The organism is Aeromonas sp. SE22 (genome assembly GCF_038739755.1).
In the GTDB taxonomy this organism is placed as follows: domain Bacteria; phylum Pseudomonadota; class Gammaproteobacteria; order Enterobacterales; family Aeromonadaceae; genus Aeromonas; species Aeromonas jandaei.
In genome coordinates this window covers 287,667-403,009 of sequence record NZ_JBCGFD010000003.1, presented here as the reverse complement: position 1 = coordinate 403,009, position 115,343 = coordinate 287,667, and the positions used below count along the sequence as shown (strand labels likewise).

Genomic DNA, 115,343 nt, shown 5'->3' with positions numbered 1-115,343 from the left:
CCGCCCAGCACAATCAGGTCGGCAATGCTGACCGGCTTGCTCAGGGTGGCCTGCAGGGCGATCAGGGCGTTGAGCACCTTCTCGAGGCGAGCCGGTTCGTTGCCTTCCCACTCTTTCATCGGCGCGAGGCGAATGCGGGCACCGTTGGCACCGCCACGATAATCGGAGCCGCGGAAGGTGCGGGCGCTGTCCCACGCGGTAGCGATCAAATCGGCTGGCGCCACGCCGCAGGTCAGCAGCTTGGCCTTGAGCTCGCTCACTTCCTTGTCGGAGAGCTGGTAATCCACCGCCGGAACCGGATCCTGCCATACCATGACTTCGCCTGGCACTTCCGGCCCCAGATAGCGGCTGCGCGGCCCCATGTCGCGGTGGGTCAGCTTGAACCAGGCGCGGGCAAAGGCGTCGGAGAAGAGCGCTTGATCCGCGGCAAAGCGCTCGGAGATCTCCCGATAGACGGGGTCAAAACGCAGCGCCATGTCCGCATCGGTCATGATGGGATTGCAGCGGATGGAGGGGTCTTCCACGTCCACCGGGCGATCTTCCTCCTTGATGGCGACGGGCTCCCACTGCCAGGCACCGGCCGGGCTCTTCTTGAGCCACCAGTCGTGGCCCAGCAGCATCTTGAAGTAGCCGTTGTCCCAGCGGGTCGGGTTGCTGGTCCAGGCCCCTTCAAGGCCGCTGGTCACCGTATCGCGGCCGATACCGCGGCTCTCGTGGTTGATCCAGCCCAGTCCCTGCTCGTGCACATCGGCCCCTTCCGGGGCTGGCCCCAGTTTGGCTGCGCTACCGTTGCCGTGAGCCTTGCCGACGGTGTGACCACCGGCGGTCAGGGCGACGGTCTCTTCGTCATTCATCCCCATGCGGGCAAAGGTGACGCGCATGTCGTGGGCGGTTTTCAGGGGATCCGGGTTGCCATCCACCCCTTCCGGGTTGACGTAAATCAGCCCCATCATCACCGCCGCCAGCGGGTTCTCCAGATCCCGTTCGCCACTGTAACGGCTCCCTTCACTGCCGCTCGGTGCCAGCCACTCCTTCTCGGAACCCCAATAGACATCTTTTTCCGGATGCCAGATGTCCTCGCGGCCACCGGCAAAGCCGAAGGTCTTGAGCCCCATGGATTCATAGGCGACGTTGCCCGCCAGGATCATCAGGTCAGCCCAGGAGATCTTGTTGCCGTACTTCTGTTTGATCGGCCACAGCAGACGGCGGGCCTTGTCGAGGTTGCCGTTGTCTGGCCAGCTGTTGAGGGGGGCGAAGCGCTGGTTGCCGGTGTTGGCACCGCCGCGGCCGTCGGTAGCGCGATAGCTGCCGGCGGAGTGCCAGGCCATGCGGATCATCAGGCCGCCGTAGTGGCCCCAGTCGGCCGGCCACCAGGGCTGGCTGTCGGTCATCAGGGCATGCAGATCGGCCTTGAGGGCATCGTAATCGAGGCTGTTGAAGGCGTCGGCATAATCGAAAGTCTCATCCATCGGATTGGTCTTGCGGTCATGCTGATGCAGGATATCGAGGTTGAGGGCATTGGGCCACCAGACTTGATGCTCCTGGCTGGCAGAGGTATTGGCACCGTGGGCAAAGGGGCACTGACCGGCCCCGCTAGCGTGTTTGTCCATCTTCAGATCCTCATTGTGGTCATAATGACGGCGAAACCCTTCGCTTCGCAGTTGAGACTAGCCTACCCCCCACCACCCACTTAAAAAACCGAATAAAAAAGTTCAATTCAATCTGGTTTTACGATTGAACTATCTCGTCACCGGGTAACAAACAGAACAATGCAGGCGCGGGCAGAGTAGTAGCGTCATAGATCACACAAGCTTGTTGAACCCACTGTTAACATGTGGCCATTACACACCAGCCGACAGCGTTGAAATGGACTTCACACCTGTGAGGCGTCCCGTACCTCATGAGGTGGCCATGCTCAGCAGAGTGGTCCGAAATGCCAATAGATCATCACGCGGCAAGCTGAAGAGCGGTAAACAGCGAAAACAACAAGGGCGGCCAATTGGCCGCCCTTGTTGTGTTTCTTAGCGAATGGTCGCCATCTGCCGCACGCAGCGCTGCTCCCTGTCATCCACCCGCTTGGCAAACCAGGCGGTGGTGAGGTTGCGGGTGATCTTGGGGCTTTTCAGCTGAATGCCCGGCAGGATGGCGCGGGGCAACCGCTTGCCCGCTTTCTGGTCTGCCAGCGTGAACACGCGATGATAGAGGTCGCTCTGGCCAAATTCGGCAGTATCGCCGAGTTTGAGGCTCTGATGGATCGCCTGCTGACTCATGTTGATCCGGCTGGCGATGGTATAGACCGCGAGTTCCGTCTTGCCCGGCAGGTCGGAGTCATAGCGGATCAGATCGCCATCCAAAGCCAACGTGGTACCGCTCAAACGGCTGACAGCGGCCTGAAAGGCGGCGTTGCGACTGGCATACCAGCCGGCGTTGAAGTCGGCGAAACGGTAGAGGGTATCGGGATACTCCGCTTCATAGCCGAAGATATGTTTGGTACCAAACCAGATACCACCGCGACGGGTAAAGACTTCGTGGCGGATGGACTCCTTGACCGGATAGGGATAACCACGGGTATTGGCCTCGGCAAAGGCGATGCTCACCTGCATCGGGCCGCCGGTATGGACCGGGTTCATGTTGCCAAACAGGGTCTTGCCCATCGGCAGCATGCTGATCATGTCCTCGAAAATTTCGCTCATCTCCCGCTCGGTGCGAAGCGCATCGATGCGCTCGGCATAGCTCTTGCCGGTCGGCGAGTTGATGGAGAGCGCGGCCCGCACCATAAACTCGGGGATCAGCAGCTTGGCCGCCCGCGAGTTGATCTCCTTCCAGGCGATCTTGCCAAGGCCCGGCACCACGGGGTCGGCCTGATAGGTCGCCTCCTGCTCCGCTACCGCCAGCACCGTACAGACGTTGTGATCGTTGACTGTCACCCCCTGGGTAGTGAGCGCCGTCACCACATCGTTGGCCCACCCCTGCTTGTCGACCACATGGCGGGGCAAAAACCTCACGATGCGGCTCTTCATATCCGCCGGCTTGCGCGGCTGCATGGCTGGCGGGGTCGCCTTTTTGGCGGGCACTGTCGCGCCAGTTGTGTCGCCAGGCGCCGGGACAGAAGCGGGATCGCTGGCACAACCGGCCAGCAGCAAGGGGAGCAGCAGCGCCAGCGTACGCATGGCGGGGGAAACAGAAAAGAGAGAGAGCGTCATCGGATATCCGGTACTGAGGCTGGAGGCAAACCCGCCCGGCGGCGGGCGCACACATGATGGCTCATTGTAGAGAATTGATCCACAAGGCTAAAGTCCCATCGCCTCCCCCCTCTCCCTGACCAGACAGGGGTTGCCGCAACAGGAGCGCCCCCATATATGACCCGATAACAGGTATGACCCGATAACAGGTATGGGCTTTTATCGAGAGTTGTTTACATTTAGAATGCCGCCGCCAGGATGCTCACGGTATGGACCCTATGGATACGCTCGCCCATCTCTTTGCTTACGTGCAGCAGTGGCTGCTCACTCCGATCTGGCACTGCCTGACCGGACTGTTTGACTTCAACGGGCGGCTTGGACTCCCCTTTCTGCTGATATCCGGTCTCATTGCCTACCTCCTCTACCGTATGCGCCGGCGCCAGCAAGGCCCCGCAGCGGGCAGTTTCGCCCGGTTTCTCGGTGGCCGTGCTATCTGGCTGCATCCCTCAGCCCTGCTCGATTATCAGTATTATCTGGTGCGCGCCCTGCTCCATGTGGCCCTGATCGTGCCGATCCTGACTCTGCTCAACCCCTGGCTTTTTCAGGCAACGGATATTACCTCCGCGCTCACCCGTCTGTGGGGTGAGCGCCCCTGTCTGGCCGAGGCGAGCTGGCTGATGATGCTTTATGGTCTCGGGGTATTTCTGGTCAGCGATTTCGTCCACTACTGGCTGCACCGTCTCTTTCACAGCCGCTGGCTGTGGGAGTTTCACAAGGTGCACCACAGTGCCACCGTGCTGGTGCCACCGACTGCCAGCCGCATTCATCTGGTGGAAAAGCTCTCAGAAATCCTGCTCAAGGGGAGCGCGCTCGCCCTCTACTCCGGTGCTTTCTACTGGCTGTGCGGCGGCTCCGTGCGCCCCTATACCCTGTTTGGGGTGGGCTATCTGGTGCTGATCTTCAACTCGCTGGCCGCCAATTTGCGCCATAGCCATATCTGGCTGTCGTTTGGCCCGCGGCTGGAGCATATCTTCAACAGCCCGGCCCAGCACCAGATCCACCACAGCCGGGATCCCCGCCACTTCAACCACAACTTCGGTATCAACCTGTCACTGTGGGACTGGTGGTTCGGCACTCTTTACGTCACCAGCCACCAGCCAGAGCCCCTCACCTTCGGGGTCGGCCCGAAAGACAATGTGCGCTACAGCCGCCTGGGCGCGCTGATCCTGCGCCCCTTTCTGGTCACGGCCCGCAAGCTGTGGCATGCCCTGCCCCGTCCTCGCAGCCGTAAGCCGCAGCCTGATTTACGGTAGTTACGCTCTTCGCCCGATAAGTCCGCGCTTCGCAGCACCCAACCCGTCGTTATAAAAAAGCCCCCGCCATTGCTGGCGGGGGCTTGTCACATAGGCGATGCGAGTGTGGCTCGCTCGCAGAGTGTTAGCGGTTGTTCACCCGCTCGTGCAACTCCTGCACCGAGTTGACGCTGGCAGTGGCATCCACGCTGATGGCCATGCAGGTCGCGAATGCCTCGTTCATGGTGGTGGTATACGCCACCTTGTTCTGCAGGGCGGCGCGGCGCAGCTGCTTGGAGTCCTCGATGGCCACCCGCCCTTCGGCGGTGTTGACGATGTAGGTGTACTCGCCATTCTTGATGCGGTCGAGAATGTGCGGGCGACCTTCGTGCACCTTGTTGACCAGACGCGGGTTGATGCTCGCCTCGCCCAGCGCGACAGCAGTGCCGTGGGTGGCGTCGAGCTCGTAACCCAGCTCCAGCAGCTTGGCGGCCAAATCGACCACCTGTGCCTTGTCGCTGTGACGAACAGACAGCAGGGCACGACCCTCTTTCGGTACGGCGTGGTTGGCACCCAGCTGCGCCTTGGCATAGGCCTCGGCAAAGCTGCTGCCCACCCCCATTACCTCACCGGTGGAGCGCATCTCCGGCCCCAGCAGCGGGTCAACCCCCGGGAACTTGGCGAACGGCAGCACCACCTCTTTCACCGAGTAGTAGGGCGGGATGATCTCTTTGGTAAAGCCCTGCTCTTTCAGGCTCTGACCGGCCATCACGCGGGCGGCAATCTTGGCCAGAGGCGCACCGGTCGCCTTGGAGACGAACGGCACGGTACGGGCGGCACGCGGGTTCACCTCGATGAGGTAGATGTCATTGCCCTTGACCGCGAACTGTACGTTCATCAGGCCGATAACGCCGAGCTCCAGCGCCAGCTTGCGCACCTGCTCGCGGATCTCGTCCTGAATCTTTTTGGACAGGGTGTAGGGCGGCAGGGAGCAACCGGAGTCACCGGAGTGAATACCGGCCTGCTCGATGTGCTCCATGATGCCGCCGATGACCACATCGGTGCCGTCGCAGATGGCATCCACGTCCAGCTCGGTCGCATCGTCCAGGAAGCGATCCAGCAGTACCGGCGATTCGTTGGAGACGCTCACCGCCTCGGCGAAGTAGCGACGCAGGTCGGTCTCGTCGTAGACGATCTCCATGGCGCGGCCACCCAGCACGTAGGAGGGGCGAACCACCAGCGGGTAGGTGATGCGCTCGGCCACCACGACCGCCTGCTCCAGCGCGGTGACGGTGCCGTTTTCCGGCTGCTTGAGACCGAGGCGCTCGACGGCAGACTGGAAGCGCTCGCGGTCTTCGGCGCGGTCGATGGCATCCGGGCTGGTACCGATAATCGGCACGCCGTTGGCTTCCAGTGCGCGGGCCAGTTTCAGCGGGGTCTGGCCACCGTACTGGACAATCACGCCCTTGGGTTTCTCGATGCGCACGATTTCCAGCACATCTTCCAGGGTCACCGGCTCGAAGTAGAGGCGATCCGAGGTGTCGTAATCGGTGGAGACGGTCTCCGGGTTGCAGTTGACCATGATGGTCTCGTAACCGTCTTCGCGCAGGGCCAGCGCCGCGTGTACACAGCAGTAGTCAAACTCGATGCCCTGACCGATACGGTTCGGGCCGCCACCGATGACCATGATCTTGTCGCGGTCGGTGGGGTTGGCCTCGCACTCCTCGTCATAGCTGGAGTACATGTAGGCGGTGTTGGTGGCAAACTCGGCGGCGCAGGTATCGACCCGCTTGTAGACCGGGAAGATGTTGTGGCGGGCACGCAGCTTGCGCACTTCCCCTTCGGCCACACCGAGGATCTTGGCCAGACGGGCATCGGCAAAACCCTTGCGCTTGAGGGCGCGCAGGAAGTCGGCATCGAGACCCGCCATGCCGCGCTCTTTCACCTCTTCTTCCAGCTTCACCAGCTCTTCAATCTGCACCAGGAACCAGGGGTCAATCTTGGTCAGCTTGAAGATGCCGTCCATGGAGAGGCCTGCGCGGAAGGCGTCGGCGATGTAGAAGATACGCTCGGCACCGGCATCCTGCAGCTCGTGACGGATGCGGGTCAGGGAGTCCGGGGCGTTCAGATCCACCATGGGGTCGAAGCCCGCCTTGCCGGTCTCGAGACCGCGCAGAGCCTTGTGCAGGGACTCCTGGAAGTTGCGGCCGATGGCCATCACTTCACCAACCGACTTCATCTGGGTCGTCAGACGGTCGTTGGCACCGGCGAACTTCTCGAAGTTGAAGCGTGGCACCTTGGTCACCACGTAGTCGATGGCCGGCTCGAAGGAGGCCGGAGTACGACCGCCGGTGATGTCGTTCATCAGCTCGTCCAGGGTGTAACCGATGGCGAGCTTGGCGGCAATTTTGGCGATGGGGAAACCGGTCGCCTTGGAGGCCAGCGCGGAGGAGCGCGACACCCGCGGGTTCATCTCGATGATGACCATGCGGCCATCTTTCGGGTTGATACCGAACTGGACGTTGGAGCCGCCGGTCTCGACGCCGATCTCGCGCAGCACCGCCATGGAGGCGTTGCGCATCAGCTGGTACTCCTTGTCGGTCAGCGTCTGGGCTGGCGCGACCGTGATGGAATCACCGGTGTGGATACCCATGGGGTCGAAGTTTTCGATGGCGCAGACGATGATGCAGTTGTCGTTGCGATCCCGCACCACCTCCATCTCGTACTCTTTCCAGCCAATCAGCGACTCGTCGATGAGCAGCTCTTTGGTCGGAGAGAGATCCAGACCGCGCTCGCAGATCTCGACGAACTCTTCGGTGTTGTAGGCGATGCCGCCGCCGGAGCCGCCCATGGTGAAGGAGGGGCGGATGATGCAGGGGAAGCCGACCATCTGCTGCACGCCCCACGCCTCTTCCATGTTGTGGGCGATGCCGGCACGCGGGCACTCGAGGCCAATGCTGCGCATTGCCTTGTCAAAGCGGGAGCGGTCTTCAGCCTTGTCGATGGCATCAGCGGTGGCACCGATCATCTCGACACCGAACTCGGCCAGCACGCCATGCTTCTCCAGCGCCAGTGCGCAGTTGAGCGCAGTCTGGCCGCCCATGGTGGGCAGGATGGCGTCCGGGCGCTCTTTCTTGATGATTTCGCGTACCACTTCCCAGGTGATGGGCTCGATGTAGGTGGCGTCCGCCATCTCCGGGTCGGTCATGATGGTGGCCGGGTTGGAGTTGACCAGAATGACGCGGTAACCCTCCTCGCGCAGGGCTTTGCACGCCTGGGCGCCGGAGTAGTCAAATTCGCAGGCCTGGCCGATGACGATGGGGCCGGCGCCGAGGATCAGGATGCTCTGAAGGTCGTTACGTTTTGGCATGAAACTCTTTCCTCTATTCCTTAGGCGCGATACTGCTTAATCAATTCAATAAAGTGGTCAAAGAGACCGGCACAATCGTGCGGGCCCGGGCTCGCCTCGGGGTGACCCTGGAAGCTGAAGGCCGGACGGTCGGTGCGATGGATGCCTTGCAGCGACCCGTCGAACAGTGAAACGTGGGTGGCGCGCAGGCAATCCGGCAGGCTGTTCTCATCTACCGCAAAACCGTGGTTCTGGGCGGTGATCATCACTGTGTTGTCATCGAGGCTCTTGACCGGGTGGTTGGCACCGTGGTGGCCAAACTTCATCTTGACGGTCTTGGCGCCGGAGGCCAGACCCAGCAGCTGGTGGCCCAGACAGATACCGAACACCGGCGTGTTGGTATTAAGGAAGGTCTTGATGGCTTCGATGGCGTAGTCGCACGGCTCGGGGTCGCCGGGGCCGTTGGAGAGGAAGATGCCATCCGGATTCAGCGCCAGTACCTCGGCAGCCGGAGTCTTGGCCGGCACTACGGTCAGGCGGCAGCCACGGTCAACCAGCATCCGCAGGATGTTGCGCTTGACGCCGAAGTCGTAGGCCACCACGTGGTATTTAAGCTGGTCGGCAGCCGGGGTGACGTGCCCCTTGCCAAGCTGCCAGCTGCCTTCGGTCCAGTTGTACGCCTCACCAACCGTCACCTCTTTGGCCAGATCCATCCCCTTCAGACCGGGGAAGGCGCGGGCCTGTTCGAGGGCATAGGCCTCATCAACCTGTTTGCCGGCCAGAATGCAGCCAGCCTGGGCGCCTTTCTCGCGCAGGATGCGGGTCAGTTTGCGGGTGTCGATGTCGGCGATGCCAACGATGTTGTGAGACTTGAGGTATTCGGAGAGGGATTGCTGATTGCGGAAATTGGAGGCAAGTATCGGAAGGTCCCGGATGATCAATCCCTGAGCATGGATTTGACTGGACTCTTCATCTTCGCTGTTGGTGCCGGTGTTGCCTATATGGGGGTAAGTGAGGGTGACTATCTGACGGGAATAAGAGGGATCGGTGAGGATTTCCTGATAGCCCGTCATCGACGTATTGAAAACCACTTCACCAACGGAACATCCCTCGGCGCCTATCGACACGCCTTTGAATACAGTTCCATCTTCCAGCACTAGCAATGCAGTGTGATTCAAGACAACCTCCAGTTATTTAGCTTTAAATTCAGCAATTTACCTGGGTGTTGCGGGCTCGGTTCCGGCCATGGACAGGACTCGAACCCGGCAGATTTCTGGCAAATTGGGCGCATTCTACTTAAAAAAAGTGGCATTTCAACGTCTTTTCTCAGACGGAATGCATCTAAATTCAATAAAAAAGCAACATTACCCATTATCTATGCACTCAATTGCTTTTCAAGCCCCTGCAGCAAAAGAAAATTTGAAACCAGACCAAAAACCCTCACAAACCACGACAAAACAGACGAGACTGAATTTTAATCCCTTTAAAAACAAAGAACTAAAAACACCACAAGAACAACCAAAGTGCAAATTTGTGCCTTTTGCGTGTAGTTTTGTTGACACAAAAAACAGCAAACGTTTTTCTGTGTTTGAATTTTTAGTCTATTTGAAGTGATGTGAAAAAATGGCTGCGGACGCCGTAAACGCATCAAAGATTGTTACCTTGTGATGACATTTCAAGGCAACAAAAGGAGTGGGAAAAATGAAATGACTATTTTTGCCTGACTGAATCAAAAGAAGCATGCTAACCAGCATTTATGTAACTTTTTGCTCAGCAAACAGCAAAAACCCCGGCAAGCCGGGGTTTGGTCAGACAGGATAATCAGACAGAAGAAAGCGGAAGAATCACTTCAGATTGAGCACATCCTGCATATCATAAAGACCGGCGCCCTGCTGGCGCAGCCACTTGCCGGCGCGCACTGCACCGTTGGCAAAGGTAAGGCGGCTGGAGGCCTTGTGGCTGATCTCCACCCGCTCGCCGATGTCAGCAAACATGACGGTGTGCTCACCCACCAGATCGCCGGCGCGGATGGTGGCAAAGCCGATAGTATTGCGGTCCCTCTCGCCGGTGATCCCCTCGCGGCCATAGACGGCGCACTCTTTCAGATCCCGGCCCAGCGTCTTGGCAACCACCTCGCCCATGGAGAGGGCGGTACCGGACGGCGCATCCACCTTGTGGCGATGGTGGCCTTCGATGATCTCGATGTCGGTATAGTCACCCATCACCTTGGCGGCCTGCTCCAGCAGTTTGAACACCAGATTGACCCCGACCGAGTAGTTGGAGGCGAACACGATACCGATCTGCTTGCCTGCCTCTTTAAGGGCTGCCTTACCTGCCTCGTCAAAGCCGGTGGTACCAATCACCATCTGCTTGTTGTGGGCCTGCGCAAAGGCCAGATTGGCCAGGGTCACCTCGGGACGGGTGAAGTCGATGATAAGGTCGAACTGGTCACGCACCTTGTCGAGGCTGTCGCTAATCGCCACACCCAGATGACCCAGCCCGTTGAGATCGCCCGCATCCAGACCGATCACCGCCGACCCCGGCCGCTCCAGCGCAGCGCCAACCACCACCCCTTCGGTGTTGGTGACCGCCTCCAGCAGCACCTTGCCCATACGACCATTACAGCCCATCACGGCCACACGGATCGGATTGTCCATCTCCACCCTCTCATCTCTTTTAATTATGGAAAGAGACCGTTTTACCAGCCTGCGTCTGCTTTGAAAAGCCCGCCGTGCGCCAGCAGACCACTCCGACAAATAGACAGACTTTTCTTTTAAATCCGAATATTTAACGGATTTAATCAGAACAGCCAAATCGACTGACAAAAAACCTTATCCATCTGGACGTCTATCTTGACCGGGCGGGGTTGACTCACTACTGTGGGCCCCCCGATGCGGCAGGATGCCCGCGCTGTTTTCCCCCTATCCCGATCCGATAAAGGCACAAAGCAGTTCACGACAGGAGGTCATTGTTCAATTTCAGAGGAACACATGATCCAGACCCAACCCAGTGCCAGGGCCTTGCTGCCGCTACTGGTCTTTCTCGCACTCTTTATCGGTACCGGTACCTGGCTGACCCTGCAAGGGGTCGAGTTCGCCTTCTATCAACTGCCCGCCCCTGTTGCCGCCCTGCCAGCCGTGATGCTGGCGCTGCTGCTTGGCAAAGAGGGCTTCAACAGCAATCTGGAGACCTTCTTCAAAGGGGTCGGCCATAGCAACATCATGGCGATGTGCCTCATCTATCTGCTGGCGGGCGCCTTTGCCAGCGTGGCCAAGGCCACTGGCGGCGTTGACGCCACCGTGGCGCTCGGTCTGTCGCTTATCCCCGGCTGGGCCCTGCTGCCCGGGCTGTTCCTCATCTCCGCCTTTATTGCCACTGCCATGGGTACCTCCATGGGCACCATAGGTGCCGTGGCGCCGGTGGCCCTCGGCGTGGCGCAGGCTGCCGGTATCGATCCTGTGCTGATGGCAGGCACCATCCTCTCCGGCGCCATGTTTGGCGACAACCTCTCCATCATCTCCGACACCACCATCGCGGCCACCCGCAGTCAGGGATGCGAGATGAAGGACAAGTTCCGCGAGAACTTCAAGATTGCCGCCCCTGCCGCCATTGCGGTGATCCTGCTCTATCTGGCGCTCGGCTCCGTCGGCGCGGCGCCCGCCAAGGCCGGGGCAGTTGACCTGCTCAAGGTGATGCCCTACCTGCTGATCCTCGGTCTGGCGCTCTCTGGCATGAACGTGTTCGTGGTGCTGGGGATCGGCATTGTCGCCGCTGGCGCCGTCGGCATGATCAATGGCTACGCCATCGGCCAGTTCAGCAAGGATATCTATCAGGGCTTTACCGGCATGCAGGAGATCTTCCTGCTCTCCATGCTCATCGGCGGCCTCGGCGCCCTGATGGAGCGTCAGGGTGGACTGGCCTGGATCAGCGATCGCATCGGCGCCCTGATTGCCCGCTTTACCCGCAGCCACCATGGCGAGCAGAACGAGAAAGCGGCCGAGCTCGGCATCGCCGGGGTGGTGAGCCTCACCAACCTCTGCACCGCCAACAATACCGTCGCCATTGTCGTTGCGAGCAAGGTCGCCCGCGATCTGGCCGAGCATCACGGCGTCACCCCGCGCCGCGCCGCCTCCATGCTGGATATCTTCTCCTGCGTGATCCAGGGTCTCATCCCCTGGGGGGCTCAGGCGCTGCTGCTGGGCTCCATCTTCGCCCTGTCGCCGCTGGCGGTAGTGAGCATGAGCTTCTACCCGATGGCGCTGGCACTGGCCGCGCTGGTCGCCGTCTTTGTCAAACACCAGATGCGCCAGCGTTAATCCTGCGGGTACCGGCCCTCGCCGGTACCCGCTTTTCACCCCGTCCCCACGAGAGAATATGTTAAGGTAAGGGCCATGTACGCCCTGCCGTCCATTGCAGTCAGCCCGGAGGTTCCCCATGCAAGAGTCCCAGCCCGAACGTCAATCTCTTCGCCAACTGGTACGTCAACGCAGAAAGAGCCTTAGCCCGCTCGAACAGCAACAGGCAGCCCAACAGCTGCTGGCCCAGTTCAAACAGCACCCCGAGATCCTCGCCGCCAAGCGCATTGCCCTCTATCTGGCCAATGACGGGGAGATCAATCCCCTGCCCGCCATCCACTGGCTGTGGGCCCAGCAGAAAGAGGTCTATCTGCCGGTGCTCCACCCCTTTACCCCCGGTCACCTGCTCTTCTTGCGCTACACCGCCACCAGTCCCATGGTGCGTAATCGCTATGGCATCGAAGAGCCCGAGCTGGATATGCAGCAGGTGGTGCCCCACAGCACGCTCGATCTCATCTGCACCCCGCTGGTCGCTTTCGATGGCGATGGCAATCGCCTCGGTATGGGGGGCGGCTACTACGATCGCACCCTCGCCATCTGGCATGAGCACAGGATGGGCCCCAAGCCGTTGGGGATTGCCCACGACTGTCAACAGGTGGATGCGGTACCGCAGGAAGTGTGGGATGTGCCGCTGCCGCAGATCATCACCCCGAGCCGTTGCTGGCGCTTTGAATAAGCGGTTGCAGGCCACCAACTGGGGGGCTGACTCCCCTTCTGTGCGCGCAAACGCAGAATAAACAGGCAAACGATTTACTTCCTTCTCCTTTTTGCCCCGGAACGTGAGCAACATGGTCGCGACGGGCGATGGGGTTGGATATAATGCGCCCGCTTTTTTCTTAAGGAACGATCATGACTCAAGATGAAATGAAGAAGGCGGCCGGTTGGGCTGCGCTCAAGTATGTGGTTCCCGGCACCATCGTCGGGGTGGGCACCGGCTCTACCGTCAACCACTTTATCGACGCGCTGGCGACCATGAAGGACGAGATCAAGGGAGCGGTATCCAGCTCCGTGGCCTCTACCGAACGCCTCAAGGGCTTCGGCATCACCGTGTATGATCTCAACGAGATCGACGCCCTCTCCGTCTACGTGGATGGCGCCGACGAGATCAACGGCACCCGCGACATGATCAAGGGCGGCGGCGCAGCCCTGACCCGCGAGAAGATTGTCGCCGCCGTGGCCGACAAGTTCATCTGCATCATCGACAACACCAAAACCGTCGACGTGCTGGGCAAGTTCCCGCTGCCGGTCGAAGTGATCCCCATGGCCCGCGAATACGTGGCCCGCGAGATCAAGAAGCTGGGCGGCAATCCGGTGTGGCGTGAAGGTGTGGTCACCGACAACGGCAACCACATCCTGGATGTGAAGGATATGGCCATTACCGACGCCAAAGGGCTGGAAGTGCAGCTCAACGCCATCGTTGGCGTGGTCACCAACGGCCTGTTCGCCCACCGCGGCGCAGACGTGGTGGTGATCGGCACCCCGGAAGGCGTGGTTATCCAGTAATCCCCCTGTGGATGCAAGACGGCGCCTCATGGCGCCGTTTTTATTTATTCCTCAACAAGTTGCAAAGCCCTGTTTACAACAATCGTTGATAACTTCAAAGAATTTGACTTTCGTCACAAATATTCCCTCTCCCAAACGTTTTTGCTACTTTACGGTTTTCTTCGCACACCAAATCTGCACTTACGTTTGCACATACAGAGGGATCGTCATGACCGCCAAGTTTTCATTGGACAAGGATAAAATCAAGGTACTGCTGCTGGAGGGGGTTCACCCCAACACCGTAGAGACCTTTCGTGCCGCAGGTTACACCAGTGTGGAGTATCTCAAGACCTCGCTCTCCGAAGAGGAGCTGATCGAGCAGATCCGTGACGTGCATTTCATCGGGCTGCGCTCGCGCACCCAGATCACCGAGAAGGTGCTCGACGCCGCCAGCAAGCTGGTTGCCATCGGCTGCTTCTGTATCGGTACCAACCAGGTCGAGCTGGAAGCAGCCCAGATCCGCGGCATTCCGGTTTTCAACGCCCCCTTCTCCAACACCCGCTCGGTCGCCGAGCTGGTTCTGGGCGAGATCCTGCTGCTGCTGCGCGGCATCCCCGAGAAGAACGCCAAGTGCCATCGCGGGGTGTGGGAAAAGCTGGCCAACCGCTCGGTGGAAGCGCGCGGCAAGAAGCTCGGCATCATCGGCTACGGCCATATCGGCACCCAGCTTGGCATCATCGCTGAGAGCATCGGCATGAAGGTCTACTACTACGACATCGAGAACAAGCTCTCGCTGGGCAACGCCATTCAGGTGCCGAGCATGGTCGAGCTGCTCAATATGTCTGACGTCATCAGCCTGCACGTGCCGGAAACCGCCTCCACCAAGAACATGATCGGTGCCGAGCAGCTGCGGATGATGAAACCGGGCGCCATCTTCATCAACGCCGCCCGCGGTACCGTGGTGGATATCGACGCGCTGGCTGACGTCATCAAGAGCGGCCATATTGCCGGCGCCGCCATCGACGTCTTCCCGGTCGAGCCCAAGTCCAATGACGAGGAATTCCAAAGCCCGCTGCGTGGCCTGGAGAACGTCATCCTGACCCCGCACATCGGTGGCACCACCCATGAGGCGCAGGAGAACATCGGGCTGGAAGTGGCCAACAAGCTGGTCAAATACTCCGACAACGGCTCCACCCTCTCTGCCGTCAACTTCCCGGAAGTGTCGCTGCCGGGCCACAAGGGATCCAGCCGCCTGCTGCACATTCACCGCAACCAGCCGGGCGTGATGAACCAGATCAACCAGATCTTCGCCGAAGAGGGGATCAACATCGCCGGTCAATACCTGCAGACCAGCAGCCATATCGGCTACGTGGTGATCGACGTGGAGACCGAGCACAGCGAGAAGGCGCTCGCCAAGCTCAAGGAGATCAACGGCACTATCCGTGCCCGGATCCTCCACTGATAGACCCTTATCTGCGCAGAAAAAGCCCGTCGTGATGACGGGCTTTTTTATGATCCGATGCTCAACGCACGTCCGAGCCGTTGCTCCTTTCCCCCTTTTCCCCTCGCGGGAGAAGGGGGCAAGATAGGTGCTCTACCACAATCCCAACAGATTGCGCCCAACCAGCGCCCCCCACACCAGCGCATTGAGGGCCAGCGCGATAAAGACGGCGGCAGAGCCCAAATCCTTGGCGCGGCCGGAGAGCTCGTGATGCTCGGGGCCGATGCGATCGACCACCGCCTCGACGGCGGAGTTGAGCACCTCGACGATCACCACCAGCCAGCTGATGATGATAAGCAGCAGGATCTGGTTGAGGGAGTCGCCAATCCAGAACGCCAGCGGCATCAACAGCAGGATCAGCATCAGCTCCTGCCGAAACGCCGCCTCGTTGATCCAGGCTGACCTGAGTCCTTTCATGCTGTAACCGGCTGCATTGATGATGCGGGTGACCCCGGTTGCCCCTGGCTTTGCCACGCTATCTACCTCATTTGGAATCGATTTTGGCTTCACATCCTATCAGAGCCCCCCAAGGTTTCAATCGGTGGACTTTTGCTTTATTTTATCCCTTTGCATTTTCGCCCCCTGCGGCTGACACCACCCACTCGAGACTTGAGTTGTATGTCCATTCACACAGATGAATTGCGCACCCGTCGCCTGGAGTCACTGATCACTCCGAGCGAGCTTGCCCACGCGTTTCCGATCACCGACACCGTTGCCCAGAATCTGCTGGATGCCCGTCGCGAAGTGGAGGCCATTCTGGCCGGAGAAGATCAGCGCCTGCTGGTCATTGTCGGCCCCTGCTCCATCCACGATCCTGCGGCCGCCCGCGAATATGCCCAGCGCCTCAACGCCCTGCGCGAGCAGTATAAAGAGAGCCTCTGCATCGTGATGCGTACCTATTTCGAGAAGCCGCGCACCATCGTCGGCTGGAAAGGGCTCATCAACGATCCGCGCCTCGATGGCAGCTTCGATGTCAACGAAGGGCTGAAACTGGCACGCAAGCTGCTGGTCGATATCAATGAGCTCGGCATGCCCACCGCCACCGAGTTCCTCGACATGGTGACCGGCCAGTACATTGCCGACCTCATCACCTGGGGCGCCATCGGCGCGCGTACCACCGAATCCCAGGTACACCGCGAGATGGCCTCCGCCCTCTCCTGCCCGGTCGGCTTCAAAAACGGCACCGACGGCAACACCCGCATCGCCATCGATGCGGTACGCGCCGCCCGCCACAGCCACATCTTTTACTCCCCGGACAAGGACGGCAAGATGACCATCTACCGCACCGCCGGCAACCCCTTTGGTCATGTGATCCTGCGTGGCGGCCACCGCCCCAACTACGACACCGCTAGCATCGACGAAGCGTGCGAAGCGCTGGCCGATGTGGGCCTGCCGGAGCGGCTGGTAGTCGATTTCAGCCACGGCAACAGCATGAAGGATCACCGTCGCCAGCTGCTGGTGGCGCAAGACATCTGCGATCAGCTGCGCCGCGGCCGCACCGGCATCGCCGGTATCATGGCCGAGAGCTTCCTGGTGGAAGGGCGGCAGGATGTGGAGAACGGCTGCGCGGCCACCTTTGGCCAGAGCATCACCGATGCCTGCCTGTCATGGAACGACACCGAAACCCTGCTGACCATGCTGGCCGAGGCAGCGCAGGTTCGGTTGAACAAAGCAAAACTGCGGTAACAGCTGCGGTATCACGCTTTGGCCAAAGCATCACCGATGCCTGTCTATCTTGCATGGAACGACACCGAAACCCTGCTGACCATGCTGGCAGAAGCCGCGCAGGTACGTCTGAGCAAGCTGGCGCGCTAACCCGCGTTACCCGAGATACACAAAGGGCCGGATATCAGTGATATCCGGCCCTTCTTTTTTGCCTTGCCACCCTTATCCGTTCGCGCAATCCCACTCGTCAGATCGGGCAACCCGCTCACAGGGGCCGCCCCCCCTGCAAAAGGCCGACTCACTGCCAACACGATGGGTATAAATTTAATTTATGGATTTTCCCTACATGACCAAACTTTTACTTATACAGAGCGATTGACCACGCAGGTTGCTCCCGATTGGTCGCTGCGACCCGGTAGAGAGCAACCTCCGATCAAGGGGATAAATTAGCAACCGGCACAAGGTGGGAAATCGTGAAGCAGAGTGACCATGAAACAGGGGTGGTAATACGGCAAACAGAGAGTTCAAGAGGCCCCCTTTTCGGCGCCTCCGTCACTCACAGCGTCGGCATAAACCAGACCCGCCCCGCCGCTTCAATACGGTCGGTGCGGATCTGGAATACCTGCTCCAGCAGCGCCTCATCCACCAGCTCGACGCCCCCCTCGCGCACCACGGTGCCCTGTTGCAGACAGAGAATGCGGTCGGCCCAGTCGATGGCCAGATTGATATCGTGGATGGCGAGTACCACCAGCAACCCCTGCCCGGCCAGGGTTTTCAGCAGCCGCAGTAGCGCCAGCTGATGATGCAGGTCGAGCCCTGCCAGCGGCTCGTCCAGCAGCAGCACCTTGCCTGCCGGATTGAGGCTCGGCCACACCTGCAACAGAGTGCGAGCAATCAGCACCCGCTGCTGCTCGCCTCCCGACAACCGGCTGAAATCCCGTGCCAGCAAGCCATCCAGCTCCAGCGCCTGACACAAGGCGGTGATCGCCTCGTTCTGCCTGCTGGCCGAAGTGGTCTCGGCCAGCCCCAGACTCAGCACCTGAAACACCGGAATATGAAACAGCTGCGGCTGGCGCTGGGGCAACATGGCGCGCCGCTGCGCCAGCTCCGGCCAGCTCAGATCCGCGACCGGCTCGCCGCCGATCTGCACACTCCCGCCAGCCGGCAATATGCCGGCAAGAGCGCCAAGCAGGGTCGATTTGCCGCTGCCATTGGGACCGAGCAACGCCACCAGCTGGCCGCCCTGCCAGACGATGTCGAGGGGGGCGAGCCGGTTGGCGACGGTGAGCCCCTGCGCAGCCAGCAGGGGAAGGCTTGGCCGCAGAGCATCACGAGGTGGCATGGGCATCTTGTCTCAGCAACAGGTAGATAAAGAGCGGCGCGCCGACTGAGGCGGTGATGACGCCGATAGGCAGCTCGCCGGCATTCAAGGCGGAACGGGCCACCAGATCGGCGGCCAGCAGCAGGGCCCCGCCGCCGAGCGCCGAGGCGGGCAGCAGGAAGAGCTGATCACTGCCGCCGCAGAGCCGCAGCAGATGGGGCACCACCAGCCCGACAAAACCGATGACGCCGCACAGGGATACCGCCAGTCCGGTGAGCAGGCAGACCGCCAGCACCAGCCGCACCCGCATCCTGTCCACATCCAGCCCCATCAGGCGGGCCTGGGTCTCCCCCAGCAGCAACTGTTGCAGCACCTTGCCCTGGCGGCAGAGCCAGAGCAGGGTGAGCGGCAACAGCAGCCACCACCAGCCAAGCTGCTGGCTGCCATAGGAGAGGCTGCCCATCATCCAGAACATGAACTCGCGCAGCGAGCTGTCGTCGGCAAAATAGAGCAGCCAGGTCATGGCGGCATTGGTGAGAATACCGATCGCCACGCCAAACAGCAGCAACCGCGCATGGCCGAGCCGGGCGCGCCGCGCCAGCCGAAGGAGCAGCATGGTCACCAGCAGGGCGCCACCAAAGGCCGCCAGCGACAGCCCCCAGCCGGGCAGATAGACGCCGAGCGCCTTGGCCACCGCCATCGCCACCATGGCGGCCAGCCCAGCTCCGCTCGAGACGCCAAGCAGACCGGGTTCGGCCACCGGGTTGTGCAGCATCACCTGCAGCACGGCGCCACCACAGGCCAACGCCGCCCCTGCCAGCAAGGCCAGCAGGGCGCGCGGCAGACGCAGCTCCAGCAAAATGCGCTGCTCAAGCTCCCCCAGCGGCTGCCAGGGCAGCAGCACAAATTCACCCCAGGCAAGGGAGAAGAGAAAAAGCAGCAGGGTCAGCAGCAAGAGGCCAAGCAGCCAGCGCCGCTGCCAGCGCTGCTGACGTGCAACAAGTGAGAGATACAAGCAGGTTCCCCACAACGAAAGAGGGTTTCTCCCCCGGCTGGCCACTCTGGCCGCGGAGGAGAATCGAGAGGGGGAATAATAACAGCGCCGTGCTACCCGAGGTCAAGGCTGATAGGGTCTGGCGATTTGCTGGATCTCGCCATTTACCACCAGCGTTTGCAGCGCCTGCGCCAGCGGCAACTTGAGATCCTGATAGGGCGAGCGTTTGCTCATCCCCAGATACAGGGTGATGGGACGGGCTGGCCGGTAAGTGGCTTTGGCCAGGGCAAGGGCCGGTTCGCGGCTCAGGGCGTAATCGACCTGACAGTCGGTGCCAATCATCAGCGGCAGGTGGCCGCGCTGCACCATCCGCAGCAGCTGATCTTCGGTAGCGACCCCGTGCTTGTCGAGCCGGATGTCGCTGTCGAACGGTTCAAAGTAGGCGGAGTTGAGCACGAATCCCACCTTGACGCCCAGCAGGTGACTGTATTGATCGAGCCGGGCCACCTGCTCGCGCTTGCCATAGAAGGCGGGCCAGCACTGGTAGTAGGCCGGTTGCAGGTAATCGATAAATTGTGCCCGCTCCGGGGTATGGGCCAGCCCAATCATCAGATCGACCTGTCCGGTCTGCATCTGCTTGAGCGCCCGCCCCCAGGGCACCCGTTTCACCTGCAGCCGGATGCCGCTCTCCTGCTCCAGCCGGTGCAGGATCTCGATATCGATCCCCTGCAGCTGACCATCTGGCTGCAAAATGCGAAAGGGGGGCCAGACATCGGTCGCGACCGTCAGCGTCGGCATCGCATTAACCCACCCCGCGGCAAACAACAGTAACAGCACAATCCTGTATAACTTGCCCATTCCGCACCAACCTCGCACGGCTCATCCTGATTGCTTAAAAATACCCTGCCCCACCGCGTATGAAAACTATCGGTTCAGGGATAAAATGCGCCGAATTTGCGAGGAGAACCCAATGAACCCGATTTTCACCAGTATCGGTCTGCTGCTGTGCAGCAACGTCTTCATGACCTTCGCCTGGTACGCCCACCTCAAGAGCATGAATCACAAACCCTGGATCATCGCCGCCCTGGTGAGCTGGGGCATCGCCCTGTTCGAATACCTGCTGCAGGTGCCCGCCAACCGCATCGGCCATACCGTGCTCTCCGTGGGACAGCTCAAGATCCTGCAGGAGGTGATCACCCTCACCGTGTTCGTCCCCTTCTCCATCTTCTATCTGAAAGAAGATCTGAAATGGGACTACCTGTGGGCCGGGCTCTGTATTCTGGGCGCCGTCTTTTTTGTCTTCCGCGAGAAACTGACCGGCGCCTGAGGCTGTACACTCAAGGACATTCGAAGTAATGGCATCTGCTTGATAGACGAGGCAAAACCATGGAATTGCGAGACATGTTACAGACCCTGGCCAAACAGGATGGCTCCGACCTCTATCTGTCGACCGGCGCGCCTCCCTGCGCCAAATTCAACGGGGTACTGCGCCCCCTGAATGAGACGCCGCTCAACCCGGGCGATGTGGCGGCCATTGCCGAGGCCATCATGGACAAGGAGCAGAAGGAGCAGTTCGAGCGGGAGCTGGAGATGAACCTCGCCATCTCGCTGCCGCAGATCGGCCGTTTCCGGATCAACATCTTCAAGCAGCGCAACGAAGTGTCACTGGTAGCGCGCAACATCAAGACCGAGATCCCCCGCTTCGAAGATCTGAAACTGCCCCCCGTGCTGCTCGACACCATCATGGAGAAGCGCGGACTGGTGCTATTCGTTGGCGGTACCGGCTCGGGTAAATCGACCTCGCTGGCGGCGCTTATCGACCATCGCAACCGCAACAGCGGCGGCCACATCATCACCATCGAAGATCCGGTGGAGTTCGTTCATCGCCACCGCAAGAGCATCATCAATCAGCGGGAAGTGGGGGTGGATACCCGCAGCTTCCACGCCGCGCTGAAAAACACCCTGCGTCAGGCACCCGACGTCATCCTCATCGGGGAAATTCGCGACCGCGAGACCATGGAGCATGCGCTGGCCTTCTCCGAAACCGGCCACCTCGCCATCTCCACACTGCACGCCAACAACGCCAACCAGGCGCTGGACCGCATCATCAACTTCTTCCCGGAAGAGCGCCGCCCCCAGCTGCTCAACGACCTTGGCAACAACCTCAAGGCGTTTGTCTCCCAGCGGCTGGTGAAGACCACCGATGGCGGGCGCCGGGCCGCAGTGGAGATCATGCTGGGCACCCACACCATCCGCGACATGATCAAGCGCGGCGAGTTTGGCGGCCTCAAGGAGGTGATGGAGAAATCCAAGGCCCTCGGCATGGTCACCTTCGACAGCGCCCTGTTCGATCTGGTGGTGGAGGGAGTGATCTATGAGGAGGAGGCGGTGAAGAACGCCGACTCGGCCAACAACCTGCGCCTCAAGATCAAGCTATGGAAGGAGAAGGGCCAGATCGCCAGCAGCAGCGATGCCACCGGCTGGAGTCTGGAGCCGACCAAGGACGAGAAAGGCGACCATTTCTAACCCCGTTTATCTGCCGGCAACGCTTCCGCTGCGCCGGCAATCCCTCCCCGATCTACTCACCGCCTTAACACCAGCGCCGCACCTGCTGGCAATAGCGAGCATACTCTTCGCCGAACCGGGCACTGAGCAGCCGCTCCTCCGGCATGATCTGGAAACGGGTCAACCAGAGCGCCAGCAGTGCCGGCCCAGCCCAGACCCAGACGCCCCCGAGATAGCAGCCCCAGGCGGCCAGCCAGCAGAATAGCCCCAGATACATGGGGTTGCGGCTGATGCGATAGACGCCACCGGTAACCAGATGACGGGTTTCATGCGGCCGGGTGGGACTGACGGTGGTCTTATGATGCCTGAAGCGAAACAGGGCGCCAAAGCCCATGATGGCCCCCACTACAAACAGGAGGGCGATGAAGCCCCACATCCCCATGCCGGGGTGTGTCTCTCCCCTGACCCACCACATGGCGGCGGCACAACAGACAAACACCAGTGGCGGTGGCAGGCGCAACTCCAGATTGACCATTTTTTTCCCCTGAAAAGTGTCGGAACAACCATGCCTGCGGTAGACTCAATCGCTTGTCCAAGTCTGCCGAGAGTGACAAAGATCATAATAATAACAACAAGTTGACGTTGAGCTACAGCCAATGTGACCAACTCGACCCACACTATCCTCACGCGAACAACAAAAAGGAACCACCATGCACAAGAAAACACTGCTGGCCACCCTGATCCTCGGCCTGCTGGCCGGGCAAGCGGTTGCAGCCCCCTACCTGCCGCTGGCCAGCGATCACCGCAACGGCGAAGTCCAGACCGCCAGCAATGCCTGGCTGGAAGTCGATCTCGGCGCCTTCGAGCACAATATCCAGACCCTCAAGGATCGTCTCGGTGACAAGGGGCCGAAGATCTGCGCCATCATGAAGGCGGATGCTTACGGCCACGGTATCGATCTGCTGGTTCCCTCGGTGGTGAAAGCGGGTATCCCCTGCATCGGCATCGCCAGCAATGAAGAAGCTCGTGTCGCCCGCGAGAAGGGCTTCACCGGTCGTCTGATGCGGGTACGTGCTGCCACCCCGGATGAAGTGGAGCAGGCCCTGCCCTACAAGATGGAGGAGCTCATCGGCAGTCTGGTGAGTGCCCAGGGCATCGCCGATATTGCCCAGCGCCACCACACCACCATTCCGGTGCATATCGCCCTCAACTCCGCCGGCATGAGCCGCAACGGCATCGATCTGCGGCTGGCCGACTCCAAGCAGGATGCGCTGGCCATGCTCAAGCTCAAGGGGATCACCCCGGTCGGCATCATGACCCACTTCCCGGTGGAGGAGAAAGAGGACGTCAAGATGGGGCTGGCCCAGTTCAAACTGGACTCCCAGTGGCTGCTGGAAGCGGGCAAGCTGGATCGCAGCAAGATCACTATCCACGCCGCCAACTCCTTCGCAACACTTGAAGTACCGGATGCCTACTTTGACATGGTGCGCCCGGGTGGCCTGCTCTACGGTGACTCCATCCCCTCCTACACCGAGTACAAACGGGTAATGGCGTTCAAGACCCAGGTTGCCTCCGTCAACCACTACCCGGCCGGCAACACCGTCGGTTATGACCGCACCTTTACCCTCAAGCGCGACTCCTGGCTTGCCAACCTGCCGCTGGGCTACTCCGATGGCTATCGCCGCTCCCTGAGCAACAAGGCCTATGTGCTGATCCAGGGCCAGAAGGTGCCGGTGGTCGGCAAGACCTCCATGAACACCATCATGGTGGATGTGACCGACCTGAAAGGGGTGAAACCCGGTGACGAGGTGGTGCTGTTTGGCCGTCAGGGTGACGCCGAAGTGAAACAGGCGGATCTGGAGGAGTACAACGGCGCCCTTCTGGCGGACATGTACACCATCTGGGGCTACACCAACCCCAAGAAGATCAAGCGTTAAGCTAATCTCTGCCATGAAAAAGGGCTCCCGTGGGAGCCCTTTTGCTTGTTTGCCTATTATGCCGTTTTCTTGCGGGTCACCCAGAGGCTCAACCCCATGGAGGCCAGCAGGATCAGCGCGACCACACCCAATGCGATGCCGGTCGGGATCTTGAAGATATCCAGCAGCAGCATCTTGACCCCGATAAACATCAGGATCAGTGCCAGGCCGTATTTGAGCAGGGCAAAACGCTCAGCCACGCCCGCCAGCAGGAAGTACATGGCACGCAGACCCATGATGGCGAAGATGTTGGAGGTCAGCACGATAAAGGGATCCGTGGTCACCGCGAAGATGGCCGGGATGCTGTCTACCGCAAAGATAAGGTCGCTCACCTCTACCAGCACCAGGATCAGCAGCAACGGGGTGGCATAGCGCACACCGTCACGCCAGACGAAGAAGTTCTCCCCCTCCAGCGTCTCCGTCACCTTGAAGCGACGGCGCATCCAGCCCAGCAGCGGGTTGTTGGCCAGATCCGGCTCCTTGTCAGCCGCCCACAGCATCTTGGCACCGGTTAGCAGCAGGAAGGCGCCGAACAGGTAGAGGATCCAGTGGAACTGCTCGATAAGCCAGCTCCCCGCAAACACCATACCGGCCCGCATCACGATGGCACCCAGTACCCCGTAGAGCAGCACCCGGCGCTGCAGCTCGGCCGGAATGGCAAAGTAACCGAACAGCATTAGCCAGACAAAGACGTTGTCCACCGCCAGCGCCTTCTCGATGAGATAGCCGGTGAGGAACTCCAGCCCCTTCTGGTTGGCAATTTCACGGCCTGCGCTGTGATCCAGCCAGAGCCAGATGGCCAGATTGAAGAGCAGCGCCACGCTGACCCAGATAAGGGACCAGATGCCAGCCTCTTTAAGCGACACCTTGTGGGATTTGCCACCACCGACAAAGCGTATGTCTATCCATAACAGGACCAGCACTATGCTGAAGAAACCGGTCCACATCCACCATTCACCCATATTCACTTCTCCCAAAAACGACAAAACCCACGACCGAGAGGCGTGGGTTTGCATTTGGAGCAGATACACCTTGCCTCTCGGCAAGGTCTCACTTACAGCCCATTTTCATCGACTGCCCGGCTGCCGGGTGCACTGCAGGAAATGGGTGCACCGTAATGACGACAAACCGGCGAGAAGTTACTCCCCTTGTTGCGCGGATATTAACAGCGGTAAAAGATAACGCCAAGAGGCATCTTCACCCTTAACGCAAAAAAACGGGGCGCTGTATGAGCGCCCCGCTTTTCCGTTGCGACCAGCGCAATCAGAGCGGATCCACTTTGAGGCAGGAGACCGCGTGATCGAAGTTCCCCTCCAGCACAGGGCGGGTCTTGGCACACTCGGGGCCAGCCACCGGGCAGCGAGTGCGGAACACGCAGCCTGACGGCGGATTCATCGGCGATGGCAAATCCCCTTCCAGGATCTGGATTACCTTGTTGCGCTCCAGCTCCGGATCCGGGATCGGCACCGCCGACATCAGCGCCTTGGTGTAGGGGTGCAGCGGATTGGCGAAGATCTCCTTGCGGGTCCCCAGCTCAACGGCGTTGCCCAGATACATCACCAGCACCCGATCGGAGATGTGTTTGACCACCGACAGGTCGTGGGCGATGAAGATAAGCGACAGCCCCATCTCCTTTTGCAGCGACTTGAGCAGGTTGACCACCTGCGCCTGGATAGAGACGTCGAGCGCCGACACCGGCTCATCGCAGATGATCATCTTGGGCTCGAGGATCAGCGCCCGGGCGATACCGATCCGCTGGCACTGGCCGCCAGAAAACTCGTGCGGGTAGCGGTTGACCAGGTTGGGCAAGAGCCCCACCTTGCTCATCATGGCCCGCACCTTCTCCTTCACCTCTTCCCGTGGCAGGTTGGGATAGAAGGTGATGAGCGGCTCGGCAATGATGTCGCCGATGGTCATGCGCGGGTTGAGGGAGGCCAGTGGATCCTGGAAAATCATCTGGATCTCTTTACGCTTCTCGCGCAGGGCATTCTGGTCGAGCTTGGTAAGATCATCACCCAGCCACACCACCTTGCCCGCCGTCGCCGGCACCAGACCGATGATGGCGCGGGCGAAGGTGGACTTGCCGCAACCGGACTCACCCACCACCCCGAGGGTTTCCCCTTCGTAGAGGCGCAGGGTAACACCATCGACCGCCTTCAAATCGGATGGCTTGGCCCATGGCCACGCCTTGCCACTCTTGATACTGAAGTGCACCTTGAGGTCAGACACTTCCAACAGCAATTTCTTCTCGGCACCCATTTAGTTGGCCCCCTTGTTCATGGCATCCGATACCCAGTGGCAGGCGCGCTCCCGGCCGTCATTGAACGGCGTCAGGATTGGCGACTGCTGGCCGCAAATCTCGCTCACCCGGTGGCAACGCTCCTGGAAGGGGCAGCCGGTGGGCAGACGCAGCAGGTTGGGCGGATTGCCCGGAATGGTGGGCAGCACTTCCCCTTCGGTATCGAGACGGGGAATGGCGCGCAGCAAACCTTCGGTATAGGGGTGGCTCGGGCGATAGAAGATATCGTCCACCTTGCCGTACTCCATGGTACGACCGGCATACATCACCAGCACCTTGTTGCAGATGCCGGCGACCACGCCAAGGTCATGGGTAATCATGATGATGGCGGTGTTGAACTCGCGCTTGAGCTCATTCATCAGGGTCATGATCTGGGCCTGCACGGTCACGTCGAGCGCGGTAGTCGGCTCGTCGGCGATCAGCAGTTGCGGGCGGCAGAGCAGTGCCATGGCGATCATCACCCGCTGGCGCATGCCGCCGGAGAACTCGTGAGGATACATCCCCATCCGCTTGCGCGCTTCAGGGATCTTCACCGCATCGAGCATCCGCACCGACTCCTCGAACGCCGCAGCCTTGTTCATCCCCTTGTGCAGCATCAGCACTTCCATCAGCTGATCCTGCACCTTCATGTAGGGGTTAAGCGAGGTCATGGGGTCCTGGAAGATCATGGCGATCTTCTCGGAGCGGATCTTGTTGAGCTTGGATTCGGGGAGATTGAGGATCTCTTCACCCTGAAATTTGGCGGAACCGGTGATCACGCCGTTCTTGGCCAGCAAGCCCATGATGGCAAACGCGGTCTGGGATTTGCCGGAGCCGGACTCGCCGACGATCCCCAGGGTTTCACCGGCAGAGAGAGAAAAGTTGAGGTCGTTGACCGCCACCACATTGCCATCCGGGGTCTTGAACTCGACCCGCAGATCTTTTACATCCAGTAATTTCATAAAAACTCCTTATCGATCTTTCGTGACGTTTTCCTGTCGATCCGATTCGCTGTCAGCGATGGGTGGCCGCACTCTTGCAGGCAGCCACTTGCCGCCTTGATTAGCGATCCTTCGGATCGAGGGCGTCACGCAGACCATCCCCGAGGAAGTTGAAACAGAACAGGGTCACCACCATAAAACCGGCGGGGAACAGGAGTTGCCAGATGGCCACTTCCATCGACTTGGAGCCTTCATCCAGCAGAGCTCCCCAGCTGGTCATGGGCTCTTGCACGCCCAGGCCAAGGAAGCTCAGGAAGGATTCGAACATGATCATCCCGGGCACCAGCAGGGTGGCGTAGACCGCCACAATCCCCAGCACGTTGGGTACGATGTGACGGGTGATGATCTTCCACTTGGAGACACCGCAGACGTGGGCCGCCTCAATGAACTCCTTGCTCTTGAGGCTCAGGGTCTGGCCACGCACGATCCGCGCCATGTCGAGCCAGCTCACCGCCCCGATGGCGATAAAGATGAGCGCCAGATTTCGGCCAAAGAAGGTGACCAGCATGATGACGAAGAACATGAAGGGGAAGGCGTTGAGGATCTCCAGTACCCGCATCATCAGGCTGTCGACCCGACCGCCGATAAAACCGGAGGCGGCGCCATAGAGGGTGCCGATAATAACGGCCACCATGGCCCCCATGATGCCGACCATCAGGGAGATGCGGCCACCCAAGAGGGTGCGCACAAAGAGATCGCGGCCCAGACTGTCGGTACCGAAGTAGTGACCCGCTTCGATGTCCGGCGCACTCTGCATGGCCCCCCAGTCGGGATCGTCAAAGGTGTACTGGGAGAGGTGCGGCCCGACAATGACCGCCAGACCGATGATGGTCAGGATGATCAGGCTGGTGAGCGCCGCCTTGTTGCGCAGGAAACGGCGACGGGCATCCTTCCACAGGGAGCGCCCCTCCACCACTTCCACTTTCTGCGCGAACGCCTCGACGGCTTCGCGTTTTTCTGTTGAAACAACCATGATGCACTCCCGAATTAGTAACGGATCTTGGGATCGATAAAGGCGTAGAGAATATCGACCACAGCGTTAAAGGTGATGGTGAGGGCGCCGACCAGAATGGTCAGGCCGAGCACCATGGAGTAATCACGGTTAAGGGCACCGTTGACGAACAGCTGACCGATCCCCGGCAGACCGAAGATGGTTTCGATCACCACGGAGCCAGTGATGATGCCGACAAAGGCCGGGCCAAGATAGGAGACCACCGGCAGCATGGCCGGGCGCAGTGCGTGCTTCAGGATGATATGGCGCAGCGGCAGCCCCTTGGCACGGGCGGTACGGATGAAGTTGGAGTTCATGGTCTCGATCATGCTGCCACGCATGATCCGCGAGATGGCGGAGATGTAGTACATCATCATGCCAAAGACCGGCAGCACCATAAACTGCACGCCACCACCCTGCCAGCCACCGGCCGGCAACCAGCCAAGATGGATACTGAAGATAAGCACCAGCAAGGGCGCCAGCACAAAGCCCGGGATCACCACCCCGGCCATGGCCGACGACATCAACAAATAGTCGATGATCGAGTTCTGTTTCAGCGCCGCTATGGTGCCGAAAGTAACCCCCAGCGTTACGGCAAAAATAAAGGCGAAGGTACCGATCTTGGCGGAAACCGGCAGCGCCTGGCTCACCAGATCATTGACGGTAAAGTCCTTGTACTTGAAGGAGGGACCGAGATCGCCCTGCACAAGGTTGCCCAGATAGGTGAGATATTGCATCCCGATCGGCTTGTCGAGGCCATATTTGGCTTCGATGTTGGCCATTACTTCGGGGGGGAGCGAGCGCTCGCTGCTAAAGGGGTTACCCGGGGCGAAACGCATCATGAAGAAGGAGACTGTGATCAAGACCAGCAGAGTCGGGATCGCTTCCAGTAGACGTTTAAAAATGAATTTCAACATAGACAATTCCTGTCCTGTACTGCTTCCAAAGGGTCGCGGTTGTAATAAAGGCCCGCCGTCTGGCGGGCCTGCTTGTTATGCGACTTGTAACGAAAATCAGTGAGCGATGATGTACATGTCTTTGCTGTAGAGGTTATCCAGCGGGTTGGCCGGATAGCCGCCTACATAGGGTTTCACCATACGGGCAGTCACGTATTGGTAGATGGGAGCAATCGGCATGTCCTTGGCCAGGATCTCTTCAGCCTGGACGTAGAGCTTGTTGCGGGCAGCCACATCAACCTGATCGCGAGAGGAGTCCATCAGCTTGTCAAACTCCGGATTGGAGTACTTGCCGTCGTTGTTGCCGTGGGTGGTCTGCATCAGATCCAGCATGGAAGAGGCTTCGTTGTAGTCGGCAATCCAGCCGGCACGACCCACATCAAACTGACCCTGCTTCTTGGTCTCCAGATAGGTTTTCCACTCCTGGTTGACCAGGCTCACCTGAACACCCAGCTTCTTCCACATGGAGGCAACGGCGACCGCTACTTTCTTGTGGTTGTCATCGGTGTTGTAGAGCAGCTCGAACTTCAGCGGCTTGCTGGCATCAAAACCGGCCTCTTTCAGCAGCTCTTTCGCCTTGGTATCGCGCTCGGCCTGGGTCATCTTCGACCATTCCGGAGCCACCGGCTTGAAGCCATCCACAAAATCCGGCACCAGGGTGTAACCCGGAGTCTGACCCTGACCCATCACCTTGTCGGCGATCACGTTACGATCGATGGCATAGGAGAGCGCAGTACGCACACGTACGTCATCAAACGGCTTCTTCTTGAAGTTGTACTGGTAGTAGTAGGTACCAACGTAGCCAGTCACCTTCAGCTCATCCGGCTTCTCTTTCTTCATCTGCTTGAAGCGCTCGATGGGCATCTGGTAAGTCATGTCTACTTCGCCGGCCAGATAGCGGTTCAGATCGGAGTTGGTGGACTGGATCGGCAGGTAAGTCACCTTCTCGATAACAGTCTTGGCGTTGTTCCAGTAGTTGGGGTTGCGCACCACATCAACCCGCTCGTTCACGACCCAATCCTTCAGCTGATAGGCACCGTTGGATACCATGTTGCCGGGCTGGGTCCACTTGTCACCAAACTTCTCGATCACCTTCTTGGGTACCGGGTAGGTGGTGGTGTGGGAGAGCATGCTGACAAAGTAAGGAATGGCTTTCTCAAGCTGCACCTCGAAGGTGTAGTCATCCACCGCTTTCACGCCCAGAGTGTCGGCAGGTTTCTTGCCGGCAATGATCTCGGAGGCGTTGATGATGGTCGGGATCTCCAGATACCAGGAGTAAGGAGAGGCGGTTTTCGGATCGACTGCGCGTTTGAAGGCAAATTCGAAGTCGTGGGCAGTGACCGGATCACCGTTGGACCACTTGGCATCTTTACGCAGATGGAAGATGTAGTGTTTGTTGTCCTTGGTTTCCCAGGATTCGGCTACCGCAGGCAGGATCTCGCCTTTGGGACCGGAGGCAACGAGACCTTCAAACAGGTCGCGCAGGATATTGGATTCGACCGTTCCTTCGGTCTTGTGCGGGTCAAGGGTCGCGGGCTCGGAGCCGTTGCCTTTTACCAGCTGCTGAACATCAGCCAGCTTGGTTCCCGCCGGGACATCGGCAGCTTGTGCCATATTGATGCCACCAAACAGTGCAGCCATCAGCAATGTGTTAATAATTGTTTTTTTATGAGTCATTTCCATACTCCAACAAGAACATTCCATGCGTTCATTTAAGTGGCGGGCATTGACCCCGCTCCCAGCATAATTCCCTGCCAATTCCGATATTGCAATAGATATTGTCAGGACAATCATTACTTTCCGGTCAAAAAACCAGCTGCCAGCCTGTTTTTCAGAATGAAAATGCCAACGACATGTTCATTTTTTAAACAAGCGTCCGATTCTAAAAAACGGTGACCAAAAAGCAACCAATAAAAAGCCGGTCACGAGGACCGGCTTTCATAAAACAGACCTGGCTCACATCAGGCTGGGGAAGACACCCTTGATACCCGCCACCATGATCTCGATACCGAGCGACATCATGATAAGACCCATAATACGGGTCACCACGTTGATACCGGTATTACCCATGATTTTGAACAGCAGCGGGGCGGCGCGGAAGATTAGCCAGGAGCAGAAGGAGAAGACCACGACAACAACCGACATGCCGAGCAGCTGCTGCCAGTGGCTCTGGCTGGCATAGACGATGACCGAGGAGATGGCGCCCGGACCTGCCATCAATGGCAGTGCCAGCGGTACCACGGCGATCGATTCCCGCACCGCCAGTTCGCCCTTCTCCTGTTTGTTGTGCTTCACCTCGCCCAGCTTACCCTGCAGCATCGACCAGGCGATCAGGGTAATCAGCGAGCCACCGGCAATACGGAACGATGCCAGCGAGATGCCGAAACCGTCGAGGATCAGCTGCCCCATATACATGGAGACCAGCAGGATGATCATCACCGCGATATTGGCGGTGGTGTTGGTCTTCATCCGTTCAGCCTGGGTGTAGTGGCTGGTCAGGCTGACAAAAACCGGCAGCAGACCCAGGGGGTTGATGATTGCGAACAAACCGACAAAAAACTTCAGATACAAAGAGACGTCAATTGCTGCCATAGGCGCCTTCCAAACGTGTGCAGGGCCCATCGGGCCAGTCCATTAATTTCGCGCGTAAATTTACATCATCCCCAGAGCGGGCACCAATCAAATAATCTCACCATTTACAGGGTTTTTTAGTTAGTTTCGCTAATGCATGGTCGCAACGTGGCATAAACCTGTGCCAACTTGCGCAAAAGGGCTCGATTGCCACCCAATACTTGTCTATATGCCCATATCCTGGCTTATCGTCTTTGCTGCGATGGCAAAGATGGCATAGAACGGCCAGCAGCCACGCCCCAAAGATCGCTGTCACCGCCATCAATTGGATTAGTCATGGATTAAAACAACATGCAATTTCGTAACAAATGGGATTTTAGGAGAGGTTGAATGGTGACTTCGTAACCACAACATTCATGTTTTATAACCTGAAGCGCCGGCTTCACCTCCTGCAAGCTGGCTAAAGCTTATTTAACCATTTGATACAAAGCGATTATTACCGTCTATTTACAATCCTCTTTGCTTCCTTCAGGATGCACATTCCGATAACATCCATCAAACATGGATCATGAAATAAAATTTCTTTTGTTCTTTTGTTACACATGATCTAGATCAAGTTTTTCTGAGTCAGCCCCGCTCTATAATCGACTCAGAAAGCGATTTAGTAAGGCATGTGAAAAAGCTGTTGCAACGATACCGCCTTGACAGGGCGACTATAATTGCCGGGCATTGCCAACGTCTTACTAAACAGTTTTCAAATAATCAGGAGATAAACATGGCAGTAACCAATTTGGCTGAACTGGATGCACTGGTCGCCCGCGTTAAGGAAGCACAGCGTGAATTCGCCAGCTTCTCTCAAGAGCAGGTAGACAAGATCTTCCGTGCCGCCGCCCTGGCCGCCAACAACGCCCGTATCCCCCTGGCCCAGATGGCCGTGGAAGAATCCGGTATGGGTATCATCGAAGACAAGGTTATCAAGAACCACTTCGCCTCCGAATACATCTACAACAAGTACAAAGAAGAGAAGACCTGCGGCATTCTGAGCGAAGACACTCAGATGGGCACCATCACCATCGCCGAGCCGGTAGGTATCATCTGTGGTATCGTTCCGACCACCAACCCGACTTCTACTGCGATCTTCAAATCCATGATCGCGCTCAAGACCCGCAACGCCATCATCTTCTCCCCGCACCCCCGTGCCAAGAACTCCACCAATACCGCAGCCAAGCTGGTACTGGATGCAGCTGTTGCCGCCGGTGCACCGAAAGACATCATCGGCTGGATCGACCAACCGTCCGTTGAGCTCTCCAACGCCCTGATGAAACACGACGACATCAACCTGATCCTGGCCACCGGTGGCCCGGGCATGGTGAAAGCAGCCTACTCTTCCGGTAAGCCTGCTATCGGTGTAGGTGCCGGTAACGTGCCTATCGTTATCGACGAAACCGCCGACGTGAAGCGTGCCGTTGCCTCCATCCTGATGTCCAAGACTTTCGATAACGGCGTGGTCTGTGCTTCCGAGCAGGCAGTCATCGTTGTTGATGCCATCTACGACCAGGTTAAAGAGCGCTTTGCATCTCACAAGGGCCACGTGCTCTCCAAAGAAGATGCTGACAAGGTCCGTAAAGTCATCCTGATCAACGGTGCCCTGAACGCCAACATCGTTGGCCAGCCGGCGACCAAGATTGCCGAGATGGCAGGCGTGACTGTACCGGCTGATACCAAGATCCTGATCGGTGAAGGCGTCAAGCTGTGTGCTGAAGACGAATTTGCTCACGAGAAATTGTCCCCGCTGCTCGGTATGTTCCGTGCAAGCAGCTTCGAAAACGCCGTTGATATGGCCTGTGACATGGTCAACATCGGTGGTATCGGCCACACCTCAGGTCTGTACACCGACCAGGATCGCAACGCTGACCGCATCAAGTACTTCGGCGACAAGATGAAGACCGCGCGTATCCTGATCAACACTCCGTCTACTCAAGGCGGTATCGGTGACCTGTACAACTTCGCAATGGCACCGTCCCTGACCCTGGGTTGCGGCTCCTGGAGTGGTAACTCCATCTCCGAAAACGTGGGTCCGAAGCACCTGATCAACAAGAAGACAGTCGCAAAACGGGCAGAAAACATGCTGTGGCACAAACTTCCGAAATCCATCTACTTCCGTCGTGGTTCCCTGCCGATCGCTCTGAGCGACCTGGAAGGTAAAAAGCGTGCCATGGTCGTGACCGACCGCTTCCTGTTCAACAACGGCTACGCCGATGAGCTGGTCAGCCTGCTGAAAGCACAGAATATGGAAGTGGAAGTGTTCTACGAAGTAGAAGCTGACCCGACCCTGGCTGTGGTTCGCAAGGGTGCCGAGATGGCCAACTCCTTCAAACCGGACGTAATCCTGGCGCTGGGCGGTGGTTCACCGATGGATGCTGCCAAGATCATGTGGGTGATGTACGAGCACCCGAACACTGCGTTCGAAGATCTGGCCATGCGCTTCATGGACATCCGCAAGCGTATCTACAAGTTCCCGAAAATGGGCGTGAAGGCCGAACTGGTCTGTATCACCACCACTTCCGGTACCGGCTCTGAAGTCACTCCGTTTGCAGTAGTAACCGATGAAGTGTCTGGTCAGAAGTATCCGCTGGCTGACTACGAGCTGACCCCGAACATGGCCATCGTTGATGCCAACCTGGTCATGGGTATGCCGAAGTCCCTGTGTGCCTTCGGTGGTATCGATGCCGTGACTCACGCCATGGAAGCCTATGTTTCCGTACTGGCCAACGAGTACTCCGACGGTCAGGCGCTGCAAGCCCTGAAAATGCTGAAAGAGTACCTGCCGTCCAGCTACCTGAACGGTGCCAACGACCCGATTGCTCGTGAGAAGGTGCACAATGCTGCCACCATCGCCGGTATCGCGTTCGCCAACGCCTTCCTGGGTGTGTGCCACTCTATGGCTCACAAACTGGGTGCCGAGTTCCACATTCCGCACGGTCTGGCCAACGCCCTGCTGATCAGCAACGTCATCCGCTACAACGCGAACGACAACCCGACCAAGCAGACTGCGTTCTCCCAGTACGACCGTCCGCAGGCTCGTCGTCGTTACGCCGAAGTTGCTGACCACCTGGGTCTGACTGCTGCCGGTGACCGCACCGCAGCCAAGATCGAGAAGCTGCTGACTTGGCTGGACGAGCTGAAGGCTACCCTGGGTATCCCGGCCTCCATCCGCGAAGCTGGCGTTGCCGAGGCTGACTTCCTGGCCAAGGTTGACCAGCTGTCCATCGAAGCCTTCGATGACCAGTGCACCGGCGCCAACCCGCGCTACCCGCTGATCAGCGAGCTGAAGCAGGTTCTGCTGGACTCCTACTACGGCCGTCCCTTCACCGAAGCCGCTCCGGTAGCTGCTGCCCCGGTTGAAGCCAAAGCCGAAGGCAAGAAGAAGTCCAAGTAATCTCGCCTGAGTAGAAATAGAAAGCCCGCGCACTGCGCGGGCTTTTTTTATATGTGCCACCCTGCACTCCCCCACTCTCCTCGCTCCCCGACCTGACAACCCGTTACCCCTCTCATCTAGCAGGTCATCCATACCACAGGCTTCCCTGGTTCAGGATTGGGCTGCCGGCACAAAATGCGCGAACAATCCCTACCGCTCTTCTCCATCAGGTAAACAACACTGGTCCAGCCGAAGGTATCTGCAAGCCACGGATATAAGTGGCTGAATGGAAATCGGGATAGGAAAGGGGAAATTCGGAGAACCTGCCGGAGGGTGATGGCCGGGCGTGGGGATGAATGCTGGCCACAAGCTGTTTCACTGATGAAACAAATAAGGCGACATCTATTTCACCTTTGCGACAATAAAAAAATGGCAGCCATCTGGCTGCCATTTGCAAGAAGTGCGGGGAGCGATTACAGGGTCGCGGCCACTTCGTCGGAGATGGAGCCGTTGTGGTACACCTCCTGCACGTCGTCCAGATCTTCCAGCATGTCGATGAGGCGCATCAGCTTGGGCGCGGTCTCGGCATCCAGCTCCGCTTCGGTGGAGGGGATCATGGTCACTTCGGCGCTCTGGGCCTTGAAGCCGGCAGCTTCCAGACCGTCCAGCACAGTACCGAAGTCGTTCGGGGTGGTGTACACCTCGATGGTGCCATCCTCTTCGGTCACCACGTCATCGGCACCCGCTTCCAGAGCAGCTTCCATCAGGGCATCTTCATCGACTCCCACGAAGGTCAGTACGCCCTTCTTGGTGAACAGGTAAGCTACGGAGCCGTCGGTACCCAGGTTGCCACCGCACTTGCTGAAGGCGTGACGCACTTCGGCTACGGTACGGTTGCGGTTGTCAGTCAGACACTCAACCATGACGGCAGAGCCGGCCGGGCCGTAACCTTCGTATACGATGGTCTCGAGCTGCTCGCCATCGCCACCACCGGCGCCACGCTGAATGGCACGGTTGATGGTGTCGCGGGTCATGTTGTTGGTCAGGGCGGCAGTCACCGCAGCACGCAGACGCGGGTTGTTGGCCGGATCGGCATCACCCAGACGCGCGGAGGTAGTGATTTCGCGGATCAGCTTGGTGAAGATCTTGCCACGCTTGGCATCCTGAGCGGCCTTGCGGTGTTTGATGTTGGCCCATTTACTGTGACCTGCCATAGAGACTCTCCGTTATATTTTTGAAATTTCAGTAACACACGTCATTGCTAACGCAAGGGGAACAGGGAGGCCGCTACGCGACCTCCGGTGCCCGGAAGGGCTTACTCATCACCCTTGACGGTGGTTGCAATCGCCAGCTCGCCCAGTTGGGCGGCGTTGGCAAGGCTGGGGGCGTCGGTCATCAGACAGGCGGCCGCAGTGGTTTTCGGGAAGGCAATGACGTCCCGAATGTTTTCAGTGCCGGTCAGCAGCATGCTGAGACGGTCCAGACCGAAGGCCAGACCGGCGTGCGGCGGGGTACCGTACTTCAGGGCATCCAGCAGGAAGCCGAACTTCAGGCGCTGCTCGGCCGGGGTGATACCCAGGATATCGAACACGGTGGCCTGCATCTCGCTGTTGTGGATACGGACAGAGCCGCCGCCCACTTCGTAACCGTTGATCACCATGTCGTAGGCGTTGGCGTAAGCACCCACCGGATTGGCTTTCAGCTCGGCCGGGCTCATGTTGCTCGGCGCGGTGAACGGGTGGTGCATGGCAGCCAGACCGCCTTCGCCATCTTCCTCGAACATTGGGAAGTCGATAACCCACAGCGGCTTCCAGCTGTTTTCCAGCAGACCCAGATCACGGCCCACTTTCAGACGCAGGGCGCCCATGGCATCGCAAACCACTTTCTTGGAGTCGGCACCGAAGAAGATGATGTCGCCGTCGGCCGCGCCGGTACGGGTCAGGATCTCGCGCACGATGGCGTCGGAGAGGAACTTGGCAACCGGAGACTGCACGCCTTCGATACCATTGGCCGCTTCGTTGACCTTCATCCAGGCCAGGCCCTTGGCACCGTAGATGCCGACAAACTTGGTGTACTCGTCGATCTGCTTGCGAGAGAGCTCGGCGCCGCCCTGCACTTTCAGGGCAGCCACGCGGCCTTTCGGATCGTTGGCGGGGCCTGCGAACACGGCGAACTCGACGGCGGTCAGCAGATCGGCCACATCGACCAGCTCCATCGGCAGACGCAGGTCCGGCTTGTCGGAGCCGTAGCGACGCATGGCTTCGTCGAAGGTCATGATCGGGAAGTCGCCCAGATCCACGTTCAGGATGTGCAGCCACAGTTTGCGGATCATCTCTTCCATCACTTCACGCACCTGCGGTGCGGTCATGAAGGAGGTCTCCACGTCGATCTGGGTGAATTCCGGCTGGCGGTCGGCACGCAGGTCTTCATCACGGAAGCACTTGACGATCTGGTAGTAACGGTCGAAGCCGGACATCATCAGCAACTGCTTGAACAGCTGGGGAGATTGCGGCAGAGCGTAGAACTTGCCCTTGTGCACGCGGCTCGGCACCAGATAGTCACGGGCACCTTCCGGGGTCGCCTTGGTCAGCATCGGGGTCTCGATATCGAGGAAGCCGTGCTCGTCCATGAAGCGGCGCACAAAGGCACTGGCCTTGGCACGGGTCTTCAGGTACTTGGCCATCTCGGGGCGACGCAGATCCAGGTAGCGATACTTGAGGCTGATCTCTTCGCTGTTGACCTGGTTGAAGTCCAGCGGCAGCGGCTCGGCACGGTTGATGATGTTGAGCTCATGAGCGAACACTTCGATGGCACCGGTGGCCATGTCGCTGTTGCGCTGGGACTCGGGACGGGTGCGCACTACACCTGTCACCTGGATGCAGAACTCGCCGCGCAGCTCGGAGGCCAGGGCGAACGCTTCCGGTTTGTCCGGATCGAAGAACACCTGCACGATCCCTTCACGATCGCGCATGTCGATAAAGATCAGACCGCCGAGATCACGACGACGATGGACCCAACCGCACAATGTAATGGTCTGCCCGGCATGGGCCTCATTGACCTGTCCGCAATAGATAGAGCGCATGGACTTCTTCCTTCGAAATTGTAGAGAGACGGTTAACCTTGGGCCGCCGGGCACGACTGGCAAGCACCGTCTGTCTCACAGCTGGCCAGATTCTTTTTCTTACCCGGTTTGAAATCAGTCTCGTACCATCCGGTTCCCTTGAGCCGGAAGCCTGCCGCCGATATCAGCTTGACCAGATTCGGCTTGCTACAGGCCGGACAGTCGGTCAGGGGGGCATCGGAAAGCTTTTGCAGTTTTGCCAATTCATGGCCACAGACGTCGCAACGATATTCGTAGATAGGCATGGGTCACAAGAAATTGAAAAACAAAAGGGCTGGCATTATAGAGGAAAACCCCCTTTTGGGTAAAATGGCCAGCAGCCTCCTTTCACCAGTTTTTTGCTCTGGATGGCAAAAAGTGGCAAAAAAAGGGGCCCGAATTCACCAAGAGCAGAGAGAGACGTCGCCATGAGCCTCTATTTGGGCCTGCCGCAGTGGTCCCACCCCGCCTGGCCAGGCCAGCTGCTGGGTCTGGGCGCCAAGCCCGCCGAGCACCTCGCCCACTACGCGACTGTCTTCAACTCGGTGGAGGGCAACACCACTTTCTACGCCCTGCCGACCCCCGATACGGTGCAGCGCTGGGCCGATGCGGTGCCCGATCACTTTCGCTTCAACTTCAAGTTTCCACAAACCATCAGCCACCAGAGCGATCTGGTGAGCGCAGACAAACAGGTTGCCGACTTTATCCACCTGCTTGCGCCGCTACACGACAAGCTGGGGCTGCTCACCCTGCAACTGCCTGCCCGCTTCGGCCCGGAAGGGCTGCCCCGGCTTGCGGCCTTTATCGAACGGCTGCCGCCGGCGTTTTGCTACGCCCTCGAGGTGCGCCATCCCGACTTCTTCGCCAAGGGGGAGGCCGAACGGGCATTGAACCGGCTGCTGATGGAACAAGGGGTCAACCGGGTGATGCTCGACAGTCGCCCGCTCTTCTCGGTACCCGCCACGACAGCCGCTCTGATTGATGCCCAGGGCAAAAAGCCGCGCCTGCCGGTGCATCTGCTTGCCACCGCCAGCGCCCCCATGGTGCGCCTGATTGGCCTGCCGCATCCGGCGGCCAACCACCCCTTTTTACCGAGCTGGATACCCCATTGGCGCCAATGGCTGGCCGAGAGGAAGGATCTTTACCTCTACATCCACACCGCCGACAACGCCCAAGCCCCCGAACTGGCCCGTCAGGTAAGCCGCCTGCTGGGGCAAGAGATGGCTCCCTGGTCGGGGGAAAACGATCGCGCGCGGCAGGGAGTGCTGCCCTTTTAACCAGTGACACAAGCAACCCTCGCAGAGCCCCGAAAACGCAGTAAAAAAAGGGCGATTTTTGTGGTTTGGCGGGGCCCGGCGTCAAGACAAATGGCCGTCAATCCTCTACACTAGCGCCCCATGCAAGGAGCCCTGTCACCGTTACTGTTAATCAGTGGTAACAAATGACTCGGCTCCCGATAAGGGTCCGGAGATGACCCCTACGAACAGGACCGGTCACCAGGAGCTCATGACCGGCCACCCCGTTCGTAAACAGGTGATGAGCCACCCCCAGACGGGTGCCACCCAACGATTCAATTGAACAAAGCAGTCGGCCGATATGCCGGCTGTCAGGTTGCGCCAGCATGCATACCAAAGATCAAATATTTGCCGCCCCCATCGCCCGTTTGGGTGATTTCTGCTTTGACGAACAGGTCGTCGATGTCTTTCCCGACATGATCCAGCGCTCGGTGCCGGGTTACAGCAACATCATCTCTGCCATCGGCATGATGGCCGCCCGCTACGCCCAACCCGAGAGCCGACTCTATGACCTCGGCTGTTCGCTGGGCGCCGCCACTCAGGCGATGCGCCGCCATATCAGCCAGCCCGGTTGCCGCATCACGGCGGTGGATCTCTCCCACCACATGATCGAGCGCGCCCGTGCCCACCTCTCCGGTTTCAAATCCGAGGTGCCGGTGGAGCTGGTGGAGGCCGATATCTGCGACATCGAGATTGAGAACGCCTCGGTGGTGGTGCTCAACTTCACCCTGCAGTTTGTTGAGCCCGAGAAGCGGGCTGCCCTGATCCAGCGCATTCATGACGGTTTGCGCCCGGGCGGGATCCTGATCCTGAGCGAGAAGTTCCGTTTCGAGGATGAGCCGGTCAACGAGCTGCTCATCGATCTGCACCTCGACTTCAAGCGCGCCAACGGTTATAGCGAGCTGGAGATCAGCCAGAAGCGCACAGCCCTTGAGAACGTGATGCGCACCGACAGCTTGCCGGTGCATCAGGCGCGCCTGCGCGACGCCGGTTTCGTTCATCAGGATCTCTGGTTCCAGTGCTTCAACTTCGGCTCCATGATTGCCATCAAATCCAGCGACGCCCAGCCATGATCGACTTTGCCAACTTCTATCAACTGATCGCCAAGAACCGGCTGAGCCACTGGCTGCATACCCTGCCCGCCCAGCTGCACGCCTGGCAACACGATAACCAGCACGGCGATCTGCCGCGCTGGAACCGCGCCCTCAACAAGCTGCCGGCCGTCGCCCCCGACCATGTCGAGCTGAAAAGCCGGGTCGAAATCGGCTCGGCCGAGAGCCTGGGCGAAGGGGAGCGCAAGAAGGTGGAGAGCCTGCTGCGCCACTTCATGCCCTGGCGCAAGGGGCCGTTCACCGTGCACGGTATCCACATCGACACCGAGTGGCGCTCCGACTGGAAGTGGGATCGGGTATTGCCCCATATCAGCCCGCTCGAAGGCCGCTACGTGCTGGATGTGGGTTGCGGCAGCGGCTATCACCTCTGGCGCATGGTGGGTGAAGGGGCCAAGCTCGCGGTCGGCATCGATCCGAGCCCGCTGTTCCTCTGCCAGTTCGAGGCGATTCGCCACTTCGCCGGCAACGACCAGCGCGCCCACCTGCTGCCGCTCGGGATTCAGGAGCTGCCTGAGCTGCGGGCGTTTGACACCGTCTTCTCCATGGGGGTGCTCTATCACCGCAAATCCCCCATCGAGCACATCGAGCAGCTGCGCAACCAGCTCAAGGATGATGGCGAGCTGGTGCTGGAGACGCTGGTAATTGACGGCGGTGTCAATGATGTGCTGATGCCCACCGACCGCTACGGCAAGATGCGCAACGTCTGGTTTATTCCATCCAGCGCCGCCCTCAAGCTGTGGGTCGAGCGCTGTGGCTTCACCGACGTGCGGATTGTCGATGAAAATATGACCAGCACGGACGAACAGCGTCGTACCGACTGGATGATTAATGAATCCCTGAGTGATTATCTGGACCCAGACAATCCGGCACTCACGGTAGAAGGACATCCGGCACCGAAACGTGCCGTACTGATTGCCAGAAAGGCCAAAGACTAGCCGATGGCGGCTGTGGAAGTTACACTGACCCAATTCCAGGAAGCACAGTTAAATGAATGACATGAAAAGCAAATTAAAAGGAATGACCCTGCTCTCCCTGCTCAGTCTCGGCGGGTGTGTCAATATGGAAAAAGCGCCCCAGGTTCCTGCACTGACACTGGCCGAGTTGCGTAGCGAGCTGAGCCAGAGCGAGCAGCGCCTGCAAACATCCATGGAGCAGCAACAGAAGCAGTATGTGCAGCAACAGCACCTGCTGGTTCAGCTCAATACAGATGTCACCAATATGAAAGAGTCCGTCAAACAAGTAGATCACAAGATCGCCGCCCTCCCCTCCGAGCCGCCCAAGCCGATGGCTGTACCAGCCGAGAAGTGCCCGGTGCCCAATCAGGGTCACACCATTGATGGCAAGCTGATGGTGGGTGAAGCGGAGTGGATCTGGGTGGATGCCGCCAATGACGCCTTCCAGGCCCGGGTCGATACCGGTGCGACCACCTCCTCCATCAGCGCTCAGGAGATCACCATTTTCGAGCGCAACGGCAAAAACTGGGTTCGCTTCCTGCTGAGCCATCAAGATGCCGACGACAAGATCCAGATCGAAGCCCCGCTGGTACGCCACGTGCGGGTACGTCAGGCCTCTGCCGACGATCTCGACCGCCGTCCCGTGGTACGTCTGACAGTGCGCATCGGCGACATGACCGAGAAGGCCGAATTTACCCTGAAAGATCGTAGCGACATGGCCTTCCCCGTGCTGCTGGGTCGTGAATTCCTGAAAGATATCGCTGTGGTCGATGTGGCCCGCGAATATATCCAACCCAAACCCAAGCTCAAGGATGTGAAATAATCCATGGTTTCCCGTAAGCCGTTCTATTTGCTGGTAGCCCTGCTGTACATTGTCGGCCTGGGGATGACGATCTATCACCACATCGCGTTGGACGTTCCGCTCACGCCCGGTGAAAAGCGCCAGATCTGGTCTATCGAAGCCAAGCTGGAGTTTGAAGCCACCGGTGAGCCGGTGATCGCCTCCCTGGCCATTCCGGGTACCCAGCCCGGCTTTACCCTGATGAACGAAAACGCCGCCAGCCCCGGCTACGGCCTCTCCTTCGTCGAGAAGGATGGCGATGCGCGCGCCGAGTGGTCGATCCGCACCGCCTCCGGCCGTCAGGAGCTCTACTACCGCGTCGACATGATGGCGGATGCCCACGCCAAGCCGGCTGCCAACCCGCAGCCGCCCGCCATCGAGAAGCAGATCGAGAGCGAGCCCTACGCCACCGCCATGAAGCAGATCCTGGAGCGCGCCCAGGAGCGCTCTGCCGACGGCTACACCCTGACTCGCGAGATCATCAAGGAGATCGAGAAGCAGGAGCAGAACGCCGAGCTGCTGAAAAAGCACAAGAGCCGCGCCAACCTGATCGCCGAGCTGCTCAACAATGCTAATGTACCGGCCCGCGTCGTCCACGCCCTGAGCCTGGAAGATGGTCGTCGTCGTCAGGAGCTGGTCGATTACCTGCAGGTGTTCAACAGCCCGACCGACTACAAGCTGTTCAACCCGCAGACCGGCGAACAGGGCCGTCCTGGCAACCTGCTGCTGTGGGAGTACAACTCCGGCTCACTGCTGGATGTGACTGGCGGCCACAACTCCAAGGTAAGCTTCTCGATGATCGAGCAGGAGCAACCGGTGAGCGTGGCGCTGGCCCAGAAGTTTGAAAAGTCAGAGATGATGAACTTCTCCATCCACAGCCTGCCGCTGGAAGAGCAGACCCTGTTCAAGGGCTTGCTGCTGATCCCCATCGGCGTGCTGATGGTAGTGTTCCTGCGGGTTATCGTCGGGATCAAGACCTCCGGTACCTTTATGCCGGTGCTGATCGCGGTCGCCTTTATCCAGACCCAGTTGATCACCGGTCTGGTGGGCTTCCTGCTTATCGTCGGCACCGGTCTGGTGATCCGCTCCTACCTGTCGCGACTCAACCTGCTGCTGGTCGCGCGGATATCGGCCATCATCATCATGGTTATCTCGTTGATCGGGGTCTTCTCGGCGTTCGCCTTCAAGTTGGGGCTGACCGACGGCATGAAGATCACCTTCTTCCCGATGATCATCCTCTCCTGGACCATCGAACGGATGTCCATCCTGTGGGAAGAAGAGGGCCCGAAAGAGGTATTCCGCCAGGGTGGCGGCTCCCTGCTGGTGGCTGTCATCGCCTATCTGGCCATGGATAACGAGCTCATTCGTCACCTCACCTTCAACTTCCTCGGCCTGCAGCTGGTGCTGATGGCGACCGTGCTGTTGATGGGTAACTACACCGGCTACAAGCTGAGCGAACTCAAGCGCTTCAAGCCGCTGGTAGACGAGATGCGTTCCGGTGCCACCCCGGGTAAGGACAAGTAACAGATGTGGTTCTGGGAAAAGTACACCACCCCGTGGAGCCTGTCGCAGGCAGGCATCCTCGGCATGAACAAGCGCAACCACTCCTACATCAGCCGCTACAATCCGCGCAGCCTCTATCCGCTGGTGGATGACAAGCTGCAGACCAAGCGTATCGCGCTGGATGCGGGCGTAACGGTGCCGGAACTGATCGGCACCATCCGCGCCCAGCACGATGTGGGTCGCATCACCGAGCTGGTCAAGGATTGGCCGGGCTTCTGCATCAAGCCGGCGCGCGGCTCCGGCGGCAAGGGGATCCTGGTGATCCTGCGTCAGGAAGATGGCCTCTTCTACAAGCCCAACGGCAGTGCCAGTAACGGTCAGGATCTGGAGCGCCATGTCTCAAACATTCTGGCGGGGCTCTATTCGCTCGGCGGCAAGCCCGACGTGGCGCTGGTCGAAGGCCTCATCAACTTCGATGACGTGTTCGACGGCTACTCGTTTGAAGGGGTGCCCGATGCCCGGGTGATCATCTTCAAGGGTTTCCCGGTGATGGCGATGATGCGCCTCTCCACCTCGGCTTCCGATGGCAAGGCAAACCTGCACCAGGGGGCTGTCGGTGTGGGTCTCTGCCTGCGTACCGGCCGTGCCCTGCGGGCGGTGCAGTTTGGCAATCCGCTGCGCCACCATCCGGATACCGGCCTCGACCTTTATGAGCTCAAGGTGCCCCACTGGGATACCCTGCTGACGCTGGCCGCCTCCTGCTACGAGATGTCGGGTCTGGGCTATATCGGTACCGACATGGTGCTCGACAAGTTCCGCGGCCCCATGCTGCTGGAGCTCAACGCCCGCCCGGGTCTGGCCATTCAAATCGCCAACGGCCGTGGTCTGGTGCCCAACCTCAAGACTATCGAGAAGCTGGGTCAGGTGAAGATGAACGTGGAGCAGCGGGTCAACTTCGCCAAGGAGCACTTCGGCGTCTTTGACGAATAGCCGCTGATACCCGCAAAAAAGCGCGCCCATGGCGCGCTTTTTTTATCCTTCGCATTTCCCTGCGGGCAAACCACTGTGTACCGCTCAACTCTCGCAGCCATGCCGCTTGCCCACGATCCTCTTACTGATAAGGGGCAATACGGCGCTTCACTAGCGCCTATTCCGGCGACGCTTCTGCCCCCTCCTGGACTCATATTGTTGCAAATTAAGATGGAAAATTTTGATATCCGTTGCGCAGGTGAAACAATTTCAGCGCCAAATAGCGGCCCGACGCGCCATGACCTGCTGGCAAACTGCGCCCGATCTCTTGCCCGACCCAATCATCCCAGGCCCCTGCCATGGGCAATGAGCAAGACCCGCATGACCTTGCGCTATGAACATCGGAGCAATGAATTGCAGATATAAAAAAACCGATGCCTTGGCACCGGTTTTTCAAGCTGAGAGCTAACCCGATTACAGGGAGTCAGCGTTCTCGGACAGGTACTTGGCAACGCCGTCCGGAGAGGCTTGCATACCTTTTTTGCCTTTTTCCCACTGAGCCGGGCACACTTCGCCGTGCTCTTCGTGGAACTGCAGGGCGTCGACCATGCGCAGCATTTCGTCGATGTTACGGCCCAGCGGCAGATCGTTGACAACCTGGTGACGAACAACACCGTTCTTGTCGATCAGGAAGGAGCCACGGAAAGCAACACCGGCTTCCGGATGCTCAACGTCGTAGGCTTTGCAGATTTCGTGCTTGACGTCGGCGATCAGCGGGTACTTGACCTGACCGATACCACCATCTTCCACCTTGGTGTTGCGCCATGCATTGTGGGAGAACTGGGAATCGATGGAAACACCGATCACTTCCACGCCACGCTTCTGGAACTCTTCATAGCGGTGGTCGAAGGCAATCAGCTCGGACGGGCAAACGAAGGTGAAATCGAGCGGATAGAAGAAGACAACGGCAGCTTTGCCTTTGATGTGGGATGACAGGGTGAAAGTGTCAACAATCTCACCATTACCCAGAACAGCTGCAGCGGTAAAATCGGGTGCGGGACGGCCTACCAATACCATATTCAATTCCTCTTTATGTGAAGTGAACAATCCAGTCAGGATTGGGCTACCTAGAGCCAAGTCCGTCTAATTCAAGCGACAAACTATATACCCGGTGGTAGATTAGTAAATCAAATTAAATAGATAGCATTAATCGGGTTTTTCTATGCAACGTTGGCCCAGCCTCAAACAGCTGCAATATCTGGTTGCTCTCGACGAGCACAAAAACTTCAATCGCGCCGCCAAGGCCTGTCATGTCAGTCAATCGACCCTGAGTACCGGGATCCAGACGCTGGAGGACATGATGAACCTGCAACTGGTGGAGCGTGACCACAAGAGCTTCATTATGACCCCGGTCGGCATGGAAATCGTCGAGCGAGCTCGCAATTTGCTCTCCGATGCGCGGGATCTGATGGAGCTTGGCCTCAATCAGGGCGGGGTGATGCAGGGCACGGTGCGCCTCGGCTGCATCCCCACCATTGCCCCCTTCCTCCTGAGCAAGCTGCTCAAAGAGTGCAGCAAGGCCTATCCTGACCTCGAATTGCTGCTGCGGGAAGACACCACCAGCAATCTGCTCAAACAACTTGAGCAGGGGCAGCTCGATCTGCTGATCCTCGCCCTGCCCATCGAGATTGGCGGCTTTCACTGCAAGACGGTCGGTCAGGATCCCTTCCACATGGTGATGCCCGCCAGCATGGCGGCCGGTCTGCACACCCCGTTCGACTACAAGGAGCTGCCCAACCAGAGCATCTTCCTGCTGGAGCGGGAGCACTGCCTGACCGAGCATGCGGTGAGCGCCTGCCGGCTGCGGGACAAGAGCAAGATCAACCCGTTCGCCGCCACCAGCCTGCACACTCTGGTGCAGATGGTGGAGGCGGGCCTTGGCACCACCTTCCTGCCCCAGATGGCCATCGATGCCGGTATTCTCGACAACTCCGATCTGGTTGCCATCCCGCTGCCCGGCGAACACCCCTATCGCGAGATCGGGCTGGTGTGGCGCCCCAGCACTACCCGGGTGCAGACCTTCTACAAGCTGGCCGAGCTGCTCAAGCCGCTAATCAGCCCCACCTCCTGACCTGTGACGCCAGACCCCAAGCGCCAGCCACCGTGCTGGCGTTTTTTTGCAACAAAACGACCATTTTTGTCACATCTAGCTAGGTATCTGACCAATACCTTGTTTATGATGGAAAAGTTGTCGTGCCGAACGTGTCCTGTCGCACCTGTTTTGCCACGTTTGTTCTGGAGAATGTGCCCCGATGTACCGTCCGTTGCTGCTCATCCTGCTGACCCTGCTGCTGGCCGCCTGTTCCAGTACGCCTGAGCCGCCGCCTCCGCGCCAGAGCAGCGCCTTCGACGGCTTCTATCAGCAGTGGCGAGGAGTGCCCTACCGGATGGGCGGCACCAGCCGCGCCGGGCTCGACTGCTCTGCCTTCACCCAGCTTGCCTACAACCAGGTGCTGGGGGTCAACCTGCCAAGAACCACCGAATCCCAGGCCAATATCGGCCAACCCGTCGATCGCTACCGGCTCCAGCACGGCGATCTGGTCTTCTTCAAGACCGGCTGGCAGCAGTATCACGTGGGGGTCTACACCGGTGCCGGGGAGTTTATCCACGCCTCCACCAGCAAGGGGGTGATCCGCTCGCGGCTCGACAATGTCTACTGGAACAGCCGCTACTGGCAGGCACGCCGCCTCACTCAATAATTTTCCAGCCATACAGCCCGTAACAGACCAGAGAGGGGCGCAAGCTTTCTGGCCCCTTTTGTCGCTATCAGGCTCAATTTTCGCCCGATTTATAACCCAATTGACCCCAAAACCTGATCTTCACATCTTTTTGTGATAAGGTAGTGGCCAATTTTTGACACCTTCGCTCCTTTCTCGACCGTTATCGGTCTGAATTGACACTTATAACGGCGAAAAACAGGAAGATCCGCAGACAAGGCGCAAGGTGCCTGCGACTGGGCCCGTTCAGGGTGTGGAGCCGTCGCAGCAGCAGTATCAATCGTCAAATTGATAAGGAGATCGTGCAATGAAACAGTACCAAAGCTGGCTTGGACAATATCTGATGAGCCGCCGCGATGGCGACCACGCCATGGCATCCGAGCTTGCCAGCTCCATCTGCGAGTTCTGGCAGCAGCAAGGGGATGAGACCGAGCTGGACAAGTGGCAGCAGATTTACCAGCACCATCTGGAAAGAACCACCTGATCCTTCGACTATTCGCCTTGCAGCACCGCGCTGCAAGGCGCTTGTTTATCCCCTCCCCCAATAACTCCTGTTTTGTTTTTCCAGCAATCGGCCCCATCAGGCTGATGCCGTCTCTTGCGCCATCTGCTGCGCCCACTCGATAAACGCCTGGATCTTGGGACACTGGCGATTGGGCAGGGTCGCAATGTAGTAACGCTGCTCGCACTTCACCTCACGACCCGAAAACGGGGTCACCAGCTCGTTGCGCGCCAACCGCTTGCTCACCAGATTCTTGCGTCCCATGGCGATGCCCCCGTGGTTCATGGCGGCGATGATGGCGAGATCGGAGCGATCAAAGCCCATATTGAGCCGGCAATCAGCGAGGCTCACTCCGTGGTGGCGTGCCCAGCTCTCCCACTCATCACCATCGGAGTCATACCCCCAGGCCTGCCGATCGTGCAGCAGCCGACAGTTCTGCAAGTTGCCGGGATTCTCCAGCAGGTTGTGTTGCATGGCATATTCGGGGCTGCAAACCGGCACTATGTACTCATCCATCAGATGGTGGATGGCGAGCCGCTCCGGTACCTTCTCGTCGAAGTAGAGGGTCAGATCGATGCCATAACCGTGCAGATTGATGTTCTCGTTGCCGGTCACAATGTTCAGCTCGATCTGGGGATGCAGCCTTGAGAAGTCGGCAAGCCTTGGCACCAGCCAGCACTGGGCGATGGAGGGGCGCGAGTAGATGGTCAGAGTGCCCGAAAGCTCCTGATTTCTGATCTCCAGGATCTCCTGATTGATGAACTCCAGCGATGACTTGAGCGCCCAGAACACCCGCTGCCCTTCGGCCGTCAACACCACCTTGCGATGGAAACGCTCAAAGAGCTGAAAGCCCAGCTCATCCTCCAGCGCGCTTATCCTGTGGCTCACGGCGCTGGGACTGAGGGATAGCTCATCAGCAGCCATGGCAAAAGAGCCGTGGCGCGCTGCCGCCTCGAAGGTATGCAGCTTGGCCAGCTGGTAACCATTCAGCAGCTTGTTGCGCGATATGTAGTGATCCGCAATATACATTCAAACTCCTCTCACCGGTTCACGTACATCATACCGCGCAGCCCCCCTTTCCAGATGCAATGAAAAGACCCAATAAACAGTATTTACAGAAAATGTGACCGATAAGGCCACTTTGCATCACCTCAGATCATCCAAGTGGTCGATTTCATCATTTGTCAGCCCCGCCTCATTTTCATTCAATAGCGCATAAACAATCACACACAACAGATGTCGAGGCGCAGTATGAGTTCAGAGGTATGGGTCATCGCTACCTTGCTAAGTAGCATCGTTCTTATCGTGGTCACCATAGTGAAGGGCAAGATCCACCCCTTTCTGGCCCTGCTGTTGGCCAGCTTCTATGTGGGTACCCTGATGGGGATGGAGCCCCTCAAGATGGTCAGCGCCATGGAAGAGGGGATTGGCGGCACGCTGGGCTTTCTCGCCGCCGTCATCGGCCTTGGCACCATACTCGGCAAGATGATGGAGGTGTCGGGCGCGGCGGAGCGCATCGGCCTCGCCCTGCAGAGATGCCGCTGGCTTTCGCCGGATGTCATCATGGTGCTGGTTGGTCTGGTATGTGGCATCACCCTGTTTGTCGAAGTCGGCGTGGTGCTGCTGATCCCGCTGGCCTTCTCCATCGCCCGCAAGACCAACACCTCGCTGCTCAAGCTGGCCATTCCGCTCTGCACCGCCCTGATGGCCGTGCACTGCATCGTACCGCCGCACCCTGCTGCCCTCTATGTCACCAATCAGCTGGGCGCCGATGTGGGTTCCGTCATCGTCTATGGTCTGGCGGTCGGCCTCTTTGCCTCTCTTATCGGCGGCCCCCTGTTCCTCAAACTGCTGGGCAACCGGCTCCCGTTCAAGGGGGTACCCGATGCCTTTGCCGACATCAAGGCGCGCGATGAGATCACTCTCCCGACCTTGAGCGCCTCGCTCTTTAGCGTGCTGCTGCCCATCCTGCTGATGCTGGCCAAGACGGTCGCCGAGCTCAACATGGATCACGCAAGCAACCTCTACACTGTGCTGGAGTTTATCGGCAACCCCATCACCGCCATGTTTATCGCTGCCTTCACCGCCTACTACGTGCTGGGGATCCGCCAGCAGATGAAGATGGAGGGTCTGCTGAACAAGACCGAGGAGTGTTTCTCCTCCATCGCCAACATTCTGCTCATCATAGGGGCGGGTGGTGCCTTCAACGGGGTGCTCAAGGCAAGCGGGCTGGGCGACTCTCTGGCCACTATCCTCTCCCAGTTGGATATGCACCCCATTCTGCTGGCCTGGCTGGTTGCCATCATACTGCACGCCGCCGTGGGCTCCGCCACCGTCGCCATGATGGGCGCCACCGCCATCGTCTCCCCCATCATGGTGCACTACCCGAACATCAGCCCGGAGATCATGACCCTGGCCATCGGCTCCGGTGCCATTGGCTGCACCATGGTGACTGACTCTCTGTTCTGGCTGGTCAAGCAGTATTGCGGCGCCACCCTGAACGAAACGCTCAAGTACTACACCACCGCCACCTTTGTCGCCTCCCTGATGGCGCTGGCCGGTATCTTCCTGCTCTCCTTTATCGTGTAACAAGACCGAGAACCCTATGAAAAACATCGACGTACAACAGCTCACAGCGCAATTTCCACTGGTGCAATCCCTGATCGCGCTTGAGCCAGTCACCTGGTTCAACCCCAATACCACCACTCTGGCTGCCGGTCTGCCCTATGTGGGGCTCGATAACAACAATGTGGCGGACGCTTCCGCTCGGCTGGCCCGCTTCGCCCCCTACATGTGCGAAGCCTTCCCCGAGACCCGCGCCAGCAAGGGTATTCTGGAGTCCGAGATCGCCGCTATTCCGGCGATGCAGCGCACCCTCAATGAGCGTTACGGGGTCGAAGTGACCGGCAAACTGCTGCTGAAAAAAGACAGTCACCTGCCCATCTCCGGCTCCATCAAGGCGCGCGGCGGTATCTACGAGGTGCTGGCCCATGCCGAGCAGCTGGCCATCAAAGCCGGTCTGCTGCGAGAAGAAGATGACTACCGCAAGCTCTTTAGCGACGAGTTCCGCCAGTTCTTCAGCCAGTACAGCATCGCAGTGGGCTCCACCGGCAATCTTGGCATGTCCATCGGCATCATGAGCGCCAAGCTGGGCTTTACCGTTACCGTCCACATGTCGGCCGATGCGCGGGAGTGGAAGAAGCGAAAATTGCGCGAACATGGCGCCATCGTGGTCGAATATGCCGAAGATTACGGGGTTGCGGTGGAACAGGGGCGCAAAGAGGCTGAGCGCGACCCCAACTGCTTCTTTATCGACGACGAGAACTCCCGCACCCTGTTCCTCGGCTACTCGGTGGCGGGCGAGCGGGTGAAAAAGCAGTTCGACCAGATGGGCATCAAGGTAGATGCCGACCACCCGCTGTTCGTCTACCTGCCCTGCGGCGTAGGCGGCGGACCAGGCGGGGTGGCCTTTGGTCTCAAGCTCGCCTTTGGTGACCATGTCCACTGCCTGTTTGCCGAGCCGACCCACTCCCCCTGCATGCTGTTGGGGGTCCATACCGGATTGCACGATGCCATTGCGGTGCAGGATCTGGGCATCGACAACCTCACCGCAGCCGATGGCCTCGCGGTAGGGCGTGCCTCGGGTTTCGTCGGCCGCGCCATGGAGCGGCTGCTGGCGGGCTTCTACACCCTGAGCGATCAGGAGATGTATGACCTGCTGGGACTGCTGGCGCGCGATGAGCAGATCAAACTAGAACCTTCTGCTCTAGCTGGCATGGCTGGCCCGTGGCGCGTAGCGGCCGATCCGGCATGGCAAACCGCGCAGGGACTGGACGCGGCAACCATGGCCCGCGCCACCCATCTGGTGTGGGCCACCGGCGGCGGCATGGTCCCGGCCGAGGAGATGACCAAGTATCTGGCAGCGGCCAACATCTGATCCTCTTCACTCACTCGAGATAAAAAAAACCGGCGCTCATGGCGCCGGTTTTGTCTTTTCTGGCAAGCAGAAGACATTACATCTGGTCGATCATGTCCTGAGCAAACTGGGAGCAGGAGCGCAGGGTGGCACCTTCCATCAGACGCTCAAAGTCATAGGTGACGGTCTTGTTGCGGATCGCCGCTTCCATCCCCTTGATGATGAGATCGGCCGCTTCGACCCAGCCCATGTGACGCAGCATCATCTCGGCGGAGAGGATCAGGGAGCCCGGGTTAACCTTGTCCTGACCGGCATATTTCGGCGCAGTACCGTGGGTCGCTTCGAACAGGGCCACGCCGTCACCAATGTTGGCGCCCGGAGCAATACCGATACCGCCCACCTGCGCGGCTAGCGCATCAGAGATGTAGTCACCGTTGAGGTTCATACAGGCGATGACGTCGTACTCGGCCGGACGCAGCAGGATCTGCTGCAGGAAGGCATCGGCGATGACATCCTTGATGACGATGGTCTTGCCGGTTTTCGGGTTCTTGAAGGAGCACCAGGGGCCGCCATCGATCAGCTGGGCACCGTACTCGTTCTGAGCCAGAGCATAACCCCAATCCTTGAAGGCACCTTCGGTGAACTTCATGATGTTGCCCTTGTGCACCAGAGTCACGGAGTCGCGATCGTTGTCGATGGCATACTCGATGGCGGCACGCACCAGACGCTCGGTACCGGCCTTGGACATCGGCTTGATGCCGATACCGCAGGACTCGGGGAAGCGAATTTTCTTCACGCCCATCTCGTTTTGCAGGAAGGCGATCACCTTGTTCGCTTCGGCACTGTCGGCCTTCCACTCGATGCCGGCATAGATGTCTTCGGCGTTTTCGCGGAAGATCACCATGTCGGTCAGATCAGGACGCTTCACCGGGCTCGGGGTGCCGTCGTAGTAACGCACCGGCCGCAGGCAGATGTAGAGATCCAGCTCCTGACGCAGAGCCACGTTGAGAGAGCGGATACCGCCACCGACCGGCGTGGTCAGCGGGCCCTTGATGGCCACACAATATTCGCGAATGAAATCGAGGGTTTCGGCCGGCAGCCAGGCACCTTCGCCATAGACATGAGTCGACTTCTCGCCGGTGTAGATCTCCATCCAGGCGATCTTGCGCTCGCCCTTGTAGGCTTTCTCGACCGCAGCATTCACCACATTCAACATGGCCGGGGTTACGTCAACACCGATGCCATCCCCTTCGATAAACGGAATGATCGGATGGTTGGGAACCTGCAGCTTGCCGCTGGCATCGACTGTGATTTTCTGGCCCTGGGTCGGGATAACTACTTTGCTTTCCATCGGCATCTCCTAACTTCCGTTTGTTATCAACTTGTTTGTTGCGCGCGGCCATCTTAGCCCATTCATTTTCATAATAAAATGGCGAGCTCGCATGTCAGACCAAAGAGGTAGAGCCTCTTTGACAGTGGTGATTGCATCCCGGCCGCGCCCCTGTTTTGCCCCCGTTTTTATCACGCCAGCTCATGACTCTGGTTCTGGGGCTGGCTCAGGGAGCGATACTGGGTCGGGGTCAATCCCGTCTTCTGCTTGAACACCCTGCAGAAGTAGTTCACGTCGCTGTAGCCGCAGCGGCTCGCTACCTCTTCAAGGCGGAAGCGGTACTTTTTCAGCATGAATTTGGCCCGGTCGATCCGTACCCAGCTGATGTAATCGGCAAGGCGCATATGGCCCTGCTCGCGAAACAGGTGGGAGAGATGGCTGGCCGAAACGTTGAAGCGGTGGGCGATGGAGTCGCGGGTGATGGGGCGGTGAAAATTTTCCTGGATATAGATGCAGATCCCGTGGAAGAGATCCGCCCCCCGCGGCCGATCGGTAGCAGAGGCGATCAGCAGTTGCCGAGCACTCGACAACAACGCCTGCAGCAGGTGGTCGTCGGTGGGAGAGCGACCGGGATCCTCGGCCAGCACGTTGAGCGCCGCCAGTATGTGTTCGATGACGTGGCCCGCTCGCGCCATGATGCTGTGCTTTTGCACATCGAAGAAATCGGGGTCTTCCCGTCGCTTGCTCACCAGACTGAAGCCCAGCTGGCGCTTGCCAAAGAGCAGGCTCAGCACCGAGCAGTCGGTGGTCCAGAGCGGCTTGTTCCAGCCGTTGGGGGGAATATAGAGCGCCTGTCCCGGCAATACGCTGATCTCCCTGACCCCCTCCTCCCTGTCCCAGATCTGGTTGAGATACTCGCCGCTGAACACCAGTTCGAGGCGGGGAAAGTTGACCTGATAGCTGAAACCCGGGGGTACCCCCTGTTCACTGGCAAACCAGATTTGGTCAAATGGAACCTGTTCGCTCAGGGCTCCGTCGAGCAGTTGGCTGAAGATGAGAGACATGGTGATCCTGATCAAGAGAGAGGCAAGCGGTTGCGGCGCGCACGACCGCCCATGTTATAGTCCGGTCCACAGCAGCAATGCCACCCTTTTCTGTACCCGATTTTCTTCAAACTAGACGAGGCGTCCCTTATGAGCAGTAGCGATCTGCCCTCCTTTCTGTTGATGCAAAACCCGATTCAAGGCTATGACTGGGGCAGTCATGACTCCCTCACTACCCTGTTTGGCATTGCCAATCCCGAGGGCAAACCCCAGGCCGAGCTCTGGATGGGCGCCCACCCCAACGGCTGTTCCGACGTAGTCGTGGCGGGCCAGACCCAGAAGCTCTCGACCCTGATCGAGCGCGCCCCCGCCGCCGTGCTGGGTGAGGCCACCCTCGCCCGTTTTGGCAGCCTGCCGTTCCTGTTCAAGGTGCTGTGCGCCGAGAAGGCTCTCTCCATTCAGGTGCACCCGAGCAAGGCACAGGCCGAAGCGGGCTTTGCCAAAGAGGAGGCCGCCGGCATCAAGGCCAAGGCCGCCAATCGCAACTACAAGGACCCGAACCACAAGCCCGAGCTGGTGTTTGCCCTCACCCCCTATCAGGCGATGAACGGCTTTCGCGCCATCCCGGCCATTCTGGCGCTGTTCGAGCGGGTCAATCTGGCGGTCATCGCCGATCTGACCGCAGCCCTTGCCGCCAGCCAGAATGAAGCGGGCCTGCAGCACTTCTTCCACCAGCTGCTGGTACTGGAAGGGGCGCGCAAGGAGGAGGCGCTGGCGGGGCTGCTGGCCTTTGCCAGCGAGCATCAGGATGAGGAGACCTTTGCCCTCATCACCAGCCTGGCGGCCCAGTACCCGGGCGACGTCGGCCTCTTCTCGCCGCTGCTGCTGAACGTGGTGACCCTCAAGCCCGGGCAGGCGACGTTCCTCGATGCCTGTACCCCGCACGCCTATGTACGCGGCACCGGCCTCGAGATCATGGCCAACTCGGACAACGTGCTGCGTGCCGGCCTCACCCCCAAATACATCGACGTGGCAGAACTGCTGGACTGTACCCGCTGCCTGGCCAAGCCGGACGACCAGATCCTGCTTGCTCCCCATGTTGAAGGATCGGTGCAGCACTTCGAGGTACCGGTACCGGACTTCACCTTCAGCGTCTATCCGGCGGGCGAGCACCAGCTCACCACCGCCAGCGCCGAGATCCTGTTTGCCATCGATGCAACCGTGATCCTCAAGCGCGGCGATGAGACACTGCGTCTCGAGAAGGGCCAGTCAGCCTTTATCCCGGCCGCCACCGGCAGCTACCAGCTGCTGGCCGAAGGACGGGTCGCCCGCGCCGGCAACCGCAGCTAAGGCGCAAACGCCATTACCGAATAAACGAAGGGGCCATCATCGATGGCCCTTTTTCTTGCGAATCAGTTCATTGCGCAGTTTTAGGTCGATAAACAGACTCCATTCGGATACTCCTTTTACTGCCAAAATTCTTGATGTGCGGCATAAATTCACCACATTCCTCTTTCGCTGCGCCCAGCGTTGACTATGATGCCCGTTTAACCACCACCTTTTTCCGGAGACCGCCATGACCCTTCCTCGTCAACCGGCACAGGTCAGGAACCACACCATGAAAGCCGGCACTGCACTCCCGCTTCTGCTGGCACTGCTGGGCAACCCGGTTTATGCCGCTTGCGACGACGGCGTTGCCATCAAGCATGCCAAGGCGTTCTGGGAGCATCACCGGAACTTCTATTACACCGATCCGGCCAGGATCAAAGAGTTGCTGACCCCGGACTTTTTCAGCGTGCTGAGCCGCGAAGCAGAGTGCAATGCCGACGGGGAGGTGTGCGCCATTGATGCCGATCCCTGGACCAACGCGCAGGATGGCGATGTGGTCGAACCCGTCACCTTCAGTGCGACCAGCAGCAGCGACAGCACGGTGGCCGTGACCATGCGCTACCGTCTGGCGATGACAGATACCCGGCAAGAGCCGCAGGAGGTCACCCTCCAGCTGCAAAAATCGGGCGATCAACGCTGCTTTTTGCTCGACGACTTTATCCCCCCGGGCGAAGGCTCCCTGAAAAAGCAGCTGCAGCAGTGGCAACTGCAAAATGATGGCGGGCAGCAATAAACGACCTTGGAAGGGCTGCGGGGTAAGGCCAGCACTCCCGGCGCTCAATGAAAAGGGGCTGATATTCCCTATCCCTCACACAACATATATGAACTATTTGGCAAGCCGCTCAGTTTTTCGGTATGCCTCTCCTCTGCTTACTCTCTTTTGGCGGCTCAGCTTGGCTCTGCCATCGCACCTTGAACCTAACACTAAACTCAACCCTGCTGTGCTTCCCACTGGCCGTCAGTGCTTGATTAACTCCTGATTCAGAGAGCTCACTCTGCTGGAGGAACATATTAGGCGTCCGCGGCGTTGTTGCCTAAATCGATGCAGTTTGAAGGGAACTTACTGAGGGCTCGGTGATCTGATCACCACCATCCTCTTCAAGTCTGCATCATGGGCACGTCGATTCATCCCATCACCAACTGGCCTCAATACAACAAGTCTCTGATTAACCGTGGTTCCCTCACCTTCTGGGTTGATGCTGGCGTCATGGATAACTGGTTCCACCACGACAATCATGGGCGCCGGGGCCGCAGCCTGCTTTACACCGACCAGACCATCTGTACCGTCCTTATGCTCAAGGGGATTTTCAACCTCACTCTGAGAGCCACTCAGGGACTACTCGACTCCCTGTTCGAGTTGATGAACGTACCGCTTTGTGCTCCCGATTACAGTTGCGTCAGCAAGCGCGCTCGCACGGTGAAAGTGGCCTATCGACAGCCCGCTAAGGGGCGCATCACCGACTTGGTCATAGACTCAACCGGGCTGAAGGTGTTTGGTGAAGGCGAGTGGAAGGTCAGAAAACACGGCGCCGAGAAACGGCGAGTTTGGCGCAAGTTGCATCTGGCAGTAGACCCGGCCACTCACGATATCGTGGCGGCGGAAGTCTCGCTGGAGAATGTCCATGATGTTGAGGTATTGCCGACTCTGCTCAATCCACTGCGGCGCAAACTGGGACGTGTTTATGCGGATGGCGCCTACGACAGCAAAGCCAGTCATCAGCTTATCTTGCGCAAAGGGGCAACAGCCTGTATCCCGCCTCGCAAGAGCGCTGAACTTTGGAAAAAGGGGCACCCAAGAAATGAGGCCGTGCTGGTGATGCGCAAGGAAGGACTGGCGCACTGGAAGAAGATATCGGGGTATCACCGTCGCTCGCTGGCAGAGACGGCGATGTATCGGTGCAAGCAGTTACTGGCGGGAAAAATCAGTCTGCGTAACTACAACGGCCAAGTGGGAGAAGTCATGGCATATGTCAGCGCCATAAATAAACTCAACACCCTGGGTTTACCTGTCAGAAAGCCCCGAATGTAGCGGTAACCAGGAGCTGGGGACGTCATGACTTGCTCGTTGATTTGGGCAACAACGCCGGCGTCCGCTCAAACAGGAATGATATCCGGATCATCTGGATAATATGAGGAGAGAAAAATAATAGTGCACTCCTTATCTATTTTATTTATAGGTTCCAATAAGAACCAAAATCACCATAGAGATAGCTCGCCGATGCATTTTTTTCATGCCATTTCCTAGATGTCGTCATATGTCATTCTGGTACAACCACGAAGCAAGCCTCAGTGAAATGAAAGAGTTCTCTTTTGATTTACCAAAACCTGCTCGCCGTCATTTCACTTAGCAGATAATAGTGTCAAACGGACATAGCCAGCCAACGATCATCAGCATCATAAAAAAGAAAGCTATTGAATTAAAAGGAAAAACATCAAAAAAACCTTGATAACCATGACCACGCTGGATTTAAAAATAAAAAGTGATTCGACAAAAATAACTAGATAGTTCTATCAATAATAAAAATGACTAGTGATGGATCTGATATTTATTTTTGGCATGTCAGCCAAACACGGTTGATGTCAGAAAATGAACATTTCATTTCCCTTGTGATTAAACTCGCTTTTATTTGATTTATTTTTAAGGTATCACATCCCGTGGTCGATATAAAAATTTCACATATCGATTTCCTTGGAAAATAATAGATACAAGAGGCCATATGCTGACAAAAATGACAATAGGGCAAAAGCTGATAATGGCGTTTACCACTCTCGCATTGTTGATGCTGGGGTTTGCCTGGTTCGCCACTGCGCAACTATCCAATATTTACCGTGATGCCAGCGAGGTCACTGACAATATTGTCCCCTCCATCCGTGCATCCAGCCAGATGCACGTGGCCTTGCTGGATGCTCGCCGTGCCGAGCTGAACATGGTGATCGATGCACTGGGTAAGGATTCCGCCTCCCTCAGCAACAGCACACAGAATTTCGAGGCGGCAAAAAACCAGTTCACTGCCGCCGAACAACGGTATGGATCTATGCCTTTTGTCTCGGAACAAGATCGCAATATCTTCGCCGACCTGCAGGCTGCTGCAGCCAAATACTTCTCCGTCCATGACAACCTGCAAACGGCCATCGTACAGGGCGACATGGTTCGGGTGCAGTCGTTGATCAAAAATGAGTCTCGTACAGCACTTGAAGAGGCCGGACAGGATGGTCTGGAACTACGCAAGGAGAACGATCGGGTCGCCAATCAACTGACCAAACAGAGTGAGGCTTCCTATGAGCGAGCCAAACTGCTGAGCACTACGATCGGTGCGCTAACCCTGCTGTTCGTGATTATTGTGGCCTGGCTGCTGATCCGGCAGATCCGCAATCCGGTGATGACCCTGCTGGAGCAGACCCGCCAGGTGGCGGCAGGCAACCTCACCAGCCAGCTCGATATGCAATGCTTCTCCCATGACGAGCTGGGCAAACTGGCCCAGGGATTCAACGAGATGCAATCCAATCTTCGCATGCTGGTCAACGAGGTCTCTGGCTCGGTGGTGCAGCTGGGAGCGGCAGCCGAAGAGATCAGCGCGGTGGCACTGCAATCGGCCAATAACATGGGGGCTCAGCAGCATGAGCTCAACCAACTGGCAACCGCCATGAACGAGATGCAGGCCACGGTACAGGAGGTTGCCCGCAACACCAACGACGCCGCCAGCGCAGCAACCTCCGCCAGCGACACTGCCGCACAGGGCAGCGAGACCGTCAATGACTCCATCGGCAGGATCGAGAAAGTGGCTACCGCCATCGAAGAGACGGCTCTGGTAATCCGCCAGCTGGGTGATGACAGCCGAAATATCGGCATGGTGCTTGAGGTGATCCAGGGGATTGCCGAGCAGACCAACCTGCTGGCACTGAATGCAGCAATCGAGGCCGCACGGGCAGGTGAACAGGGTCGTGGTTTCGCCGTGGTCGCCGATGAAGTACGCACTCTGGCCAAACGCACTCAGGACTCCACCTCCCAGATCAATCGCATCATCTCCGAACTGCAACTGCGCGCCAACGAAGCGGGCGTCACCATGCAGCAGAGTCAGGATATGATGACGGAGACGGTTCATACAGCCCGCGAGGCGGGTGCCGCCATTGGCGAGATCAGCAGCTCGGTCAATAGCATTTCCCATATGAACATCCAGATCGCTACCGCAACCGAAGAGCAGGGAGCTGTCAGCGAGGAGCTCAACCGCAACGTGGTCAATATCAGCAACGCCTCGGAAGAGGTCGCCACCGGCGCCAAGCAAATGGCTCAGGCTTGCAACGACCTCAACCTGCTGGCAAGCCAGCTGCAGGATGTGGTGCGCAAGTTCCGGATCTGACGACCACTCCCCGAGGGCAAGTCAATCTGACGCGTTCCCCAAATAAACAACCCCGCAGCGTACAAGCGCTGCGGGGTTGCGTTATTACGCAGAGTTGCCGATAGCAAAACCGGACTGTGGCTCTTGTCGGCTCACACGATAAATGGAGCGGTTACCCTACCTCTTCTTCCTGATAGTCACCGGAGCGCTCCTGCTGCAGTGCATCGACTCTCGCCTGCCACTTGTTGTGGGCTTGCTGCTGTAGCTGACGCTCCAGCTCCTGGCGCATGGTGTCGACCTCTTGGTCTAGTTTTTCCATCAGAATATCTCCTTGTTTTAGCGAGTCACACATGTTGAACGCGACTCAGGGCTGACGGCACTTGGCCAATGTATCACCTGTTTCGACAACCGGATCCCGCCAACTGCCCAATCAAATAAACGATTGCTTTTAGCTGAACCAATCGAATATTTGGGCTGGTCATCACTCTCTCCTCCTCCCTTTGCTCCTCACTCTCGTCACTACATTGCTCAGCGGGACCCTCACCCAAATCCTGTTTTTTGCCGCCCTCTTCACACTTTTTATGGCTGTCCCACTCACACAAATCTCCATCTGCAGGATTGCAAGAATGGCATCACTCAAACAGAGATTAATAATGAGTGGCAAATCAAGTCATTGTTTATAAATGGTTTTACTGATTAATCATGGTTAAACCCAAGGCTGTGTAAATTGCGAGCAGGGTCACAGGGCGGAGGATGTCACACAAAAATCCAGTAAACGGCACATTTGTCCGATTTCGACGAGGGGGCAACGGGAGAACAATATTCCAGTCAACCCAATCCCCACCCAGCGAGCTCAGGAACGGAGCCAGGAGAGTGTAATGTTACCCACCATAACCAACGGCAGACTTATCTGTCTGGAGCTGAAGGCCACCAGCAAGGAGGCCCTGTTTGACGAGATGGCGCAGATGCTGGCGCGCGATGGCGCCGTCTCTGACCAAGAGCAATTTGTCAAAGATGTCTGGGCCCGCGAGCAACTCGACTGCACCGGGTTCGAGCAGGGTGTCGCCCTGCCCCACGCCAAGAGCGCGGCAGTCAGTCGCCCGGCTATCGCCATCGGGATCAGCAAGCAAGGGATCGAGTACGGTGCCGAAGATGGCAAGCCGACCGAGCTGATCTTCATGATCGCCTCCCCGGATGGCGGTGCCAACCACCACATCGAGGTGCTGGCCGAGCTCTCGACCCGTCTGCTGGAGCCGGGCTTTATCGAGCAGATGAAGGCCGCCACTACCACAGAACAGGTGCTGGCCCTGCTCAAACAAGGCCCGAGCGTGGCAAAACCGGCCCCGGCCGCCAAACCGGCGGCCACTGCCCCGGTTGAACCCACCGAGCGCACCTTCAAGGATCGCCTCAACACCATGAAGCAGCATCTGCTGTTTGGTACCTCCCACATGATCCCCTTTATCGTGGCGGGCGGGGTATTGCTGTCGCTGTCGGTGATGCTGAGCGGGAAAGGCGCGGTACCGGAAGCGGGCTTCCTCAAGGATATGGCGACCATGGGTATCGCCGGCCTGACCCTCTTTACCGCCGTGCTGGGTGGCTATATCGCCTACTCGCTGGCTGACAAACCGGGTCTGGCCCCTGGCATGATCGGCTCCTGGATTGCCGTGCAGCACTATCAGACCGGTTTTCTCGGCGCCATTCTGGTGGGCTTTATCGCCGGTTTTGTGGTCAATCAGCTCAAACGGATCAAGTTGCCCGACTCCATGAGTTCCCTTGGCTCCATCTTCATCTATCCGCTGATCGGTACCTTCCTGGTGTGCGGCATCGTGATGTGGGGGATCGGCGCCCCGATCGCCGCCATGATGGAGGGGATGAACCACTGGCTCTCCAGCATGGCGGGCTCAGGTAAAGTGATGCTGGGCGCCATCCTGGGTGGTATGACTGCCTTCGATATGGGCGGCCCGGTCAACAAGGTTGCCACCCTGTTTGCCCAGACTCAGGTCAACACCCAGCCCTGGCTGATGGGCGGCGTCGGTATCGCCATCTGTGTACCGCCGCTCGGTATGGCACTGGCCACCTTCATGTCTCCGAAGCGTTACAAGAAAGAGGAGCGTGAATCCGGCAAAGCGGCCGCCATCATGGGCATGATCGGTATCAGTGAAGGGGCCATCCCGTTCGCCGCAGCTGACCCCGTCCGCGTTATCCCGGCCATCGTGGCAGGCGGCATCGTCGGCAACATCACCGGCTTCATGATGCACAGCATCAACCACGCCCCCTGGGGTGGCTGGATTGTGCTGCCGGTGGTGGAAGGCAAGATGGGTTACATTCTCGGCACCATCCTCGGCGCCCTGACCACAGCAGTCATCGTCAACATTCTGAAAAAACCGGTGAGTGAAGAGGAAGAGGTCACCACCACAGATAGCGACTATCAGGTGATTGAAGCGGAAGGGGAAGCCGACGTACTGGCCATCACCGCCTGTCCGTCCGGCGTAGCCCACACCTTCCTCGCAGCCAAGAGCCTGCAGAAGGCCGCCGCCAAACAGGGGATCAAGATCAAGGTCGAAACCCAGGGCGCCAACGGCATCATCAACCGCATCACCGCCAAGGATGTCGCCAACGCCCGCTGCGTCATCTTCGCCCACGACGTGGCGATCAAGAACCGCGAGCGCTTCACCGATATCGAGGTCATCGACGTGAAGACCAAGGAGGCGATCCACAATCCGGAAGGACTGCTGGCTCGCATCCAGAGCAGCAAGGCACACGCAGCCTGATCCCAATCTGTTCCGACTAACGACAAGGGGCCCATCACGGGCCTCTTTTCGTTGTTTGCAGCGCAACCGAACATTATCGCACCAACCAAGCTGCTGATTTAAAACACATTATGATGCTATATCACAAATCTTGGCGACCCGTCACATAACAACAACGAGTAAATAAACAGCGATTGAATGACTCGTCATGACTCATGTCAAATGGCTCCACCTACTAAACTGGAGCATTACAAAAATGATAAAAATCAATAAATTGATTCTGGCGATAATCCTTACCCTCAGTGCCAGCCCCTTGTTGGCTGCCCACTGGGAATGCCACGATCACGTTCGCTTTGGTATTCCCTCCGAGTCGGATCAAAAGCTCTGCCGCGAAGGCTATGCCGCAGGCTACAACTACGACCACAAGGTCTCCGAGTGGGTTTCCTACCGGATGACAGCTGAAAGTGCACGGGGCCCGATCCCCCGCAAGGATGCCTTCGCCGAAGACAAGGAGATCCCGGTCGCCTATCGCGCCACCCTCTCCGACTACAAGGGCTCGGGCTATGACCGTGGCCACCAGGCACCGGCCGCCGACATGAAGTCCACCAAGACGACCATGCAGCAGAGCTTCCTGCTGAGCAACATGACCCCGCAATTTGGCAAGCTCAATCAGAAGGCCTGGAATGTGCTGGAGGGACAGGTCAACAAATGGGCGGTCTCCCGCAAGGATGTGCAGGTCATCACCGGCCCCATCTTTACCGGCTCTGAAGAGTCCATCGGTCAGGGTGTGACGATCCCGAGCGCCTACTACAAGATCGTGATGGATCCGGCCAAACTGCAGGCCATCGCCTTTATCATGCCGCAACAGGATATTCCCGTTAGCAAGATCGCCGACTACCGGGTGTCGGTGCGTGAAGTGGAGGAGCAGACTCACCTCAACTTCTTCAGCGATATGCCCGAAGAGCAGCAGGAGACGCTGGAAGCCCGAGTCTCCCCGATGTGGAACTAACTCGAAACTCGATAGATTGAGAATCAACCTATCCAAATAACAGATAGGTTGGGGGAGCCATGCTCCCGATAGCAGGGGGAAAACAGCTCCCCCTGCCCTTCTGGCAGAGCAGCCGGGAACACGGTTCATCCCCCACGACTCGCCCCGACTCACAGTTTGACGCCCCGATAACTGCTATATTGCCCGCCTGTTTTGGTACTAACCGACTGAATTGACGCGACTTTGCTTGGCGCTGCCAACTGGCGGCGCACAGTGGCAATCAGCCCGACCGAGGAATCTTCGATGAAACAGACCCTTCTCGCCCTGACGCTGAGCGGCCTGCTGGCTCTCCCCCCCCTCGCCCTGCAGGCGGCCGAAAGCTCGATGCAGATAGAGAGCGACCTCAATACCCTGGTGAGCAAGCGCCAGGTGGTGGACATGCTGCTGGCCGAGGCGCAGCAGATCTACAAATCGCCGGCCAAGATCTCCCACGCCGGCTTTACCGCCAAGATGCCGAGCAACATGGAGCTGGTCACCAACCGGCTGCTGGCGGCCTACAAACTCGAACCCTATCGCACCGACCTGCTCATCTCGGCGGCCAACGCCCAGATCTACAACGGCAATATTGACCGCGCCATCTCGCTGCTGGAGCAGGCGCAGGCGGTCGCCCCCGATGACCTCGACATCAACAGCTACCTCGCCATCTGGCAGCTGGTGAAGGGTAACAAGGAGGCGTCGCGCACCGCCCTGGCCAAGGTGGCAGATCGCAACGGCGGACGCGCCGCCGATCTGGACAAGATCATCGCAAGGGTGCAGCGGGTCACCACCATGGCGCTGCAGACCGAGCTGACCGAGGATCAGCTCAAGGCAAGCCAAGAGGGCAAGCGCGCCATCGTCACCTTGGGTTACGCCCTCAACCCCGACGGCACCATGGACCGGATCCTGCTGGGCAGGCTGCAGGCCACCCTCAAGCTCGCCAAGGCGGATCCAGATTCGCTCATCATCCTGACCGGCGGGGTGCCGCAAAATCACCAGACCGAGGGCAAGCTGATGGCCGACTGGCTGGCCAATCACGGCATCGACCGCAGCCGCCTCATCGAGGAGAACTACGCCACCAGTACGGTGGAAAATGGTCTCTACAGCGCCTATGCCCTCGCCCGCCATCAGATCAACTACGCGGTGCTGGTGAGCTCCGCCAGCCATGTCCGCCGCGGTCAGGCGGTGCTTGAAACCGCCTGCGACCAGACCGGCCCGGCCGGGCTGCAGGTGGTGAGCGTCAGCTTCCCCGACAAGCCACTCGAGGATCTGGCAAGCGTGAGCCAGAGCGAGCTGCTCGGCATCTACCGCGACGTGCTGCGCACCTACGGCATGTGGAGCTACCGCTCGGCCCCGCTGATTGAACGTTGATCAGCTGGTTCACGCTGAACCATCCGTGATAAACCATAAAGCCCGCCACCCCGGCGGGTTTTAGCATTGCCCCAACGGCTTTCGTTTTGCCGCCATCGTTTATCGTTCCGTATCGCTATTGCTCGCCCCGTCTTTTGTCTGATAAGGCGAGGTGGCCATCCCCCATGTATCGGGTGGGCAATCTCATGACGAGTAACATATTCAGACGACATTTCTCGCCTGACAGATATCGACTGCAATGATTGGGATATATAAATAAACGCATTGATTTACCGCTCTTTTTCTAAGAACCATTGCTCGCCACAACAATATTTTCGTTATTTCATTGTCAGGCCAATAAATGGGAAAACGGCTATTCCCCCCCCCCGGATAACGGAATAGCATCATGATAGGAAAAGGATATTCTCTCTGGCTGACAGCCCTCGCCCTTCTCAGCCTGCAGGCCCACGCCGTCGACGTGACAGTGGCTTACCAGACCTCGGCCGAGCCAGCCAAGGTGGCCCAAGCCGATAACACCTTTGCCCGCGACAGTGGCGCCAAGGTGAAGTGGCTCAAGTTTGACAGTGGTGCCAGCGTGGTGCGGGCGATCGCTTCCGGCGATGTGCAGATCGGCAACATCGGCTCCAGCCCGCTGGCGGTGGCCGCCAGCCAGCAGGTACCGATCGAGGTGTTCCTGCTCGCCTCCAAACTCGGCAATTCGGAAGCGCTGGTCGTCAAGCCTGAGCTCGCCTCTCCCAAAGCACTGGCTGGCAAACGCATCGCCGTGCCCTTTACCTCCACTACCCACTACAGCCTGCTGGCCGCCCTCAGACACTGGGGCGTGGATCCGGCCAACCTGCAGATAGTCAATCTGCAGCCGCCCGCCATCATCGCAGCCTGGCAACGGGGTGACATAGATGGCGCCTACGTCTGGGCTCCGGCTCTCAATGAACTGGCCAAGGAGGGCAAGGTGCTGACCGACTCGGCCCAGGTGGGTGAATGGGGCGCGCCCACGCTCGATGTGTGGGTGGTTCGCAAGGAGTTTGCCAAGGCTCACCCCGAGGTGGTGCAGGCCTTCGTCAACAGCACCCTGGCGGCCCAGCGCGGCTATCTGGACAACCCGGCAGGCTGGCTGGCACAACCGGACAACCTCGCCAAACTGGCAACACTGAGCGGCGTACCCGCCGCAGAGGTTCCCGGGCTGGTCAAAGGCAACACCTACCTGACTGCCCGACAGCAGAGCGACGAGCTCGCCGCGCTGGTGAACCGGACCATAGTGGACACCGCCCGCTTCCTCAAGGAGCAAGGCAAGGTACAGAGCGCCGGCAGCGATTACAGCCAGTACGTCACCGACCGTTTCGTCAAGGCCCAGGCCCGCTGAATGACCCCAAGTAACCCGGAGGCTGCCATGCTGCAACTCACCCACCTTTGTGCCGACTACGACGGCAAACGGGTGCTCGACAACATCAACCTCACGCTGGAAGCGGGGGAGCTGATGGTGGTACTCGGCCCCTCCGGCTGCGGCAAAACCACTCTGCTCAACCTTATCGCAGGCTTTCTCACCCACCATCAGGGCGAGATCAGCCTGCAAGGCAAACCGGTGACTGGCCCCGGTGCCGAGCGGGGGGTGGTGTTCCAGCACGAGGGACTACTGCCCTGGCGCAACGTGCTGGACAACGTGGCTTTCGGGCTACAGCTGGCCGGTCTACCCCGCCCGGAGCGCGAAGCGAGGGCCCTGGCCATGTTGCGCAAGGTGGGGCTGGAAGAGGCCCATGCCAAACCCATCTGGCAGCTCTCCGGCGGTCAGCGTCAGAGGGTCGGTATTGCCCGGGCGCTGTCCACCCAGCCGCAACTGCTGCTGCTCGACGAACCCTTCGGCGCCCTCGACGCCTTTACCCGCGAGCAGATGCAGACCCTGCTGCTGCGCCTGTGGCACGAGCAGCGCCGCCAGGTGCTGCTCATCACCCACGACATCGAGGAGGCGGTATTCATGGCGACCGAGCTGGTGCTGCTCTCCCCTGCCCCGGGCCGGATCACCGAGCGGCTGACCCTGGATTTTGGCCGCCGCTTCGCCGCCGGGGAGTCGTGCCGCAGCATCAAATCGGATCCCGCCTTCATCGAGCAGCGTGAATATGTGCTCGGCAGGGTCTTCGCCGAACGGGAGGAGTTTGCATGACAGCCGCCCTCTCATCCTCGGCAGTCCCTGCCACTGTGCGCCTGCGCTGGCCCCTGTCACGCCGGCTTGGCGTGAGCCTGCTTAGCCTGACCACCCTGCAGGCTATCTGGTGGCTGGTGGCTCACCTTGGCTGGATAAGCCCTCTATTTTTGCCGCCCCCCGAGCAGGTACTGCACCAGTTCATCACCATTGCCGGGCCGCAGGGATTCATGGATGCCACCCTGTGGCAGCATCTCGCGGCCAGCTTGCAGCGCATCCTGATCGCCCTGATAGCTGCGGCCCTGTTCGGGGTAACGGTGGGGATTGCCATGGGGCTGAGCACCACGGTGCGCGGCATGCTGGATCCGCTGATCGAGCTCTACCGACCGGTCCCCCCGCTCGCCTACCTGCCACTCATGGTGATCTGGTTTGGCATAGGCGAGACCTCCAAGGTGCTGCTCATCTATCTTGCCATCTTCGCGCCGGTGGCCATGGCAACCCTGACGGGAGTGCAGAGCGCCCAGCAGGTGCGACTGCGGGCCGCCCAGGCGCTGGGCGCCTCCCGCTGGCAGGTGTTGTGGTACGTCATCCTGCCCGGCGCCCTGCCGGAAATCTTGACCGGGCTGCGCATCGGGCTCGGGGTCGGCTGGTCCACCCTGGTCGCAGCCGAACTCATCGCCGCCACCCGTGGCGTGGGCTTTATGGTGCAATCCGCCGGCGAGTTTCTCGCCACCGACGTGGTGCTGGCGGGCATTCTGGTGATCGCCCTGATCGCCTTCATTCTGGAACTTGGTTTACGTGCGCTGCAGCGTCGCCTGACGCCGTGGCATGGAGAAGGACTATGAGCAATACCCTGCGTATCACCCCCCTCGGCCCCCACATCGGTGCCGAGATCAGCGGCATTCAACTGGCTGAACCTTTGAGCGATAGCCACTTTGGGCAGATCCATCAGGCCCTGTTGAGCCATCAGGTACTGTTCTTTCGGGACCAGCCCATCACCCCTCTGGCTCAACGGGCGCTGGCCAACCGCTTCGGCGATCTGCACATCCACCCCATCTATCCCCATGCGCCCGAGGCCGAAGAGATCATCGTGCTCGACACCCACAACGGGAATCCACCGGACAACGACAACTGGCATACCGATGTGACCTTTATCGAGACGCCCCCGGCGCTGGCCATCCTGGCAGCCAAACAGTTGCCACCGGTCGGCGGAGACACCCTGTGGGCCAGCGGCATCGCCGCCTTCGAGGGGCTATCCCCAAGACTGCAACAACTGCTGGCAGGACTGGAGGCCGAACACGACTTCAGCAAGTCGTTCCCGGCTCATCGCCACACCGGTAGCCCGGAGGAGTACGGACGTTGGCAGGAGGCAGTATCCCGCCATCCTCCCTTGCGCCACCCGGTGATCCGCACCCATCCCCTCACTGGCCGTCAGGCCCTGTTTGTCAACGAAGGGTTCACCACCCGCCTGCCCGACTTGCCGAGACAAGAGAGCGAGGCGCTGCTCGCCTTCCTGTTCAAGCATGTCAGCAAGCCCGAGTATCAGGTGCGCTGGCGCTGGCAAGAAAACGACATCGCCATCTGGGACAACCGGGTCACTCAGCACTATGCCAACGCCGACTATCTGCCAGCCCGGCGCATCATGCACCGGGCAACCGTGCTCGGTGACAAACCGTTCTGGCGCGCCTCTTGACGCTCAACAACGAAAGAGGGAGGCATCTTGCCTCCCTCTTCTGTTTGTACGTTTCGCCGCACCTGTCAGCTGGCGATAAAGCCCTGCGAGGGGCCCGCTTTGGGATCATCGCCGAAGCGGTTCGGCCCCTGCTGGCCGTTGCAGACCATAAAGTAGATGAGCACCAGGGTGCCGATAACGGGGATAAGACCGATCAGCAGCCACCAGCCGCTGCGGTCGGTGTCATGCAGACGGCGCACCGCCACGGCGAGGGACGGGAGCAATACCGCTAGCGAGTAGATGGAGCTCAGGATCTCCTTGTCGCTGCCAATCAAGCGATCCACCATCCCCACCAGCAGCATGAAGACGACGTTGCAGAGCACGAACATCCAGTATTCGGTGCGACGGGCCCGCCCGCTGAATACCGCATATTGCTTGAGTACCGAGATATACCAGTTCATTTCGCCTCCAGACTGTTTTCAAAAACAAGTAGTTGCAGATCCGAACCGAGCTTAGCGCGATCAATGCCAGCCGTCGATGACCAGCAGCTCCAGATCCCGGCGGCTGATGCGCTTGCTGTCCACCTTGACATAGACAGAGCGCTCGGAAGCGGCCAGCAGCACGTCGCTCACCCCTTCGCAGGCGCGGATCTTCTGCTCCAGAGCCGTATTGGCCTCCACCCCTTCCGGCAGCACGATGCGCAGACTGCTCACATAGGGGGGCTCGGCCATAGTGAGGCTGACCCCGAGCCAGACGAGGGCCAGCGCGGCGCAGCCGCCAAACACCAGCGAGGCGCCACCCAGGCTGTAGAGCAGACCGCCGAGGCTGCCGCCGATGGCCACCCCGATAAACTGGCTGGTGGAGTAGATCCCCATGGCGGTGCCCTTGTAGCCGGGGGGCGACTCCTTGCTGATGAGGGATGGCAACAGCGCTTCCATCACGTTGAAGCCGATAAAGAAAATCTGCAGACCGGCGAGCAGGCCCCACAGCTGCAGCCCGCTTTGCCAGAGCACCAGCTCGGCGACGAGCATCACCAGCACGCAGATCTGGAACACAAGCTTCATCTTTCTACGCTTCTCGGCATAGATGATGAAGGGCACCACGCTGACGAAGGCGATCAGCATGGTGACCAGATAGGCCTGCCACTGGCTGTCACGAGGCAAGCCGGCACGCTCCAGCAGCGGTGGCAGCGCCACGAAACTCGACATCAGCAGAGTGTGTACGCAGAGGATGCCGAAGTTGAGCTTGAGCAGGCGCGGATTGGTCAGCACGGTGCGCATCCCCCCCTTCACCATGCCGGACTCGCGATTGAGCAGGTGGTCACTTGGTGTTGGCACCAGCCAGAGGGTGACGGCGATGCCCGCCAGCGCCAGCAGGGCTATGAGCCAGAACAGGCCGGAGAGCCCCAGCGCATGGGTGATAAGGGGGCCGGTCACCATGGCGATGGCGAAAGTGATGCCAAAGCTCACCCCGATGAAGGCCATCGCCTTGGTGCGGTTCTGCTCGCGGGTGAGATCCGACAAGAGCGCCATCACGGCAGCGGAGATGGCACCGCTGCCCTGCAGGGCGCGGCCGAGGATCACCCCCCAGATGGAGTGAGTCAGCGCCGCGATCACGCTGCCGAGGGCAAACATCAGCAGGCCACCGACGATGAGGGGCTTGCGGCCCACCTTGTCGGAGAGCAGGCCGAACGGGATCTGAAACAGCGCCTGGGTCATGCCGTAGATGCCGATGGCCAGGCCAATCAGCGCCTCGGAGGCCCCCGCGAGAGACATGCCGTAGGTGGTCAACACCGGCAGCACCATAAACATGCCGAGCATGCGCAACGAGAAGACGAAGCCGAGCGCCCAGGTGGCACGGCGCTCGCCCCTCGTCATGGTGAAATCATTCATGATGGCCTCGATAGGTCAGAGAAAAAGAAGAGTAACGGGGTGGCCGACAGCTGCCATGCCACACCCGATATACGGGAAAAGTGCCCGACGGGGCGGCCCCATAATAACAGAGCCGGGAAAGTTCCCGGCTCTGGATTTCATGCATTTAGGGGCACAACTCACACTATCAGGGCAGCATGCTCACCAGCACGGGAGCGGCTTCCGGTTGGAAATCCACCGACATCATCACGCTGAGACAAGTGATGGTGACGATGGAGAACATGAACAGCTTGCGGGCCCAGAGTGCATCATCCACCAGCTGCTTGTAGCCAGACAGCGCCATCCCCAGCCACCAGACGCTCACCGCGGTGGCCACCACCAAATACTTGTAGCCGGCATAACCGCCGAGGAACAGCATCAGGGTCGGCACCATAAAGGCCAGGATGTAGAGGGTGATGTGGAGCTTGGCCACCGGGATCCCCTTCACCACCGGCAATACCGGGATGTTGGCCGCCTGATAATCCTTGAAGCGGAAGATGGCGATCGCATAGGAGTGCGGCATCTGCCACAGGCTGAAGATCGCCAGCAGGATCAGCGCCCCCGAGTCGAACTGACCGCTCACCGCGCAGTAGCCGATGACCGGCGGCGCGGCGCCGGAGAGACTGCCAACCAAGGTGCCGTAGACCGAGTGACGCTTCATGTAGAGGCTGTAGACCCCCACATAGACAATGAAGCCCAGCACTGCCAGCAAGGCGGCCAACGGATTGGCCGCAAAGTAGAGCAGTGCAATGCCCGCAATGCCGAGCGCGGTGGCGTACCAGAGCGATACGCCGGGGGCGATCAGACCCTTCACCAGAGCACGGTTCTTGGTGCGCTCCATGATGCAGTCGATATCCCGGTCGATGTAGTTGTTGAACACGCAACCGGAGGCGACCACCAGTGATACACCGGCCATGGTCAGAATGAACAGGGGCAAGTCCATGCTCCCCTTGGAGGCCAGCAGGAATCCCCCGATAACCGAGATGAGGTTACCGAAGATGATGCCCGGCTTGGTCACTTGCAGGTATTGCTTCATCATCATTGCCAGCCTGCTCAGTGGACCATCATGTTGATGTTGAGGTTGTACATGATCCACAGAGAGCCCACGATCACGATGGCGATGATGAGCACGGTAAAGACCAGTGCCACCAGATTCCAGCGCTCCTCGGACGAGGTGTTCATGTGCAGGAAGTAGACCAGATGGACGAAGATCTGCACCACCGCCATGCCGACCACGGTAGCCAGCACGGTTCCGTGGGAGGCGGAGCCATCCATCACCATCCAGAACGGGATCGCGGTCAGAATGACTGACAGCACGAAGCCGGTCATATAGCTCTTGGCGCTGCCGTGGCTGGCGCCGTGATTGTCAACGGAATGACTCATTTACATTGCCCCCATCAGATAGACCACGGTAAAGACGCAGATCCACACCACGTCGAGGAAGTGCCAGAACAGGCTCAGGCACATCAGGCGGGAGCGGTTGCGATCGGTCAGCCCCTTCTTGGCCACCAACACCATCATCACGATGATCCAGATAAGGCCGCTGGTCACGTGGATACCGTGGGTACCGACCAGAGTGAAGAAGGCGGAGAGGAAAGCGCTGCGATCCGGGCCGTAGCCCTCGGCGATCAGGTGATGGAATTCGTAGATCTCCATCGCGATAAAGCCGGCACCCAGCACGAAGGTCACCAACAACCAGCCGTTGACGGCGGATAGCTGGTTCTTGTTCATCGCCAGCATGGCAAAACCGAAGGTGATGCTGCTAAAGAGCAGCAACATGGTTTCGCCAAACACGAACGGCAGCTCGAAGATATCCTTGCCGCTCGGGCCGCCGGCGGTGCCGTTGACCAGGACTGCATAGGTTGCAAACAGGCATGCAAACAGGATGCAGTCACTCATCAGGTAGATCCAGAAACCGAATACCTTGTTGGCTCCGGCATCGTGGTGCCCATGGTCATGGGCACCGTCGTGAGTGTGATGTAGAACGTCGGTCGCCATTGCTTCACGCCACCTTGTTGATATTTTCAAAATGCTGACGCTCGATCCGCTCGATCTCGTCAACCTGCACGTAGTAATCCACGTCGTCGTTGAAGCTGTGGATGATCCAGCTCGCAATCATGCCGATGAAGCCGGCGATGGCCATCCACCAGATGTGCCAGACCATGGCAAAACCAAACACGGTGGCAAAGCCTGCGATGATGACCCCTGCCCCGGTGTTCTTGGGCATATGGATCGGGTCGTAGTGCTCGGGCTGCTGATAGGCAGAACCGTCCTGTTTGGCATCCCAGAAGGCATCCAGCCCCTTGATCTTCGGCTCGATGGCGAAGTTGTAGAAGGGCGGCGGAGAAGAGGTTGCCCACTCCAGGGTACGGCCACCCCAGGGGTCACCGGTCAGATCACGGTTCTGCTCGCGGTCGCGGATGCTGACCACCAGCTGGATCACCTGACACAGCACCCCCACGGCAATCAGCGCGGCACCACAGGCAGCCACTACCAGCCAGCCATGGAACTGGGGATCCAGATGCTGGCTGACGCGACGGGTCATGCCCATGAAGCCCAGCACGTAGAGCGGCATGAAGGCGACGAAGAAGCCGACAATCCAGAACCAGAAGGCGCGCTTGCCCCAGACATCGTTGAGCTTGAAGCCGAACGCTTTCGGGAACCAGTAGGTGATACCGGCGAAGCAGCCAAACACCACGCCGCCGATGATGACGTTGTGGAAGTGGGCGATCAGGAACAGGCTGTTGTGCAACACGAAGTTGGCCGCCGGTACCGAGAGCAGTACCCCGGTCATGCCGCCGATGCTGAAGGTGATGATGAAGCCGACGGTCCACAACATGGGCGAGGTGAACTCGATACGACCGCGGTACATGGTGAACAGCCAGTTGAAGATCTTCACCCCGGTCGGGATGGAGATGATCATGGTGGTGATGCCGAAGAAGGCATTCACGTTGGCGCCGGAGCCCATGGTGAAGAAGTGGTGCAGCCAGACGATGAAGGAGAGCACGGTAATGGCGACGGTCGCCCACACCAGCGAGGTGTAACCGAACAGCTTCTTCTTGCTGAAGGTAGCCACCACTTCGGAGAAGATCCCGAACACCGGCAGCACCAGAATGTACACCTCGGGGTGACCCCAGGCCCAGATCAGGTTGATGTACATCATCATGTTGCCACCCATGTCATTGGTAAAGAAATGGGTGCCGAGGTAACGGTCGGCGGTGAGCAGGGCCACCGTGACGGTCAGGATCGGGAAGGAGGCGATGATCAGGATGTTGGCGCACAGGGCGGTCCAGGTGAACACCGGCAGGCGCATCATGGTCATGCCCGGGGCACGCATCTTGATGATGGTGGCGAAGAAGTTGACGCCGGTCAGCAGGGTGCCCAACCCCGAGATCTGCAGACTCCAGATCCAGTAGTCGACCCCGACCCCCGGGCTGTACTCCAGCCCCGACAGCGGCGGATAGGCCAGCCAGCCGGTCTGGGCAAATTCACCAACCCCGAGGGAGATGTTGATCAGCACCACGGCGGCGGCGGTGAACCAGAAGCTCACGTTGTTGAGGAAGGGGAAGGCCACGTCACGGGCACCGATCTGCAGCGGCACCACAATGTTCATCAGACCGATAACCAGTGGCATCGCCACGAAGAAGATCATGATGACGCCGTGGGCGGTAAAGATCTGGTCGTAGTGGTGCGGTGGCAGAATGCCGTCGCTGCCGGCCGAAGCCATCACCTGCTGGGTCCGCATCATCACCGCATCGGCGAAGCCGCGCAGCAGCATCACCATGCCGAGGATGAGATACATGATCCCGAGGCGCTTGTGATCCACCGAGGTGAGCCACTCTTTCCACAGATATTGCCACTTGCCGAAATAGGTGATGAGACCGGCGACAGCCAGCCCCCCCAGAATGATTCCGGCCACCGTCACCATGATGATGGGTTCATGGTACGGAATGGCGTCGAGCGTTAATTTTCCAAACATCGTTATTCCTCGGATCCCGCTTTCACAGAGTTGTCATCCATTGCCATCTTCATATGGCCGGCATGATCCATGTGTTCGTCTTGCGCCATGTCGCCATGGTTCATCTGTGAGTGATCCATCCCCTGATGGGTCATGGTCTCCCCCTGTGCCATAGGCATCTCGTGGGTCATCCCCTGGTGCTGGCCGTGCTTCATGTCACCCATGAACTTGTTGATCAGGGTGACAAACAGTTTCGGATCGGCACTGGAGAAGTACTCCACCGGATGGAACTCGCTCGGTTTGGCCAACGCATTGAACTGATCCATGGTGATCAGCTGTTTTGGCGACGCCTTTACCTTGGCAACCCAGGCATCAAAACCGGCCTGATCCGGAGTAGCGATGGCATTGAACTTCATGCCCGAGAAACCGGCACCGCTGTAGCTGCTGGAGATGCCGTCATACTGTCCCGGCTCGTTGGCGATGAGGTGCAATTTGGTCTGCATGCCCGCCATCGCATATATCTGGCCGCCCAGACGCGGAATGAAGAAGGAGTTCATCACGGTATCGGAGGTGACCCGGAAATTGACCGGCGTATTGACCGGGAAGGCCAATTCATTAACCGATGCAATACCCAGTTCTGGATAGACAAACAGCCACTTCCAGTCGAGAGAAATAACATCGACCTGAATCGGTTTCACCGTGGAATCCAGCGGTTTGTAAGGATCCAGTTCGTGAGACGTTTTCCAGGTAATGGTGGCGAGAATAACGATAATAATGACGGGAACGGTCCAGACAACCGCTTCAATCTTGTTGGAGTGAGACCAGTCAGGGGTATATTTGGCGTCGGTATTCGAAGCTCTGTATTTACGAGAAAATACCACGGCCATAATAATTACAGGGATCACCACGATTAACATCAGGCCAAGGGCTGTCAGTATCAGTGATTTCTGTTCCAGACCAATCTGCCCTTTGGGGCTCATCAGAGCCATGTCACAGCCAGTCAGCATGCCGGCGGCCGCGAGCAACAGCAAAGCACCCAAACCCCTCTTTAATGCAAAAGGTTTCATGCAGCGTCCTTTATCTTCGCAAGGCTAAAGTTGTAAAAAAAACGCATCATTCTGAACAAAACCTGACTATGTGAACAACATGAAAAATTAATCTCGATGTTGTGCCCAGGTTGGCGTTTGCATGTAACAGTTGTTAACCCATGACCAATAACCGGCTGCATAAAACAAGCTGATCATTAATTCATCGCACCCTGCTTTTATTTCAATCAGCTTGGCGCCAGAGCAAGAGAACCGGACGCAATTAACCTTGTACTATTCATGGTCAAATAACGGAATTTGAACTATCTGCATAAAATACATGCACTATTTTCGCACTATTTTTGTGCCCTCTGGAAATATGAAAAACGAAAAGGAACTCAATCAAAACCATAATTAATCAAAATGAGCTCAAATTAATTCCATGGATTCAGCAAGGTTTTGTCTCATAAATATGCAAAGATGGAGACATCTACCCCTGTTTTGGCCATTACAAGCTTCATCATTTTGTTTAATAAGTTATTATCAAAGCCATGGACTCTACCGGGATATGACGGTAGGTTGCGTCCCCTTGCTGCTTGCCAGCTACCATTTCAGCTCTGTGCTTTTTTTCAACGCTTCAAACAACAGGGATTGCCATGAGCATCACACGCAGAGATTTTCTCAATGGCGTCGCCATCACCATCGCAGCAGGCATCGCCCCCATCAACCTGCTCAAGGCTGCCGAAGGCGGCAGCGCGCTGGCTGACAAGACGCTGGTCTACCCGCCCGCCCTCACCGGCCTGCGCGGCAACCACCCGGGCTCTTTCGAACCGGCCCACAGCATCGCCCGTGATGGCAAACAGTATGACTTTGCCAATGTTCCCCTTGAGGGGGAGTACGATCTGGTGATCGTCGGCGCCGGCATCAGCGGTCTGGCCGCCGCCTGCTTCTATCAGCAACTGCTCGGCGCGGATAAAAAGATCCTGCTGCTCGACAACCACGATGACTTCGGCGGCCACGCCAAGCGTAACGAGTTCACCACCCCCGATGGCCTGCGGCTGGGCTACGGCGGCAGTGAATCCCTGCAATCACCACGCTCGGTCTACAGCCCGGTGGCGCTCGGCCTGCTCAAGGCGCTGGAGGTCAACATCGACGAACTGGCCGCCGGTTTCCAGCAGACTTTCTATCCGGATCTGGGGCTCAGCCGTGGCGTCTATTTCGATGAGAAGCACTTTGGCGTCAACAAGACAGTGAACGGCGATCCGGGCCATAACGTGGCGGATGACATCCCGCGCGATCGCCTGAATGGCCGTCCGCTGGCGGAGTTTATCGGTGACTTCCCGCTCGATGATGCCGACAAGGCCGCTCTGCTGGCCCTGCATGAAGAGAAGACCGACTACCTGAGCGGCATGACCCGCGAACAGCAGGATGAGTGGATCACCCGCAACAGCTACACAACTTTCCTGCGCGACAAGGTGGGTCTGAGCGAACGAGCCATCACCTACTTCCAGCAACGTACCAACGATTTTCAGGCAGTCGGCATCGATGCCACCGCCTGCGCCGACGCCCGCCTCTGTGCCCTGCCCGGCTTTGGCGGCCTCAACCTGACTCCGCTCGATGCCGAGGAGCAGGCCGAGCTTGACGATCCCTACATCTTCCACTTCCCGGATGGAAACGCCGGCCTCACCCGCCTGATGGTGCGCAAACTCATCCCGCAGGTGGCACCGGGTCACACCATGCAGGATGTGGTGCTGGCCAAATTTGACTACAGCAAGCTCGATCTGCCGGAGCACAAGGTACAGCTACGCCTTGGCAGTACCGCCCTGCAGGCGAAAAACGTGCGCCTCGCCGATGGCAAGCTGGCGGTAGATGTCACCTACATCAAGGAGGGGAAACTGCACCGGGTGCGCGCCAAGCAGTCGATCATGGCGGGCTACAACATGATGATCCCCTACATGGTGCCCGAGATGCCGGAGCCCCAGAAGGAGGCGCTGCGCCAGAACGTCAAGGCACCGCTGGTCTACACCAAGGTGGTGATCAAAAACTGGCAAGCCTTCGTCAAGCTCGGTGTGCACGAGGTCTACTCCCCGGCCGCCCCTTACAGCCGGGTCAAGCTGGACTATCCGGTCAGCATGGGTGGCTATGAGCATCCCAAGAGCCCGGATCAGCCGATGTGCCTGCACATGGTCTATGTACCAACCCTGCCGGGCAGCGGCCTGTCGGCCCGCGAACAGTCCCGCAAGGGGCGCGCCATGATCCTCGGCATGCCGTTCGAGCAGCATGAACAGATGATCCGCGAACAGCTGCAGGGGATGCTGGGTAGCGCCGGTTTCAACCATGAGCAGGATATCCTCGCCATCACGGTCAACCGCTGGTCCCACGGCTACTCCTATGTCACCAACACCCTGTTCGATGACGAGGAGCAGTGCGAGAAGTGGATCGAGCTGGGGCGCAAGCCGGTCGGCAACATCACTATCGCCAACTCGGATTCGGGCTGGAGCCCCTACGCCCACGCCGCCATCGACGAGGCGTGGCGCGCCGTCAACGAGCTGGTCGCCATGACCAAGGGAGGTGCCCAATGAGCCGCGCCCTGTCACTGACTGCCAGCGCCCTGCTGCTGGCGCTGCCCGCCCTTGCCGCCCACGCGGCTCCCGCCATGTCGGCAGGTGAGTATGTGGCCAAGCTGGGCGATTGCGCCGCCTGTCACACCAGCGAGGCAAGCAAGCCGCTGGCTGGCGGCAAAGGGTTCCCGACCCCCATCGGCACCGTGTTTGCCACCAACATCACCCCCGACAAGAGTCACGGCATCGGCAATTACAGCCTGCCGGAGTTCATCAAGGTGATGCGCGAAGGGGTGGCCCGCGATGGGCATCGCCTCTATCCGGCCATGCCCTACACTGCCTACGCCAAGATGAGCGATGAGGATCTCACCGCCCTCTACCACTACCTGATGCAGGATGTGCCGCCGCTGGCGGTAGCCAACAAGGAGAGCGACATCCCCTGGCCGCTCAATATGCGCTGGCCGCTGATGGGGTGGAACTGGGTCTATCACGACGACAGCCGCTTCACCCCGGTGGCCGGCAAGAGCGAAGAGTGGAACCGCGGCGCCTATCTGGTACAGGGTGCCGGTCACTGCGGCAGCTGCCACACCCCGCGTGGGCTTGGCATGCAGGAGAAAGCGCTGACCGAGGCGGATCCCGTCTACCTGAGCGGTGCAGCCCTCGACGGCTGGTATGCTCCCGATATTCGTGGCAGCCGCTACGACAAGCAGGCGCTGATCGACCTGCTGAAAACTGGCCGCAGCCAGCATCAGGCCGTCGCAGGCCCGATGGCGGAAGTGATCACTCACAGCAGCCAGTATTTCAGCGACGCCGATCTGGCCAGCATCGCCACCTACCTCACCGACCTGAAAGCGGAGCCGGCGGTAGCGAAAGGAGCCCGCGCCTATGCCAGTGCCGGCGGCAAGGCGGACTACGCCATGTACTGTTCCACCTGCCACGGGGTCGATGGCAAGGGCAATGACCACGTCATCCCCTCGCTGGTGAACAACCGCACCGTGCTGGCGGACGATCCGGCGAGCCTGCTCAACGTGCTGCTGCATGGTGCCGAAACGCCCATCACCCGCGGTCATCTCGGCTACCACATGCCGGGTTACGGCTGGACCATGGATGACGAGCGGATCGCCGAGCTGGTCAATACATTGCGCGCCTCCTGGGGCAACGAGGGGCAGGCGATCAAGGCTGCTGCCGTCAAAGCCCAGCGCGAGCTGCACGGCAAGGAGTAAGGGCAAGCCGCTCTCGCTTGGCCAAGCGCCATAAAAAATGGGCCTCCACTGGAGGCCCGTTTGCTATCTGATGCACTCGGGCTGCTTTACCCTTTGCGCGGCTTGGCGCCCGGGGCGGCGACGTGACGATAGTCGCCATAGGGGAAGATATTGCGAAAACGCTGGGCCACCGGCTCGGGGATGGAGCGGGAGAAGACCAGCTTGACCCCGTCACCATCGCGATGTCCCACAATGCGCCCACGCACTGTTTCGTGGCGCAGGATCTGCTTGGCATGCTCAATAAAGGCGGGCGATACCTTGCCCTGCTTGACCACCACCTTGCCGGGTGCAAGGCGGATCTCGAACAGGGCACCACGCCCCAACTTCATCAACCACCAGATCAGGGCTATCGCCACTATCAAGGAAATCCATGCCATCCCAATCCCTCCTAACGTCTTGATATCAGGCAGTATAAGCGCCTGTGCGCCGCGATTGTTTGGCGGGGATCACAGCCGCAACGCAACGCGCGCCACCAAGAATCACCGCCAGACCGTCGGGGACGTTTAACGGCGCTTGCCCCAGGCCACCAGCGTCTCCCGATAGAGTGCGAGCAGCGCCTCATCACGTACTGCCACCCCGACCTGCTGCGGGCGAAAATCGGCCCAGCCATCGTGGGAGTGGCGCTTGCCATCGAACTTTTGCAGGGTATGGCCGATGGCCGGGCCACTGTTGATCACCCGCACCGGCCCCTCACGCAGGGTAAAGAGAGTCGGGTCAATGACATAGGCGATGGCGGACGGGTCGTGGACATGGCAGCCGGAGAGTCCCAGTTTCTCCGAGTAAAAACGCAGGTAGAAGCGGCTCACATCCCACAGGAACTGGCCCGGCTCGCCCGCCTCGTCACGCAGCGCATCGAGATAGTCGCCGCTGAAAAAGCTCTGCTGGGTCACATCCAGCCCGATGATCACCACCGGCCAGTCGGCAGTAAAGACCCGGTCGGCAGCATCGGGATCGTCGTGGATATTGGCCTCGGCATAGGGGGTGACGTTGCCGCGATGACCATTGATACCAAAAGCGCCCCCCATCACTACCACCTGTTTCACCAGTGAAACAATCTCGGGCGCCTGCTGCAGTGCCAGCGCCAGATTGGTCAGGGGCCCGATGGTGACGAGAGTGATCTCCCCCGGCGCCGCTTTGACCGCCTCGACAATGTACTGCCATGCGGGACGGGGATCGGGCGCAATAGTCACCTCTCCCGCCTCCAGGTCACCAAAGCCACTCGGGCCGTGAACTATGGTGGTGGGGCCGACCGGTTCGCGCAGCAGCGGGGCGGCAGCGCCTTTGGCCACATCCGCTTTCATGCCGTACTTCTGCTTGAGCCAGAGGGCGTTGCGGGTGCCATTGGCGATGGTGGCGTTGCCAAAAACGGTGGTGATGGCGAGCAGCTCAATGGCGGGGTGAGCCTCGGCAAAGAGGATGGCCATGGCATCGTCGATGCCCGGATCGGTGTCGAGAATAATCTTGTGAGTCTGGATCTTGTCAGTCATATGACCTCCCTGCAGCGACAAAAGGGGGAGTCTACCGGGCTCACCGCCCTTTATCCCGGCAGGGGATCACACCCTGAACCTTTGCCCGCCCTTTCCTGCATCACATCCACAATCCCCGCTACAAAAAATGGCGCGGCCACTTGGGGCCGCGCCATGACGATTCATTATCTCATTGTGCAGGAACCAGGTTCCCGCCGCTCAGCGTTTACGGTGCCAACGCGGCGAGGTGGACTTCTCTCCCCAGGGGGTCACGCAGGGGAGCAGAGCCCCTTCAATCACCGCATCGCAGCTGGCCAGCGCCTCGGCAATCTTCTGATGCAGCACCCGCAACACCTTGCCTTCGTGCTCGGCCAGCGAGTGGCCGGCGGCAAAGAACTCCGGCTGATACTGCAGCGCCAGCTTCTGGGCAAATTCGTAAGTGTTGAAGCAATCCGGCATCCGCTCAACCACATCTTCAAGCCGGGTCAACAAGCTGTTCAATTCCCTGGTCATAGTGCTCCCTCCGTGCATGTGAATAGCCAAAAACTACCTCTTATTGGATAAGCCACCAACGAGCAAACCACAAAAGTGTGGGGAGGAACACAGTTCTCTCTTGCGTCCAGCCGCCGGTGACAGGGGCAGATGATGCCAGCTTTACACTTGCGCAACAAACGACTAGATTTAGACCGACCAATCAGTCGGTTATTTTTCAGACGGAGAAGAACATGGGAGTCGCACCGTATCAGCACAGTCCGGAGGATATCCTCGCCATCAAGCTGGCCCTGCCCGAGCAGCTGGAGCGGCTCAAACGGGCGAGTCGGGAACACCCGATGCCGACGCTGGCCGAGCGGCGAACCCAGCTGACCAAGCTCAAGCGGGCGCTGCTGGCTCACAAGGAGCAGCTCTGCACGGCGCTGGCGCAGGATTATGGCCAGCGCAGCCACTACGACAGCCAGATCGCCGACATTCTCCCCTGCATCATGCAGATCAACTACACCCAGAAGCGGCTCAAGCGCTGGATGCAGCCCCATCGTCGCCATGCCGGTCTGCTGCTCGCCCCCGCCAAAGTGGAGGTACACTTCCAGCCGCTCGGGGTGGTCGGCATCATAGTGCCGTGGAACTTTCCGGTGATGCTGAGCCTTGGCCCCCTCATCACCGCCATCGCGGCAGGGAACCGGGCGATGCTGAAACTCTCCGAGTTCACTCCCCATACTAACGCCGTGCTGCGTACCCTGCTCACCACCACCTTCAACGAGGACGAGATCGCCGTCATCGAGGGGGATGCCCAGATGGCGGCCGCATTCAGCTCGCTCCCCTTCGATCACCTTCTGTTCACCGGCTCCACCATGGTTGGCAAGCTGGTGATGGCCGCCGCCGCGCCCCAGCTCACCCCGCTCACCCTTGAGCTGGGCGGCAAGAGCCCTTGCCTCATCGCCCCCGATATGCCGGTTGAGACCGCCATCGAGCGGATGATCTTCGGCAAGAGCCTCAACGCCGGCCAGATCTGCGTTGCCCCCGACTATGTGCTGCTGCCCCGCAGCGAGGTGGAGAACTTTATCGCCGCCTATCGCAACCACTTTGCCAAGCTCTACCCTGCCGGGCTCGCCAGCCCCGACTACGGCGCCATCATCAACGATCGCCAGTATCAGCGGCTGGTCAGCTGGCTTGATGAGGCCAAACTGGCGGGTGCCCAGCTCCACCCCTGCGCCACTCCGGCGCGGGATGATCAGCGCCGCCTTCTGGCCCCGCATCTGCTGACCGGGGTGCCGGGCCACTGTCAGGTGATACAGCAGGAGATCTTCGGCCCGCTGCTGCCGCTTATCCCCTACGACACCCTGGAGGAGGCGCTCGCCTATATCGCCGAGCGTCCCCGCCCGCTGGCTCTCTACCTGATGAGCTTCGATCCCGGGCTGCAGGCGCGGGTGACCCGGGAGACCCACTCCGGCGGCATGGCCATCAACGAGAGTCTATTTCAGGTGGCAGCCGATGATGTGCCGTTTGGCGGCATCGGCGCCTCCGGCATGGGCCACTACCACGGGCACGAGGGCTTTCTCACCTTCTCCAAGGCGAAAACCGTGCTGACCCGCGGCAAGTTCACCACCGGCTCCCTGATCCATCCGCCCTACAACAGCTGGATCCAGAAGCTGATGATGGCTTTCTTCCTGCGCTGACGGAGCCCACCATGACCGACAAGCGCCGCCAAATTCTGGATGCCGCCCTCGCCCTCTGCGCCGAAGATGGTCTGCAGGGGGCCGCCACCGCCCGTATTGCCAAGGCGGCCGGGGTCGCCAACGGCACCCTGTTCCACCACTTTCCGAGCAAGGAGGCACTCATCCTCCAGCTCTATCAGGATGTGAAGACCCGGATGGGCGCTGCCATCTGCGAAGCCGATCCCGAGCTGGCACTGCGCGAGCAGATCCACCACTACTGGCAGCAGGCGATGAGCTGGATGCTGGCCCACCCCAACGAGCTCAAATTCGTGCTGGGTTTCTTTCACTCTCCCCTGCTGGCCCGCCCGGCCCGCAGCCAGATCTTGAATGACACTCTGCGCTTTCTGCCCGCTCTGCTGGTAAAGGGGCAGGCCAGCGGCGAGCTGATGCAGGCCCCCGCGCCGCTATTGCTGGAGGTGTGTCAGGGGCAGTTCCTCGCCTGCGCATCACTCTTTGTCGATCAACCCGAGCTTGGGCAGGATGCCCACTGGCAAGCCAGTGCCTTTGCCCTCTTCTGGTCAGCCATCTCAGGAGCCAACCCCTATGACAACTCCGACCGTTGAATCTCTGGCCGCACTGGGCCGCCGCCTCTGGATCACCACTCTGCTCTGGGTGGTGGGCCGAACTCTCTGCCGCGCCGCCCGTATCGACGAGGCGGTGCGCCGCGAACTGGCCCCCTTGCCGGATGGCCTGACCATTCGCCTTGAGGTGGGGGGGCTTGATTACGCCATGAACATGCATAAGGAAGGAGGGCGCTGGTATCCCGGTGCGCCGGCTGCCCCCCATGCCACCATCCATCCGCTGCGGGTGCGCTTCAAGCACCCCAATATCGCGTTTCGCGCCCTGAGCTTTCGGCTCGGGGTCAATCAGGCGTTCAGTGAAAACCGGCTGCTGGTGGAGGGGGACCTGACCACCGCCATGCATCTGGTGCGGGGGCTTGAGCAGTTGCAGTCCCTGATCCTGCCTGCCTTTATCGCGCGGCCGCTGCTGCGCCACTATCCGGCCCAGCGCAACAAGCTTGGCCGTGCCTGCAACATCTATCTGGGTCTGGTAACCGGCTGAGCGCAAGGAGCCTTGATATGAGCCGCTATTACGATTTTTTCTGTCCGGTCAAACTGCTGGCCGGTGAACAGGCGCTGGAGCAGCTGGCCAGCGAGCTGGCAAGCCTTGGAGCTCGCCGCCCCCTGCTGCTGACCGACAAGGGGGTCAATGCCACCGGTCTTGCCACCCTGCTGGCCAATGTACTGGCCGAGGGGGAGCTACCGGTCGCCGCCATCTGGGACGAGATCCCGGCCGACTCCTCCACTGCGGTGGTGGAGCGGATCGCCAAGCGCTACGCCGAGCTCAACTGTGACAGTCTGGTGGCGCTGGGGGGCGGCTCGGTCATCGACACCGCCAAGGCGGCAAATATCCTGGCATCCATGGGCGGTGAACACCTGCTCGACTACTCGGGCGCGGGCTGCCTGACCCGCCCCCTCAAACCGCTGGCGGTGGTGCCCACCACGGCGGGCACCGGTTCCGAGGTAACGCTGGTGGCGGTGATCAAGGATGAGGCGAGCGGGCGCAAGGTGCCCTTCACCTCCCCCTTCCTGCTGCCACAGCTGGCGGTGCTCGACCCCCGTCTGACTCAGGGACTGCCCCTCAACATCACCGCCGCTACCGCCATGGATGCCATGACCCATGCCATCGAGGCCTTTATCGGCACCGCCAAAAACCCGGTGAGCGATGCGCTGGCCCTGATGGCGGTAGAGAAGATCGCCAATGCCCTGCCTCTCATCCTCAAGGATCCGCAAAACAAGCAGTTGCGGCTGCAATTGGCCGAAGGTTCCACACTGGCGGGCATGGCCTTCTCCAACTCCATGGTGGGGCTGGTGCATGCCCTCGGCCATAGTCTGGGGGCACGCTGCCATCTGCCCCACGGCCTGTGCATGAACCTCTTCCTGCCTACCGTGCTCGACTACAACCGCCCCGAGGTGGATGGCGAGCTGTCCCGCCTGCTGCTGCCGCTGGTGGGAGCCGAGCGCTTTGCTGCCACCCCGGCCCACCTGCGGGCCGAGGCGACCATCACCGCCATCCGTACCCTGCGCGATACCCTCTGGCAGGCGGTCAAGCTGCCGCGCACCATGAGCGAGGCGGGGGTGAGCGATCGTTCGCTGCTCGGGGAGATACGGGATCTGGCGGTCAACGACGGTGCCATGCTGTTCAATCGCAAGGATGCCGACCGTGAGCAGTTGCTCACTCTGCTGGAGCGTGCCTGGGCCTGAATCACACCGACAAAAGATACCCGGCAAAGCGCCGGGTATCTTTTGAGCAGGATCCCGATATGACGCAGAGAGGAAGCATCAGGGGAGGATATTGACCCCATGCTGCCGTTATCTGTTCTATACCTTGGCTAACAGTTATTGTGCAGACAGCCATCTTCATGCCAGAGGTGCCCACCATGAGCGACATCATTCATCAGGCCAACCAGCAGCAATTCATCTGTATGGTGGAGGGGAAGGAGTCGAGATTGCGCTACCGGCGCCTCGATGCCAAGACCATCGATGCCTACAGCACCTTTGTACCGCCCGAGTTGCGGGTGCAGGGGATTGCCGATCAGCTGGCCCGCGCCCTCTTCAACTGGACTCAGGCAGAGGGGCTCACTATAGTGCCCAGCTGCAGTTACATTGACGTCTGGTTACGCCGAAATGCCAATAGTTGAGCCATTAGATCCCAAGCAAGAACACGCCTTCCAAGCCAAAACCGAAGCGCTGCTGCGGGCCGATCCGCAGCGGATGGCCTGCCTGCAGGCAGCCGCCGAGCTCAATCTGCCCGACTGGGCGCTGGGGGCCGGCTTTATCCGCAACCTCATCTGGGATCATCTGCATCACAAAGCAACCCCTACCCCGCTCAACGATATCGACCTTATTTACCTCGATAGCAGCGACCCGCAAGGGCTGGCCGAAGCGGAGCACGAAGCCTGGCTCGCCAAACGGCTGCCCGGCCAGCAGTGGGAGGTGCGCAATCAGGCCCGCATGCACACTCGCCAGCTGGTAGCGCCATTTGCCAGCAGCCTTGAGGCGCTCAGCCACTGGGTCGAGGTGCCCACCTGCATCGGCGTGCGCCTGACCCAAGATGGCGAGTTCGAGTGGCTTGCCCCCTACGGCTTTGCCATCAACTGGTCGCTGCAAGTGAGTGCCAACCCCAGATGCCGCCAGGACAAACAGATCTTCACCCAGCGCATCAAGGAGAAGCAGTGGCAGACCCTCTGGCCTGACCTTCAGGTAAACTGGCCATAACCTGATTGCAATCTTTCGATAACCTTGGGCACACTAGGGTAAAAGCTGGTTGTAACTCAATGGGTTAAATAATGCGCGACTTCTTCTCTCTCGAACGCTGGCTGCCGGGTCTCGCTGCCCTGCTGCAATACCAGCGCGCCTGGTTGATGCCTGACCTTCGCGCTGGACTCTCGGTCGCTGCGGTGGCCCTGCCCGTGGCCATTGCCTATGCCGAGCTCGCCGGGGTCGGCGCCATCGTCGGCCTCTACTCCTGCATCCTGCCCATGCTGGTCTATGCCCTGTTCGGTACCTCCCGCCAGCTGATCGTCGGCCCCGATGCCGCCACCTGTGCGGTCATCGCCGCCGTAGTGACACCGCTGGCCGCTGGCGACCCAACCCGCCACTGGCAGCTGGTGATGACCATGACTGCCATGACCGGTTTCTGGTGTCTGATTGCCAGCCGCTTCAAGCTGGGGGTGCTGGCCGACTTTCTCTCCCGCCCGATCCTGATGGGGCTGCTCAACGGCGTGGCCATCACCATCATGGTGGGCCAGCTCTCCAAGATCTTCGGCTTCACCTTCAGCGAGCGCTATCTCATCGAGCGGATCGCCAACGGCACCACCTACATCACCCAGACCCATCTGCCGACCCTGGCAATGAGTCTGGTGGCACTGGCTACCCTGCTGCTGGCCAAACGCTTCCGGCCAGCCTGGCCCTCCTCCATGGTGGCGATGGTGATCACCGCCGCACTGGTGTGGGCGCTCAACCTCGGTCAGTACCATATAGCTACCCTCGGCAAGGTGGGCTCTGGCCTGCCCGCCTTCCAGATGCCGGAATTTCCCCCGGGACTGATGCGGGAGCTGGTGTTGCCGGCCCTCAACCTCGCCATGGTGAGCTTCGTCTCCATGATGCTGACTGCCCGCAGCTTTGCCGCCAAGAACGGCTATGAAATCGATGCGGACAAGGAGTTCCGGGCGCTCGGCATGGCCAACCTCGCCTCGGCCATCTCCCAGGGCTTTGCCATCAGCGGCGCGGATTCGCGCACCGCGGTCAACGACGCCAACGGCGGCAAGAGCCAGCTGGTCTCCATCATCGCCGCCGGGGTGATCGCCCTCATCACCTTCTACCTGACGGCGCCGCTGCAATACATTCCGACCGCGGCCCTCGGGGTGGTGCTGGTGATGGCATCCCTGTCGCTCACCGACTTTCGCGGCCTCTGGGCACTGCGCCACTCCGACCGCGCCGCCTTCTGGCTGGCGCTGGTCACCTTTATCAGCGTGCTCACCATGGGAGTGATCCCGGGGATCACCCTTGCCGTGTTGCTGGGGCTGTTCCAGTTCCTGCGCAATGTGATGCGCCCCACCGACCAGCTGCTCGGCATGGATGACGAAGGGGTGGTGCGCACCCTGGGGGACAACGAGCAGGCCAAGGCGATCCCGGGCATTCTGGTCTATCGCTTCAACTCGCCGCTCACCTACTTCAACGCCCCCTACTTCAAGCGGCGAGTCATGGCCCTGCTGGTGCAGGATCCCCACAATCCCAAGTGTCTGGTGATCGATGCCGTCGCCTGCTTTACCCATCAGGACATCAGCGTGATGAGCATGGTGGGAGAGCTGCACAAGGATCTGAAACGACGCGGCATTCATATGGTGATGGCGGGACGCCACGGCCAGATGACCCACTGGCTCAAGCAGGCTGGCGTGCGGGTGGGTGACGAGGGGATCATCCTCTGCCCCGACATGTATCAGGCGCTGCGCATGACCCGCTGCTACCGCGAGCCGGTGTTCAGGGATGACGATGTGGTCGAAAGCACCACGGATGTCATCCTCTCCCGCTGGCCACAGGATGATGCCCTGCCCGACTCGGCGCGTCTTACCCTCCCCTGCGAGCAGGAGGCGGGCACCACGCCGGCCTGATCCTCCAGCCTGTGCCTCTGGCCGGAGAGTCTCCGGCCAAGGATTGCACCCGCTCCGCGCTTGGTGTTAAATGCCCGACCAGATGGCACCAGATCGTGCCATCCCAGCTGTTGGACATGCCATGCAAACTCAATCCCACGCAGGCCCGGGCACGCTCTTTGCGCTGACCTGGCCGCTCTTTATCGATCTCGCCCTCCACTTTCTGACTGGCGCTCTCAACACCTTCATGGTGGGACATGTCTCCTATCAGGGGGTCGCGGCACTGGCGGTCGGCAATCAGGTGTTCGATCTGGCCATCACCCTGTTCAGCTTCGTCAGTATCGGTACCAGCGTGGTGATCACCCAGTATCTGGGGGCAGGTGACAGGGAGCGCAGCCGAGTGGTGATCCACACCGCCATCGGCTTCAACCTGCTGATCGGTCTGGTGGCGGCAGTCGGCGTGATGGCCGGTGCCAGCACCATGCTGGCGCTGATGAACCTGCCAGCCAACCTGATGAGCGATGGCACCCTCTACTTGCAGATCATCGGTCTCTGCCTGCTGCCGGAAGCTGCGGCGCTCTGTCTGGCGGCGACGCTGCGCGCCCACGGCCATACCCGTCAGGCGATGTATGTGACTCTCATCGTCAACCTCATCACCTTTGTCGGCAACCTGCTGCTGCTCTACGGCTGGTTTGGCCTGCCCCAAATGGGCGTGGCCGGGGTTGCCATCAGCACAGTGGCTGGCCGTCTGGTGGGCGTGGTGATGCTGGTCTGGCTGGTCGCCCGCAAAACCGGCATTCACCTCAAGATCCGCGACATCGTTCACCCCAGCCGAGAGATGCTGGGCAAAGTGCTCCATATCGGCCTGCCTGCCGCCGGCGAGAACCTCTCCTGGATGCTGCAGTTCATGGTAGTGACCGCTTTTGTCGGTCTGCTGGGGGACAAGGCGCTGGCAACCCAGTCCTACTTCTTCCAGATCTGCCTGTTCATCCTGCTGTTTGGCCTCTCCATCGGTCTTGGCAACGAGATCATCATCGGCCATCTGGCGGGCGCCAAACAGTTTGACCGTGCCTATCAACAGCTGCTCAAGAGCCTCAAGCTCGGGCTCGCGGTCACCTGCGTCATCGCCGTGGCGGCGGCACTTAATGGCCGCACCATCATCAGCCTCTTTACCGATGACCCCGACATCATCACCCAGGTGGCGCAGCTCTTTCTCATCAGCCTCATCCTCGAGCCAGGCCGCACCTTCAATCTGGTGGTGATCAACGCCCTGCGCGCAACGGGTGATGCCCGCTTCCCCCTCTACATGGCACTGCTCTCCATGTGGGGAATTGCCGTACCCCTTTCCTATTTCCTTGGTATCATGCAGGGCTATGGACTGGTAGGCATCTGGCTGGCGCTCGCCTGCGACGAGTGGGTTCGCGGTCTGGCCATGTTCTGGCGCTGGCGCAGTCGTCGCTGGCAAAACAAAATCCTAGTTGAAACATAAGCGGAATCAGAATGAAGAAAATCGGACTCTTGCTGACTGCCCTGCTGCTCAGCCCTCTGGCCATGGCGCAAACCGCGCCCGCAGCCCCCAAGACTCAAGCCACCATGACCTGGTATGTGGCCCCTATCGTCATCGATGAGAGCAGCGAGGCCCAGAAGGCGCTGACCAAGGATTTCATGGCCCAGATGATCAAGACCATCAAGATCAACGAGTACCAGACCGGCAAAGCGGTGGGCAACACCAAAAATCCCAAGTGGCTGATCCGTACCAAGCTGATCCCCGCCAGCAGCGAACCGCTGGTCGGCAAGAAGCACCCGCAGGGGCTCACCTACGGCAAGGGCAACCCGACTCAGGAGATCATCGGTGAGCTGCTGATGAACGGCACTCTGGTGGCTCACATCGGGCAGGGCTGGCGTGAGCCGATTGTTGCCAATACCCCGGTGGCCGAACGCCTCTCGGTAGCCAACTACCGTTACGCCGTTGGCGATCAGGCCAAGTCGCCTGATCTCGAAGAGCTGGCCGCCCAGATCGGTTTCGAAGCGGGCAAGGTTATCCATCGCGACGGCAAGCCATTGCCGGAAAAGAAAAAGAAGAAAGATCAGACTGACAAGGATAAGGGGTGATTCCCCTCATCACTGAAAAGGGGCCACAAGGCCCCTTTTTGCTCTCTGCCGCTCACCGGCATCATGCCAATGATGTGATCCGAGCCACGTTTTGGCCCATGCCTTGGATTGAAAACTCATTTATTCCGAATCAATTCAATGCCTTAAAAATAGCCTTTCAAGTATATCCAATCATTGCCCCTAAATTCGATCACGATCACGTTTATCACCGTCGCTAAGGGGTAGCTTGGTCTTACAGGCACAATCAAACGAAACCAAGGAGGCTCCATTACATGTTCCCAGAGTACAGAGAACTCATCTCGAGACTGAAGAGCAGTGATGTCCATTTCCAGAAGAAGTTTGACTTGCACAACGACCTGGATGAGGAGATTAGGAAGCTGGAAAAGCATCACGCCAGTGACTACAGCTCCGAGGTGAAGGATCTGAAAAAACAGAAACTTAAACTGAAAGAGGAGATATACGAGATCCTCAAGCAACATCCACAATAGATGCCTCGACGAATATCAGGATAAGCAACTTATCCTTCAGCCCGGCCAGAGAGCCGGGCTTTTCATTACCCCCTCAACCTCACTCCATGCCAAGAAATAGCAATCAAATGGCTCCTACTGCTGGCGACGGTTTCGCCAACCCCTCTGCACGCTCGCAAAAATGGCTGACAAAACTGGACGGAGCAGAGGTCATGGCTAAGATAGGGGCTCTTGATATCGCGATTTGCTAGGGAGTAGGAAATGGAGTTAGTACTTGGCCCGCTGGAGGCCCGTGTCATCGGGTGCCTGATTGAAAAAGAGATCTGCACCCCGGATCAATATCCCCTCTCCCTCAATGCACTGGTCAATGCCTGCAACCAGAAGAGCAACCGCGAGCCGGTACTGGAGCTTGCCGAGCTCGACATCCGCGCCGTGGTTGACGAGCTGATCCGCCGGCGACTGGTGGTCAATACCGCCGGGTTCAACGCCCGGGTGCCCCGCTATCAACACAGATTCTGCAACACCGAATTTGGCGAACTCAAATTCAGCGCTCAAGAGCTCGGCATCATCTGCGAGCTGCTGCTGCGTGGCCCGCAAACCCCGGGGGAACTGCGCTCGCGCACCAATCGACTGTGCAGCTTTGATGACGTAACCGAAGTGGATGCGGTGCTGACCCAGCTCATCGAACGCGGCCCCTATGTGGTCAAACTGCCCCGTGAACCGGGCAAGCGCGAGTCCCGCTACGCCCACCTCTTTAGCGGTGAAGTGGATATTCAGGCGATGATGGAAGCCGCTCCGGCAGCAGCCTACGCCTCTCCTGCGGCGGATCGCCTGAGCGAGCTGGAGCAGGAGGTGAGCGAACTCAAGAGCCGTCTCGCCGCCATGGAAGCCCGGCTGGCGGCGCTGGATGGTCAGGGCTGATCTCTGCCACGCCAACTCTCTATTTATCAGGGAGCTGGGGCCAATCCCCCCGGCTCCCTCTGTTTTTTCATGCTGAGGAAGTGCCCGTGATCACCCTGATCAAAGAGTCTGACCACCAGAAGATGCCCTGGAAAAACAAGCAGGGCACCACAGCCCAGATCCTCATCTCCCCCAAGGGAGCGAGCCTCGACAAGCTCGACTTTGACTACCGGCTCAGCTCCGCCCCCATCAAGGAGGCCGGCCGCTTCTCTACTTTCCCGGGTTATCAGCGCATTCTGCTGCCGGTGAGCGGCGCCGGCTTCGTACTGAACGGCCACCCCTACGCCACCTTTGAAGCGGCCCATTTTGGCGGTGACGAGGAGACCCACTGCGAACTGCTGAAAAAAGAGGTGACCGACCTCGGCCTTATCTACCACCCGGACAGGATTACCGCCAACGTGCGGGTATTGAACCTCCCCTTCCCCCTGACCCTTACCCTCGAGCCAGAGAAAACCTACCTCTGCCATCTGTTGAGCGGCCAGCTCACGGTGCAGGGGCAAGTAGTCGCTATCAACGAGACGCTGGTGGTGAGTGGCGAGGAGAGCATTCACTTCGACTGCCAGAAGAAGAGCACCATTGCCTTCTTTACCCTGCAAGGGAAGTAGCGGCGGGACAGCAAAAGAGCATGAAAAAGCCGGGCTATCCCGGCTTTTTCTATTCAGGCGCCCGGCGCGATGCCGGTCATAGCCTTAGTTCACCTTGAAGGTGCCCTTCATCATGGCAAAGTGGCCAGGGAAGGAGCAGAAGAAGGTGAGATCCTTGCCGGCCAGACCGTCGGTCTTGAAGGTCACGCTGGTGCTCTCGCCACCGCCAATCAGCTTGGTGTGAGCCAATACGCGGGGGTCATCCTTGGGCAAATAGTTGTTCTCGGCACCAGCGCTCATCCCGGCGGTCGCCACGGCCTGATAGTCGGCAGTAGTGGCCAGCACCCAGTTGTGGCCCATGCCGGTAACCGGCAGTTTACCGGTGTGGTTCAGGGTGACGGTTACCTCTTTGCAAGTCGCAGGTACGCTCATCTCCTTGAGGTTGTACTGCATGGCATCATTGCCCTCGATGACCAATGCGCACTCATCGGCCAGTACCGGGGCAGCCAGGGTACTCAGAAACAGCAGGGTAATCGCCTTTTTCATTATCTTCTCCTTTGATTGGCAATGAATGGCAACAGGTTTGCGCAACACTTCTTCAAGAATGGCCGCAAAGATGCTGTCAAAATCGACCTTTATTTTACTCGCCTGTATTCAATCGGCTATGAATTTAGCCCGAAGCTGTGGGCCAGCTCACCAGAATAAGCAAAGTCTGTTTAATTTTTTCCACCATTTTCTCCGGGCGGGGCTCGCCCGTCGCCAGCCCCTTGGCTAAGCTAGCGCCCCGACCAGCCCTTCGCCAACAAGAGACCTGCTGATGATGGCCATAACCCCCGCTACCGCCCTGCGCTGCCTGCTGCTGACCCTGCTGCTGGCGCTCACCGGCTGCCAACCCCTGCCCCCGGCCCAAACCCGCATTCAGGGCAAAACCATGGGCACCTACTATGTGGTCACCCTGAGCGATCCCTTCCCCGGTGGCGAACCCGCGCTCAAGAGCGAGGTGGAGAACCTGCTGGCCAGGATGAACAGCGAGATCTCCACCTATGACCCCGACTCGCTCATCTCCCGCTTCAATCAGGGGCCAGCCAACACGCCGTTCGTCATCCCCGCAGCCATGGCCAAAATCGTCCGGCAGGGGATCGATGCGGGTCACCTGACCAATGGCAAACTTGACGTCACGGTCGGGCCGCTGGTCAATCTGTGGGGCTTTGGCCCGGACAAGCGCCCCGTCAAACGGCCAGATGAGGCAGCCATCGCCGCCGCCCGCCACAAGGTGGGCATCGACAAGCTGACCCTGACGCCACAGGGGGATCACTTCCTGCTTGAGAAGTCTATCCCGGAGCTCTATCTCGACCTATCCACCCTGGGTGAAGGGGCTGCCTCGGATGAAATCGCCGCCCTGCTCGAGAGCAAGGGGGTCAACAACTACCTCATCGAGGTGGCGGGCGCAGTGCGCAGCAAGGGTCACAACAGCAAGGGCTCGCCGTGGCGAGTCGCCATCGTCGAGCCCTCCGATCAGCCGGGTGCCTTCTCCGACATCGTCATTCCCAACGGCATGGCACTCAGCACTGCCGGCAGCTATCGCAACTACTACGAGCTCGATGGCCAGCGCTACTCCCATATCATCGACCCCGCTACCGGCCAGCCCATCACCCATAAGCTGGTCTCGGCAAGCGTCATCACCCCCACTGCGCTGGAGGCCGATGCCCTCGATACCGCCCTGATGGTGATGGGCCCCACTGAGGCGATGGCTTTTGCCAAGGAGCACAAGCTTGCGGTCTATCTCATCGTCAAAACCGACAAGGGATTCGAGGCCATCCACACGCCCCAATTTGCCCCCTATCTGGCAGAGAAGAAAAGATAAAAAGAGAGGGCCCACAACCGGGCCCTCTCTGTTTCCCAACGTTTCTCCCGCGACGACAGCAGAGCAAGGTATACAAACGGCAACTTGGCCAATTGCCTCTTCAGCCGCTTTGGTGGCACACTTTCCCCATCAGCCCGTAGCGCCTCGACCAGACAGATGCAGATACCGGATACCGAGCCCGAAAAGAAAAGCCCAGCCAAGCCCCAGCGCATTCTGATGGTCAACGAGCAACGCTCGTTTCAGGTCATGATGAAGGCGATGCTGATCAATATCGGCATCAGCAACATCACCTTCTCCAACAGCGCCGAGGATGCGCGCCGTCGCTGCCAGAAGGGCAGTTTTGACATCTATCTCATCGATTACGATCTCGGGGTCGGCGAGAATGGCCGCCAGCTGCTGGAGAGCCTGCGGGATCAGCATCTGGTTCCTCCCCAAAGCGTGGTGATCATGGTGAGCGGCGACAGCTCCCGCGCCATGGTGCTGAGCGCGCTGGAAGCCGAGCCCGACGAATACCTGATGAAGCCCTTCTCCCAGGAGCAGTTCTCGTTTCGCATCAAACGGGCCCTCGCCCGCCGTCAGGCACTCGCCAGCGTTTTTAGCGCCATGGCGGAGGATGACCTGCCCGCGCTGATTACCGCCTGTGCCGAGCGGGCCGATAAGGTTCCACGCTATGCCAACTACTGCCGCTGCCTGCAGGCCGATACCCATCTCAAGCTGGGGCAGGCTCAGGAGGCGCGCTCCCTGATGCGCCAGCTGCTGGCCGGGCAGGAGAACAGCTGGGCCCGCCTGACGCTGGGCAAGGCGTGCAACACTCTGGGGCTCCATGAAGAGGCGGTCAGCCACCTGCAGGCGACCCTGAAGAATACCCCTCTGATGGTGGAGGCTTACCGCTGGCTGGCAGAGTCCCAGCTCGCTCTTGGCAACGATGAGGTAGCCCAGCAAGAGCTCAAGCGGGCCGTCGACATCTCGCCCCAGTCAGTCCAGCTGGCTCGCCGACTGGCCGAGGTGTGCCTGCTGCGCCACGATTACGCTCAGGCCAAGGATGTACTGCTCTCTCTCATCGACCTGTCGCGCAACTCGATTCACCGCACCCCCCACTATCTGGGGGCCTATATCCAGACCCTGACCCTCTATGCCCTCAACAGCAACGACAGCTACCACATCGCCAACCTGCAAAAGCAGGTCAACTCGGCCCTGTCGCGCATCCGCGATTCGCTGATGATGTCGGAGTTCAACTACCCGGTGTTCGAGCAGATCTGTCAGGCGCGGGTGCAGATTGCGCTGGGGGAGCTGCTCAAGGGCAAGAAGATGCTCTATCGCGCCAACCAGAACTGGCTCGACGAACCGGCCACCATGCCCCCGACCCTGCTCGGGGAGACCATCCTCGCCCTCTATCAACTCGGCGAGTTCGAATATGCCGAGAGTCTGCAAAGCCTGCTGGCCGAGGATGAGGATCACCTGCTCACCACCTGTATTCAGGCGACCCGGGATGACAAGACAGTGCTCGAGCGCCGTCAGCGCTACCAGCAGCTCAACGAACTGGGCATCAAGGCCTATCAGGCGGGCGAGCTGGAACAGGCGCTCGGTCACTTTCGCGAGGCGCTGCGCCGGGCCCCAGCCAACACCGGTGCCGCCCTCAACAAAATTCAGGTGTTGCTGCAACTGATGCAGAAAAACCGCAAGAGCCCGGAGTTTGGTACCGAGTGCAAGGACACTCTGGACATGCTCGACGGCATCCCCCTCAACCCCGCCCAGCAGGATCGTTTTCGCAAGCTGCGTCAGGAGTTCAACCAGTTCAGCTGACCCCGTACTCCCCTTGGGGCACCTATGCTGAAACCAGACTGGCAGCAGAGGGGGAACAAGGATGGCGATATGTCGTTATCTGGTGGCCGATGGCCGCCACTGCAACGAGGAGGCTGGCGAGCACGATCTCTGCCACTGGCACGACCCGCATACCAATAAACAGGATCCCCACACCGCAGAGGCGCTTGAGCAGTATGTCCGCGCTGGCGGCCTCTGCCACGGCTTGCAGCTGGTCCGCGCCAATCTGGCCGGTCTCAATCTGGTCAACAAGGGGTCCAAACAGGGATTTTTGCTGGAGCAGTGCAACCTCTATCGCGCCAACCTGCGGGGTGGTCACCTCTATGGTCTGCGCATGAAGGGGGGCAGCCTGATGAAGGCCGATCTCAGCGATGCCAACCTGCACTGCGCCATCCTCGACGACGTCAACCTGCTCGGTATTCGCTGGCACAATACCCGGCTCGACAACATGCAGACCGGCAAGCGGGTGATGCAGGATCGCAAGGGGCGCCGCGAGCGGGATCCCGAGCAGGCCAGAGTCTGGTTCAAGGAGGCCGAAGAGACCTACCGGGATCTGCGCAAAGCCTCCGAGGCGCAGGGGATCTTCACCATGTCCGGCAACTATATCCAGCAGGAGCTCACCATGCGCCGGCTGCAACTGCCGTTCTGGTCGAGCCAGCGTTTCACCTCCTGGATAGTCGATCTCTTCTGCGGTTACGGTGAAGCCCCGATGCGGGTGGTGCTCTTCTCCCTGCTGCTCATCTTTATCTGCAGCATCTTCTACTTCTTCTTTGGCCTGAGCTTCAACGGCAATCATCTCGCCTATCACCCGGGCGCCCCCTTCGAGCAGAACGCCATCTTTCTGCTGGAGTGCCTCTACTACAGCGTGGTCACCTTCACCACCCTGGGCTACGGCGACTTCACCCCCATCGGCCTCTCGCGCCTCTTTGCCGCCTTCGAGGCCTTCACCGGCAGCTTCACGCTGGCGTTGTTTGTGGTGGTGTTTGTCAAGAAGATGACTCGCTGACGTCTCTCCCTGCCAAGCGGGCCGGCCACTGGCGCAGGCCCGCGCCCCGAACTTGCATCCACCGCCGATTCCTAGTCCAATAGCGACTTATAAAAATGACATGAGCATCCCGGACATGAAGATCATCTCTTTCAATATCAACGGCCTGCGCGCCCGCCTGCACCAACTGCAAGCCATCATCGACAAGCACCAGCCCGATGTGATCGGCCTGCAGGAGATCAAGGTGCACGATGAAGCCTTCCCGCTGGCCGATGTGGAGGCCATGGGTTATCACGTGGAGTTTCACGGCCAGAAGGCCCACTACGGGGTGGCCATCATGAGCAAGCAGAAGCCGGTCAAGGTGGAGAAAGGCTTCCCCACCGATGATGAAGAGGCCCAGCGCCGGATGATCATGGCCACCTTCGAGCGCGAAGACGGTTCCCTCATCAAGGTGATGAACGGCTACTTCCCGCAGGGTGAAAGTCAGGATCACGAAACCAAGTTCCCGGCCAAGCAGAAGTTCTACGAGGACCTGCAGCACTACCTCGAGACCAACCACACCCCGGATGACCAGCTGGTGCTGATCGGGGATATGAATATCTCCCCCACCGATCTCGACATCGGCATCGGCGAAGCCAATCGCAAGCGCTGGCTGCGGGATGGCAAGTGCTCCTTCCTGCCCATCGAGCGTGAATGGATGGAGCGCCTGAAAGGGTTCGGCCTGACCGACACCTTCCGCGCCGCCAACCCCACCGAGTGCGAGCGCTTCTCCTGGTTTGACTACCGCTCCAAGGGTTTTGACGAGAACCGGGGCCTGCGCATCGACCTCATCATGGCCTCCGATGCTCTCAAGGACAAGGTGACCGAGACCGGCATCGACTACGAGCTGCGCGGTATCGAGAAACCCTCCGACCACGCCCCCATCTGGGCCTGCTTCGCCTGATGTGGCGCCTGATGCCGCAATGATATCGCCAATCTGTGAAGCGGCTCGCGGTTGCCTGCGATAAAAGGGCGTAAACAGCCTATCCAGACAAGGTGCCTCAGGGCACCTTCTTTTTGCAGCAAGGAGTGCCAGCAGTGACCCCAACTCACCTTCCTCTCTCCCCCGCCCGTTTTCTGGCCCTGCGCCTGCTGCCGGGGGAGGATCTTATCGCCGGATTGCGCGCCCAAATGGCCCGACACGGCCTGCAGGCGGCCTGGATCGCCGGGGCGGTCGGCAGCCTGACCCACGCCAACCTGCGCTATGCCGCCCAGCCCGATGGCACCCTGCTGGAGGGGGCCTTCGAGGTGATCGCCCTTGGCGGCACCCTGGATCCGGAGTGCGAACACCTGCATCTCTCCATCTCTGACGAGCAGGGATTGATGCGCGGCGGCCACGTGCTGCCCGGTTGCCGGGTGCGCACCACCCTCGAACTGGTAGTCGGAGAGCTGGAGGCGTACCGTTTTGGCCGTGCCCCCTGCCCCCAATCCGGTTATGAAGAGCTGCTCATTACCCCCAGAACCTTGTGAGGATCACTATGTCCGTCAGTAAACTCTCCAGCTACAACCTGGCTTTTATGGTCATCTGCATCGCCATCAACATGGTGGCGGGACAGGCCGTCTCCATGCTCAAGCTGCCCATCTTCCTCGACTCCATCGGGACTGTGCTCTGCGCCATTCTGGCGGGCCCCTGGATGGCGATCGCCACCGGTCTGCTCACCAACCTGCTGTGGGGCCTGCTCACCGGCCCCATCGCTGCGGCCTTTGCCCCGGTCGCCATGATGATTGGCCTCAGTGCCGGTCTGCTGGCACGGGCCGGCTGGTTCAACAATCTGCCCAAGGTGGTAGTGAGCAGCGTGGTGATCACCCTGGCGCTCACCCTGGTGGCCATACCCATCCGCTCCTACCTGTTTGGTGGCGCCACCGGCAGCGGTGCTGATTTTGTGGTTGCCTACCTGCACGCCATGGGGAGCGATCTGCAGGAGTCGGTCGCCGTCACAGTGCTGGGTACCAACCTGCTGGACAAGCTGCTGACCGTGCTGATCGCCTGGGGGCTGGTACGCCGCCTGCCGCAGCGCACCCTGCGCAACTTCCCGCAGATGGCAGCCGTGCGCTGATGCACCCGTTTACCTCCCTCGCACTCTGGCTCTGGTTTTCGGTCACGGCCAGCGTGCTGCCGCCCCCTTGGCTCTGGGGCTGGAGCCTGCTGCCGCTGCTCGCATTGGTGCTGCTGCCGGGTGCCCGCGCCCGGCTCAAGCTGGTGCTGGCGGTAATGCTGCCGCTGGGACTGGGGCTCTATCTGGTACACGGCCCCTGGTTGCGGATCCTGCTCGGCATGCCAGCGGTTCCAGCCAGCGAAGCGTTTCCCATTCTGCCCCTCTGGTGCCGGCTGCTCGCCTGTCTGGCCAGCGCCCAGCTCTGGCTCTGGGCGGTCTCGACCGAGCGGTTTGTTCATGCGCTCTTTGCCAGCCGGCTGCCCATCGCCCTCTCCTACCTCTGCTGCGGCCCGCTGCTGCTCAAGGAGCAGCTTGGCCACCAGCTGCGCGCTATCAGGGAGGCCCAGCTAGCCCGCGGCGTACCCTTTGACGGCAATCCGCTGGCCCGGCTAAAGGCCACGCTCCCGCTGCTCTCGCCGCTGGTCGGGCAGGCATTGAGCGAGCTGGCCACCCGCAGCATGGCGCTGGATCTGCGCGGCTTTCGCTGCCAGCCGGCTCGCACCCGCATGACGGAGATCCCGCAGCAACGTTATGAGCCGCTACTGCGCTATCTGTTGCTGTTGCTGGTAGTGCTGGAGATTGTCTGGAGGTGGTGGCCATGATCTCGCTGCAAGGGTTGACCATCGGCCATGCGGCCCACCCTGACCACTTTCAACTGGGCCCACTCGATATCGAGCTGAAAGAGGGCGAATGGCTAGCCATCCTGGGTGGCAACGGGGCAGGCAAATCCCTGCTGGCCCAGCTGCTGGCGGGGGGCTGGTCCCAGCTGCACCTCGACACGCTGGCGGGAGAGGGCGTCATTCTCGGGCAGCCCCATGATAGCGGCCAGCTCAATCACCATGCGGCTGTGCGTCAGTGGGTACAGCAATCCCCTTATCTGCAATTTTCCGGCTGCTGTTTTTCGGTCGCCGATGAGGTGGCGTTTGGCCCGGCCAATCTCGGGTTGCTGCCCGATGAAGTCAACCGGCGGGTATCCGATGCAATGGCGCTCTGTCACTGCGAGGCGCTGGCAGCCCGCCATCCCCTCGACCTGTCGGGAGGCGAGGCACAGCGCGTGGTGCTGGCCTGTGCCCTGGCGATGGCTCCCAAGCTGTTGATCCTCGATCAGGCCTTTAGCCGTCTGACCCCGACGGCAACCCAAACCATGCTGCGCCAGATCCGCCGCTACAGCGAGGAAAGCGGCTGCAGCGTCATCTTGCTGGAGCAGCGGCTTTTTCCGGCCGCTCACTTCTGCGAGCGATTCCTGCAGCTCGACCATGGCCGCCAGCTGGCCTGCGGTGAGCTCGGCGAGATGCTGCCCCATCTGCCCGGGCGGGTGATCCTGCCGGACTCCCTGCGCGAGACGCTACAGGTGCGCGACCCGCGCCATCACCCCTACCCCTTGGCCATGTTGCGGGAGTTTTATGCTGAGCTTTGACCACCTCTGCTTCTCATGGGCACCGGACAATCCCTGCCTGCACGACATCACATTGCAAATTGCCAGTGGGGAGCAGGTCGCCATCGTCGGGGATAACGGCGCAGGCAAGTCAACCCTGCTGCGACTGGCGGCGGGTCTGCTGGCCCCCACCTCGGGCACGGTCAGCTGGCAACAAAAGGCGCTCTGCAAGCAGCGGGCACTGGCCCGTGCCAGTCAGATCGGCTTTCTGTTTCAGGAGTCTGAGCGTCAGCTGTTTCACAGTCGGGTCGAGGATGAAATCGCCTTTGGCCTGCGCCTGCAGAAACTGCCGCGCGAGGAGATCCGGCTGCGGGTCGCCACCGCGTTGGAAGAGTGCGAGCTGACAACGTGGGCGGCCTCCCATCCGCTCGATCTCGATGCCGGTCAGCGGCGCATGGTGGCGGTGGCCTGCCTCCATGCCATGCAGCCCGCCTTGCTGCTGCTCGACGAACCGAGCCGGGATTTCGATCCCCGCTGGCTGGCCATTCTGGAACGCTGGCTGGCCAGCGAGCGGGCGAAGGGCACCACCATAGTGGCCATCAGTCACGACGCCGAATTTGTCAGACGCAACTTCACCACCCTGATCGAGCTGAAAGCAGGGCGTCTGGTTGGCCACGGCCACACCAGCGAACGACTTGCAGCCATCAACGGTTACCGCCCCCACCACAGTAGTGCCATGCTGCTGGCCGCGCTCGACCAGCGCAGCTAACTCCCTCTTTTTCCATCAAAACAGCACGAAACCTCGTCACTTGGGGACAAATTGTCCCCTTGAGAAGGTTCGGTTCAAGGTTGCCCGCCTATCATCGCCCTTCCACCCCAAGAGAAGCTGTTTTTTATCATGACGTTAATGATCCAGATGGAGAAAAATACCGGACACCCTCGCCGCTATGGTGCCAGCAAAGAGATTGGCAGGGCAGGTGCAGATGCCCCGCTCAAGCGCGCCATGCTGACTCTGGCACTGCTCGGCGGACTGAGCGGTTGTGGCGGTGAATCCACCCCGGCGGCCCAGAGTGTTCCGGCCTTCCCTGTCGTGGTCAATGAAGTGACCCTGACCGATGTGCCGCTCACCACCGAGATGGTGGGCGAGACCGCCGGTTTTCGTGAAATCGAAGTGCGTTCGCGGGTGAGCGGCATTCTGCTCAAGCGCACCTATGTCGAGGGCCAGCCGGTCACCGCCGGTCAGCAGCTGTTCCTCATCGACCCCGAGCCCTACAAGGTGGCCCTCGAACAGGCCAAGGGCTCCCTTGCCCAGGAGCAGGCCCGTCTCAACAAGGCGCGCGCCGATCGGGATCGCATCATCCCGCTCTTCAAGCGTCAGGTGGTGAGCCGCAAGGATTATGACGATACCCTCGCCAACTACGAGGCGGCCGTCGCCAGTCTGCAGGCCGTTCAGGCCAAGGTCAAAGAGGCCGAACTCAACCTCAGCTACACCCAGGTGACCGCTCCCATCGACGGCATGGCGAGCAAGAGCTCCCAGTCAGAGGGCAGCCTTATCTCCACCAGTGGCGACAGCAGCCTGCTGACCACCATCACCCAGTACAACCCGCTCTACGTCAACTTCTCCTACTCGGAGCAGGATCGCCTCAACTTCGAAAACTCGGTGAAAAAAGGGTTGATCGAATCCAAGGATGCCACCAACTGGCGCACCCACATCCGTCTGGCTGACGGCTCCGTCTATCCCGGAGCGGGCAAGCTCAACTTCTCCGACAACCGGGTCGATCCGCAGACCGGCACCATCCGTGCCCGCGCCATCTTCGACAACAAAAATGGCGTGCTGATGCCGGGCCAGTTCGTGCGGATGACCATCGATCTGGGCACCCGCAAAAACGCCATCGTGGTGCCGCCGCGAGCCATCGTTCAGTCCCAGGCTGACCGCATGGTGATGGTGGTGGATGCCGACAACAAGGTCGTTCCCCGTCCGGTCAAGCTGGGCGCCGTAGTTGCCGATGGCGTGCTGATCGACAGCGGCCTTGAGCCGGGCGAGCACTACATCGTCGAGGGGCTGATGAAGGCCCGACCCGGCAGCGTGGTCAAGCCGGTCTCTGCCGAAGAGATGCAGGCCATCAGTGCCAAGCTGGTTCGACAGTCCGCGGCCAAGTAAGGAGTTCGCATGTTTTCCAAGTTCTTTATCGAACGCCCCATCTTCGCCAGCGTGATTTCGATCATTATCGTGCTGGGCGGGCTGGCGGCGATGCGATCGCTGCCCATCGAGCAGTACCCGCAGATCACCCCGCCGGTGGTCTCGGTGACCGCCTTCTATCCGGGCGCCACCCCGGAGGTGATCTCCCAGACCGTTGCCGCGCCGCTTGAGCAGCAGATCAACGGCGTGGAGCAGATGATCTACATGCAGTCGGGATCGGCCTCCAACGGTCAGATGAACCTCAACGTCTACTTCGAGATCGGCACCGACCCGGATCAGGCCACCATCAACGTCAACAACCGGGTCTCGGCCGCCATGGCCCAGCTGCCGGAAGAGGTGAAAAAGCAGGGGGTCACGGTCAAGAAGAAGTCGACCGCCATCCTGCAGGTGGTCACCCTGCAATCGCCGAACGGCTCGTTTGATACCACCTATCTCTCGAACTACGCCCTGCTCAACATCATTGACGAGCTCAAGCGGATTCCCGGCATCGGTGATACCACCTTGTTTGGCGGTACCGACTACGCCATGCGGATCTGGCTGCGACCGGATCGACTGGCCCAGCTCGAACTCACCCCGAGCGATGTGATCGGCGCCATTCGCGAGCAGAACACCCAGTTTGCGGCGGGCAAGATCGGCGCCCAGCCTACCTCGGCTCCGGTCGATTTCACCTACACGGTGCAGACCAAGGGGCGCCTCGAGGACGTCAAGGAGTTCGAAAACATCATCGTTCGCTCCATGCCTGACGGCTCCAAGATCCGGGTGAAGGATGTGGCGCGGGTCGAGCTCGGCGGCAAGGATTATGACGTACTGGCACGGGCCAACGGCAAACCGGCCATCGGTATCGCCACCTACCTGCAACCGGGCGCCAACGCCGTGGCGGTGGCCGGTGCGGTGCACGACACCATGGAGCGGCTCAAGGCCCGTTTCCCGCAGGATGTGGAGTACCAGATCCCCTACGACACCACCGAGTTCGTGAAGATCTCCATCGAGGAGGTGGTCTACACCCTGTTCGAGGCGATCGTGCTGGTGTTCGTGGTGGTCTATCTGTTCCTGCAGAACTTCCGCGCCACCCTGATCCCCTGCATCGCGGTGCCGGTATCGCTGATCGGTACCTTCGCCGGCATGCTGGTGCTGGGCTTCTCCATCAACCTGCTCACCCTGTTCGGCATGGTGCTCGCCATCGGTATCGTGGTGGATGACGCCATTGTGGTGCTGGAGAACGTCGAGCGGATCATGCAGGAGAAGAAGTGTTCGCCCAAAGAGGCGGCCATTCTCGCCATGCAGGAGGTCTCCGGCCCGGTGGTCGCCATCGTGCTGGTACTCTGCGCCGTATTCCTGCCGGTCGCCTTTATGGGCGGCATGACCGGGGTGATGTACAAGCAGTTCGCCATCACGGTTGCCGTGTCGGTCGCCATCTCCGGTCTGGTGGCACTGACCCTCTCTCCGGCCCTCTGCGCCGTGTTGCTCAAAGAGGGGCACCACAAACCGGCCCGTTTCTTCGTCTGGTTCAACGACAAGTTTGATCAGCTGACCCGTGGTTATGTGCGCGGCGTGGCCTTCCTCAACCGTCGGGTGGCTGTGGCTTTTGGCATCATCGCCGTCCTGCTGCTCTCCATCTACGGCCTCTTCCTCAAGGTGCCGGGCGAGCTGGTCCCGAACGAAGATCAGGGTTACCTCATCTCCGCAGTGATGCTGCCGGATGCCGCCGCCATGACCCGTACCCAGGCGGTCGCCAACCAGTTCGACAAGATCGCCATGGCCAACCCCAACGTGAAGGATGTCATCACCTTCTCGGGCTTTGACATCCTCTCCAGCGCCATCGTCAGCAACAGCGGCCTCACCTTCATTACCCTGAAGGACTGGAGCGAGCGCAAAGAGGCGGGAGCCGACTCCTTCTCGCTGGCCAAAACCCTGCAGGGGATGAGCATGATGGGGCTGGCGGACGGTTTCGTTGCCTCCTTCAACCCGCCGCCCATTCAGGGGATGTCCACCACCGGCGGCCTTGAGGGGTATCTGCAGAACCGCGGCTCGGGCAATGCCCAGGAGTTCTCGGCCGAAGTGCAGCGCTTCCTCGAAGCGGCCAAGGAGCGCCCGGAGTTTGCCAGCGTAACCACCACCTACCGCGCCAACGTGCCGCAGGTCTATCTCGACCTGGATCGGGAGAAGGCCAAGGCGCTGGGGCTGCCCATCAATGCGGTGTTCGACACCATGCAGGCCACCTTCGGTCAGGTCTATGTCAACGACTTCAACCAGTTTGGCCGCACCTACCGGGTACAGTTGCAGTCCGAGGCGGACTACCGCGCCAAGAAGAGCGACATCCGCAATGTCTATGTCCGCTCCAACAAGGGGGAGATGATCCCGCTGAGCAGTCTGGTCACAGTGCGTGACGCCACCGGCCCCGAGCTGGTAGAGCGTTTCAACATCTTCCAGGCGGCCAAGATCATGGCGCAACCGGCGCCGGGCTACAGCTCGGGTCAGGCCATCGCCGCGCTGGAAGAGGTGGCCAACAACACCCTTGGCAACGACGCCAAGCTGGAGTGGACCGGCTCCGCCTATCAGGAGAAGGCGGCTGCCGGCAGTGCAGGTATGGCCTTTGGCTTCGGCATCGTGATGATCTTCCTCATTCTGGCCGCCCAGTATGAGCGCTGGAGCTTGCCCTTTGCGGTGATCACCGCCGTCCCGTTCGCCCTGTTCGGCGCTCTGCTGGCCACCTGGCTGGTGGGTCTGACCAATAACGTCTACTTCCAGATCGGTCTGGTCACGCTGGTCGGCCTTGCCGCCAAGAACGCCATCCTTATCGTGGAGTTCGCGGTGATGAAGCACGAGGAGGGGATGAGCCTCATCGAGTCGGCACTGGAGGCGGCACGCCTGCGTTTTCGCCCCATAGTCATGACCTCGCTCGCCTTCATCCTCGGCTGTGTGCCACTGGTCACCTCCAGCGGCGCCGGTGCGGCGAGCCGTCACGCCCTCGGCTGGCCGGTCATCGGCGGCATGCTGGCCGCGACCTTTATCGCTATCTTCTTTATCCCGCTCTTCTTCCGCCTCATCATGCGAGGCTCGGAAAAAGGCGCGAAGCAGTAAGACCGAGCCTGTTCACTGATAACCCCTACCCCCGCACCTGCGGGGGTATTTTTTATCCCATTGCCCATGACGCCAAGGTGCGCACCTTGACCTTATCCCTGTGGCAAGGTTTACAGTCCAACCATCTGATCCAGAAGGATATCCAGTTTGTCACTCATCCAGCTTGCTGCAAGATTGCCCAGCGTTGCACTGGCCCGGCTGTTGCTGGCGCTGCTGCTCGTGTGCAATCTGACTCTCTGCATCAGCTGGCATGCTTCTCCCCTCTCCTCCGAGACGACCCAAAACAGCCCCCTGCCGATGGTGATGTTCGATTCATCCATGGCGATGGCGGATGGCGAGATCTCTCATGCAATGCCCGCCATGGATCACCCGGGCGATGGCATGACCCTCTCCTGCCATCAGGGAGACGATGGGTCAGCCGTGAGCGATGAGTGCCAGATGCAAACTGGCGTCAATGCTCTCTCCTTCGGGGCGATGGCTCTGCTGGGTGTATTGGTCGCCCTGCTGATCCTCCCCCTGCTGCTTGGCAGCAACGTCGCAGCGTCACTGCTTGATAACTGGTTGCGGGATCCCTTCCTGCGCTCCCGCGGTACCCATCCCCCCTCCTGGCCACGCCGACACCTGATGTTGTCGGTGCTGCGCCACTAGAAAGATCTTCTCTTGCGGCAGCGGCAAGCCTCAGCTTGCCCGTCTCCTGCCGCCTTGCCTGACCCTGTGCCCCGGCCAAACCGGCCCGCTCACAGGGAGCCGTGCGCGCTGATACAGCTGCGCCCCGTTTGCCGCCAATCCCTCGGGTGATGCCTTGTCCATCTCCCGTCCGGCGGCGTGCACAAGAGAAGATATATGATGTCACTTGCCCCTGTTACCGGCCTTATCGCCGCCAAAAACCTTGCCACCCAGCCACTAAGTGGAGGTGTGCGATGAGCCAGAAACTGCTGCTGTCGGCCCTGCTGCTGGCCCTCGGTGCCGGTGGCGGCTACTGGGCCGCCAAACAGACCACCGCTGACACCGTGGCCAAGGAGAAAACGCCGCTCTACTGGGTCAACCCCATGGATCCACGCGACAAGCGCGATGCTCCCGCCAAGGACAACATGGGGATGGACTTTATCCCTGTCTATGAGGAAAAACAGGGCGGCTCACCCGGCACAGTCACCATCAGCCCAGAGATCCAGCAGAACCTGGGGGTACGGCTCGCCAAGGTGGAGAAGCTCCCCATCCACCAGCAGATCGAGACGGTAGGCTACGTCGGCTATGACGAGGATAGGCTGGAAGCCGTCAACGCCCGCATGGCAGGCTGGATCCGCACCCTCGCCATCAAGAGCGAGGGGCAGCAGGTGAGCAAGGGCAGCCTGATCTACGAGCTCTACGCCCCGGATCTGGTCAACGCCCAGCATGAGTATCTGCTGGCTCTCAACACCAGCAATCCGCTACTGCTGCGCGCCGCCGAGGGCAAGCTCAAGTCTCTGCAGGTACCGGCAGATCAAATCTCAGCCCTCAAACGCACCCGTCAGGTACGCGAAACCATCAGCATTTACGCCCCCAGCAGCGGTTATGTCTCCGAGCTGAAGGTGCGCGAAGGGCAGTATGTGGAGCCCGCCGCAGCGCTGTTCAACATCAGCACCCTCAAACAGGTGTGGGTGAGCGCCGAGGTGTTCGAACGTCAGGCCGCCGAGCTGAAGGTGGGCGATCCGGTCACCATGACCCTCGACTATGCACCCGGCCGCCACTGGCAGGGCCGGGTCGATTACCTGTACCCGACTCTGGATGCCACCACCCGCACCCTCAAAGTGCGGCTGCGCTTTGCCAACCCGGACGAGTTCCTGAAGCCCAATATGTTCGCCAAGGTGACGATTCAGGCGGGCAAGGGAGAGCCACAATTGGTAGTGCCGAGCGAAGCGGTGATCCGCACCGGCAGCCAGGACCGGCTGGTGCTGGCGCTGGGGGATGGCAGCTTCAAATCGGTCGCTGTCACCCTGGGCCCCCAGTTTGGCGACAAGGTGACCATCAAGGCAGGGGTAGAGGCTGGGGATAACATCGTCAGCTCGGCCCAATTCCTGCTCGACTCCGAGTCGGCCATCGATTCGGACTTCCAGCGCATGACGGCGGTACGCCCCGCCCAGGTGTGGACCCAGGGTGAGGTTGAAAGCATCGATCTGGCCAACCGTACCCTGATGGTCTCCCACCAGCCCATCCCCGAGTGGCAGTGGCCCGCCATGGAAATGGAGCTCACCGTCGCCGAAGGAGTCGACATCAGCAAGCTGGTCGAGGGACAGACCCTGCATCTGCAGGTGATGCAGGAGGGGGATGAGTACCGCATCACCACCATCCATCAGGAGAAGGCACCCGCTACTGACGGCGACGCCAAGCCTGCAATGGATGAGATGGAAGGTATGGAGCATAGCCAGCATCAGATGGCGATGCCCGAGATGGAGAAGAAGTCATGATCCCTTCCATCATTCGCTGGTCCATCGGCAACCGCTTTCTGGTACTGCTGTTGACCGTCATGCTCACCGCCTGGGGGCTCTGGTCGGTCAAACAGACCCCGGTGGACGCCCTGCCGGATCTCTCCGACGTGCAGGTGATCATCAAGACCTCCTACCCGGGCCAGGCGCCCCAGGTGGTGGAGGATCAGGTGACCTACCCGCTCACCACCGCCATGCTGGCGGTGCCGGGGGCCACCACGGTGCGCGGCTACTCCTTCTTCGGCGACTCCTTCGTCTATGTGCTGTTTGACGACAACACCGACCTCTACTGGGCCCGCGCCCGGGTGCTGGAATATCTAAGCCAGGTTGCCCCCAACCTGCCCGCCTCCGCCCGCCCCCAGCTCGGCCCCGATGCTACCGGGGTGGGCTGGGTCTATCAGTACGCGCTGGTGGACAAAACCGGCAAGCATGACCTCAGCCAGCTCACCTCGCTGCAGAACTGGTTCCTCAAGTACGAGCTGCAGACGGTGGAGGGGGTCTCCGAGGTCGCCACCGTCGGCGGCATGGTGCGCCAATATCAGGTGCGGGTCGACCCGGACAAGCTGCGCGCCTACGGCATCCCGCTCTCCCTTATCGAGACCGCCATCAAGCAGGGCAACCAGGAGACCGGCGCTTCCGTCATCGAGATGGCAGAAGCGGAGTACATGGTGCGCTCCAACGGCTATCTGAAAAGCGTGGAGGATCTGAAGCAGATCCCGCTCGGTACCAATGTGCGCGGCGCCCCGCTGCTGCTGGGTGACGTGGCGGATGTAGTCACCGGCCCCCAGAGCCGGCGCGGTCTGGCCGAGCTCAATGGCGAAGGGGAAGTGGTGGGCGGCATCATCGTCATGCGCTATGGCGAGAATGCCCAGCACACCATAGACGGGGTCAAGGCGCGGCTCGCCCAGCTGAAGAGCAGCCTGCCGGAGGGGGTGGAGGTCGTCACCGTCTACGATCGCTCCGACCTTATCCAGCGCGCCATCGACAACCTCTCCGGCAAGCTGGTGGAGGAGTTCGCGGTGGTGGTGCTGGTCTGCCTCGCCTTCCTGTTCCACCTGCGCTCGTCGCTGGTGGTGGTCATCTCCTTGCCCATCGCCATCCTGACCGCCTTTATCGTGATGCACCTGCAGGGGATCAACGCCAACATCATGTCGCTGGGGGGCATCGCCATCGCCATCGGCGCCATGGTGGATGGCGCCATTGTGATGATCGAGAACGTCCACAAACACATGGAGCGGGAGGCGCTCACCGACAAGAACCGCTGGCGCATCATCACCGAGGCGAGCATAGAAGTGGGGCCCGCCATCTTCTTCTCCCTGCTCATCATCACCATCAGCTTCCTGCCGGTGTTCGCGCTGGAGGCGCAGGAGGGGCGGATGTTCCACCCGCTCGCCTACACCAAGACCTATGCCATGGCGGCCGCGGCCGGGCTCGCCATCACGCTGGTGCCGGTGATCATGGGTTACTTTATCCGTGGCAAGGTGCTGGCGGAGCAGGCCAATCCGCTCAACCGCTGGTTGAGTCAGGGCTATGTGCCACTGCTCAAGGCCGTGCTGGCCCGTCCGAAAACCACCCTTGCCATCGCCGCCGTGGTGACGGTGGCGGGCTTCTGGCCGCTCAAGTACCTGGGCTCCGAGTTCATTCCGCCACTGGACGAGGGGGACATCATGTACATGCCCACCACCGCGGCCAATATCTCGGTGGGCAAGGCGCGGGAGATTTTGCAGCAGACCGACAAGCTCATTCGTACCGTGCCCGAGGTGCAGAACGTGTTCGGCAAGGCGGGGCGCGCCGAATCGGCCACCGACCCCGCCGATCTGGTGATGATGGAGACCAGCATTCAGCTCAAGCCCCGCGACCAGTGGCGTCCCGGCATGACCCCGGAGAAGCTCAAGGAGGAGCTGGACTCCCTCATCCGCTTCCCCGGCCTCACCAACGCCTGGGTCCCCCCCATCAAGACCCGCATCGACATGCTGGCTACCGGTATCAAGACTCCGGTCGGCATCAAGATAGCGGGGCCGGATCTCAAGGTGATCCAGCAGCTCGGCCAGCAGCTGGAACAGATCGTCGGCAAGGTGGAGGGCGCCTCATCGGTCTACGCCGAGCGGGTGGCGGGCGGCCGTTACGTCAAGGTGGATATCGACCGGCTGAAAGCGGCCCGTTACGGCCTCAACATTGCCGACGTACAGGCGGTGCTCGCCACCGCGGTGGGCGGCATGGAGGTGGGCCAGACCATCGAGGGTCGCGAGCGTTACCCCATCAACCTGCGCTACCCCCAGAGCTATCGCGATTCGGTAGCCAGCCTCGAGCTGCTGCCAGTGGTCACTCCGAGCGGCGCGCGCATCGCGCTGGCGGATGTGGCCCGGGTCTACATCAGCGACGAGGCGCCCATGCTACGCAGTGAAAACGCGCGCCTCAACGGCTGGGTCTACGTCGATATTCGCGGCCGCGATATCGGCTCTTTTGTAGCTGAGGCCAAGGCCGAAGTGGGCAAGCAGCTGGTGCTGCCGGCGGGCTACGCCCTCACCTGGTCCGGCCAATACGAGTACATGGAGCGGGCCAAGGCGCGTCTCGCCTACGTGGTGCCATTAACCGTCGCCATCATAGTGCTGCTGCTCTATCTGGCATTTCGCCGCGTTCAGGAGGTATTGCTCATTCTCACCACTTTGCCGTTGGCGGTGGTGGGCGGGATCTGGACCCTCTGGCTGCTCGACTTCAACCTCTCGGTGGCAGTCGGAGTGGGCTTTATCGCTCTGGCCGGGGTGGCGGTCGAGACCGGCGTCCTGATGCTGGTCTACCTCAACCACGCCTGGGATGACCTAGTGGCCTGCGGCAAGCCGGACAAGGCGGGCCTGCACCGGGCGGTGATCCACGGCGCCGCCCTGCGCCTGCGCCCCAAGATGATGACGGTAGTCACCATCATCGCTGGCCTGTTGCCCATCATGTGGAGCCACGGCACCGGCTCCGAGGTGATGCAGCGCATCGCCGCCCCCATGATTGGCGGCATGGTGAGCGCGCTGGTGCTGACCCTGCTGGTGCTGCCTGCCGCCTACTACCTGTGGCGCAGTCGCACCCTGCAGCAGCTAACCACCGGGGATCAGCAGGGGTCATCACTCTGATGAACAGACCATTTTCAAGCGGACAAACAGCAACCCCGTTGCAACTCCATAAGCCAAACAAGGAAATCGGAATGAACTACAAGATGCTGACACTGACCCTGCTGATGGGCCTCGCTACCCACACCAGCCTGCAGGCTGCCGAGATGATGAGCCATCAGGGGCACGACATGAGCCAGATGGGACAAACGGAAGGCATGGGCAAGATGGGCGACATGATGATGACCAAGGGGGTCATCACTCGCATCGATGCAGCCAACGGCAAGGTCGGCATCAAGCACGAGGCGATCGACAACCTCAAGATGCCCGCCATGAACATGGTGTTTCGGGTAATGGATCCGGCCCTGCTCAAGGATCTGAAGGTGGGGGATGCGGTGCGTTTTCACGCCGAGAACCCGGGTGGCAAACTCACCATCACCCAGATCCAACCACAGTAAACACCCGGCTCGCTCCGGGCCGCGCGGATAAGCAAAGAGGGAGGCATCGGCCTCCCTCTTCTCTTGGTCAACTTTTTGGTCAACCCCAGCGGTGCGATGGCACTCAGCTGCGGGTTGCCAGTAACTGCTCCACATCAGCAATCACCTGCAATGCCGCCTGCGGGCCGCCGCTGGAGGTCCAGAGCGACCCGTCCACGGCGCCAAAGCGCTTGGCCTTGATCACCGGCATCTGCTGGAACGCCGGAGTCTGCTCCGCCTGACGCATGGCATCCACCGCATCGCCGGTAGCGCTCAGGGTACCGATCACCAACCAGTCGGCATCCAGCAGGTTGAGGGACTCAAGACTCAGGGGCGGCGAGTGAGGGGCGCCGGTACCCTGCTGCTTGCTTGGGCGAACCAGCCCCATCGACTCCACCACGCTGCTGGCAAAGGTGCCCTGATACATAAAGCTCGGCCCCTTGGGGTTCCAGCGCACTATGCTGATGCTCTCCCCCTGATGGTTGGCCAGCTTGCTGCGCGCCTCTGCCAACCGCTCTTCATAACGCTTGAGGAAAGCCTCCCCCTCCTTGTCGCGGTTGAGGGTATGAGCGGTGCGGCGGAACATATCCTGCCACGGCTCACCCCACTTGCCGGTGACCACGGTCGGCGCGATTTCACCCAGCAGGGTCAACAGCTCGGGACGGGTCTGGCCGGTCAGGATAAGGTCGGGCTCCAGCGCAATCAGCGACTCCAGATTGGGGCTGTCGAGATCGCCGATCACCTTGATATTGCTTACCCCTTTCTCCAGCAGGTAACGTGGCATGGTGGGCTGGCCACGACCATTGACGGCACCGATGGGGGTCAGCCCCAGGGTCAGGGCGCTGTCGAGATCGAACTCGCTCAAGGTCACCACTCGCAGTGGCTTGACCGGCACCTGCACCTTTTGACCAAACGCATCGGTCACTTCACGCATCTCCTGTGCCTGAACCAGCGGCGCGGCCAGCATCAGGATGGCTGTTGCCAGGGCGGCAAAACGCTTCATCATTTCACTCCTGTGTTGTGCTGCTTGCATGCAAGTCAGCGGTGGGAAGATTCGCGAAACAGGCCGATGCCGGTTTCGCTCAATCTCAACTGGCCGACCGCCATTGGCAGGCGTGGTCATGGCGGCGCGGCACAATAATGGGCGCCCCGTCACCGGGAGCATGAAGAATGTCGACACTGGTCTGGTAGAGCTGGTCGATCAGGGGCTTGGTCACCACCTCTCGGGCCGGGCCCATGGCGGCAATCTCGCCATTGCCGATGGCGATCAGCTCGTCACAGTAGCGGGCGGCCATCGCCAGATCGTGGATCACCAGCAGCACGGTTTTACCCTCGGCGGTGATGCGGTGAATCGCCTCCATCACCTCGGTCTGATGGCCGATATCGAGGGCACTGGTGGGCTCGTCAAGCAGCACCATGTCGCTGTCCTGCGCCAGGATCATCGCCAGCCACACCCGCTGCGCCTGCCCGCCGGAGAGAGACGCGGCGCTCTGCTGCCAGATCGCCTCAAGCTGCATTCGCTCGCAGGCGCTACGCACCATACGGGCATCCTCCTCGCCCCACTGATTGAACCAGCCCTGATGGGGGTGACGGCCATACTGCACCAGCTGCTCCACCAGAATGCCGGCAGGCAGAGTCGGCCGCTGGGGCAGATAGGCGAGCTCCCGCGCCAACCCCTTCATGGGGTAGCTGGCGAGCGGTTTGCCCTTGAGCAGGATCTCGCCACTTTGGGCTTTCATCTGGCCGGAGAGCAGCTTGAGCAGGGTCGATTTGCCGCAGCCATTGGGGCCGACGATCCCCACCAGCTTGCCCTTTGGCACGCTGAAGGAGATATCCCGCAAAATGGGGGTCTGCTGATAGGCAAAATGGAGGCGATTTACGGTGAGCGTCATCAGTCAGCCCTCTGGCGATCGTTAACGAGAAGAAACAGCAGCAACAGGCCGCCGAGAATGCGGGTCATGATGCCGGTCGCCACCTCATGGGGGCTGGCCAGCACCCGGACCAGGGTATCGCTGGCGAGCAGCAACAGGGCGCCGCTGAGTGCCGCCAGCCAGAGCGGCACTACCCGGTCTTTCACCAGCCAGGAGGCAAGAATGGGGGCCGCCATGGCGATAAAGACCACGGGGCCGCCGATGGCGGTGCCGAGCGCCGCCACCAGAATGGCCTGGGCCAGAATGCCCAGCTGCACCCGATTGCCGTTGACGCCAAGCCCTCTGGCCATCTCGGGGCCAAAGCGCAGCACCGCCAGCGAGCGGGAGAGATAGACGATCCAGGGGCAGAGCAGCAGCAACAGGATGGCGATGGGGGTGATGGTGCTGTAACCCACGGCGATAAAGCTTCCCATATTCCACAGATAGAGAGAGCTCAGGTGCAGCAGGGCCTGAGTGGACATCACGAACTGGCCGAGCGCCTCGAACAACTCGGAGAGGCCGATGCCGATCACCACGAACAGATAGCCCTGCTCACCCGGTTTGCGGCAGAGGGCATAGAGCACCAGCGCCGCGAAGATGGCGCCGATAGGTGCCGCCCACCAGGGCCAGCTGCCCACGGTCAGATAGAGGGAGAAGACGATGATGGCCAAGGAGGCGCCGTTGTTGACCCCCACCATATCGGGAGTCGCCAGCCTATTGCGCACCAGAGTCTGCACCAGACAGCCGGAGAGCCCCATGGCCGCCCCCGCCACCACAACTCCAAGGATGCGCGGCAGCCGGATCTTGAACAGAGTGAGCTGCTCAAGCCGCGTCCCCTCCCCCAGCAGGGTGTTGACCACCCCGGCAAAACCGAGCTTGCCGCCGCCAACGCTCAGGGCCAGCAGAGCAAGCGCCAGCAGCACCACGGCCAGCAGAGCCAGCCAGCGCCAGCTCGGCAGATGGATCAGCAAAGAGCGGTTGCCGGCCCGCAGGCAGAGCATATCGGTAGGTGTACGCATCAGCCCCTCACTTGACGGTCAGCAGGGTACGAAAGCCCCCGCGGTGAACGATGGCGATCAGTACAGGCGCGCCGATCAGGGCCAGAATAACCCCGTTGGGCAACTCGAACGGCTGGATCAGCCAGCGCGCCAGAATGTCGGCCAACAGCAGAAACAGCATACCGAACAGGGCGGAGAAACAGACCTGCACCGACAGCTTCACCGGCTCCACCAGTCGGCCACAGTAGGCGGCCAGAAAGCCGACAAAGCCGATAGGGCCGGCGATGGCGATGGCACTGGCGGTAAACAGGGTGGCAGCCAGCAGCACGCCAATCCGCACCCGGTTGGGGCGGATCCCC

103 protein-coding genes (2 of these 103 cut by a window edge) are annotated in these 115,343 nt (G+C 59.9%); 63 read left to right on the top strand and 40 right to left on the bottom strand.

Annotation, left to right across the window (positions count from 1 at the left end):
- A protein-coding gene (gene katG / locus AAHA39_RS08785) for a catalase/peroxidase HPI (RefSeq protein ID WP_320656177.1) crosses the window boundary here: on the bottom strand, window positions 1-1,610 show its 5' portion. It extends 577 nt beyond the left edge of the window; 1,610 of the gene's 2,187 nt are visible here — the first part of the coding sequence; the start codon lies at window positions 1,608-1,610; its stop codon lies beyond the left edge, outside the window.
- A 411-nt stretch (window positions 1,611-2,021) separates the two neighbouring features.
- Window positions 2,022-3,203, bottom strand: a complete 1,182-nt coding sequence (locus AAHA39_RS08780) for a DUF1615 domain-containing protein (RefSeq protein ID WP_320656178.1) — start codon at window positions 3,201-3,203, stop codon at window positions 2,022-2,024.
- Window positions 3,204-3,460: 257 nt separating this feature from the next.
- Between AAHA39_RS08780 and AAHA39_RS08775 the strand changes: the two genes are divergently transcribed.
- A complete protein-coding gene (locus AAHA39_RS08775; protein WP_320656200.1) occupies window positions 3,461-4,495 on the top strand; it encodes a sterol desaturase family protein in 1,035 nt (344 codons plus the stop codon).
- Between the two features lie 124 nt (window positions 4,496-4,619).
- On the opposite strand, the gene carB is transcribed toward AAHA39_RS08775, so the two are convergent.
- Window positions 4,620-7,844 carry a carbamoyl-phosphate synthase large subunit gene (gene carB / locus AAHA39_RS08770; RefSeq protein WP_033113583.1) on the bottom strand — a complete coding sequence of 1,075 codons (3,225 nt, stop codon included), beginning with the start codon at window positions 7,842-7,844 and terminating at the stop codon, window positions 4,620-4,622.
- Between the two features lie 20 nt (window positions 7,845-7,864).
- Window positions 7,865-9,001, bottom strand: a complete 1,137-nt coding sequence (gene carA / locus AAHA39_RS08765) for a glutamine-hydrolyzing carbamoyl-phosphate synthase small subunit (RefSeq protein ID WP_320656179.1) — start codon at window positions 8,999-9,001, stop codon at window positions 7,865-7,867.
- 67 nt (window positions 9,002-9,068) lie between these two features.
- Here carA and AAHA39_RS08760 point away from each other — a divergent pair, with 67 nt between their 5' ends.
- Entirely contained in the window at window positions 9,069-9,437 is a 369-nt protein-coding gene (locus AAHA39_RS08760; RefSeq protein ID WP_320656180.1) for a hypothetical protein, read from the top strand.
- A gap of 230 nt (window positions 9,438-9,667) precedes the next feature.
- Here the strand turns inward: AAHA39_RS08760 and dapB are convergent, their stop codons facing one another.
- A complete protein-coding gene (gene dapB, locus AAHA39_RS08755) occupies window positions 9,668-10,480 on the bottom strand; it encodes a 4-hydroxy-tetrahydrodipicolinate reductase (protein ID WP_320656181.1) in 813 nt (270 codons plus the stop codon).
- A 333-nt stretch (window positions 10,481-10,813) separates the two neighbouring features.
- Here dapB and AAHA39_RS08750 point away from each other — a divergent pair, with 333 nt between their 5' ends.
- From AAHA39_RS08750 to serA, 4 genes are all read left to right on the top strand, one after another.
- Window positions 10,814-12,139, top strand: coding sequence for a Na+/H+ antiporter NhaC family protein (locus tag AAHA39_RS08750; RefSeq protein ID WP_320656182.1), 1,326 nt, complete (start codon window positions 10,814-10,816; stop codon window positions 12,137-12,139).
- A 118-nt stretch (window positions 12,140-12,257) separates the two neighbouring features.
- Complete coding sequence (locus AAHA39_RS08745) at window positions 12,258-12,854, top strand: 5-formyltetrahydrofolate cyclo-ligase (protein WP_071911129.1); 597 nt, start codon at window positions 12,258-12,260, stop codon at window positions 12,852-12,854.
- Between the two features lie 173 nt (window positions 12,855-13,027).
- A complete protein-coding gene (rpiA, locus tag AAHA39_RS08740) occupies window positions 13,028-13,681 on the top strand; it encodes a ribose-5-phosphate isomerase RpiA (protein ID WP_040067849.1) in 654 nt (217 codons plus the stop codon).
- A 208-nt stretch (window positions 13,682-13,889) separates the two neighbouring features.
- Window positions 13,890-15,122, top strand: coding sequence for a phosphoglycerate dehydrogenase (gene serA / locus AAHA39_RS08735; RefSeq protein WP_033137987.1), 1,233 nt, complete (start codon window positions 13,890-13,892; stop codon window positions 15,120-15,122).
- A gap of 132 nt (window positions 15,123-15,254) precedes the next feature.
- Here serA and AAHA39_RS08730 read toward each other — a convergent pair whose 3' ends face one another.
- Entirely contained in the window at window positions 15,255-15,635 is a 381-nt protein-coding gene (locus AAHA39_RS08730) for a diacylglycerol kinase (protein WP_033114340.1), read from the bottom strand.
- Between the two features lie 144 nt (window positions 15,636-15,779).
- On the opposite strand from AAHA39_RS08730, the gene AAHA39_RS08725 reads away from it, so the two are divergent.
- Complete coding sequence (locus AAHA39_RS08725) at window positions 15,780-16,847, top strand: 3-deoxy-7-phosphoheptulonate synthase (protein WP_219278317.1); 1,068 nt, start codon at window positions 15,780-15,782, stop codon at window positions 16,845-16,847.
- A 535-nt stretch (window positions 16,848-17,382) separates the two neighbouring features.
- Here the strand turns inward: AAHA39_RS08725 and AAHA39_RS08720 are convergent.
- The 3 genes from AAHA39_RS08720 to AAHA39_RS08710 all read right to left on the bottom strand — a co-directional run bounded on the left by AAHA39_RS08720 (window position 17,383) and on the right by AAHA39_RS08710 (window position 19,999).
- Entirely contained in the window at window positions 17,383-18,168 is a 786-nt protein-coding gene (locus AAHA39_RS08720; protein ID WP_320656183.1) for an ATP-binding cassette domain-containing protein, read from the bottom strand.
- Window positions 18,155-19,162 carry a vitamin B12 ABC transporter permease BtuC gene (btuC, locus tag AAHA39_RS08715; protein ID WP_320656184.1) on the bottom strand — a complete coding sequence of 336 codons (1,008 nt, stop codon included), beginning with the start codon at window positions 19,160-19,162 and terminating at the stop codon, window positions 18,155-18,157. Before btuC ends, AAHA39_RS08720 begins: the two co-directional genes overlap by 14 nt.
- A gap of 102 nt (window positions 19,163-19,264) precedes the next feature.
- On the bottom strand, window positions 19,265-19,999 hold the full coding sequence (locus tag AAHA39_RS08710) for a substrate-binding periplasmic protein (RefSeq protein ID WP_320656185.1): 735 nt from the start codon (window positions 19,997-19,999) through the stop codon (window positions 19,265-19,267).
- Between the two features lie 112 nt (window positions 20,000-20,111).
- On the opposite strand from AAHA39_RS08710, the gene AAHA39_RS08705 reads away from it, so the two are divergent.
- The gene (locus AAHA39_RS08705; protein WP_005302630.1) at window positions 20,112-20,468 is read left to right on the top strand and encodes a DMT family protein; all 357 of its coding nucleotides are present in this window, start codon (window positions 20,112-20,114) and stop codon (window positions 20,466-20,468) included.
- A gap of 59 nt (window positions 20,469-20,527) precedes the next feature.
- Window positions 20,528-21,667, top strand: a complete 1,140-nt coding sequence (gene tapW / locus AAHA39_RS08700) for a type IVa pilus ATPase TapW (protein ID WP_320656186.1) — start codon at window positions 20,528-20,530, stop codon at window positions 21,665-21,667.
- 64 nt (window positions 21,668-21,731) lie between these two features.
- On the opposite strand, the gene AAHA39_RS08695 is transcribed toward tapW, so the two are convergent.
- Entirely contained in the window at window positions 21,732-22,181 is a 450-nt protein-coding gene (locus AAHA39_RS08695) for a methyltransferase family protein (protein ID WP_320656187.1), read from the bottom strand.
- A 175-nt stretch (window positions 22,182-22,356) separates the two neighbouring features.
- On the opposite strand from AAHA39_RS08695, the gene alr reads away from it, so the two are divergent.
- Window positions 22,357-23,583 (top strand): alanine racemase, encoded by a 1,227-nt coding sequence (alr, locus tag AAHA39_RS08690; protein ID WP_043849498.1) that lies wholly within the window; start codon window positions 22,357-22,359, stop codon window positions 23,581-23,583.
- Between the two features lie 56 nt (window positions 23,584-23,639).
- Here alr and AAHA39_RS08685 read toward each other — a convergent pair whose 3' ends face one another.
- The 7 genes from AAHA39_RS08685 to AAHA39_RS08655 form a co-directional block, all read right to left on the bottom strand.
- Complete coding sequence (locus AAHA39_RS08685; protein WP_041208571.1) at window positions 23,640-24,584, bottom strand: TerC family protein; 945 nt, start codon at window positions 24,582-24,584, stop codon at window positions 23,640-23,642.
- 301 nt (window positions 24,585-24,885) lie between these two features.
- Window positions 24,886-25,881, bottom strand: coding sequence for a murein tripeptide/oligopeptide ABC transporter ATP binding protein OppF (gene oppF, locus AAHA39_RS08680; RefSeq protein WP_033114332.1), 996 nt, complete (start codon window positions 25,879-25,881; stop codon window positions 24,886-24,888).
- Window positions 25,882-26,862 (bottom strand): ABC transporter ATP-binding protein, encoded by a 981-nt coding sequence (gene oppD / locus AAHA39_RS08675; RefSeq protein ID WP_041208572.1) that lies wholly within the window; start codon window positions 26,860-26,862, stop codon window positions 25,882-25,884.
- A gap of 100 nt (window positions 26,863-26,962) precedes the next feature.
- Entirely contained in the window at window positions 26,963-27,874 is a 912-nt protein-coding gene (oppC, locus tag AAHA39_RS08670; protein WP_041208573.1) for an oligopeptide ABC transporter permease OppC, read from the bottom strand.
- Window positions 27,875-27,888: 14 nt separating this feature from the next.
- Window positions 27,889-28,809 (bottom strand): oligopeptide ABC transporter permease OppB, encoded by a 921-nt coding sequence (gene oppB, locus AAHA39_RS08665; RefSeq protein ID WP_041208574.1) that lies wholly within the window; start codon window positions 28,807-28,809, stop codon window positions 27,889-27,891.
- A 96-nt stretch (window positions 28,810-28,905) separates the two neighbouring features.
- Window positions 28,906-30,525 (bottom strand): ABC transporter substrate-binding protein, encoded by a 1,620-nt coding sequence (locus tag AAHA39_RS08660; RefSeq protein ID WP_320656188.1) that lies wholly within the window; start codon window positions 30,523-30,525, stop codon window positions 28,906-28,908.
- A 279-nt stretch (window positions 30,526-30,804) separates the two neighbouring features.
- Entirely contained in the window at window positions 30,805-31,440 is a 636-nt protein-coding gene (locus AAHA39_RS08655) for a YchE family NAAT transporter (protein WP_033114327.1), read from the bottom strand.
- 754 nt (window positions 31,441-32,194) lie between these two features.
- Between AAHA39_RS08655 and adhE the strand changes: the two genes are divergently transcribed.
- Entirely contained in the window at window positions 32,195-34,858 is a 2,664-nt protein-coding gene (adhE, locus tag AAHA39_RS08650) for a bifunctional acetaldehyde-CoA/alcohol dehydrogenase (RefSeq protein WP_071911112.1), read from the top strand.
- Window positions 34,859-35,310: 452 nt separating this feature from the next.
- Here the strand turns inward: adhE and AAHA39_RS08645 are convergent, their stop codons facing one another.
- From AAHA39_RS08645 to AAHA39_RS08635, 3 genes are all read right to left on the bottom strand, one after another.
- A complete protein-coding gene (locus AAHA39_RS08645) occupies window positions 35,311-36,051 on the bottom strand; it encodes a YebC/PmpR family DNA-binding transcriptional regulator (protein WP_041208577.1) in 741 nt (246 codons plus the stop codon).
- Between the two features lie 101 nt (window positions 36,052-36,152).
- Window positions 36,153-37,919, bottom strand: coding sequence for an aspartate--tRNA ligase (gene aspS / locus AAHA39_RS08640; protein ID WP_320656189.1), 1,767 nt, complete (start codon window positions 37,917-37,919; stop codon window positions 36,153-36,155).
- Window positions 37,920-37,951: 32 nt separating this feature from the next.
- On the bottom strand, window positions 37,952-38,203 hold the full coding sequence (locus AAHA39_RS08635) for an FmdB family zinc ribbon protein (protein WP_005337686.1): 252 nt from the start codon (window positions 38,201-38,203) through the stop codon (window positions 37,952-37,954).
- Between the two features lie 162 nt (window positions 38,204-38,365).
- Here AAHA39_RS08635 and AAHA39_RS08630 point away from each other — a divergent pair, with 162 nt between their 5' ends.
- The 6 genes from AAHA39_RS08630 to AAHA39_RS08605 all read left to right on the top strand — a co-directional run bounded on the left by AAHA39_RS08630 (window position 38,366) and on the right by AAHA39_RS08605 (window position 44,631).
- The gene (locus tag AAHA39_RS08630; RefSeq protein WP_320656190.1) at window positions 38,366-39,214 is read left to right on the top strand and encodes a DUF72 domain-containing protein; all 849 of its coding nucleotides are present in this window, start codon (window positions 38,366-38,368) and stop codon (window positions 39,212-39,214) included.
- A 344-nt stretch (window positions 39,215-39,558) separates the two neighbouring features.
- Window positions 39,559-40,305 carry a carboxy-S-adenosyl-L-methionine synthase CmoA gene (gene cmoA / locus AAHA39_RS08625; RefSeq protein ID WP_320656191.1) on the top strand — a complete coding sequence of 249 codons (747 nt, stop codon included), beginning with the start codon at window positions 39,559-39,561 and terminating at the stop codon, window positions 40,303-40,305.
- The gene (gene cmoB / locus AAHA39_RS08620) at window positions 40,302-41,279 is read left to right on the top strand and encodes a tRNA 5-methoxyuridine(34)/uridine 5-oxyacetic acid(34) synthase CmoB (protein WP_043849503.1); all 978 of its coding nucleotides are present in this window, start codon (window positions 40,302-40,304) and stop codon (window positions 41,277-41,279) included. The genes cmoA and cmoB overlap by 4 nt, the downstream gene beginning before the upstream one ends.
- A 52-nt stretch (window positions 41,280-41,331) precedes the next feature.
- Window positions 41,332-42,120, top strand: a complete 789-nt coding sequence (locus AAHA39_RS08615; protein ID WP_033114320.1) for an ATP-dependent zinc protease family protein — start codon at window positions 41,332-41,334, stop codon at window positions 42,118-42,120.
- A 3-nt stretch (window positions 42,121-42,123) separates the two neighbouring features.
- The gene (locus tag AAHA39_RS08610; RefSeq protein ID WP_320656192.1) at window positions 42,124-43,662 is read left to right on the top strand and encodes an inactive transglutaminase family protein; all 1,539 of its coding nucleotides are present in this window, start codon (window positions 42,124-42,126) and stop codon (window positions 43,660-43,662) included.
- Window positions 43,663-43,665: 3 nt separating this feature from the next.
- Window positions 43,666-44,631 (top strand): alpha-L-glutamate ligase-like protein, encoded by a 966-nt coding sequence (locus tag AAHA39_RS08605; RefSeq protein ID WP_033114318.1) that lies wholly within the window; start codon window positions 43,666-43,668, stop codon window positions 44,629-44,631.
- A gap of 453 nt (window positions 44,632-45,084) precedes the next feature.
- Here the strand turns inward: AAHA39_RS08605 and AAHA39_RS08600 are convergent, their stop codons facing one another.
- The gene (locus AAHA39_RS08600; RefSeq protein ID WP_033114317.1) at window positions 45,085-45,687 is read right to left on the bottom strand and encodes a peroxiredoxin C; all 603 of its coding nucleotides are present in this window, start codon (window positions 45,685-45,687) and stop codon (window positions 45,085-45,087) included.
- A gap of 145 nt (window positions 45,688-45,832) precedes the next feature.
- Between AAHA39_RS08600 and AAHA39_RS08595 the strand changes: the two genes are divergently transcribed.
- The 3 genes from AAHA39_RS08595 to AAHA39_RS08585 all read left to right on the top strand — a co-directional run bounded on the left by AAHA39_RS08595 (window position 45,833) and on the right by AAHA39_RS08585 (window position 47,871).
- Window positions 45,833-46,741, top strand: a complete 909-nt coding sequence (locus tag AAHA39_RS08595) for a hydrogen peroxide-inducible genes activator (RefSeq protein ID WP_071911103.1) — start codon at window positions 45,833-45,835, stop codon at window positions 46,739-46,741.
- A gap of 181 nt (window positions 46,742-46,922) precedes the next feature.
- A complete protein-coding gene (locus tag AAHA39_RS08590; RefSeq protein ID WP_182925763.1) occupies window positions 46,923-47,369 on the top strand; it encodes a C40 family peptidase in 447 nt (148 codons plus the stop codon).
- A gap of 325 nt (window positions 47,370-47,694) precedes the next feature.
- The gene (locus tag AAHA39_RS08585; RefSeq protein ID WP_104014414.1) at window positions 47,695-47,871 is read left to right on the top strand and encodes a hypothetical protein; all 177 of its coding nucleotides are present in this window, start codon (window positions 47,695-47,697) and stop codon (window positions 47,869-47,871) included.
- 96 nt (window positions 47,872-47,967) lie between these two features.
- On the opposite strand, the gene dsdC is transcribed toward AAHA39_RS08585, so the two are convergent.
- Window positions 47,968-48,918, bottom strand: coding sequence for a DNA-binding transcriptional regulator DsdC (gene dsdC, locus AAHA39_RS08580; protein WP_320656193.1), 951 nt, complete (start codon window positions 48,916-48,918; stop codon window positions 47,968-47,970).
- Window positions 48,919-49,140: 222 nt separating this feature from the next.
- On the opposite strand from dsdC, the gene dsdX reads away from it, so the two are divergent.
- Together dsdX and AAHA39_RS08570 are read left to right on the top strand one after the other, a co-directional pair.
- Entirely contained in the window at window positions 49,141-50,478 is a 1,338-nt protein-coding gene (gene dsdX / locus AAHA39_RS08575) for a D-serine transporter DsdX (protein WP_320656194.1), read from the top strand.
- Between the two features lie 16 nt (window positions 50,479-50,494).
- Window positions 50,495-51,826 (top strand): D-serine ammonia-lyase, encoded by a 1,332-nt coding sequence (locus AAHA39_RS08570; RefSeq protein WP_320656195.1) that lies wholly within the window; start codon window positions 50,495-50,497, stop codon window positions 51,824-51,826.
- A gap of 76 nt (window positions 51,827-51,902) precedes the next feature.
- Here the strand turns inward: AAHA39_RS08570 and icd are convergent, their stop codons facing one another.
- Window positions 51,903-53,156 carry an NADP-dependent isocitrate dehydrogenase gene (icd, locus tag AAHA39_RS08565; RefSeq protein WP_033114311.1) on the bottom strand — a complete coding sequence of 418 codons (1,254 nt, stop codon included), beginning with the start codon at window positions 53,154-53,156 and terminating at the stop codon, window positions 51,903-51,905.
- A gap of 170 nt (window positions 53,157-53,326) precedes the next feature.
- Window positions 53,327-54,199 (bottom strand): helix-turn-helix transcriptional regulator, encoded by an 873-nt coding sequence (locus tag AAHA39_RS08560; RefSeq protein ID WP_208735961.1) that lies wholly within the window; start codon window positions 54,197-54,199, stop codon window positions 53,327-53,329.
- 129 nt (window positions 54,200-54,328) lie between these two features.
- On the opposite strand from AAHA39_RS08560, the gene manA reads away from it, so the two are divergent.
- From manA to AAHA39_RS08540, 4 genes are all read left to right on the top strand, one after another.
- A complete protein-coding gene (manA, locus tag AAHA39_RS08555; RefSeq protein ID WP_320656196.1) occupies window positions 54,329-55,528 on the top strand; it encodes a mannose-6-phosphate isomerase, class I in 1,200 nt (399 codons plus the stop codon).
- Window positions 55,529-55,754: 226 nt separating this feature from the next.
- On the top strand, window positions 55,755-56,300 hold the full coding sequence (locus tag AAHA39_RS08550) for a hypothetical protein (protein WP_320656197.1): 546 nt from the start codon (window positions 55,755-55,757) through the stop codon (window positions 56,298-56,300).
- Between the two features lie 378 nt (window positions 56,301-56,678).
- The gene (locus tag AAHA39_RS08545; RefSeq protein WP_320656198.1) at window positions 56,679-57,596 is read left to right on the top strand and encodes an IS5 family transposase; all 918 of its coding nucleotides are present in this window, start codon (window positions 56,679-56,681) and stop codon (window positions 57,594-57,596) included.
- Window positions 57,597-58,284: 688 nt separating this feature from the next.
- The gene (locus AAHA39_RS08540; RefSeq protein WP_320656201.1) at window positions 58,285-59,925 is read left to right on the top strand and encodes a methyl-accepting chemotaxis protein; all 1,641 of its coding nucleotides are present in this window, start codon (window positions 58,285-58,287) and stop codon (window positions 59,923-59,925) included.
- A 151-nt stretch (window positions 59,926-60,076) separates the two neighbouring features.
- Here AAHA39_RS08540 and AAHA39_RS08535 read toward each other — a convergent pair whose 3' ends face one another.
- On the bottom strand, window positions 60,077-60,223 hold the full coding sequence (locus AAHA39_RS08535; protein WP_165791294.1) for a hypothetical protein: 147 nt from the start codon (window positions 60,221-60,223) through the stop codon (window positions 60,077-60,079).
- Window positions 60,224-60,782: 559 nt separating this feature from the next.
- Between AAHA39_RS08535 and AAHA39_RS08530 the strand changes: the two genes are divergently transcribed.
- From AAHA39_RS08530 to tauD, 7 genes are all read left to right on the top strand, one after another.
- Entirely contained in the window at window positions 60,783-62,675 is a 1,893-nt protein-coding gene (locus AAHA39_RS08530; RefSeq protein ID WP_320656202.1) for a PTS fructose transporter subunit EIIC, read from the top strand.
- Between the two features lie 235 nt (window positions 62,676-62,910).
- Complete coding sequence (locus AAHA39_RS08525) at window positions 62,911-63,663, top strand: DNA/RNA non-specific endonuclease (protein ID WP_320656203.1); 753 nt, start codon at window positions 62,911-62,913, stop codon at window positions 63,661-63,663.
- 282 nt (window positions 63,664-63,945) lie between these two features.
- Complete coding sequence (locus AAHA39_RS08520; RefSeq protein ID WP_320656204.1) at window positions 63,946-65,049, top strand: ElyC/SanA/YdcF family protein; 1,104 nt, start codon at window positions 63,946-63,948, stop codon at window positions 65,047-65,049.
- Between the two features lie 385 nt (window positions 65,050-65,434).
- A complete protein-coding gene (gene tauA / locus AAHA39_RS08515) occupies window positions 65,435-66,409 on the top strand; it encodes a taurine ABC transporter substrate-binding protein (RefSeq protein ID WP_320656205.1) in 975 nt (324 codons plus the stop codon).
- Window positions 66,410-67,204, top strand: a complete 795-nt coding sequence (gene tauB, locus AAHA39_RS08510) for a taurine ABC transporter ATP-binding subunit (RefSeq protein WP_342690011.1) — start codon at window positions 66,410-66,412, stop codon at window positions 67,202-67,204.
- The gene (gene tauC, locus AAHA39_RS08505) at window positions 67,201-68,028 is read left to right on the top strand and encodes a taurine ABC transporter permease TauC (protein WP_320656206.1); all 828 of its coding nucleotides are present in this window, start codon (window positions 67,201-67,203) and stop codon (window positions 68,026-68,028) included. Before tauB ends, tauC begins: the two co-directional genes overlap by 4 nt.
- The gene (gene tauD / locus AAHA39_RS08500) at window positions 68,025-68,876 is read left to right on the top strand and encodes a taurine dioxygenase (protein ID WP_320656207.1); all 852 of its coding nucleotides are present in this window, start codon (window positions 68,025-68,027) and stop codon (window positions 68,874-68,876) included. Before tauC ends, tauD begins: the two co-directional genes overlap by 4 nt.
- 65 nt (window positions 68,877-68,941) lie before the next feature.
- Here tauD and AAHA39_RS08495 read toward each other — a convergent pair whose 3' ends face one another.
- From AAHA39_RS08495 to cyoA, 7 genes are all read right to left on the bottom strand, one after another.
- Window positions 68,942-69,316, bottom strand: a complete 375-nt coding sequence (locus tag AAHA39_RS08495; protein ID WP_156853391.1) for a DUF805 domain-containing protein — start codon at window positions 69,314-69,316, stop codon at window positions 68,942-68,944.
- Window positions 69,317-69,376: 60 nt separating this feature from the next.
- Window positions 69,377-70,747 (bottom strand): MFS transporter, encoded by a 1,371-nt coding sequence (locus tag AAHA39_RS08490; RefSeq protein WP_320656208.1) that lies wholly within the window; start codon window positions 70,745-70,747, stop codon window positions 69,377-69,379.
- A gap of 166 nt (window positions 70,748-70,913) precedes the next feature.
- Window positions 70,914-71,807, bottom strand: coding sequence for a heme o synthase (gene cyoE / locus AAHA39_RS08485; RefSeq protein ID WP_005347202.1), 894 nt, complete (start codon window positions 71,805-71,807; stop codon window positions 70,914-70,916).
- An 11-nt stretch (window positions 71,808-71,818) separates the two neighbouring features.
- The gene (locus AAHA39_RS08480; RefSeq protein WP_182925771.1) at window positions 71,819-72,148 is read right to left on the bottom strand and encodes a cytochrome o ubiquinol oxidase subunit IV; all 330 of its coding nucleotides are present in this window, start codon (window positions 72,146-72,148) and stop codon (window positions 71,819-71,821) included.
- Window positions 72,149-72,763: a cytochrome o ubiquinol oxidase subunit III gene (locus AAHA39_RS08475; protein ID WP_043849519.1), complete on the bottom strand. Its 615-nt coding sequence runs from the start codon at window positions 72,761-72,763 to the stop codon at window positions 72,149-72,151.
- Window positions 72,764-72,767: 4 nt separating this feature from the next.
- Window positions 72,768-74,744, bottom strand: coding sequence for a cytochrome o ubiquinol oxidase subunit I (gene cyoB, locus AAHA39_RS08470; protein ID WP_071911078.1), 1,977 nt, complete (start codon window positions 74,742-74,744; stop codon window positions 72,768-72,770).
- A 2-nt stretch (window positions 74,745-74,746) separates the two neighbouring features.
- Entirely contained in the window at window positions 74,747-75,790 is a 1,044-nt protein-coding gene (gene cyoA, locus AAHA39_RS08465) for a cytochrome o ubiquinol oxidase subunit II (RefSeq protein WP_082044032.1), read from the bottom strand.
- A gap of 614 nt (window positions 75,791-76,404) precedes the next feature.
- Between cyoA and AAHA39_RS08460 the strand changes: the two genes are divergently transcribed.
- The gene (locus tag AAHA39_RS08460; RefSeq protein WP_320656209.1) at window positions 76,405-78,330 is read left to right on the top strand and encodes an NAD(P)-binding protein; all 1,926 of its coding nucleotides are present in this window, start codon (window positions 76,405-76,407) and stop codon (window positions 78,328-78,330) included.
- Window positions 78,327-79,532, top strand: a complete 1,206-nt coding sequence (locus AAHA39_RS08455; RefSeq protein ID WP_219270831.1) for a c-type cytochrome — start codon at window positions 78,327-78,329, stop codon at window positions 79,530-79,532. The genes AAHA39_RS08460 and AAHA39_RS08455 overlap by 4 nt, the downstream gene beginning before the upstream one ends.
- Before the next feature lie 86 nt (window positions 79,533-79,618).
- On the opposite strand, the gene AAHA39_RS08450 is transcribed toward AAHA39_RS08455, so the two are convergent.
- The 3 genes from AAHA39_RS08450 to AAHA39_RS08440 all read right to left on the bottom strand — a co-directional run bounded on the left by AAHA39_RS08450 (window position 79,619) and on the right by AAHA39_RS08440 (window position 81,550).
- Window positions 79,619-79,948 (bottom strand): DUF3634 family protein, encoded by a 330-nt coding sequence (locus AAHA39_RS08450; protein ID WP_033114291.1) that lies wholly within the window; start codon window positions 79,946-79,948, stop codon window positions 79,619-79,621.
- Between the two features lie 126 nt (window positions 79,949-80,074).
- A complete protein-coding gene (locus AAHA39_RS08445) occupies window positions 80,075-81,058 on the bottom strand; it encodes a nucleoside hydrolase (RefSeq protein WP_108571891.1) in 984 nt (327 codons plus the stop codon).
- 198 nt (window positions 81,059-81,256) lie between these two features.
- A complete protein-coding gene (locus AAHA39_RS08440) occupies window positions 81,257-81,550 on the bottom strand; it encodes a hypothetical protein (protein WP_019446630.1) in 294 nt (97 codons plus the stop codon).
- A gap of 212 nt (window positions 81,551-81,762) precedes the next feature.
- On the opposite strand from AAHA39_RS08440, the gene AAHA39_RS08435 reads away from it, so the two are divergent.
- From AAHA39_RS08435 to AAHA39_RS08375, 13 genes are all read left to right on the top strand, one after another.
- Window positions 81,763-83,208 carry a coniferyl aldehyde dehydrogenase gene (locus AAHA39_RS08435; RefSeq protein ID WP_320656210.1) on the top strand — a complete coding sequence of 482 codons (1,446 nt, stop codon included), beginning with the start codon at window positions 81,763-81,765 and terminating at the stop codon, window positions 83,206-83,208.
- A gap of 11 nt (window positions 83,209-83,219) precedes the next feature.
- Window positions 83,220-83,810, top strand: a complete 591-nt coding sequence (locus tag AAHA39_RS08430; RefSeq protein WP_033114288.1) for a TetR/AcrR family transcriptional regulator — start codon at window positions 83,220-83,222, stop codon at window positions 83,808-83,810.
- Complete coding sequence (locus AAHA39_RS08425) at window positions 83,791-84,309, top strand: hypothetical protein (protein ID WP_320656211.1); 519 nt, start codon at window positions 83,791-83,793, stop codon at window positions 84,307-84,309. Before AAHA39_RS08430 ends, AAHA39_RS08425 begins: the two co-directional genes overlap by 20 nt.
- A gap of 17 nt (window positions 84,310-84,326) precedes the next feature.
- Window positions 84,327-85,511: an iron-containing alcohol dehydrogenase gene (locus tag AAHA39_RS08420; RefSeq protein WP_320656212.1), complete on the top strand. Its 1,185-nt coding sequence runs from the start codon at window positions 84,327-84,329 to the stop codon at window positions 85,509-85,511.
- Window positions 85,512-85,687: 176 nt separating this feature from the next.
- On the top strand, window positions 85,688-85,948 hold the full coding sequence (locus AAHA39_RS08415) for a GNAT family N-acetyltransferase (RefSeq protein WP_033114285.1): 261 nt from the start codon (window positions 85,688-85,690) through the stop codon (window positions 85,946-85,948).
- Window positions 85,935-86,525 carry a nucleotidyltransferase family protein gene (locus AAHA39_RS08410; RefSeq protein WP_320656213.1) on the top strand — a complete coding sequence of 197 codons (591 nt, stop codon included), beginning with the start codon at window positions 85,935-85,937 and terminating at the stop codon, window positions 86,523-86,525. Before AAHA39_RS08415 ends, AAHA39_RS08410 begins: the two co-directional genes overlap by 14 nt.
- A gap of 71 nt (window positions 86,526-86,596) precedes the next feature.
- Complete coding sequence (locus AAHA39_RS08405; RefSeq protein ID WP_320656214.1) at window positions 86,597-88,420, top strand: SulP family inorganic anion transporter; 1,824 nt, start codon at window positions 86,597-86,599, stop codon at window positions 88,418-88,420.
- Between the two features lie 121 nt (window positions 88,421-88,541).
- On the top strand, window positions 88,542-89,888 hold the full coding sequence (locus AAHA39_RS08400; RefSeq protein ID WP_320656215.1) for an MATE family efflux transporter: 1,347 nt from the start codon (window positions 88,542-88,544) through the stop codon (window positions 89,886-89,888).
- A gap of 11 nt (window positions 89,889-89,899) precedes the next feature.
- Entirely contained in the window at window positions 89,900-90,511 is a 612-nt protein-coding gene (locus AAHA39_RS08395) for a hypothetical protein (protein WP_041208622.1), read from the top strand.
- A complete protein-coding gene (locus AAHA39_RS08390; RefSeq protein ID WP_320656216.1) occupies window positions 90,508-90,729 on the top strand; it encodes a hypothetical protein in 222 nt (73 codons plus the stop codon). The genes AAHA39_RS08395 and AAHA39_RS08390 overlap by 4 nt, the downstream gene beginning before the upstream one ends.
- A gap of 54 nt (window positions 90,730-90,783) precedes the next feature.
- The gene (locus tag AAHA39_RS08385) at window positions 90,784-90,999 is read left to right on the top strand and encodes a YdcH family protein (RefSeq protein ID WP_041208625.1); all 216 of its coding nucleotides are present in this window, start codon (window positions 90,784-90,786) and stop codon (window positions 90,997-90,999) included.
- Between the two features lie 240 nt (window positions 91,000-91,239).
- Window positions 91,240-91,899 (top strand): YceH family protein, encoded by a 660-nt coding sequence (locus AAHA39_RS08380; protein ID WP_041208627.1) that lies wholly within the window; start codon window positions 91,240-91,242, stop codon window positions 91,897-91,899.
- Window positions 91,900-91,985: 86 nt separating this feature from the next.
- Window positions 91,986-92,543, top strand: a complete 558-nt coding sequence (locus AAHA39_RS08375; RefSeq protein ID WP_043849529.1) for a HutD family protein — start codon at window positions 91,986-91,988, stop codon at window positions 92,541-92,543.
- A gap of 84 nt (window positions 92,544-92,627) precedes the next feature.
- On the opposite strand, the gene azu is transcribed toward AAHA39_RS08375, so the two are convergent.
- On the bottom strand, window positions 92,628-93,068 hold the full coding sequence (azu, locus tag AAHA39_RS08370; RefSeq protein WP_041208630.1) for an azurin: 441 nt from the start codon (window positions 93,066-93,068) through the stop codon (window positions 92,628-92,630).
- Between the two features lie 271 nt (window positions 93,069-93,339).
- Between azu and AAHA39_RS08365 the strand changes: the two genes are divergently transcribed.
- The 15 genes from AAHA39_RS08365 to AAHA39_RS08295 all read left to right on the top strand — a co-directional run bounded on the left by AAHA39_RS08365 (window position 93,340) and on the right by AAHA39_RS08295 (window position 112,058).
- Window positions 93,340-94,386: an FAD:protein FMN transferase gene (locus AAHA39_RS08365; RefSeq protein ID WP_320656217.1), complete on the top strand. Its 1,047-nt coding sequence runs from the start codon at window positions 93,340-93,342 to the stop codon at window positions 94,384-94,386.
- Window positions 94,387-94,542: 156 nt separating this feature from the next.
- A complete protein-coding gene (locus tag AAHA39_RS08360) occupies window positions 94,543-96,189 on the top strand; it encodes a response regulator (protein WP_320656218.1) in 1,647 nt (548 codons plus the stop codon).
- A 61-nt stretch (window positions 96,190-96,250) separates the two neighbouring features.
- Complete coding sequence (locus tag AAHA39_RS08355) at window positions 96,251-97,213, top strand: ion channel (RefSeq protein WP_279007789.1); 963 nt, start codon at window positions 96,251-96,253, stop codon at window positions 97,211-97,213.
- Window positions 97,214-97,328: 115 nt separating this feature from the next.
- Window positions 97,329-98,135 (top strand): exodeoxyribonuclease III, encoded by an 807-nt coding sequence (xthA, locus tag AAHA39_RS08350; protein ID WP_005337776.1) that lies wholly within the window; start codon window positions 97,329-97,331, stop codon window positions 98,133-98,135.
- Window positions 98,136-98,269: 134 nt separating this feature from the next.
- Window positions 98,270-98,701: a PPC domain-containing DNA-binding protein gene (locus AAHA39_RS08345; protein WP_041208634.1), complete on the top strand. Its 432-nt coding sequence runs from the start codon at window positions 98,270-98,272 to the stop codon at window positions 98,699-98,701.
- A gap of 8 nt (window positions 98,702-98,709) precedes the next feature.
- Window positions 98,710-99,288 carry an ECF transporter S component gene (locus AAHA39_RS08340; protein WP_320656219.1) on the top strand — a complete coding sequence of 193 codons (579 nt, stop codon included), beginning with the start codon at window positions 98,710-98,712 and terminating at the stop codon, window positions 99,286-99,288.
- On the top strand, window positions 99,288-99,989 hold the full coding sequence (locus AAHA39_RS08335; protein WP_320656220.1) for an energy-coupling factor transporter transmembrane component T: 702 nt from the start codon (window positions 99,288-99,290) through the stop codon (window positions 99,987-99,989). The genes AAHA39_RS08340 and AAHA39_RS08335 overlap by 1 nt, the downstream gene beginning before the upstream one ends.
- Window positions 99,986-100,804 carry an energy-coupling factor ABC transporter ATP-binding protein gene (locus tag AAHA39_RS08330; RefSeq protein ID WP_320656221.1) on the top strand — a complete coding sequence of 273 codons (819 nt, stop codon included), beginning with the start codon at window positions 99,986-99,988 and terminating at the stop codon, window positions 100,802-100,804. Before AAHA39_RS08335 ends, AAHA39_RS08330 begins: the two co-directional genes overlap by 4 nt.
- Complete coding sequence (locus AAHA39_RS08325; protein WP_320656222.1) at window positions 100,791-101,531, top strand: energy-coupling factor ABC transporter ATP-binding protein; 741 nt, start codon at window positions 100,791-100,793, stop codon at window positions 101,529-101,531. Before AAHA39_RS08330 ends, AAHA39_RS08325 begins: the two co-directional genes overlap by 14 nt.
- Window positions 101,532-101,765: 234 nt before the next feature.
- Entirely contained in the window at window positions 101,766-102,923 is a 1,158-nt protein-coding gene (locus tag AAHA39_RS08320; protein ID WP_320656259.1) for an efflux RND transporter periplasmic adaptor subunit, read from the top strand.
- 9 nt (window positions 102,924-102,932) lie between these two features.
- On the top strand, window positions 102,933-106,043 hold the full coding sequence (locus tag AAHA39_RS08315; protein WP_043849532.1) for an efflux RND transporter permease subunit: 3,111 nt from the start codon (window positions 102,933-102,935) through the stop codon (window positions 106,041-106,043).
- Between the two features lie 147 nt (window positions 106,044-106,190).
- Entirely contained in the window at window positions 106,191-106,691 is a 501-nt protein-coding gene (locus AAHA39_RS08310; RefSeq protein ID WP_320656223.1) for a hypothetical protein, read from the top strand.
- Window positions 106,692-106,963: 272 nt separating this feature from the next.
- Window positions 106,964-108,487, top strand: coding sequence for an efflux RND transporter periplasmic adaptor subunit (locus tag AAHA39_RS08305; protein ID WP_320656224.1), 1,524 nt, complete (start codon window positions 106,964-106,966; stop codon window positions 108,485-108,487).
- Window positions 108,484-111,624 (top strand): efflux RND transporter permease subunit, encoded by a 3,141-nt coding sequence (locus AAHA39_RS08300; RefSeq protein ID WP_320656225.1) that lies wholly within the window; start codon window positions 108,484-108,486, stop codon window positions 111,622-111,624. Before AAHA39_RS08305 ends, AAHA39_RS08300 begins: the two co-directional genes overlap by 4 nt.
- A 71-nt stretch (window positions 111,625-111,695) precedes the next feature.
- Window positions 111,696-112,058, top strand: a complete 363-nt coding sequence (locus AAHA39_RS08295) for a copper-binding protein (protein WP_320656226.1) — start codon at window positions 111,696-111,698, stop codon at window positions 112,056-112,058.
- Window positions 112,059-112,161: 103 nt separating this feature from the next.
- Here AAHA39_RS08295 and AAHA39_RS08290 read toward each other — a convergent pair whose 3' ends face one another.
- From AAHA39_RS08290 to AAHA39_RS08275, 4 genes are all read right to left on the bottom strand, one after another.
- Window positions 112,162-113,079, bottom strand: a complete 918-nt coding sequence (locus AAHA39_RS08290) for an iron-siderophore ABC transporter substrate-binding protein (protein WP_320656260.1) — start codon at window positions 113,077-113,079, stop codon at window positions 112,162-112,164.
- An 85-nt stretch (window positions 113,080-113,164) separates the two neighbouring features.
- Window positions 113,165-113,968, bottom strand: a complete 804-nt coding sequence (locus tag AAHA39_RS08285) for an ABC transporter ATP-binding protein (protein ID WP_320656227.1) — start codon at window positions 113,966-113,968, stop codon at window positions 113,165-113,167.
- Window positions 113,968-115,005 (bottom strand): FecCD family ABC transporter permease, encoded by a 1,038-nt coding sequence (locus AAHA39_RS08280; RefSeq protein WP_320656228.1) that lies wholly within the window; start codon window positions 115,003-115,005, stop codon window positions 113,968-113,970. Before AAHA39_RS08280 ends, AAHA39_RS08285 begins: the two co-directional genes overlap by 1 nt.
- A 7-nt stretch (window positions 115,006-115,012) precedes the next feature.
- Window positions 115,013-115,343, bottom strand: the 3' portion of a protein-coding gene (locus tag AAHA39_RS08275; RefSeq protein WP_320656229.1) for a FecCD family ABC transporter permease. 686 nt of this gene lie beyond the right edge of the window; the window shows 331 of its 1,017 coding nt (coding positions 687-1,017); the start codon falls outside the window, past its right edge; its stop codon occupies window positions 115,013-115,015.

Bases quoted from the DNA above. Each gene is read 5' to 3' on its own strand.
- AAHA39_RS08780 (WP_320656178.1), bottom strand. From the start codon at position 3,203: ATGACGCTCTCTCTCTTTTCTGTTTCCCCCGCCATGCGTACGCTGGCG.
- AAHA39_RS08550 (WP_320656197.1), top strand. From the start codon at position 55,755: ATGACCCTTCCTCGTCAACCGGCACAGGTCAGGAACCACACCATGAAA.
- tauB (WP_342690011.1), top strand. From the start codon at position 66,410: ATGACCCCAAGTAACCCGGAGGCTGCCATGCTGCAACTCACCCACCTT.
- AAHA39_RS08420 (WP_320656212.1), top strand. From the start codon at position 84,327: ATGAGCCGCTATTACGATTTTTTCTGTCCGGTCAAACTGCTGGCCGGT.
- AAHA39_RS08445 (WP_108571891.1), bottom strand. From the start codon at position 81,058: ATGACTGACAAGATCCAGACTCACAAGATTATTCTCGACACCGATCCG.
- AAHA39_RS08340 (WP_320656219.1), top strand. From the start codon at position 98,710: ATGTCCGTCAGTAAACTCTCCAGCTACAACCTGGCTTTTATGGTCATC.
- AAHA39_RS08530 (WP_320656202.1), top strand. From the start codon at position 60,783: ATGTTACCCACCATAACCAACGGCAGACTTATCTGTCTGGAGCTGAAG.
- AAHA39_RS08285 (WP_320656227.1), bottom strand. From the start codon at position 113,968: ATGACGCTCACCGTAAATCGCCTCCATTTTGCCTATCAGCAGACCCCC.
- serA (WP_033137987.1), top strand. From the start codon at position 13,890: ATGACCGCCAAGTTTTCATTGGACAAGGATAAAATCAAGGTACTGCTG.
- AAHA39_RS08300 (WP_320656225.1), top strand. From the start codon at position 108,484: ATGATCCCTTCCATCATTCGCTGGTCCATCGGCAACCGCTTTCTGGTA.
- dsdC (WP_320656193.1), bottom strand. From the start codon at position 48,918: ATGTATATTGCGGATCACTACATATCGCGCAACAAGCTGCTGAATGGT.
- AAHA39_RS08540 (WP_320656201.1), top strand. From the start codon at position 58,285: ATGCTGACAAAAATGACAATAGGGCAAAAGCTGATAATGGCGTTTACC.
- AAHA39_RS08610 (WP_320656192.1), top strand. From the start codon at position 42,124: ATGGTTTCCCGTAAGCCGTTCTATTTGCTGGTAGCCCTGCTGTACATT.
- AAHA39_RS08320 (WP_320656259.1), top strand. From the start codon at position 101,766: ATGCTGACTCTGGCACTGCTCGGCGGACTGAGCGGTTGTGGCGGTGAA.
- AAHA39_RS08645 (WP_041208577.1), bottom strand. From the start codon at position 36,051: ATGGCAGGTCACAGTAAATGGGCCAACATCAAACACCGCAAGGCCGCT.
- AAHA39_RS08545 (WP_320656198.1), top strand. From the start codon at position 56,679: ATGGGCACGTCGATTCATCCCATCACCAACTGGCCTCAATACAACAAG.
- cmoB (WP_043849503.1), top strand. From the start codon at position 40,302: ATGATCGACTTTGCCAACTTCTATCAACTGATCGCCAAGAACCGGCTG.
- AAHA39_RS08405 (WP_320656214.1), top strand. From the start codon at position 86,597: ATGCGCGACTTCTTCTCTCTCGAACGCTGGCTGCCGGGTCTCGCTGCC.
- AAHA39_RS08455 (WP_219270831.1), top strand. From the start codon at position 78,327: ATGAGCCGCGCCCTGTCACTGACTGCCAGCGCCCTGCTGCTGGCGCTG.
- AAHA39_RS08295 (WP_320656226.1), top strand. From the start codon at position 111,696: ATGAACTACAAGATGCTGACACTGACCCTGCTGATGGGCCTCGCTACC.
- AAHA39_RS08750 (WP_320656182.1), top strand. From the start codon at position 10,814: ATGATCCAGACCCAACCCAGTGCCAGGGCCTTGCTGCCGCTACTGGTC.
- AAHA39_RS08615 (WP_033114320.1), top strand. From the start codon at position 41,332: ATGAATGACATGAAAAGCAAATTAAAAGGAATGACCCTGCTCTCCCTG.
- AAHA39_RS08760 (WP_320656180.1), top strand. From the start codon at position 9,069: ATGGACAGGACTCGAACCCGGCAGATTTCTGGCAAATTGGGCGCATTC.
- AAHA39_RS08775 (WP_320656200.1), top strand. From the start codon at position 3,461: ATGGATACGCTCGCCCATCTCTTTGCTTACGTGCAGCAGTGGCTGCTC.
- AAHA39_RS08655 (WP_033114327.1), bottom strand. From the start codon at position 31,440: ATGGCAGCAATTGACGTCTCTTTGTATCTGAAGTTTTTTGTCGGTTTG.
- aspS (WP_320656189.1), bottom strand. From the start codon at position 37,919: ATGCGCTCTATCTATTGCGGACAGGTCAATGAGGCCCATGCCGGGCAG.
- AAHA39_RS08525 (WP_320656203.1), top strand. From the start codon at position 62,911: ATGATAAAAATCAATAAATTGATTCTGGCGATAATCCTTACCCTCAGT.
- AAHA39_RS08695 (WP_320656187.1), bottom strand. From the start codon at position 22,181: ATGGTCAATCTGGAGTTGCGCCTGCCACCGCCACTGGTGTTTGTCTGT.
- rpiA (WP_040067849.1), top strand. From the start codon at position 13,028: ATGACTCAAGATGAAATGAAGAAGGCGGCCGGTTGGGCTGCGCTCAAG.
- AAHA39_RS08570 (WP_320656195.1), top strand. From the start codon at position 50,495: ATGAAAAACATCGACGTACAACAGCTCACAGCGCAATTTCCACTGGTG.
- manA (WP_320656196.1), top strand. From the start codon at position 54,329: ATGAGCAGTAGCGATCTGCCCTCCTTTCTGTTGATGCAAAACCCGATT.
- AAHA39_RS08365 (WP_320656217.1), top strand. From the start codon at position 93,340: ATGATGGCCATAACCCCCGCTACCGCCCTGCGCTGCCTGCTGCTGACC.
- AAHA39_RS08305 (WP_320656224.1), top strand. From the start codon at position 106,964: ATGAGCCAGAAACTGCTGCTGTCGGCCCTGCTGCTGGCCCTCGGTGCC.
- AAHA39_RS08460 (WP_320656209.1), top strand. From the start codon at position 76,405: ATGAGCATCACACGCAGAGATTTTCTCAATGGCGTCGCCATCACCATC.
- AAHA39_RS08560 (WP_208735961.1), bottom strand. From the start codon at position 54,199: ATGTCTCTCATCTTCAGCCAACTGCTCGACGGAGCCCTGAGCGAACAG.
- adhE (WP_071911112.1), top strand. From the start codon at position 32,195: ATGGCAGTAACCAATTTGGCTGAACTGGATGCACTGGTCGCCCGCGTT.
- oppB (WP_041208574.1), bottom strand. From the start codon at position 28,809: ATGTTGAAATTCATTTTTAAACGTCTACTGGAAGCGATCCCGACTCTG.
- AAHA39_RS08480 (WP_182925771.1), bottom strand. From the start codon at position 72,148: ATGAGTCATTCCGTTGACAATCACGGCGCCAGCCACGGCAGCGCCAAG.
- AAHA39_RS08495 (WP_156853391.1), bottom strand. From the start codon at position 69,316: ATGAACTGGTATATCTCGGTACTCAAGCAATATGCGGTATTCAGCGGG.
- AAHA39_RS08430 (WP_033114288.1), top strand. From the start codon at position 83,220: ATGACCGACAAGCGCCGCCAAATTCTGGATGCCGCCCTCGCCCTCTGC.
- AAHA39_RS08435 (WP_320656210.1), top strand. From the start codon at position 81,763: ATGGGAGTCGCACCGTATCAGCACAGTCCGGAGGATATCCTCGCCATC.
- AAHA39_RS08590 (WP_182925763.1), top strand. From the start codon at position 46,923: ATGTACCGTCCGTTGCTGCTCATCCTGCTGACCCTGCTGCTGGCCGCC.
- AAHA39_RS08635 (WP_005337686.1), bottom strand. From the start codon at position 38,203: ATGCCTATCTACGAATATCGTTGCGACGTCTGTGGCCATGAATTGGCA.
- tauA (WP_320656205.1), top strand. From the start codon at position 65,435: ATGATAGGAAAAGGATATTCTCTCTGGCTGACAGCCCTCGCCCTTCTC.
- AAHA39_RS08380 (WP_041208627.1), top strand. From the start codon at position 91,240: ATGGAGTTAGTACTTGGCCCGCTGGAGGCCCGTGTCATCGGGTGCCTG.
- AAHA39_RS08585 (WP_104014414.1), top strand. From the start codon at position 47,695: ATGAAACAGTACCAAAGCTGGCTTGGACAATATCTGATGAGCCGCCGC.
- AAHA39_RS08335 (WP_320656220.1), top strand. From the start codon at position 99,288: ATGCACCCGTTTACCTCCCTCGCACTCTGGCTCTGGTTTTCGGTCACG.
- oppD (WP_041208572.1), bottom strand. From the start codon at position 26,862: ATGAAATTACTGGATGTAAAAGATCTGCGGGTCGAGTTCAAGACCCCG.
- dapB (WP_320656181.1), bottom strand. From the start codon at position 10,480: ATGGACAATCCGATCCGTGTGGCCGTGATGGGCTGTAATGGTCGTATG.
- xthA (WP_005337776.1), top strand. From the start codon at position 97,329: ATGAAGATCATCTCTTTCAATATCAACGGCCTGCGCGCCCGCCTGCAC.
- AAHA39_RS08745 (WP_071911129.1), top strand. From the start codon at position 12,258: ATGCAAGAGTCCCAGCCCGAACGTCAATCTCTTCGCCAACTGGTACGT.
- AAHA39_RS08630 (WP_320656190.1), top strand. From the start codon at position 38,366: ATGAGCCTCTATTTGGGCCTGCCGCAGTGGTCCCACCCCGCCTGGCCA.
- AAHA39_RS08360 (WP_320656218.1), top strand. From the start codon at position 94,543: ATGCAGATACCGGATACCGAGCCCGAAAAGAAAAGCCCAGCCAAGCCC.
- AAHA39_RS08425 (WP_320656211.1), top strand. From the start codon at position 83,791: ATGACAACTCCGACCGTTGAATCTCTGGCCGCACTGGGCCGCCGCCTC.
- AAHA39_RS08490 (WP_320656208.1), bottom strand. From the start codon at position 70,747: ATGAATGATTTCACCATGACGAGGGGCGAGCGCCGTGCCACCTGGGCG.
- AAHA39_RS08595 (WP_071911103.1), top strand. From the start codon at position 45,833: ATGCAACGTTGGCCCAGCCTCAAACAGCTGCAATATCTGGTTGCTCTC.
- AAHA39_RS08605 (WP_033114318.1), top strand. From the start codon at position 43,666: ATGTGGTTCTGGGAAAAGTACACCACCCCGTGGAGCCTGTCGCAGGCA.
- tauC (WP_320656206.1), top strand. From the start codon at position 67,201: ATGACAGCCGCCCTCTCATCCTCGGCAGTCCCTGCCACTGTGCGCCTG.
- AAHA39_RS08290 (WP_320656260.1), bottom strand. From the start codon at position 113,079: ATGAAGCGTTTTGCCGCCCTGGCAACAGCCATCCTGATGCTGGCCGCG.
- AAHA39_RS08720 (WP_320656183.1), bottom strand. From the start codon at position 18,168: ATGCCACCTCGTGATGCTCTGCGGCCAAGCCTTCCCCTGCTGGCTGCG.
- oppF (WP_033114332.1), bottom strand. From the start codon at position 25,881: ATGGGTGCCGAGAAGAAATTGCTGTTGGAAGTGTCTGACCTCAAGGTG.
- AAHA39_RS08395 (WP_041208622.1), top strand. From the start codon at position 89,900: ATGAAGAAAATCGGACTCTTGCTGACTGCCCTGCTGCTCAGCCCTCTG.
- AAHA39_RS08280 (WP_320656228.1), bottom strand. From the start codon at position 115,005: ATGCGTACACCTACCGATATGCTCTGCCTGCGGGCCGGCAACCGCTCT.
- AAHA39_RS08330 (WP_320656221.1), top strand. From the start codon at position 99,986: ATGATCTCGCTGCAAGGGTTGACCATCGGCCATGCGGCCCACCCTGAC.
- cyoE (WP_005347202.1), bottom strand. From the start codon at position 71,807: ATGATGATGAAGCAATACCTGCAAGTGACCAAGCCGGGCATCATCTTC.
- AAHA39_RS08705 (WP_005302630.1), top strand. From the start codon at position 20,112: ATGAACCCGATTTTCACCAGTATCGGTCTGCTGCTGTGCAGCAACGTC.
- azu (WP_041208630.1), bottom strand. From the start codon at position 93,068: ATGAAAAAGGCGATTACCCTGCTGTTTCTGAGTACCCTGGCTGCCCCG.
- AAHA39_RS08415 (WP_033114285.1), top strand. From the start codon at position 85,688: ATGAGCGACATCATTCATCAGGCCAACCAGCAGCAATTCATCTGTATG.
- AAHA39_RS08450 (WP_033114291.1), bottom strand. From the start codon at position 79,948: ATGGCATGGATTTCCTTGATAGTGGCGATAGCCCTGATCTGGTGGTTG.
- AAHA39_RS08440 (WP_019446630.1), bottom strand. From the start codon at position 81,550: ATGACCAGGGAATTGAACAGCTTGTTGACCCGGCTTGAAGATGTGGTT.
- AAHA39_RS08535 (WP_165791294.1), bottom strand. From the start codon at position 60,223: ATGGAAAAACTAGACCAAGAGGTCGACACCATGCGCCAGGAGCTGGAG.
- AAHA39_RS08725 (WP_219278317.1), top strand. From the start codon at position 15,780: ATGTCCATTCACACAGATGAATTGCGCACCCGTCGCCTGGAGTCACTG.
- AAHA39_RS08660 (WP_320656188.1), bottom strand. From the start codon at position 30,525: ATGACTCATAAAAAAACAATTATTAACACATTGCTGATGGCTGCACTG.
- AAHA39_RS08385 (WP_041208625.1), top strand. From the start codon at position 90,784: ATGTTCCCAGAGTACAGAGAACTCATCTCGAGACTGAAGAGCAGTGAT.
- AAHA39_RS08685 (WP_041208571.1), bottom strand. From the start codon at position 24,584: ATGGGTGAATGGTGGATGTGGACCGGTTTCTTCAGCATAGTGCTGGTC.
- oppC (WP_041208573.1), bottom strand. From the start codon at position 27,874: ATGGTTGTTTCAACAGAAAAACGCGAAGCCGTCGAGGCGTTCGCGCAG.
- dsdX (WP_320656194.1), top strand. From the start codon at position 49,141: ATGAGTTCAGAGGTATGGGTCATCGCTACCTTGCTAAGTAGCATCGTT.
- AAHA39_RS08475 (WP_043849519.1), bottom strand. From the start codon at position 72,763: ATGGCGACCGACGTTCTACATCACACTCACGACGGTGCCCATGACCAT.
- AAHA39_RS08410 (WP_320656213.1), top strand. From the start codon at position 85,935: ATGCCAATAGTTGAGCCATTAGATCCCAAGCAAGAACACGCCTTCCAA.
- AAHA39_RS08710 (WP_320656185.1), bottom strand. From the start codon at position 19,999: ATGGGCAAGTTATACAGGATTGTGCTGTTACTGTTGTTTGCCGCGGGG.
- AAHA39_RS08325 (WP_320656222.1), top strand. From the start codon at position 100,791: ATGCTGAGCTTTGACCACCTCTGCTTCTCATGGGCACCGGACAATCCC.
- AAHA39_RS08600 (WP_033114317.1), bottom strand. From the start codon at position 45,687: ATGGTATTGGTAGGCCGTCCCGCACCCGATTTTACCGCTGCAGCTGTT.
- cyoB (WP_071911078.1), bottom strand. From the start codon at position 74,744: ATGTTTGGAAAATTAACGCTCGACGCCATTCCGTACCATGAACCCATC.
- tauD (WP_320656207.1), top strand. From the start codon at position 68,025: ATGAGCAATACCCTGCGTATCACCCCCCTCGGCCCCCACATCGGTGCC.
- carB (WP_033113583.1), bottom strand. From the start codon at position 7,844: ATGCCAAAACGTAACGACCTTCAGAGCATCCTGATCCTCGGCGCCGGC.
- alr (WP_043849498.1), top strand. From the start codon at position 22,357: ATGCACAAGAAAACACTGCTGGCCACCCTGATCCTCGGCCTGCTGGCC.
- AAHA39_RS08400 (WP_320656215.1), top strand. From the start codon at position 88,542: ATGCAAACTCAATCCCACGCAGGCCCGGGCACGCTCTTTGCGCTGACC.
- cmoA (WP_320656191.1), top strand. From the start codon at position 39,559: ATGCATACCAAAGATCAAATATTTGCCGCCCCCATCGCCCGTTTGGGT.
- AAHA39_RS08520 (WP_320656204.1), top strand. From the start codon at position 63,946: ATGAAACAGACCCTTCTCGCCCTGACGCTGAGCGGCCTGCTGGCTCTC.
- icd (WP_033114311.1), bottom strand. From the start codon at position 53,156: ATGGAAAGCAAAGTAGTTATCCCGACCCAGGGCCAGAAAATCACAGTC.
- AAHA39_RS08315 (WP_043849532.1), top strand. From the start codon at position 102,933: ATGTTTTCCAAGTTCTTTATCGAACGCCCCATCTTCGCCAGCGTGATT.
- cyoA (WP_082044032.1), bottom strand. From the start codon at position 75,790: ATGAAACCTTTTGCATTAAAGAGGGGTTTGGGTGCTTTGCTGTTGCTC.
- AAHA39_RS08355 (WP_279007789.1), top strand. From the start codon at position 96,251: ATGGCGATATGTCGTTATCTGGTGGCCGATGGCCGCCACTGCAACGAG.
- tapW (WP_320656186.1), top strand. From the start codon at position 20,528: ATGGAATTGCGAGACATGTTACAGACCCTGGCCAAACAGGATGGCTCC.